The 115343-nt window shown below is 35.5% G+C and carries 101 protein-coding genes, 3 tRNA genes and 7 pseudogenes (2 of these 111 only partly in view); 33 read left to right on the top strand and 78 right to left on the bottom strand.

Annotated features, from left to right (window positions below; translation table 11 throughout):
* The 4 genes from sucC to AACK98_RS02585 form a co-directional block, all read left to right on the top strand.
* Window positions 1-621, top strand: partial view of an ADP-forming succinate--CoA ligase subunit beta gene (gene sucC / locus AACK98_RS02600; RefSeq protein ID WP_339042073.1) — the 3' portion only. It extends 543 nt beyond the left edge of the window; the window shows 621 of its 1164 coding nt (coding positions 544-1164); the start codon falls outside the window, past its left edge; the stop codon is at window positions 619-621.
* A gap of 180 nt (window positions 622-801) precedes the next feature.
* Complete coding sequence (gene sucD, locus AACK98_RS02595) at window positions 802-1674, top strand: succinate--CoA ligase subunit alpha (RefSeq protein WP_339042071.1); 873 nt, start codon at window positions 802-804, stop codon at window positions 1672-1674.
* An 876-nt stretch (window positions 1675-2550) separates the two neighbouring features.
* Entirely contained in the window at window positions 2551-5340 is a 2790-nt protein-coding gene (locus AACK98_RS02590; protein WP_339042069.1) for a sodium:solute symporter family transporter, read from the top strand.
* A gap of 37 nt (window positions 5341-5377) precedes the next feature.
* A tRNA-Ser gene (locus AACK98_RS02585) sits at window positions 5378-5467 on the top strand.
* Between the two features lie 160 nt (window positions 5468-5627).
* Here the strand turns inward: AACK98_RS02585 and AACK98_RS02580 are convergent.
* The 3 genes and pseudogenes from AACK98_RS02580 to tnpA (AACK98_RS02570) form a co-directional block, all read right to left on the bottom strand.
* Window positions 5628-5906, bottom strand: a complete 279-nt coding sequence (locus AACK98_RS02580) for an IS1 family transposase (RefSeq protein WP_339040346.1) — start codon at window positions 5904-5906, stop codon at window positions 5628-5630.
* The gene (locus AACK98_RS02575) at window positions 5869-6285 is read right to left on the bottom strand and encodes a hypothetical protein (protein ID WP_339042067.1); all 417 of its coding nucleotides are present in this window, start codon (window positions 6283-6285) and stop codon (window positions 5869-5871) included. Before AACK98_RS02575 ends, AACK98_RS02580 begins: the two co-directional genes overlap by 38 nt.
* A 241-nt stretch (window positions 6286-6526) precedes the next feature.
* Window positions 6527-6928, bottom strand: a pseudogene (gene tnpA / locus AACK98_RS02570) (IS200/IS605 family transposase); the annotation flags it as partial.
* A gap of 457 nt (window positions 6929-7385) precedes the next feature.
* Between tnpA (AACK98_RS02570) and tsaD the strand changes: the two are divergent.
* Window positions 7386-8396 carry a tRNA (adenosine(37)-N6)-threonylcarbamoyltransferase complex transferase subunit TsaD gene (tsaD, locus tag AACK98_RS02565; RefSeq protein WP_339042547.1) on the top strand — a complete coding sequence of 337 codons (1011 nt, stop codon included), beginning with the start codon at window positions 7386-7388 and terminating at the stop codon, window positions 8394-8396.
* Between the two features lie 185 nt (window positions 8397-8581).
* On the opposite strand, the gene sdhA is transcribed toward tsaD, so the two are convergent.
* From sdhA to AACK98_RS02545, 4 genes are all read right to left on the bottom strand, one after another.
* Window positions 8582-10375 (bottom strand): succinate dehydrogenase flavoprotein subunit, encoded by a 1794-nt coding sequence (gene sdhA, locus AACK98_RS02560; RefSeq protein WP_339042065.1) that lies wholly within the window; start codon window positions 10373-10375, stop codon window positions 8582-8584.
* Between the two features lie 61 nt (window positions 10376-10436).
* Complete coding sequence (gene sdhD, locus AACK98_RS02555; RefSeq protein WP_339042064.1) at window positions 10437-10823, bottom strand: succinate dehydrogenase, hydrophobic membrane anchor protein; 387 nt, start codon at window positions 10821-10823, stop codon at window positions 10437-10439.
* Window positions 10813-11241, bottom strand: coding sequence for a succinate dehydrogenase, cytochrome b556 subunit (sdhC, locus tag AACK98_RS02550; protein ID WP_339042062.1), 429 nt, complete (start codon window positions 11239-11241; stop codon window positions 10813-10815). Before sdhC ends, sdhD begins: the two co-directional genes overlap by 11 nt.
* Before the next feature lie 627 nt (window positions 11242-11868).
* Complete coding sequence (locus AACK98_RS02545) at window positions 11869-12273, bottom strand: EVE domain-containing protein (protein WP_339042060.1); 405 nt, start codon at window positions 12271-12273, stop codon at window positions 11869-11871.
* Between the two features lie 69 nt (window positions 12274-12342).
* Between AACK98_RS02545 and AACK98_RS02540 the strand changes: the two genes are divergently transcribed.
* Together AACK98_RS02540 and AACK98_RS08045 are read left to right on the top strand one after the other, a co-directional pair.
* On the top strand, window positions 12343-12612 hold the full coding sequence (locus AACK98_RS02540) for an HK97 family phage prohead protease (protein WP_339042058.1): 270 nt from the start codon (window positions 12343-12345) through the stop codon (window positions 12610-12612).
* 125 nt (window positions 12613-12737) lie between these two features.
* Window positions 12738-13058 carry an HK97 family phage prohead protease gene (locus tag AACK98_RS08045; RefSeq protein ID WP_410520010.1) on the top strand — a complete coding sequence of 107 codons (321 nt, stop codon included), beginning with the start codon at window positions 12738-12740 and terminating at the stop codon, window positions 13056-13058.
* A 7-nt stretch (window positions 13059-13065) separates the two neighbouring features.
* On the opposite strand, the gene AACK98_RS02535 is transcribed toward AACK98_RS08045, so the two are convergent.
* Window positions 13066-13142: transfer RNA gene (locus AACK98_RS02535), tRNA-Val, on the bottom strand.
* A 366-nt stretch (window positions 13143-13508) separates the two neighbouring features.
* Here AACK98_RS02535 and AACK98_RS02530 point away from each other — a divergent pair.
* The 3 genes and pseudogenes from AACK98_RS02530 to AACK98_RS02520 all read left to right on the top strand — a co-directional run bounded on the left by AACK98_RS02530 (window position 13509) and on the right by AACK98_RS02520 (window position 15924).
* Window positions 13509-14396: an IS982 family transposase gene (locus AACK98_RS02530; protein WP_339041725.1), complete on the top strand. Its 888-nt coding sequence runs from the start codon at window positions 13509-13511 to the stop codon at window positions 14394-14396.
* 119 nt (window positions 14397-14515) lie between these two features.
* A pseudogene (gene tnpA / locus AACK98_RS02525) lies at window positions 14516-14917 on the top strand (IS200/IS605 family transposase); the annotation flags it as partial.
* Window positions 14918-15288: 371 nt separating this feature from the next.
* Window positions 15289-15924, top strand: coding sequence for a phage major capsid protein (locus AACK98_RS02520; RefSeq protein ID WP_339042056.1), 636 nt, complete (start codon window positions 15289-15291; stop codon window positions 15922-15924).
* Between the two features lie 123 nt (window positions 15925-16047).
* Here the strand turns inward: AACK98_RS02520 and tnpA (AACK98_RS02515) are convergent.
* Window positions 16048-16449, bottom strand: a pseudogene (tnpA, locus tag AACK98_RS02515) (IS200/IS605 family transposase); the annotation flags it as partial.
* A gap of 63 nt (window positions 16450-16512) precedes the next feature.
* Between tnpA (AACK98_RS02515) and AACK98_RS02510 the strand changes: the two are divergent.
* Window positions 16513-17070 carry a phage major capsid protein gene (locus AACK98_RS02510; RefSeq protein ID WP_339042546.1) on the top strand — a complete coding sequence of 186 codons (558 nt, stop codon included), beginning with the start codon at window positions 16513-16515 and terminating at the stop codon, window positions 17068-17070.
* A gap of 875 nt (window positions 17071-17945) precedes the next feature.
* On the opposite strand, the gene rpsE is transcribed toward AACK98_RS02510, so the two are convergent.
* From rpsE to secG, 27 genes and pseudogenes are all read right to left on the bottom strand, one after another.
* Complete coding sequence (gene rpsE / locus AACK98_RS02505; RefSeq protein WP_339042054.1) at window positions 17946-18473, bottom strand: 30S ribosomal protein S5; 528 nt, start codon at window positions 18471-18473, stop codon at window positions 17946-17948.
* 59 nt (window positions 18474-18532) lie between these two features.
* Window positions 18533-18898, bottom strand: a complete 366-nt coding sequence (rplR, locus tag AACK98_RS02500) for a 50S ribosomal protein L18 (protein WP_410519992.1) — start codon at window positions 18896-18898, stop codon at window positions 18533-18535.
* A gap of 22 nt (window positions 18899-18920) precedes the next feature.
* Complete coding sequence (gene rplF, locus AACK98_RS02495) at window positions 18921-19451, bottom strand: 50S ribosomal protein L6 (RefSeq protein WP_339042052.1); 531 nt, start codon at window positions 19449-19451, stop codon at window positions 18921-18923.
* A gap of 578 nt (window positions 19452-20029) precedes the next feature.
* Window positions 20030-20431 (bottom strand): annotated as a pseudogene (gene tnpA, locus AACK98_RS02490) (IS200/IS605 family transposase); the annotation flags it as partial.
* A 345-nt stretch (window positions 20432-20776) separates the two neighbouring features.
* A complete protein-coding gene (gene rpsH, locus AACK98_RS02485) occupies window positions 20777-21217 on the bottom strand; it encodes a 30S ribosomal protein S8 (RefSeq protein ID WP_339042050.1) in 441 nt (146 codons plus the stop codon).
* Window positions 21198-21503: a 30S ribosomal protein S14 gene (rpsN, locus tag AACK98_RS02480; RefSeq protein WP_339042048.1), complete on the bottom strand. Its 306-nt coding sequence runs from the start codon at window positions 21501-21503 to the stop codon at window positions 21198-21200. The genes rpsH and rpsN overlap by 20 nt, the downstream gene beginning before the upstream one ends.
* 21 nt (window positions 21504-21524) lie before the next feature.
* The gene (gene rplE / locus AACK98_RS02475; protein WP_339042046.1) at window positions 21525-22058 is read right to left on the bottom strand and encodes a 50S ribosomal protein L5; all 534 of its coding nucleotides are present in this window, start codon (window positions 22056-22058) and stop codon (window positions 21525-21527) included.
* A gap of 22 nt (window positions 22059-22080) precedes the next feature.
* Window positions 22081-22410: a 50S ribosomal protein L24 gene (rplX, locus tag AACK98_RS02470; RefSeq protein ID WP_339042044.1), complete on the bottom strand. Its 330-nt coding sequence runs from the start codon at window positions 22408-22410 to the stop codon at window positions 22081-22083.
* Window positions 22411-22412: 2 nt separating this feature from the next.
* A complete protein-coding gene (gene rplN / locus AACK98_RS02465; protein ID WP_339042042.1) occupies window positions 22413-22781 on the bottom strand; it encodes a 50S ribosomal protein L14 in 369 nt (122 codons plus the stop codon).
* A gap of 36 nt (window positions 22782-22817) precedes the next feature.
* Window positions 22818-23048 (bottom strand): 30S ribosomal protein S17, encoded by a 231-nt coding sequence (rpsQ, locus tag AACK98_RS02460; protein WP_339042040.1) that lies wholly within the window; start codon window positions 23046-23048, stop codon window positions 22818-22820.
* A gap of 4 nt (window positions 23049-23052) precedes the next feature.
* A complete protein-coding gene (rpmC, locus tag AACK98_RS02455) occupies window positions 23053-23220 on the bottom strand; it encodes a 50S ribosomal protein L29 (protein ID WP_410519991.1) in 168 nt (55 codons plus the stop codon).
* A gap of 3 nt (window positions 23221-23223) precedes the next feature.
* A complete protein-coding gene (gene rplP / locus AACK98_RS02450; RefSeq protein ID WP_339042036.1) occupies window positions 23224-23640 on the bottom strand; it encodes a 50S ribosomal protein L16 in 417 nt (138 codons plus the stop codon).
* 18 nt (window positions 23641-23658) lie between these two features.
* Window positions 23659-24306, bottom strand: coding sequence for a 30S ribosomal protein S3 (gene rpsC, locus AACK98_RS02445; protein ID WP_339042034.1), 648 nt, complete (start codon window positions 24304-24306; stop codon window positions 23659-23661).
* Window positions 24307-24310: 4 nt separating this feature from the next.
* On the bottom strand, window positions 24311-24679 hold the full coding sequence (gene rplV, locus AACK98_RS02440) for a 50S ribosomal protein L22 (RefSeq protein WP_339042032.1): 369 nt from the start codon (window positions 24677-24679) through the stop codon (window positions 24311-24313).
* A gap of 9 nt (window positions 24680-24688) precedes the next feature.
* The gene (gene rpsS / locus AACK98_RS02435; RefSeq protein ID WP_339042030.1) at window positions 24689-24970 is read right to left on the bottom strand and encodes a 30S ribosomal protein S19; all 282 of its coding nucleotides are present in this window, start codon (window positions 24968-24970) and stop codon (window positions 24689-24691) included.
* A 13-nt stretch (window positions 24971-24983) separates the two neighbouring features.
* Window positions 24984-25811, bottom strand: a complete 828-nt coding sequence (gene rplB / locus AACK98_RS02430; protein ID WP_339042029.1) for a 50S ribosomal protein L2 — start codon at window positions 25809-25811, stop codon at window positions 24984-24986.
* 14 nt (window positions 25812-25825) lie between these two features.
* Window positions 25826-26116 carry a 50S ribosomal protein L23 gene (gene rplW, locus AACK98_RS02425; protein ID WP_339042027.1) on the bottom strand — a complete coding sequence of 97 codons (291 nt, stop codon included), beginning with the start codon at window positions 26114-26116 and terminating at the stop codon, window positions 25826-25828.
* A complete protein-coding gene (rplD, locus tag AACK98_RS02420) occupies window positions 26113-26730 on the bottom strand; it encodes a 50S ribosomal protein L4 (RefSeq protein ID WP_339042025.1) in 618 nt (205 codons plus the stop codon). The genes rplW and rplD overlap by 4 nt, the downstream gene beginning before the upstream one ends.
* 34 nt (window positions 26731-26764) lie before the next feature.
* On the bottom strand, window positions 26765-27436 hold the full coding sequence (gene rplC / locus AACK98_RS02415; protein WP_339042542.1) for a 50S ribosomal protein L3: 672 nt from the start codon (window positions 27434-27436) through the stop codon (window positions 26765-26767).
* A 19-nt stretch (window positions 27437-27455) separates the two neighbouring features.
* On the bottom strand, window positions 27456-27761 hold the full coding sequence (gene rpsJ, locus AACK98_RS02410) for a 30S ribosomal protein S10 (RefSeq protein ID WP_339042540.1): 306 nt from the start codon (window positions 27759-27761) through the stop codon (window positions 27456-27458).
* A 12-nt stretch (window positions 27762-27773) separates the two neighbouring features.
* Complete coding sequence (gene tuf, locus AACK98_RS02405; protein WP_339042023.1) at window positions 27774-28949, bottom strand: elongation factor Tu; 1176 nt, start codon at window positions 28947-28949, stop codon at window positions 27774-27776.
* Window positions 28950-28982: 33 nt separating this feature from the next.
* Window positions 28983-31085, bottom strand: coding sequence for an elongation factor G (gene fusA, locus AACK98_RS02400; protein ID WP_339042021.1), 2103 nt, complete (start codon window positions 31083-31085; stop codon window positions 28983-28985).
* Window positions 31086-31095: 10 nt separating this feature from the next.
* Window positions 31096-31569 carry a 30S ribosomal protein S7 gene (gene rpsG / locus AACK98_RS02395; protein ID WP_339042019.1) on the bottom strand — a complete coding sequence of 158 codons (474 nt, stop codon included), beginning with the start codon at window positions 31567-31569 and terminating at the stop codon, window positions 31096-31098.
* Between the two features lie 25 nt (window positions 31570-31594).
* Window positions 31595-31966, bottom strand: coding sequence for a 30S ribosomal protein S12 (rpsL, locus tag AACK98_RS02390; RefSeq protein WP_339042015.1), 372 nt, complete (start codon window positions 31964-31966; stop codon window positions 31595-31597).
* A 208-nt stretch (window positions 31967-32174) separates the two neighbouring features.
* On the bottom strand, window positions 32175-33437 hold the full coding sequence (glyA, locus tag AACK98_RS02385; RefSeq protein WP_339042013.1) for a serine hydroxymethyltransferase: 1263 nt from the start codon (window positions 33435-33437) through the stop codon (window positions 32175-32177).
* A gap of 117 nt (window positions 33438-33554) precedes the next feature.
* Window positions 33555-33640, bottom strand: a tRNA-Leu gene (locus AACK98_RS02380).
* A 137-nt stretch (window positions 33641-33777) separates the two neighbouring features.
* Window positions 33778-34101, bottom strand: coding sequence for a preprotein translocase subunit SecG (gene secG, locus AACK98_RS02375; RefSeq protein WP_339042011.1), 324 nt, complete (start codon window positions 34099-34101; stop codon window positions 33778-33780).
* Window positions 34102-34557: 456 nt separating this feature from the next.
* Between secG and AACK98_RS02370 the strand changes: the two genes are divergently transcribed.
* The 3 genes from AACK98_RS02370 to AACK98_RS02360 all read left to right on the top strand — a co-directional run bounded on the left by AACK98_RS02370 (window position 34558) and on the right by AACK98_RS02360 (window position 36441).
* Entirely contained in the window at window positions 34558-34791 is a 234-nt protein-coding gene (locus AACK98_RS02370; RefSeq protein WP_339042009.1) for a hypothetical protein, read from the top strand.
* 147 nt (window positions 34792-34938) lie between these two features.
* On the top strand, window positions 34939-35601 hold the full coding sequence (locus AACK98_RS02365) for a heme exporter protein CcmB (protein WP_339042007.1): 663 nt from the start codon (window positions 34939-34941) through the stop codon (window positions 35599-35601).
* A gap of 51 nt (window positions 35602-35652) precedes the next feature.
* The gene (locus AACK98_RS02360; protein WP_339042005.1) at window positions 35653-36441 is read left to right on the top strand and encodes an N-acetylmuramoyl-L-alanine amidase; all 789 of its coding nucleotides are present in this window, start codon (window positions 35653-35655) and stop codon (window positions 36439-36441) included.
* Between the two features lie 373 nt (window positions 36442-36814).
* Here AACK98_RS02360 and AACK98_RS02355 read toward each other — a convergent pair whose 3' ends face one another.
* From AACK98_RS02355 to AACK98_RS02335, 5 genes are all read right to left on the bottom strand, one after another.
* Window positions 36815-37012 (bottom strand): hypothetical protein, encoded by a 198-nt coding sequence (locus AACK98_RS02355; protein ID WP_339041184.1) that lies wholly within the window; start codon window positions 37010-37012, stop codon window positions 36815-36817.
* On the bottom strand, window positions 36975-37184 hold the full coding sequence (locus AACK98_RS02350) for an IS1 family transposase (protein WP_339042538.1): 210 nt from the start codon (window positions 37182-37184) through the stop codon (window positions 36975-36977). Before AACK98_RS02350 ends, AACK98_RS02355 begins: the two co-directional genes overlap by 38 nt.
* Complete coding sequence (locus tag AACK98_RS02345; RefSeq protein ID WP_339042003.1) at window positions 37091-37474, bottom strand: hypothetical protein; 384 nt, start codon at window positions 37472-37474, stop codon at window positions 37091-37093. The genes AACK98_RS02350 and AACK98_RS02345 overlap by 94 nt, the downstream gene beginning before the upstream one ends.
* 260 nt (window positions 37475-37734) lie before the next feature.
* A complete protein-coding gene (locus AACK98_RS02340) occupies window positions 37735-38271 on the bottom strand; it encodes a DUF5394 family protein (RefSeq protein ID WP_339042001.1) in 537 nt (178 codons plus the stop codon).
* A gap of 1539 nt (window positions 38272-39810) precedes the next feature.
* Window positions 39811-40101 (bottom strand): helix-turn-helix transcriptional regulator, encoded by a 291-nt coding sequence (locus AACK98_RS02335; protein ID WP_339041999.1) that lies wholly within the window; start codon window positions 40099-40101, stop codon window positions 39811-39813.
* A gap of 128 nt (window positions 40102-40229) precedes the next feature.
* Between AACK98_RS02335 and AACK98_RS02330 the strand changes: the two genes are divergently transcribed.
* Window positions 40230-41100, top strand: a protein-coding gene (locus AACK98_RS02330; RefSeq protein ID WP_339040258.1) for an IS630 family transposase whose coding sequence is annotated in 2 segments (ribosomal slippage) — window positions 40230-40553 and window positions 40555-41100 — 870 coding nt in all. Because the reading frame shifts where the segments join, the coding sequence is not laid out codon by codon here.
* Window positions 41101-41583: 483 nt separating this feature from the next.
* On the opposite strand, the gene lnt is transcribed toward AACK98_RS02330, so the two are convergent.
* Window positions 41584-43416, bottom strand: a complete 1833-nt coding sequence (gene lnt, locus AACK98_RS02325) for an apolipoprotein N-acyltransferase (protein ID WP_339041997.1) — start codon at window positions 43414-43416, stop codon at window positions 41584-41586.
* 110 nt (window positions 43417-43526) lie between these two features.
* A complete protein-coding gene (gene mfd / locus AACK98_RS02320) occupies window positions 43527-46955 on the bottom strand; it encodes a transcription-repair coupling factor (RefSeq protein ID WP_339041995.1) in 3429 nt (1142 codons plus the stop codon).
* 438 nt (window positions 46956-47393) lie between these two features.
* Here mfd and ccmE point away from each other — a divergent pair, with 438 nt between their 5' ends.
* Window positions 47394-47870, top strand: a complete 477-nt coding sequence (ccmE, locus tag AACK98_RS02315) for a cytochrome c maturation protein CcmE (RefSeq protein ID WP_339041994.1) — start codon at window positions 47394-47396, stop codon at window positions 47868-47870.
* Between the two features lie 314 nt (window positions 47871-48184).
* Here the strand turns inward: ccmE and AACK98_RS02310 are convergent, their stop codons facing one another.
* The 17 genes and pseudogenes from AACK98_RS02310 to AACK98_RS02230 all read right to left on the bottom strand — a co-directional run bounded on the left by AACK98_RS02310 (window position 48185) and on the right by AACK98_RS02230 (window position 67495).
* Window positions 48185-49483 (bottom strand): M48 family metalloprotease, encoded by a 1299-nt coding sequence (locus tag AACK98_RS02310; RefSeq protein ID WP_339042536.1) that lies wholly within the window; start codon window positions 49481-49483, stop codon window positions 48185-48187.
* A gap of 329 nt (window positions 49484-49812) precedes the next feature.
* Window positions 49813-50496, bottom strand: a complete 684-nt coding sequence (locus AACK98_RS02305) for a CADD family putative folate metabolism protein (protein WP_410520009.1) — start codon at window positions 50494-50496, stop codon at window positions 49813-49815.
* Between the two features lie 38 nt (window positions 50497-50534).
* Window positions 50535-51275, bottom strand: coding sequence for an ABC transporter ATP-binding protein (locus tag AACK98_RS02300; RefSeq protein WP_339041990.1), 741 nt, complete (start codon window positions 51273-51275; stop codon window positions 50535-50537).
* A 168-nt stretch (window positions 51276-51443) separates the two neighbouring features.
* On the bottom strand, window positions 51444-52217 hold the full coding sequence (locus AACK98_RS02295) for an MlaE family ABC transporter permease (protein WP_410519928.1): 774 nt from the start codon (window positions 52215-52217) through the stop codon (window positions 51444-51446).
* 17 nt (window positions 52218-52234) lie between these two features.
* On the bottom strand, window positions 52235-53353 hold the full coding sequence (gene alr / locus AACK98_RS02290; RefSeq protein WP_339041988.1) for an alanine racemase: 1119 nt from the start codon (window positions 53351-53353) through the stop codon (window positions 52235-52237).
* Between the two features lie 387 nt (window positions 53354-53740).
* Complete coding sequence (locus tag AACK98_RS02285) at window positions 53741-54673, bottom strand: hypothetical protein (protein WP_339042532.1); 933 nt, start codon at window positions 54671-54673, stop codon at window positions 53741-53743.
* On the bottom strand, window positions 54630-55448 hold the full coding sequence (gene mltG / locus AACK98_RS02280) for an endolytic transglycosylase MltG (RefSeq protein WP_339042530.1): 819 nt from the start codon (window positions 55446-55448) through the stop codon (window positions 54630-54632). Before mltG ends, AACK98_RS02285 begins: the two co-directional genes overlap by 44 nt.
* 343 nt (window positions 55449-55791) lie before the next feature.
* Complete coding sequence (locus AACK98_RS02275; protein ID WP_339041986.1) at window positions 55792-56808, bottom strand: NAD(P)H-dependent glycerol-3-phosphate dehydrogenase; 1017 nt, start codon at window positions 56806-56808, stop codon at window positions 55792-55794.
* Complete coding sequence (gene recJ, locus AACK98_RS02270; RefSeq protein ID WP_339041984.1) at window positions 56801-58534, bottom strand: single-stranded-DNA-specific exonuclease RecJ; 1734 nt, start codon at window positions 58532-58534, stop codon at window positions 56801-56803. The genes AACK98_RS02275 and recJ overlap by 8 nt, the downstream gene beginning before the upstream one ends.
* A gap of 657 nt (window positions 58535-59191) precedes the next feature.
* On the bottom strand, window positions 59192-60424 hold the full coding sequence (gene hemH / locus AACK98_RS02265; RefSeq protein ID WP_339041982.1) for a ferrochelatase: 1233 nt from the start codon (window positions 60422-60424) through the stop codon (window positions 59192-59194).
* 215 nt (window positions 60425-60639) lie between these two features.
* Window positions 60640-61041, bottom strand: a pseudogene (tnpA, locus tag AACK98_RS02260) (IS200/IS605 family transposase); the annotation flags it as partial.
* 385 nt (window positions 61042-61426) lie between these two features.
* Window positions 61427-61930: a flagellar assembly protein FliW gene (fliW, locus tag AACK98_RS02255; protein WP_339041980.1), complete on the bottom strand. Its 504-nt coding sequence runs from the start codon at window positions 61928-61930 to the stop codon at window positions 61427-61429.
* A gap of 18 nt (window positions 61931-61948) precedes the next feature.
* Window positions 61949-63010 carry a hypothetical protein gene (locus AACK98_RS02250; RefSeq protein WP_339041978.1) on the bottom strand — a complete coding sequence of 354 codons (1062 nt, stop codon included), beginning with the start codon at window positions 63008-63010 and terminating at the stop codon, window positions 61949-61951.
* 87 nt (window positions 63011-63097) lie between these two features.
* The gene (locus AACK98_RS02245; RefSeq protein ID WP_339041976.1) at window positions 63098-65572 is read right to left on the bottom strand and encodes a FlgK family flagellar hook-associated protein; all 2475 of its coding nucleotides are present in this window, start codon (window positions 65570-65572) and stop codon (window positions 63098-63100) included.
* A 26-nt stretch (window positions 65573-65598) separates the two neighbouring features.
* Window positions 65599-66063: a hypothetical protein gene (locus AACK98_RS02240; RefSeq protein WP_339041974.1), complete on the bottom strand. Its 465-nt coding sequence runs from the start codon at window positions 66061-66063 to the stop codon at window positions 65599-65601.
* 37 nt (window positions 66064-66100) lie between these two features.
* On the bottom strand, window positions 66101-66412 hold the full coding sequence (locus tag AACK98_RS02235) for a hypothetical protein (protein ID WP_339041972.1): 312 nt from the start codon (window positions 66410-66412) through the stop codon (window positions 66101-66103).
* 3 nt (window positions 66413-66415) lie between these two features.
* Window positions 66416-67495 (bottom strand): flagellar basal body P-ring protein FlgI, encoded by a 1080-nt coding sequence (locus AACK98_RS02230; RefSeq protein WP_339041970.1) that lies wholly within the window; start codon window positions 67493-67495, stop codon window positions 66416-66418.
* A 624-nt stretch (window positions 67496-68119) separates the two neighbouring features.
* On the opposite strand from AACK98_RS02230, the gene AACK98_RS02225 reads away from it, so the two are divergent.
* From AACK98_RS02225 to virB9, 7 genes are all read left to right on the top strand, one after another.
* Window positions 68120-73585 carry an ankyrin repeat domain-containing protein gene (locus tag AACK98_RS02225; protein WP_339041968.1) on the top strand — a complete coding sequence of 1822 codons (5466 nt, stop codon included), beginning with the start codon at window positions 68120-68122 and terminating at the stop codon, window positions 73583-73585.
* An 86-nt stretch (window positions 73586-73671) separates the two neighbouring features.
* Complete coding sequence (locus tag AACK98_RS02220; protein WP_339041966.1) at window positions 73672-78342, top strand: hypothetical protein; 4671 nt, start codon at window positions 73672-73674, stop codon at window positions 78340-78342.
* Between the two features lie 1686 nt (window positions 78343-80028).
* On the top strand, window positions 80029-81483 hold the full coding sequence (locus tag AACK98_RS02215; protein ID WP_339041964.1) for an Npt1/Npt2 family nucleotide transporter: 1455 nt from the start codon (window positions 80029-80031) through the stop codon (window positions 81481-81483).
* A 408-nt stretch (window positions 81484-81891) separates the two neighbouring features.
* Window positions 81892-82755, top strand: a complete 864-nt coding sequence (locus tag AACK98_RS02210) for a hypothetical protein (protein WP_339041962.1) — start codon at window positions 81892-81894, stop codon at window positions 82753-82755.
* A 501-nt stretch (window positions 82756-83256) separates the two neighbouring features.
* Entirely contained in the window at window positions 83257-83724 is a 468-nt protein-coding gene (gene secB / locus AACK98_RS02205; protein WP_339041960.1) for a protein-export chaperone SecB, read from the top strand.
* A 20-nt stretch (window positions 83725-83744) separates the two neighbouring features.
* Window positions 83745-84017, top strand: coding sequence for a flagellar biosynthetic protein FliQ (locus AACK98_RS02200; RefSeq protein WP_339041958.1), 273 nt, complete (start codon window positions 83745-83747; stop codon window positions 84015-84017).
* Window positions 84018-84158: 141 nt separating this feature from the next.
* On the top strand, window positions 84159-85016 hold the full coding sequence (gene virB9, locus AACK98_RS02195) for a P-type conjugative transfer protein VirB9 (RefSeq protein ID WP_339041956.1): 858 nt from the start codon (window positions 84159-84161) through the stop codon (window positions 85014-85016).
* Window positions 85017-85104: 88 nt separating this feature from the next.
* Here virB9 and AACK98_RS02190 read toward each other — a convergent pair whose 3' ends face one another.
* The 6 genes and pseudogenes from AACK98_RS02190 to glmS all read right to left on the bottom strand — a co-directional run bounded on the left by AACK98_RS02190 (window position 85105) and on the right by glmS (window position 92818).
* Entirely contained in the window at window positions 85105-85947 is an 843-nt protein-coding gene (locus tag AACK98_RS02190; protein WP_339041954.1) for a TatD family hydrolase, read from the bottom strand.
* Between the two features lie 1134 nt (window positions 85948-87081).
* Window positions 87082-88542, bottom strand: coding sequence for an Asp-tRNA(Asn)/Glu-tRNA(Gln) amidotransferase subunit GatB (gatB, locus tag AACK98_RS02185; RefSeq protein WP_339041952.1), 1461 nt, complete (start codon window positions 88540-88542; stop codon window positions 87082-87084).
* 191 nt (window positions 88543-88733) lie between these two features.
* The gene (tnpA, locus tag AACK98_RS02180; protein WP_339041950.1) at window positions 88734-88985 is read right to left on the bottom strand and encodes an IS200/IS605 family transposase; all 252 of its coding nucleotides are present in this window, start codon (window positions 88983-88985) and stop codon (window positions 88734-88736) included.
* 1 nt (window position 88986) lies between these two features.
* Window positions 88987-90057 carry a transposase gene (locus tag AACK98_RS02175; protein ID WP_339041948.1) on the bottom strand — a complete coding sequence of 357 codons (1071 nt, stop codon included), beginning with the start codon at window positions 90055-90057 and terminating at the stop codon, window positions 88987-88989.
* 11 nt (window positions 90058-90068) lie between these two features.
* Window positions 90069-90287 (bottom strand): annotated as a pseudogene (gene tnpA / locus AACK98_RS08040) (IS200/IS605 family transposase); the annotation flags it as partial.
* Between the two features lie 752 nt (window positions 90288-91039).
* Window positions 91040-92818 carry a glutamine--fructose-6-phosphate transaminase (isomerizing) gene (gene glmS, locus AACK98_RS02170; protein WP_339041946.1) on the bottom strand — a complete coding sequence of 593 codons (1779 nt, stop codon included), beginning with the start codon at window positions 92816-92818 and terminating at the stop codon, window positions 91040-91042.
* Window positions 92819-93383: 565 nt separating this feature from the next.
* On the opposite strand from glmS, the gene AACK98_RS02165 reads away from it, so the two are divergent.
* Both AACK98_RS02165 and AACK98_RS02160 read left to right on the top strand, forming a co-directional pair.
* A complete protein-coding gene (locus AACK98_RS02165) occupies window positions 93384-93767 on the top strand; it encodes a hypothetical protein (protein ID WP_339041944.1) in 384 nt (127 codons plus the stop codon).
* Entirely contained in the window at window positions 93671-94018 is a 348-nt protein-coding gene (locus AACK98_RS02160; RefSeq protein WP_339042528.1) for an IS1 family transposase, read from the top strand. Before AACK98_RS02165 ends, AACK98_RS02160 begins: the two co-directional genes overlap by 97 nt.
* On the opposite strand, the gene AACK98_RS02155 is transcribed toward AACK98_RS02160, so the two are convergent.
* On the bottom strand, window positions 93998-94396 hold the full coding sequence (locus AACK98_RS02155; protein WP_339042526.1) for a transposase: 399 nt from the start codon (window positions 94394-94396) through the stop codon (window positions 93998-94000). The genes AACK98_RS02160 and AACK98_RS02155 overlap by 21 nt on opposite strands.
* Window positions 94397-94476: 80 nt before the next feature.
* Here AACK98_RS02155 and AACK98_RS02150 point away from each other — a divergent pair.
* Window positions 94477-95345 (top strand): IS630 family transposase gene (locus AACK98_RS02150; RefSeq protein WP_339041283.1). Its coding sequence is split into 2 segments (ribosomal slippage): window positions 94477-94801 and window positions 94801-95345, totalling 870 coding nucleotides; the frame shifts between segments, so codons are not numbered across the junction.
* Window positions 95346-95349: 4 nt separating this feature from the next.
* Here the strand turns inward: AACK98_RS02150 and AACK98_RS02145 are convergent.
* The 6 genes from AACK98_RS02145 to AACK98_RS02120 all read right to left on the bottom strand — a co-directional run bounded on the left by AACK98_RS02145 (window position 95350) and on the right by AACK98_RS02120 (window position 103307).
* Entirely contained in the window at window positions 95350-95610 is a 261-nt protein-coding gene (locus AACK98_RS02145; protein WP_339041942.1) for a transposase, read from the bottom strand.
* Between the two features lie 775 nt (window positions 95611-96385).
* Window positions 96386-97045 (bottom strand): hypothetical protein, encoded by a 660-nt coding sequence (locus AACK98_RS02140; RefSeq protein WP_339041940.1) that lies wholly within the window; start codon window positions 97043-97045, stop codon window positions 96386-96388.
* Between the two features lie 486 nt (window positions 97046-97531).
* Window positions 97532-100588 carry a hypothetical protein gene (locus AACK98_RS02135; RefSeq protein ID WP_339041938.1) on the bottom strand — a complete coding sequence of 1019 codons (3057 nt, stop codon included), beginning with the start codon at window positions 100586-100588 and terminating at the stop codon, window positions 97532-97534.
* A 792-nt stretch (window positions 100589-101380) separates the two neighbouring features.
* Window positions 101381-102058, bottom strand: coding sequence for a 7-cyano-7-deazaguanine synthase QueC (gene queC / locus AACK98_RS02130; protein ID WP_339041936.1), 678 nt, complete (start codon window positions 102056-102058; stop codon window positions 101381-101383).
* A gap of 503 nt (window positions 102059-102561) precedes the next feature.
* Window positions 102562-102951 (bottom strand): IS1 family transposase, encoded by a 390-nt coding sequence (locus AACK98_RS02125; RefSeq protein ID WP_339040210.1) that lies wholly within the window; start codon window positions 102949-102951, stop codon window positions 102562-102564.
* Window positions 102952-103034: 83 nt separating this feature from the next.
* A complete protein-coding gene (locus AACK98_RS02120) occupies window positions 103035-103307 on the bottom strand; it encodes a hypothetical protein (protein ID WP_339041934.1) in 273 nt (90 codons plus the stop codon).
* A gap of 271 nt (window positions 103308-103578) precedes the next feature.
* On the opposite strand from AACK98_RS02120, the gene AACK98_RS02115 reads away from it, so the two are divergent.
* The 4 genes and pseudogenes from AACK98_RS02115 to AACK98_RS08035 all read left to right on the top strand — a co-directional run.
* Window positions 103579-104304: an RMD1 family protein gene (locus AACK98_RS02115; protein ID WP_339041932.1), complete on the top strand. Its 726-nt coding sequence runs from the start codon at window positions 103579-103581 to the stop codon at window positions 104302-104304.
* Window positions 104305-104321: 17 nt separating this feature from the next.
* Window positions 104322-105146: a 2,3,4,5-tetrahydropyridine-2,6-dicarboxylate N-succinyltransferase gene (locus AACK98_RS02110; protein WP_339041930.1), complete on the top strand. Its 825-nt coding sequence runs from the start codon at window positions 104322-104324 to the stop codon at window positions 105144-105146.
* A 364-nt stretch (window positions 105147-105510) separates the two neighbouring features.
* Complete coding sequence (locus AACK98_RS02105) at window positions 105511-106260, top strand: MBL fold metallo-hydrolase (protein WP_339041928.1); 750 nt, start codon at window positions 105511-105513, stop codon at window positions 106258-106260.
* Window positions 106261-106496: 236 nt separating this feature from the next.
* Window positions 106497-106899: pseudogene (locus AACK98_RS08035) on the top strand (IS1 family transposase); the annotation flags it as partial.
* A 115-nt stretch (window positions 106900-107014) separates the two neighbouring features.
* Here the strand turns inward: AACK98_RS08035 and AACK98_RS02090 are convergent.
* The 5 genes from AACK98_RS02090 to AACK98_RS02070 form a co-directional block, all read right to left on the bottom strand.
* Entirely contained in the window at window positions 107015-108247 is a 1233-nt protein-coding gene (locus AACK98_RS02090) for a pitrilysin family protein (protein WP_339041926.1), read from the bottom strand.
* A gap of 747 nt (window positions 108248-108994) precedes the next feature.
* A complete protein-coding gene (locus tag AACK98_RS02085; RefSeq protein ID WP_339040346.1) occupies window positions 108995-109273 on the bottom strand; it encodes an IS1 family transposase in 279 nt (92 codons plus the stop codon).
* A complete protein-coding gene (locus AACK98_RS02080; RefSeq protein WP_339040435.1) occupies window positions 109236-109652 on the bottom strand; it encodes a hypothetical protein in 417 nt (138 codons plus the stop codon). The genes AACK98_RS02085 and AACK98_RS02080 overlap by 38 nt, the downstream gene beginning before the upstream one ends.
* A gap of 337 nt (window positions 109653-109989) precedes the next feature.
* Window positions 109990-111189 carry a 5-aminolevulinate synthase gene (hemA, locus tag AACK98_RS02075; RefSeq protein ID WP_339041924.1) on the bottom strand — a complete coding sequence of 400 codons (1200 nt, stop codon included), beginning with the start codon at window positions 111187-111189 and terminating at the stop codon, window positions 109990-109992.
* Window positions 111190-111669: 480 nt separating this feature from the next.
* Window positions 111670-111957, bottom strand: a complete 288-nt coding sequence (locus tag AACK98_RS02070; RefSeq protein WP_339041922.1) for a hypothetical protein — start codon at window positions 111955-111957, stop codon at window positions 111670-111672.
* A 191-nt stretch (window positions 111958-112148) separates the two neighbouring features.
* On the opposite strand from AACK98_RS02070, the gene hisS reads away from it, so the two are divergent.
* From hisS to AACK98_RS02055, 3 genes are all read left to right on the top strand, one after another.
* Window positions 112149-113411, top strand: a complete 1263-nt coding sequence (gene hisS / locus AACK98_RS02065; protein WP_339041920.1) for a histidine--tRNA ligase — start codon at window positions 112149-112151, stop codon at window positions 113409-113411.
* Window positions 113412-113426: 15 nt separating this feature from the next.
* Window positions 113427-114206 carry a division plane positioning ATPase MipZ gene (locus tag AACK98_RS02060; protein WP_339041918.1) on the top strand — a complete coding sequence of 260 codons (780 nt, stop codon included), beginning with the start codon at window positions 113427-113429 and terminating at the stop codon, window positions 114204-114206.
* Between the two features lie 758 nt (window positions 114207-114964).
* On the top strand, window positions 114965-115343 hold the 5' portion of the coding sequence (locus AACK98_RS02055) for a demethoxyubiquinone hydroxylase family protein (protein WP_339041916.1). The gene runs 197 nt beyond the window's last position; only the first 379 of its 576 coding nucleotides appear in the window; its start codon is at window positions 114965-114967; the stop codon falls past the right edge of the window.

Raw genomic sequence — 115343 nt, 5'->3', positions numbered from 1 at the left:
AGACCGCTTTATAATGCTTTTTTAGAAAATGATGCAAGTCAAGTTGAAATAAATCCGCTTATTGTTTCAAAAGCTGGTGACTTCATCGCACTTGATGCAAAATTTAACTTTGATTCTAGCGCACTATTTAGACATAAAGATATAGCAGCATTAGACGATATAGATGAGAAAGATCCGCTTGAGGCAAGAGCTGAGTCGAGCGATCTTAACTACGTCCGCATGGAAGGAAATATAGGTTGTATGGTAAATGGCGCTGGTCTTGCGATGGCGACTATGGATATAATCAAGCTGTTTGGAGGGTCTCCGGCAAACTTTCTAGATATTGGAGGAGGCGCAGATACAGAAAGAGTACGCTCAGCATTTGATATCATTGTATCAGATAGTGGAGTACATGGGATTCTTATAAACATATTTGGTGGCATCGTTAAATGTGATATCGTCGCAAACGGCGTAATACAAGCAATGAAGGATTGCAAAGTTACTGTCCCAGTAGTTGTAAGGCTTGAAGGAACGAATGCAGATGCTGGAAGAGAAGTGATCGAAAAAGCTGGCATTGGTAATATCCAAGCAGCAGAGAACTTATCTGATGCAACACAGAAAATAGTCAATGCTATAAAATAACACGCAATAGACCTCTTGCATAACCTCATTCTGAGGTAGAAATTCTTATAGAGTAGATTTTTGCAAAACGTCACCAAACAATGATCCACGTGAGTGTTTTTATGTTTTAGTGACAATCAAATCACAGTTTGGAACAGGTTATGCAAGAGGTCTAATGCAAAACAGATCATAAGGAGATTTATGTCAATACTTGTTAACGCCCATACAAAGGTCATATGCCAAGGGTTCACAGGCCGTAACGGTACTTTTCACTCAGAGCAAGCTATCGAATACGGAACGCGTATGGTAGGAGGTGTGACGCCTGGTAAAGGTGGGACAATGCACCTGAATTTACCTGTCTTTGATACAGTTTACGATGCAAAAGCGAAGACTGGTGCTGATGCATCAGTTATATACGTTCCTGCGCCATTTGCAGCCGATGCTATACTTGAAGCGATAGATGCGGAGATTCCGTTAGTAGTTTGTATTACAGAAGGTATTCCTGTGCTTGATATGCTGAAAGTGAAGCGAGCACTTCTAAGATCAAAAACACGCCTAGTTGGTCCAAACTGTCCTGGTGTTATAACAGTTGGTGAATGTAAAATAGGAATCATGCCATGGTATATACATAAGAAAGGAGTCGTGGGTATCGTTTCAAGGTCTGGTACATTAACTTATGAAGCTGTCGCTCAAACAACTGCAGAAGGTTTAGGTCAGACTACTTGTGTTGGAATAGGTGGAGATCCACTCAACGGAACAAATTTTATCGACGTCATAGAGATGTTTTTAAATGATGCAGAAACACAAGCTATAGTTATGATAGGAGAGATCGGTGGGAGTGCAGAAGCTGATGCTGCGCATTTCATAAAAAATCATAAGATTAAAAAACCAACTGTTGGGTTTGTAGCCGGAAGAACAGCTCCTCCCGGCAGAAGAATGGGACATGCTGGCGCCATTGTATCAGGAGGAGATGATACGGCAGAAAGCAAGATAGAAGCATTAAAAAGTGCTGGAATCAAAGTCGCTGATTCTCCAGGCTTAATAGGCAAAACTATGTCTGAATTGTTAAAGTAATATCGGTAGATAACATACTTGATGTAATAAGCTGTAGCTTCTTTTCTCAAAATATACGTTACTTTCTAACTTTAAAATAGTGCTAAAAATACGTAATTTTGGGAATTTGAAGCGCTAATTGCACTTGAGCTTATCAAGCTCTATTTATTCAAGAAAGGTATATTGAACCACCTTCATAAATGCACGCGCGTGGATTTTGACGGCATAATTTTTTAGTGTACAAAGTTAATTTCTGAATCAAATACTTTTATACATTTGCGAAGGAATTAATGAAGTAATAACCAACTCCTTAAATAACAGCATATATTTGCTGCGTATTTTTTAGAAAAATTCAGATGAGATTTGAGTTTAGCTGTACTAGAAGTAAAGCTGCCATAAGCACATTTAAATTTTAAAGAAAAGACGAAGCTAAAGTGTTCTGTTATTTGGGAGAGCTAGTATAATATGGAAAATCAGGCCCAAAAAAGTCTGCACAAGTGACTTTGCCGGCAGCACCATATCACAGGTAAAATGAAGAGTTGGTATTTCATGAGACTTCAAAAATAGCTAGGAAGAATTTAGGCGCAATACGTTTAACGAAATACATAAGAAGCATTCTCACAAAGCGCCAATTTTGAAAAGCATGACGAGTATACAGCACTTTTGTATAACACACATAGGTTGCATCGTTGTTATATGGGGTATTGCGTATGCAAGATAAAAATAAATTAACAACACATTACAATGTTATTAAAAATGCTCGAAAAACTAATCAAAAGAGTCTATTCTTTAATGTTACGCAGGGCATGCTACGCTTTACTTTTAATACTAACATAGTCAGACTTAGAGTTATTTTATTAAAAACTGTATAAAATACCATTTATAAATTTTCAAACTATGATTAAGGGATTACATACAGCCGATATTGTAATAATAGTGCTGTATCTTGCTGTATGCTTGATTCTTGGGCTTTATAAATCTAGAGCAGTATTAAACATCAGGGAATATGCCGTTGGAAAGGGCTCTTTTCACGATGTGCTGATGGTTTCTGCAATCTTTGCAACTTTCGCTGGAGCAGCCTATACAATAGGGACAGTAGATAAAGTATATAGTATTGGCCTCTTATTTGCTGTACCTAGAATGTTTGCACCGCTGTTTTGGCTAATTACTATTCGTATTTTTGCAGTCAACATAGAGAAATTCCATGATTGTATTACAATCAGCGATATAATGGAAAAACTTTATGGTCATGTTGGCAAATGGGTTACTAATTGTACAGCTCTAATTGTTGCAATAGTTGCAACATCAATTCAAGCACTAGCAATTGGTCAAATTCTCAATTATTTCTCTGGCATCGCACTACACTATTCCGTTATAATCGGCATGATGGTAACAATATTATACTCCGCTTTTGGTGGTGTCAGAGCTATTGTACTAACAGACGTATTACAATTTGCAATCTTTACGATTGCAGTACCAATTGCATGCTCGTTTCTATACCATGATCTTGGCGGCTATTCAAACATTATAGATAAAATTCCACCACAGCATTTAGAGCTTAATTTATCTTCTGAACAAAACCTTATTTTTTTTGTTAGCCTTATAATATACGGCTTAGTACCAGATGTAGGTGGGGCTTTTATACAACGTTTTCTTATGGCATCTGGCAGGAAACAGCTAAGCAGGGTACTGAAGATAGTTGCACTTGTCAACTTTCCATTTTTAGGTGTCTTATGTATTACAGGGTTCCTAATACAAATAAAAGCACCTGATATCGCATCTGACACTGCATTTATCTATTTTATAGACAATTATTTCTCACCAGGTTTAAAAGGCTTATTGGTCGTTGCACTGCTCGCGATTTTGATGTCAACTGCAGATTCATGGCTGAATTACTCAGGTGTACTGACGGCTCATGATATAATCAAGCATTTATTTCCAAATTTAAGCGATGCTCAAGAATTACTTGTTGCAAGAACAACAACAGTCTTGATTGGTTGTATTGCTATACATCTTGCTCTCTATGGGAAGGGATTGGTAGAACTTGATTGGATAGCTGGTAATTTTTGGGAACCTCTGGTTTTAGTCCCGCTAATAGCAGGATTCTTGATTCTCAAAACAAACTACGTATCATATATAGCCTCCGCAATATTTGCAGTCATTTCTACGTCATCTATTGCTTACTTCAGGCAGGACTTTGATTTAATCAGTTTTATAGGAGGATTAGTTGGTAGCGCAATAGGGTTATTTGGATCACATTACCTGCAGTTGCACACAGGGCTTTTGAGACAAACTCTCGAAGATGCTGAGCTAAGTAACTCTCATCCTAACTTTGTAGAAGTGATGAAATTTTACAGCACACTATCTAGAAATTTGTTTATGTCATCGCTATTTTACCTAAGCAACTTTCGCATAGTACTGGATATAGTAAGAAATCGTATAAAACGTAATGAGATAAGAAATTATACTTTTAGTATTTTTGTTATTTTTCATTATCTGATTCCATTTTTTATTACTAATATCAAATTTAACGACCCAGATAATGCATTAGTATACTTCAGAACTATTGCAATATTCTTATGTGTAGGCTTAATATTTGCAGATTACTGGCCTCACAACATTAAGAAGAAATTTTTCGCATTTTATTGGTATATATCTCTTCTGTTTTGCCTTCCATTTGTCGCAACTTACACTTTTTTTGTAACTGAAATGGATGAGTTTTGGTTACTCAATACAGTACTTTCTGTAATTCTTCTTGGACTTCTAGTTGATTCTCTAAGCTTTGTAGTTTTAACCTCAATAGGAGTTGCTCTAGGTTATGTCTGCTTTTATGTAATCAGCCCAAACCAGATCACAAGCAACCTTCCATCACATGACATATATCTCATAGGATATTTGTACGCATTTTTGATGCTTATAATCATAGTGTTTATAAGAGGAAAAGAAAAGGCTGCTGCTCACAAAGTAACACAAATGGAAATATTTGGAGGCGCGATTGCTCATGAAGTGAAAACACCACTGGCTGCAATACAGATGCTTGCTGAGACTTTGGATATTGTAACAGCAGATTTTAAAATCAGAGCTCAAAAAGTTGAATCTGAAAAAGGTGTAGAATATCACTGTGCATTTGATGAAAGAGATTTCCATATTTTATTTGATTTTTTGCCAAAGAATCTTGTAAACACTTCAAGAGAAGGACAAAAAGTTGTTGAACTTCTTCTACTGTTACTCAAACATAAGGTAGCGCAAAATGATAAAGTGCACTCAATGCGAGAAACTATAAATAGTGCACTTGATGATTATATAATTACATACTCGCTTAGCAAGGCACAGCGAAATAGGATTATCTTTGATAAAGCAAACGACTTTTACTTTTGTGGTCCAAAACAGTATATTAAACAAGTCTTTAACAATTTAATGACAAATGCTCTGAAATACGCAGGAGATCATGCAACCATTAAGATATGGATCACAGACAATTCTCTGCATTTTCAAGACGACGGCTACGGAATTAAACCTGAGATGCTATACAAATTATTTCAGCCTTTTTATAGCGGCAACGCTGCAGGTAATGGTATAGGCCTGGCCTTCTGTGAAATACTGATATCTAACATGGGTGGTTCTATAGAATGCATTTCTGAACAAAATGTATTTACAGAATTTGTAATTAAGTTGCCTTCTGTGTAGTAATTTTATATAATTCCATTGGTTCAAGCTAACTGTTGGAAGAATGGCCGAGTGGTTTAAGGCGCACGCCTGGAAAGCGTGTTTACCTGCAAGGGTATCAAGGGTTCAAATCCCTTTTCTTCCGCCATATATAATGTTTGTTTTCCCTTTGTACTATAAAAAATCTGCCATACACTTGTGTTAAGAAGAATAGGTATGCGCATGTGTATATAAAATACATAATGAGCATTTTAAGTAGTACGCGCGCCAAAAATCTCAGAAGCGGCATAAAATAATGTTGAGAGTTTTCACATAAAGATAGATAAGAGCTGTTCTTGATATTGTTTGAATATTTGTGTAATAGTAAGAGCGCACCAAAGCTTGATGGATCCGTATACCATTGACTCTTTTTTAGAAACGATTTTAGTGCGCCGTGTCATTCGGCATAAATGATGTCGCGTGTTGCTATTATCTCTCTCGATACATACTGTGCCAGACTTTCCAATTGTATGACGCTCTTTGGGTAAAATTTTAGAAAAAGCATCCCAATCATCCGTATAAAAATGACATTCTTTCAGATGACTCACTTTTTGTAGAGCTTTTGGAATGTTGCAGTATCACGATTGCCTGTAACCCAGGCAAATGTTCTCCTTGTACTACGATCAACTGCCTTAATGATCCAAAGCTTGTTTTTTTTGAACCAATAAAATGCCACATCTCGTCGAATTCCATCTCCATAATATCCGAAGAGACAACTGGCTCCTGAGTCTTGCCCATCGCCTCTACTACCCAGCGATAAATTATGGACGGCGAATGCCCTAATATCTTGCCTAACATAGAAAAAGAGCCATTACCAAGACTATATAGCATAACGCATAATGCTTTCTTAACAGCTGTTTGAGGCTTCTTGCCCAGATCGCCCTCAACAAAATTTAGAACATGATCTGCACTTATAACGCTGTACACCCCCTCACAATGCCATTCTTTACAAAGATATCAGAGCAACATCCCTTACAACAAACCATAAAACCACTCTTTAGTTTTTAAAAAAGTGATCATATCATACTTCTATCTAATTGTGAAAACTCTCATAATGTTTAGAGTATCAAAATAGTGTTTTTAATCCGTAAGGAAATGTTATCAATTACTACCGGCTAAAGCGCGGTAGTTTGTATAACGCTTGCAAAGCAGATTAAAAGCGTAAACGCTAAAACTCTGATATTCTAAAATCATCTTTTTTGTGATGTTCCTCATGCTGTTCTATATATTTTTGCACTTCTTCTGAATTCACATTGCCAACTGTCACAACAAAATACCCTCTGGCCCAAAGATGTTGTCCACAATACCGCTTACGGAGCAGTGCAAATTCCTGTAGCAACTTACGACTACTTATACCTTTAATATATTGCACAGCTTTAGATATTGATATACTAGGCGGAACCAATGCTAATATATGTACGTGATCAGGACTCATACTGCCACTAATTATATTTATGTAATTAGCAGCACATATTTCTCGGATTACTTCCCTAGTTCTAATCGCAACTTGCCCAGTTAAAACTCTATACCTATACTTAGTACAAAATACTATATGATACTTTAGGTCATATAGGCTGTGGGATCATCTCCTATATTCCATTCGTCCTCCCTTAGCACATTTCCTAGATAACTAATACTAAAGTGTTCGCCTAAAGGCGAGGGTCTTAACCATATCACATATAACTACATAAAAGACTCAAAAAACTTACAGATTTTGTGAAAGTAGCATTTACAGCATATGGCCATTAATATATCCGAAAATTCGCGTAGGGCAGATCTACAAGCTAATTTTTGTACATTTAACTTATCCGCAAGAATTGATAACATCAATTTTGAAAAGTATTATGAGTATCCAATGAGTAGCTTACTAGTTTTTTAATCTACTAAAACAATTTTACTATTGTATTATCTTTGAAAACTCAAGGTTCAAACACGCTTATAGACATCTTATCGTTTACAAATTTATTAGCATGTCAATTTGTAGTGATACATTTAGTACTAATTCAAATGTATTAGAAGTTTATTATATGATAGTTCTTGGAATCGAGAGCAGCTGTGATGATAGTGCAGTTGCAATAGTTGACTCAAATCGGAATATAATCAGCAACCAACTTTTCTCGCAAATCGAGGAACATATAAATTTCGGTGGTGTAGTTCCAGAAATTGCAGCACGTAGTCATATGAAGATGTTGCCAGAGCTTATGATTAGAGCACTAAATGAATCTTGCATCCCTCTTGATAAATTAGATGGTGTAGCCGCAACTGCAGGCCCAGGACTAATAGGAGGTGTAATAGTTGGCCTTATGTTTGCAAAGGGCATTGCATCTGCAATAAAAAAACCTCTAATTGCTATGAATCACTTAGAAGGACATGCTCTTTCGATTAGGCTGCTTGAGGACATACAGTTTCCATATCTATTGATGATGCTTTCTGGTGGACACTGCCAAATTTTAATAGTAGAAGGCATTGGTACTTATAAAAAGCTGGGACAAACTAAAGATGACGCTGTTGGCGAAGCTTTCGATAAAATATCAAAAATGTTAGGGCTCGGATATCCAGGCGGCCCAATTATTGAAAAAATTGCCAAGACAGGTGATCCACATTCATTTCGTCTTACAATGCCACTCTGTTCTTATCGCACGTGCGATTTTTCATTTTCTGGACTTAAAACTGCAGCCCGTCATGTAATACTAAAGTTAGACCTCAATAATCAAAAAGATGTTGCAAATATGTGTGCCTCCTTACAGCATACAATTTCAGAAATATTGGCTAAAAAACTAGATGTTGCAATCGAAATTTTCAGCTCACTTTACCCTAATTCAAAAGATGTAGTCATAGCAGGTGGAGTTGCTGCTAATAGATATATATATTCAAAATTAGAGAATTTTTGCCAAAGCCATGGTTTTGCATTACATTCCCCACCTATTCACTTATGTACAGATAACGCTGCCATGATAGCTTGGGGTGGAATTGAAAGGTTAAAATTAGGAATGCACGATAATCTTGATGCTATACCAAGATCAAAGTGGTCACTCTAATAAGTCCATCCGCCAAAAGTATGTATTTTAGCTTTTGCAATGCATTGATATAACTTTATATTGTGTATTTTATTACTCAGCCGATGATATTTGCGTCAATTTATTGTGATTTTTTTGTCGTACGCGCGCCAAAAATTGATTTGTGCAGCAAATTAATTTTTGATAATTAATTTTTGATGGATAGACTAGTACACTCTTTTCTTTGGAGGAATTGATGGGACTTCACCAGTCAGTGTTTCCAAATGCACTGCCCTATAGTCTATAGAAGTCTTTGCATTTTCTAAATCCACACTAGTTAAAGTATGCTTTAGCCAATTCTTGTCATCACGCTCAGGAAAATCTTCCCTTGCATGTGCGCCACGGCTTTCTTTCCTATTTAGCGCAGAACTGATAGTAGCAAGAGCTTGCAATCTCAAATTATCGAGCTCAAGTGCTTCTACCAAATCACTGTTCCAAACCATCGTTCTATCTTGAATTGAAATATCAGCATATGACTTGAAAATCTCAGTAACTTTTTGTACACCTTCAAGAAGCACATCATGTGTCCTAAAAACACTAGCATGGGCTTGCATAGCGCTTTGCATTTCTGCACGAATTTTTGCAGCGGGCATTGCACCACTTGCATTTCTTATACAATCAAACCTTGTAAAACTTTCCTCCCAAACAGATCCAGGAAGTGGAGCATGAGACTTACAATTACTCAAAAGTTCAGCAGCTCTAATGGCAGCAGCCCTTCCAAAGACTATCAAATCTAATAATGAATTAGAGCCAAGTCTATTTGCACCATGCACAGAAACACATGCTGCCTCCCCTATTGCCATCAGCCCCTTAACACATTTCATCGAACCATCTGCTGCTTTCTGAACAACTTCACCATGGTAATTTGTTGGAATACCACCCATGTTGTAGTGTACAGTTGGGATAACGGGGATTGGAGATCTAGTCACATCGACACCTGCAAATATTCTCGCGCTTTCAGATATTCCAGGCAGCCTTTCATGTATGGTCTTTTGATCAAGATGTGATAGGACAAGATGTACATGATCTGCCTTAGGCCCACACCCTCTCCCCTCTCTTATCTCTATTGTCATAGCTCTACTCACAACATCACGAGAGGCCAAATCTTTTGCACTTGGAGCATAGCGTTCCATAAAACGCTCACCTTCTGAGTTAATCAAGTAACCACCCTCACCGCGCACTCCCTCAGTTATCAGACATCCAGCGCCATATATTCCAGTTGGATGAAATTGTACAAATTCCATATCCTGAAGAGAAAGACCAGCTTTTAAAACCATACCATTACCATCCCCCGTGCAGGTATGTGCAGATGTTGCTGAAAAATATGCTCTGCCGTACCCACCTGTTGCAAGCACCACAATGTGAGCTTTGAATCTATGCAGCGTACCATCTTCTAAAGAGTAAGCTGTGATTCCCCTACAAGACCCCTCATCATCCATTACTAAATCTAGAGAGAAGTACTCGATAAAGAACTTTGCATCTAATCTAAGGCACTGTTGATAAAGCGTGTGGAGTATAGCATGACCAGTTCGGTCAGCTGCAGCACAAGTTCTTTGAGCTGCTTTACCTTCTCCAAAATGCGTTGTCATACCACCAAATGGCCTCTGGTATATTTTACCATCTGAGGTTCTTGAAAACGGGACACCATAACGCTCCAGCTCTATAACAGAGTCTTTTGCATGCCTGCACATATATTCTATTGCATCCTGATCGCCTAGCCAATCTGAACCTTTGACGGTGTCATACATATGCCACCTCCAATCATCTTCTCCCATATTGCCAAGAGCAGCACTAATCCCGCCTTGTGCAGCTACCGTGTGACTGCGAGTAGGAAAAACTTTCGTAATACATGCTGTCTTCATACCTTTCTCAGCCATACCGAGCGTTGCGCGAAGACCTGCACCACCTGCACCAACAACTACAACATCATATTCATGATCAAATATCTGATAAGAAGACATTTATTCCTCTAAAATACACAAAACAAAATATAAACGAATACAAATGGCGGAATGAACGCACCTAAATACTTCGCATTATTATAAAATGCAAGTATATCAACGTCACTATTGCAGCAATAAATGAAATAAGGCACACAAAAGTCAAACAAATGCGTAAAAACTTTTTTAGACATGGAAGATGAACATAATCATCTATTATAATTGATATCCCCAACTTTGCGTGATACAAGCCTAATGTTAGGAATAACAATAAAAACGTTCCATTCCAAGGAGATAAAATAAGATTACCTACCTCTCGAATATTACCAGCACTAGAAAGCTTCACAATAAAAAACACAAGCCAAAGCGCGCATGGCACAAGGCCAATTGCTGTTACACGTTGCGCTATATAATGTCCTGTCCCTTTCATATCATCAATACGTCTTACAATTGTTAACCTAAACAACATACCAAAGAACTATCGTCATCAAAAGCGACAACGACAAGATTAACCAAGCTGAGCAATTTACAGCAGAAAGTGAAAACCCTTTTCCACAACTCCAAAATAGATATCTCACTCCAGCACACATGTGAAAAAATAGACAATAGGAAAGCACAACTAAGACACACTTGAAAAACATACTCCCCATAACTATCGCAAGACATGGAGACATTTTCAGCATAAAAGTATTCGGTATACCTCTAACCATAAAGCCATGCAAAGCTTCCACAGAATACACAACCAGTATTGAAAACCATAAAAGAAATAACATACCAAAGAACAATGCCACACCCGTTATCCTATGCGATATCGACATAACAGATGTTATTTGTGGTTTATATATGCTAAGGTGCGGAGAAATAGGCCTAGATTCTTCGTTTTTCATACTGCAAACAGATATTCATTTTACATGTAATATGAGGCCAGAATGCAAGGGATACGATACTCTTTTCAAACCGTACTAACCTCAAAGAGCAAGCCACACATGACAGGATATGTTTTTCAATAAGAAAGCGCAAGCAATAATGTTCTATATTCCTTAGTCGCATGCGCCATAGCTCTAAGAAGCGCAGGGTTTGTCTGGGTTACAAGCAACTATGGCGCACAAAAATCCAGCAGAAAAAATGGTAAAATTGCCAAAAACCTTATGGATTTTGCTAAGCACCGCCTTAAGTAAATGCACGCGCGAGGATTTTTTAGAATACCAGTTAATTTCTGAGTTAAATATTATATATATTTGCGAATAAATTAACGAAGTAATACTTGAAAATCAGGCCATAAAGGTATGCGCAAGTGGCATTCCCGACTATACTTAAGTAGTATTTGCAAATATCGAACAAATTATATATCAGAAAATTAGCGCAGGACTGCATCTTTAGGCTTATTTTTATACATTTCATTTTCCGCAAAATTTATTTGCGCAGCAAATCAATTTTTGACTGATATACTATATAAAGAGCATTTTAAAAGCGCCAATTTTGAAAAATATGATGATTATACTACTTACACTTACCTAAAACACTTCTGACAGCTCAATTATTCGCTTCCAATTCAACTCAGAAACAGGCATAACAGAGAGTCTCGGCTGCGTTGTCAGTATCAATCCTTCGATCTCACAATCTTTTTTTATCTGCTCTAACCTCACTTGTTTTCTGAGAGATTTAACATATTGCACATCTACTACAACAAAATTCTCATCATTTTTGTCTTGATAATATGTTTTTATCACTTCAAGCACTCCCATAATAGCTTTTGTTGGACTAGACTCGTAAAAAAGACATAAATCTCCAATTTGCATCTGTTTCATAAAATTTCTTGCTTGAAAATTTCTAACACCATCCCAAACCGTGGTTTTGTCAGATTGTATATCAAGCCAAGAATAACACGCAGGTTCTGATTTTAAAAGCCAATATTGCATATAAAGTGTAAATTTATGAAAGATTTTCTGATAAGCTCGCAAAACTCAAATAATAACGCAAACTTCTGTATGAAACATACATATACAACATACGGAGAATCAATCCAATATGATAATAAAACTCTTATTAAACAAGCAAATAAAATAAATGAACAATCCAAAGCCATTGATGATGAAGGAAGATTTTCAGGATACGCAAGTGTATTCAATGTCAAAGACAATACAAATGATTTAGTCATGCCAGGAGCATTTAGAGACAACCTCAAATATCCAGAGAAAATACGACTACTTTGGCAACACGATACATTAGACCTCTTGCATAACCTCATTCTGAGGTAGAAATTCTTATAGAGTAGATTTTTGCAAAACGTCACCAAACAATGATCCACGTGAGTGTTTTTATGTTTTAGTGACAATCAAAATCACAGTTTGGAACAGGTTATGCAAGAGGTCTATTAAAGCCAATAGGAAGAGTAAATACGCTATATGAAGATAAGCACGGACTCTATGTCGAATGTCAAATATTATTAGACCTGTCACAAGGAAGAGAGGCATATTTTCTTATAAAAAAAGGCGTAATAAAACACATGAGCATAGGATATAACGCAGAGGACTTTTTTCACAAAGGAAACATTAGATATATACGCAAGATAAAATTATGGGAAGTAAGCCTCGTAACCTTTGCAGCTAATAAAGAAGCAAAGATCACAGATATAGATCTAAAAGCATTAAGCGAAAACGCAAAAAAGCTTGAGCAAGCTGCAACGAAACTAAATTGGATTTAACAATAAATGGTGGGCGGTAGCGGATTCGAACCACTGACCTCTACGATGTCAACGTAGCGCTCTAACCAACTGAGCTAACCGCCCCAAATTATTTACATATATACTAAAAGAGTATGTAGTCTACCCGTCAACAATTGATTTACTGCACAAATAAATTTTTGCAGAAAGTTAAAATTACCCTAAACAATGAAACATTTGCAAATCAAATGCTTAATTAACACAAGCTACTGTTTTAGATCAACTTTATTATTTCTGCAACTAAAAATTAGAAAGATCACAAATGAAGTTTTAACACCAATTCTAAAAAATAACTTAGTGAATGACTAGTTACTTACTTGTTCTTTATGTAGTTAACCCCAGTTCGACGTAAGGAATAGAGAAATAAGATTAGCGGCATAAGAATGGAACCATTAGAATTCCTCCAAAACCACTACATTTTGAGGATATACCATGGTTCCCTTATTAGAGCTATACTGTTATATAGATGACTTTTGCAAGCTATTTGAAGAGCAATTGCAGAATCGAGGTTTATGCAGTGAGAGAAGATTAAGACATAGGCAATACATGCTGAGCTTATCAGAGATCATTACAATACTTGTGATGTTCCAACTTAGTCATTATCGAACATTTAAAGATTTTTATAAAGACTGTCTAAGCATACACTATGCGTCGGAATTTCCAAGATTAGTGAGTTACAATAGATTTGTTGAGCTTATGAAGCATGCTGTTGTGCCACAGATGGTTATGCTACGCTCTTTATCTGGAAGTAAGACTGGTAAATACTATATTGATTCAACAAAGCTTGAGGTTTGTCATAATATGCGCATAAGAAGACACAAAGTTTTCAAAGATATAGCAAAACGTGGGAAAACATCAACTGGTTGGTTCTTTGGATTTAAATTGCATATTATCATGAATGATTGTGGTGAAATTATTAATATATCAATAACACCTGGTAATAAAGATGATAGAGCAGTTGTAGAGAATCTTGCACGCAACTTGAAAGGATGGCTGTTTGGAGATCGTGGATATATATGCAAGAACATAGCTAAAAAGCTACGTGCTCAAGGTTTAGAGCTAATTACTAGACTTAAGAAAAACATGAAAGAAAAGCTATATTCTGAAGCTCAAAAATCCTTTTTAAACAAGCGTAACTTTATTGAAACAGCTATAGGACAACTGAAGAATATCTGTCATATACAGCACACAAGGCATAGATCAACAACTAATTTCTTAGCTAACTTATTTGCTGGAATAACTGCTTATACTTTAAAACCAAATAAACCAGCAGTCTCATGGAAAAATAAAATAATAAACTTAGCTCTTATATCGAACTGAGGTTAGTTATATGTGATATGGTTAAGACCCTCGCCTTTAGGCGAACACTTTAGTATTAGTTATCTAGGAAATGTGCTAAGGGAGGACGAATGGAATATAGGAGATGATCCCACAGCCTATATGACCTAAAGTATCATATAGTATTTTGTACTAAGTATAGGTATAGAGTTTTAACTGGGCAAGTTGCGATTAGAACTAGGGAAGTAATCCGAGAAATATGTGCTGCTAATTACATAAATATAATTAGTGGCAGTATGAGTCCTGATCACGTACATATATTAGCATTGGTTCCGCCTAGTATATCAATATCTAAAGCTGTGCAATATATTAAAGGTATAAGTAGTCGTAAGTTGCTACAGGAATTTGCACTGCTCCGTAAGCGGTATTGTGGGCAACATCTTTGGGCCAGAGGGTATTTTGTTGTGACAGTTGGCAATGTGAATTCAGAAGAAGTGCAACAATATATAGAACAGCATGAGGAACATCACAAAAAAGATGATTTTAGAATATCAGAATTTTAGCGTTTACGCTTTTAATCTGCTTTGCAAGCGTTACACAAACTACCGCGCTTTAGCCGGTAGTAATTGATACAACTCTTTGAAATACATATACATTGCAGGCAACTGAATAATTTGTATTTATTCAGTATACATACGAAGTCAGACTTTAAAAAGAACTAGGAAGAATGGCACGCAAATATGAATGAATACATAAGGAACATTTTTACGACGCTAATTTTGCAAGGTATGACTAGGCACTATTAACAAAAGAATAGTATGAGAAACTTTTAAGCAATATAATTAAAGCACTAAGTTATTTTTAGAATTTATAAAAATATACAATTAAACATCAGATATAACTTTATCACTCAACATAAAAATATCCATAATCTATGAATTTACAAAAAACAAACGAAACAATAAATAGAATTGCATCTGAATGGGAATATTTCAAATCAATAAATGATAGAAAAGAAAAAGAGATTGAACAAAAAGGAAGTGCAGATCCTCTCACCCTAGAGCATATAAAAAAGATTAACGATTCAATAGATGAACACAAAACGAGCTTGGAAAGAATTGAAACAGCCCTTGCTCGTCCACGCTTTAATACTGCACCAATGTATAATCTCTCTTCATCAGAATTAAAATATCAAAAGGCATTTAATAGTTATATTAAAAAAGGCACAGAAAGTGAAATATCTTCACTTGAAACTAAAAGCTTCAATGACTTTAGTGATGCTGGATATAGCATTACCAATCAAATGTCTTCACAAATGTCAAATTTCATGGAATCTATCTCTCCAATGCTTAAAATATGCAATGTTATGGAGATATCTACTGATTCACTTGAACTAATATCTGATGATTCAAACACATCAGCCAGCTGGACTCAAGATTTCGAATCGAATTCTGACAAAACAGACACAGTCAAAATAAGGAAAAAATCCATAGTTGCACATAGAATATATGCTCAACCAGAAATATCACAAGCCATTATAGACGACCCAAGAATAGATATAGAAGAATAAATACATAGTAAGAAAACTATCTAACATATTAGCTTCAAAAGCAAACTCAGCTTTCATCAATTACTACCGGCTAAAGCGCGGTAGTTTGTGTAACGCTTGCAAAGCAGATTAAAAGCGTAAACGCTAAAATTCTGATATTCTAAAATCATCTTTTTTGTGATGTTCCTCATGCTGTTCTATATATTGTTGCACTTCTTCTGAATTCACATTGCCAACTGTCACAACAAAATACCCTCTGGCCCAAAGATGTTGCCCACAATACCGCTTACGGAGCAGTGCAAATTCCTGTAGCAACTTACGACTACTTATACCTTTAATATATTGCACAGCTTTAGATATTGATATACTAGGCGGAACCAATGCTAATATATGTACGTGATCAGGACTCATACTGCCACTAATTATATTTATGTAATTAGCAGCACATATTTCTCGGATTACTTCCCTAGTTCTAATCGCAACTTGCCCAGTTAAAACTCTATACCTATACTTAGTACAAAATACTATATGATACTTTAGGTCATATAGGCTGTGGGATCATCTCCTATATTCCATTCGTCCTCCCTTAGCACATTTCCTAGATAACTAATACTAAAGTGTTCGCCTAAAGGCGAGGGTCTTAACCATATCACATATAACTACATAAATGGAAACGGAACTGGCAAGCCTATGGGAATACTTTCGTATCCGAATGGCTCTAGCAATAGTAAAGTAGAACAAATAAACTCTGGGATAGCTGGTAATTATAACATAGACAGCATTTTGAAGCTATTTTTTAGCATTGATGAGAAATATGCGCATAACGCAAAATTTTTGATGAGTAGAAGCGCACTTCAAACTATCAGAATGCTAAAAGATAAAAACGAGAATTATATATGGCAACCTAGCACTAGCTCAGGCTCACCTGATACACTTTTTGGTGCTGCAGTTTTACAATCATCTGATATGCCACAACTCAAAGAAGGAAGTTTATCTATAGCATTTGGCGACTTTTCTAGGTTTTACACTATAGTTCGAAGGGGAGAAGTAAAAATACTACGAGATAACTTAACAAGCAAACCCAATATCAAGTTTTTCGCTAGGACTGCTATTGGCGGAGATATTGATGATTTCTCTGCTGTGAAACTTCTCAAAGCAAGCGCTTAGGTCATATCAACGGATCAACAACTGCACTGCTGGTACAGTGCCATTGCTAAAAAATCTGCTATACACTCACATTATTAATTAGAATGCACCGCACACCAAAAATCTCAGAAGCGGCATAAAATGATGTTTAGAGTGTCAAAATAGTGTTTTAAATCCGTAAGAAAATGTTATAATAAAGGCAAAAAACTTACGGATTTTATGAAAGCAGCGTTTGCAGGGCACATGAGCAATAATGTATACAAAAATATATCCAAAAATTAGCGCATGGCTAAGTCCTGAGCTAATTTTTGTACATTTAACTTCTCCACAAAAATTGATTTGCTACGCAAATAAATTTTTGGCGGATGGACTAATTAGCAATTCATGTTAACTACTGGCAAAGCCACTTGCGCAAACATTTATGGCCTAATTTTCAAGCATTACTTCACACGCGCCAAAAACCTCAGAAGCGGCATAAAATGATGTTTAGAGTATCAAAATAGTGTTTTAAATCCGTAAGAAAATGTTATAATAAGCGCAAAAAACTTAGGGATTTTGTGAAAGTAGTATTTGCTAGGCATAGGGCCATTAATAATCTCGGAAAATTAGCGCAGGACAGATATAAAAGCTAATTTTTGTATATTTAACTTCTGCGCAAAATCAATCTTTACTGATAGATTCATTAATTTCTTTGCAAATATAGTTAAGTAAGTTGAAGACATTATATATTGTGAAAGCAAAATCGGCAGCATGCTGAAGCGTTTGGAGTTTATGAACTAAAGGTCTCACTTTAGATTTGAAATTTCAAGCTATACGCTCACTCTATAATGTTTTCAACTTCCTTAACCCAGATTAAAGCAGCATAAAAGAGTTATGCTGCCTTAGCTATAATAACACTAAACAGATTTTTCTCTACTTCCAACAATTTCAGATATTTTCTTTCCACGCTTCTCAGCAACATAGCGAGGTGACTTCATCTTTTTCAAGCCAGCAAAAGTAACTCTAATTAGGTTATGCGGATTTGTAGAACCAACAGACTTTGCAACAACATCTTTCACTCCTAAAAGCTCAAATATCGCACGAACCGCTCCTCCAGCTATTATACCAGTTCCAACAGGAGCCGCTCTCATTTCAACTTTACCAGCACCAAATTTAGCTTTTATATCATGATGCAAAGTCCTACCTTCTCTCAAAGGAACTTTAATCATACTTTTCTTAGCAACAGATAAGGCCTTTTCCCTAGCATCCACAACCTCTGCGGCTTTCCCAAGACCAAATCCTACTTTACCCTTTCCGTCTCCTACTACTACAACCGCTGCAAAAGTAAACTTACGCCCACCTTTTACAACTTTTGCACACCGCCCGACATATACCAGCTTCTCCATAACATCAGCAGATGCTGAGCCACTCTTACTTTTAACCATTCAATTCCAACTCCAAACTCACAGTAAATAATAAGAAACAAAAAATAAGTTACGCACAACTAAAATAACAAGCCACCATCACGCGCAGCATCAGCTAAAGCCTTTACTTTACCATGATAAATATAACCACTTCTATCAAACACAACTTTCGATACATTCAACTTTTTCGCACGTTCAGCAATCATCCTACCAACAGCTTTGGCAGCTTCCATATTATTAGTAGAACCTTTTATATCAAGTTGCTTATCTAAAGTAGAAGCAGAAACAATAGTAGAAGACTTAGAATCGTCTATCAACTGAGCATAAATATGTTGATTTGAGCGAAAAACAGTAAGCCTCAATCTAACAGAGCCAGCTTTTTTCTTCAAAGCAAATCTTATTCTTTGCCTACGCTTTACAAATAAACTTCTTACCTTACCTGACATCAGAACTACCCATCGCACTAAATTATTTTTTCTTACCTTCTTTACGTCTTATGACCTCATCATCATACTTGATGCCTTTGCCTTTATATGGCTCAGGTTTTCTAAGCTGCCTAATCTCAGCAGCGACTTGCCCAACAAGCTGCTTATCACAGCCTGAAATCAATAGCAAAGTAGGCTTTTCACACTTTATCTCAATCGAAGGAGGAATAGCATAAATGACCTCATGACTATAACCCAAGCTCAGAACTAAAAAACCCTCAGATGCAGTAGCTCTATAGCCAACGCCATTAATCTCCAAACGCCTAGTCCAGCCTTCACTTACACCTTTTACTGCATTAAATAGTAAACTCCTAAATAACCCCCACATAGCACGTGATACAGAGGATTCATCAGACGGCATGATTGTAACCTGGTTACCACTCATATTCACAACGATATTACGCACCTGAAGAGACAAAGAACCCTTTGGACCAGTTAAATTAATATCACTACCATCAACCTGAAATTTCACAGAACCCGGTATACTGATCGGTAATTTACCTACTCTAGACATAATAAAAGATACTCTCAAGTTATGCACATTAAGCTCTGCTCTCGCGAAGCCTAATGTAATATATAGAATAACACAAGCAATCTCAACAAAAAATCACTGTGCAAACGAAAAATCTGTGCCACCATCCAAATCTTCAATTATTCACAAAACAGAAAAAATAGAAGACAACGATATGGCAACAACACCTCAAGTCATTATATACTTCAAATCACTCAAGCAATGTCGTTCAAAATTATCACTCCAGCATGAGTATAATTAGTCTGCCCGTCGAAAATCGATTTGCTGCACAAATAAATTTTTCGGAAGGCTCACTGTATAAAAATTAGCTTTTAAAACTGTCCTACACTAATTTTTGAACATATTAATTTGTTCGATAATTGTAAATATTACTTAGGCACTGCCTGGAATGCCTAACAAAATTCATAAGGTTTTTAGCAATCTTGCCACTTTTTATGCTGCGCTTCAACAGTTATGACGCATGTGACTAATAAAACAGCTATCTCAGGGAATATCAATTACTACCGGCTAAAGCGCGGTAGTTTGTGTAACGCTTGCAAAGCAGATTAAAAGCGTAAACGCTAAAACTCTGATATTCTAAAATCATCTTTTTTGTGATGTTCCTCATGCTGTTCTATATATTTTTGCACTTCTTCTGAATTCACATTGCCAACTGTCACAACAAAATACCCTCTGGCCCAAAGATGTTGCCCACAATACCGCTTACGGAGCAGTGCAAATTCCTGTAGCAACTTACGACTACTTATACCTTTAATATATTGCACAGCTTTAGATATTGATATACTAGGCGGAACCAATGCTAATATATGTACGTGATCAGGACTCATACTGCCACTAATTATATTTATGTAATTAGCAGCACATATTTCTCGGATTACTTCCCTAGTTCTAATCGCAACTTGCCCAGTTAAAACTCTATACCTATACTTAGTACAAAATACTATATGATACTTTAGGTCATATAGGCTGTGGGATCATCTCCTATATTCCATTCGTCCTCCCTTAGCACATTTCCTAGATAACTAATACTAAAGTGTTCGCCTAAAGGCGAGGGTCTTAACCATATCACATATAACTACATAAGTTTAATAAATTAGCTCATAAAACGAAAGATATAGCAAATCTCTAGTAAAAGAGCAAACTATGTAATACAGCAGCTTTACAGGCAATCTACGATATCAAACTATCATAATAAGTAAATGTACTAAGCATAAAAATCAGTCAAAACACAACATCTTTAACAACTAAAGCGTATTAACAAAATCCAAATAACACCAAATGATGCCTGAAAAATATATTCAGTATCTTTAAAATACCTGACAAAGCACTTCACCACCAACCTTAAATGATCTAGCTTCAACATCAGAGATAACACCTTTAGAGGTAGATAATACAAAAATGCCTAATCCTCCATAAACTTTTCCCAAAGACTCTATAGAAGAATAGACTCTTCTACCAGGCTTTGATACCATTGACATTTCTTGTATAACTGGAAGCCCTTTATAATAACGAAGATCAATCTTCACTCTTTTTACGCCTTTTCTTTCTTCAAATTCTTCATACCCCTTAATATATCCTCCGGATTTTATAACTTCCAAAACAGAAGTAATAAATTTAGAAGTACTAGAAACAACAAAAGGATGCCCAGCCTTCTGCCCATTACGCACTCGAGTTAAGACATCAGATAACAAAACAACATTAGACATTTTTATACCAAATAATAAAAACTTACCAACTAGACTTAACAACCCCAGGCAAAGCACCAATAGCAGCATATTCCCTAATGCAGATACGCGACATCTTAAATTTTCTATAATATCCACGCCCTCTACCAGTAATCAGACACCTATTTCTCACTCTTACAGGAGAAGCATCGCGTGGCATCTCACTCAACGCAAGTTGAGCTTCAAACCTTTCTTGCAAAGGGAGTGATCTGTTATAAGCAATAGACTTTAGAGTGGCACGCTTCTTAGCACAACTCTTTACCAATTTAATTCGCTTAAGATTTCTTTGCACAACACTAGTTTTAGCCATAAAGTAAAAACTCTATAATTCTTATTTAATAAAAGGCATATTAAAAAATTCCAAAAGCGCCTTGCCTTCAGCATCAGTTTCAGCAGTTGTAACAATCACCAAGTTCATGCCACGAGTCTTATCCACCTTATCATAGTTAATTTCAGGAAACACCAGCTGTTCTTTTAAACCAAAAGCAAAATTTCCTCTCCCATCAAACTGCTTTGAGATTAGACCTCTAAAATCACGCACTCTAGGCAACGCTATATTTACAAAGCGATCCAGAAAATTGTACATCATATGCCTACGTAATGTCACAACACAACCAATTGGCATACCTTGTCTTAGCTTAAAACCTGCAATAGATTTTTTCGCATTAGTAACTACAGGTTGTTGCCCTGTTATTAATTTCAGCTCTGAGCTGACTACTTCAGCATCATTACCATCCTTAATACTGCTACTCACAACAATCTTTACAAGCTTTGGAACCTGCATTGAGTTGCTATATGAAAACCTACTTCGTAAAAAACTCACTCCCTCTTTGAGGTAATGGCTATATAACCTACTATTACTCATAAAAACGCTCCACCGGGAAAAATTAATTAGCGATATCTATAATTTCGCCAGATCGCTTAGAGTATCTAACTTTTCTGCCATCTTCAAGCACTTTATATCCCACTCTAACTGGTATACCAAGCTTCGGGTCACCATGCATCACATTTGATACATGTATTGGCGATTCCTTTCTTATAACTCCTCCAGAACCATGTGCGACAGAAGGCTTCACATGTTTACTAACAATATTTATACCAGAAACAAGAACCCTAGATTCTTTAGGAAATACATTTAAAACTACACCTTTCTTACCTTTATCTCTGCCAGCAATAATGACAACCTTATCATTTTTTTTCACTTTTAACTTTAACATCTTTACAAAACCTCCGGGGCTAAAGAAACAATTCTCATGAATCCAGCTGAACGTAATTTTCTATCAACAGGTCCAAAGACACGAGACCCCATTGGCTCACCTTGCTTATTGATAAGCACTACAGCATTTTCATAAAATTTTATCGAACTTCCATCATGTCTTTTTACTTCTTTAGCAACACGCACCACCACTGCCCTACAAACATCTCCCTCTTTCACTCTAGCATTAGGAACAGCGTCTCTAATCGAGACAACAATCACATCCGCCACACTAGCACAGTCTTTATGAGATCCACCAAGTACCTTAATACATTGCACCTTCTTAGCACCAGTATTATCAGCTACCGCCAAATTTGTCTTCATATATATCATCTGTCATCCATCAAAAACTAATAGTTCTCACCCAGCCTATACTTTATAAACCACCCAACGCTTAGTCTTAGAAAGCGGACGAGACTCTATTATTTTTACTGTCTCTCCCTCGCTATACTCATTCAAAGCATCATGAACAGCATACCGCTTACTCCTTTTTATCATCTTACGATATCTAGGATGTTCAACATAACGATCAACCAAAACAGAAATAGTCTTATCCATTTTCTTGCTGATAACGGTTCCATGTAATATCTTCTTAGGCATCTTTTCACTTCATATTTAACGTAGTATAAAACCTAGCAACTTCTTTCTTCAAACGCCTTATTTTGCTAGTATCCTTTAACTCACCAGAAGCTTTCTGGAAACGCAAGCCCATCAACTGCTTCTTTAAGCTCAATAATTGCGAAGCCTTTGCCGCGCTAGAATTATCACTCATATCCTAATCCTCACCTAACCTCTTAATAAACTTGGTCTTTATAGGCAACTTAGCAGATGCTTTCTCAAATGCTCCCCTAGCTTGCTCTTCATCCACACCATCTAACTCAAACATTATATGACCTGGCTTAATTCTACATACCCAAAACTCAGGACTACCTTTTCCACTACCCATCCTAACATCAGCAGGCTTTCTTGACACTGGAATATCAGGAAACATTCTGATCCACAACTTTCCTACACGACGCAAATGCCTCATTACAGCTTTTCTAGCAGCCTCTATCTGCCTGGCAGTAATACGTTCTGGCTCCATTGCTTTTAGACCAAATATACCAAAGTCTAACTTTGTAGAACCTTTGGCACTACCATGAATCCTTCCTTTGAATGCTTTTCTAAACTTAGTTTTTGCTGGACTTAACATATAAATAACTTACCACTACTAATCATCATATAAACCGTCGGAAGAAACTCTTTCTCCGCGATAAATCCAAACTTTCACTCCAAGCACGCCATAAGTTGTGTGCGCTGAAGCACAAGCATAACCAATCTTTGCTCTTAAAGTATGCAGAGGCACCCTTCCTTCTTTATACCACTGAGTCCTAGCAATTTCAGCACCACCTAGCCTACCTGAAATATTTAAACGCACACCTTTAGCACCAAGCCTCATAGCAGACTGAATAGCTCTCTTTGCAGCTTTTCTAAAAGCTGTACGCCTTTCAAGTTGCTGCGCCACACTAGTAGCAACAAGATTTGCATCAATTTCTGCTTTCTTTACATCTACTATGTTTACTACCACCTCGTCAGTAGTAATTTTTTCAATCATAGATTTAATTTTTGCTATATCTTCACCCTTCTTACCTATTATCATTCCAGGCCTAGCACTTTTAATTATTACACGTACCTTTTTGGCCAATCTCTCTATTTTTACTTTACTAATTCCAGCAATAGCAAAAGATGAAGTAATATACTGCCTAATTTTAAGATCTTGATGCAACTTATCAGCATAGCCTCTATCAGCATACCATATCGAATCCCAAGTATTTATTACTCCAAGCCTAAACCCAACAGGATTTACCTTTTGCCCCATACAATTAACCTCTTGCTTTTAAAATAATTTCTACACGGCTATAAGGCTTGCTTATCCTAGCCGCACGGCCCCTAGCTCTAGCATGTAAACGCTTTAAAACGAAAGCTTTTCCAACTAAGACAGAAGCAATATACAGTTTATCAATATCAATACCAAAATTATTCTCTGCATTAGCAACTGCAGAATTTAATATTTTCTTCAAATCATACGCAACTTTCTTCTTAGAAAACTGCAATTGTAGAGAAGCATCCGCAACACTTAAACCTTTAATCATTTTCGCAAGAAGGTTCACCTTCCTTACGCTAGACTTTATTGCTATGTGCTTAGCATTTGACTGTTCAGAATCAAAAAAATTCGATGTACTACTAATCATATAACAACCTCATGCCCTATTAGCTTTCCTGTTTGCGCTGTGACCTGAGAACACTCTAGTCGGGGCAAACTCGCCCAATTTCTTTCCAACCATACCTTCAATTACCAACACAGGTATAAATTTCTTACCATTATACACGTAAAACGTAAGACCAACAAACTCTGGCAATATAGTCGAGCGCCTAGACCAAGTTTTTACGACTTTATATCCATCTGAATTTAAAACCTCATTTACCTTTTTCAAAAGATGTCTATCTATGAAAGGTCCTTTCCAAGCAGCTCTTTTTCCCATGATACCCTATTAATTAATTTTTATGCCTCGAACGCACAATCCATCCGTCAGTGCGCTTACTGTTCCGCGTATGCTTACCCTTTGTAGGTTTACCCCAAGGAGTAACAGGATGTCTACCGCCAGAAGTTTTTCCCTCACCACCACCATGTGGATGATCAACAGGATTCATCGCTACACCTCTAACAGTAGGCCTAACACCAAGCCACCTGTTTCTCCCAGCCTTACCTATCTTTATATTCTGATTATCAGGATTAGAAACAGCTCCTATAGTTACCCTACACATTAAAGGAATCTTTCTTATTTCTCCTGAACGTAATTTAAGTAGAGCATAAGCAGCATCCTTTCCTATTAACTGTGCATATGTACCAGCGGCCCTAGCAATCTGCGCTCCTTTTTTAGGTTTCAACTCTATATTGTGTACTATAGTACCAATTGGTACATTCCTAACTAACATTGAATTTCCTACCTTCACATCAGCCAGATCTGCGGAAATAACACTATCTCCAACACTTAACTTCTGTGGTGCAATTATATACGAAAGCTCACCATCCTCATACTTAATAAGCGCAATAAAAGCACCTCTATTTGGATCATATTCAAATCTTTGAACAACCGCAGATTGATCCAATTTAACACGAAAAAAATCTATTAATCTATACTTTCTCTTATGCCCACCACCTTTCTTCCAAGATGTTGTACGCCCTAAGTTGTTTCTACCACCAGTAGAACTCAATCCAACAGTCAGAGACCTTTCTGGCTTTCCTTTCCATAATATCGCTTTATCAACTGACACTAAGTGTCTCATGGAAGGTGTAACGGATTTATAAACTTTAAGCCCCATATCTTTACGCTAATTTACATTTTTAAAAAATCAATTGCAGCACCTTTCTCGACACTTACTACAGCTTTTTTAAAAGCGCCGACCACACCACGTATACCCTTAAAAGTTCTTGTGTAAGGTTTTACATTCAAGATATTTACATGCCTAACCTTAACATCAAAAACCTTTTCGACAGCCAACTTTACCACATCTTTAGAAGCTCTTGGATGAACCTTAAACACATACTTAGAAAAAGCAGTACAATTCACAGCCTTCTCCGTATTGATCGGAGCTAATAAAACATCATATAAACATTTACGCGTCATAATACTCTATCCTCTACCCCCTTCACTGCATCAACGGTAAATAATACCTTTTCTGCTTTTAGCACATCCAACACATTTAAACCCACTACAGGCAGTACTCTACAATTTTTTAAATTATGAACTGCAACCCATGACTTCTTATCAACACTAACATCAACTATTAATACTGATTTAAAATTTAAATTTCTCAACAGCGATTGAAACTCAGAAGTTTTTGCTGGTACTTTCAAATCCTTAGAAACTAACACTCCGCCCTCACCATACTTCAATGAAAGTGCAACTTTCAACGCCAACTTTCTAAATTTTTTATTGAGCTTAAACTCATGCGACCTAGTATGCGGCCCAAAAATTACCGCACCACCACGAAACTGTGGAGCCCTATTACTTCCGTGTCTAGCTCTACCACCACCTTTCTGATTATATATCTTCCTAGTAGAACCAGAAATCTGAGTCACACCTTTCGTACTATGATCTCCACACCTACTCTTAGCAAGCTGCCAAGTGACCATTTTATGTAAAATGTCCAACCTTATTTCTTGCCCGAAGATATCATCACTAACCTCAATATTTTCTTCAACTATAGAGGTAGACAAATCTATCACGTCCAACTTCATTTTAATACTCTGCGCTCCACAAAAATATTATCTATCACTCAAATGCAGCAGGCATCTCTGTACCACAAGGCAGAGACCTTTTGACAGAATCACGCAATACAAGCAACCTGCCTTTCTTTCCTGGAACACAACCTAAAACAGCTATAATACGCAAATACAAATCAACATCAGCAATCTTCAAGTTTTGTACCGTAACAGATCTGCATCCCATATGTCCAGCCATTTTTTTATTCTTAAAAACTTTTCCAGGATCTTGCCTCTGTCCAGTAGAACCATGTGCCCTATGACTTATTGAAACACCATGACTAGCCTCAAGCCCACTAAATCCATGCCTTTTCATAGCACCAGCAAAACCCTTACCAACACTCTTTCCAGCAACATCTATATACTGTCCCATGACAAAATGCCCAACAGAAATTGCTTTGCCTAAAGCAGTAGAATAGTCCGATGAAACCACAAACTCCTTTATACCTTGTACAGGAGAAACCGAAATCTTCTTAGTGACACCAAGTAAAGGCTTTGACGTCTTAGACTCCTTTGCCTCGCCATACCCCACTATTACAGCATTATACCCATGCTTTTCAATACTCTTCACACCGAGTATAACGTTGCGTGGCACATGCAGCAGAGTAACAGGCAACAACTTGCCATCTTCGTTGAAAATCTGTGTCATACCTATTTTCTTAGCAACAAGACCACACCTCATCATAAATCACTCACTACCATTAATTAATCTCCGCATCTACCCCTGAAGGCAAATCCAACTTCATTAATACATCCATAGTTTGAGGAGATGACTCTATAAGCAAGAGACGAGAATGCTCCCTCATCTCAAATTGCTCACGCGACTTCTTATCAACATGAGTAGATCTATTCACAGTGATCTTGAAAATATCATTTGGCAAAGGCACAGGACCACTTATCTTAGCACCTATCAGCCTCAAATTATACACTAGATCAGCTACTGCATGATCTAGCAAACGATGATCAAAGGCCTTAAGCTTTAGCTTGATCTCTTGTTTTATAGCCATCTCTCTCACCACTTATTTTATAATCTCTAGAACAACTCCTGCCCCAACAGTCTTACCACCTTCTCTAATAGCGAACTTTAATCCTTTATCCATAGCAATTGGGGCAATCAATTCAACGGTAATCTCTGTATTATCGCCAGGCATCACCATTTCAACACCATCTTTTAAAGTAATGGTACCAGTTATATCTGTCGTTCTAAAATAGAACTGCGGCCTATAATTTCCAATAAACGGAGTATGACGCCCACCCTCATCTTTAGATAAAACATATATCTCAGCTTTAAAATGAGTATGAGGAGTAATACTACCAGGCTTAGCTAATACTTGCCCTCTTTCTATTTCTTCTTTATCAACACCACGCAATAAAATACCAGCATTATCACCTGCCATACCTTCATCAAGCTGCTTTCTAAACATCTCGATACCAGTACAAACAGTCTTCTTAACAGGCTTTAAACCAACTATCTCAAGCTCTTCACCTAGTTTTACTTTCCCCTGCTCGATCCTACCAGTTGCGACAGTACCTCTACCTGAAATAGAGAATACATCTTCAACAGACATCAAGAATGGTTTATCCACTGCACGCTCAGGAGTAGGAATATGGCTATCAACTGCATCCATCAACTGCTTCAATGCTTCAGCTCCAAGCTGTGGATTACTTCCTTGAAGTGCACATAAAGCAGAGCCCTTAATTACAGGAATCTTATCACCATCAAAACCATACTTACTAAGCAATTCTCTAACTTCCATCTCCACAAGATCTACAAGCTCTGGATCATCCACCATATCTACTTTATTGAGAAACACAACTATAGCAGGAACTCCAACTTGCTTAGCAAGCAGAATGTGCTCTCTTGTTTGAGGCATTGGACCATCTGCTGCACTAACAACTAAGATTGCTCCATCCATTTGCGCAGCACCAGTTATCATATTTTTTACATAATCAGCGTGTCCTGGACAGTCCACATGCCCATAGTGCCTATTATTAGTTTCATACTCAACATGCGCTGTATTAATTGTGATCCCCCTTGCTCTCTCTTCAGGAGCTTTATCTATCTCATCATATGCAACAGCACTCTTACCATAGATAGCTGTCAAAGCTGCAGTCAAACTCGTTTTACCATGATCAACGTGTCCTATAGTTCCCACATTGACATGCGGCTTATCGCGCAAAAATTTCTCTGCCATAAAATCTCCAAATTAATAATAAAACATATCTCTTTATTTATTCTTTGCAATAATTTCATCTGCAACGAACTGAGGTACTTGCTCATAATGTAGGAATTGCATGCTATACTGAGCTCTACCTTGAGTCATAGAACGCAAAGTATTCACATACCCAAACATCTTAGCCAGAGGCACTTTGGCATTTACAACTTGTGCATTACCACGTTGCTCCATACCAGAAATTTGACCACGAATACTATTCAGATGCCCTATAACATCCCCCATAAACTCTTCCGGGGTTACCACTTCAATCTTCATTATAGGTTCTAGCAGCTTAGGACCTGCACGCATTACACCTTCTTTGAAGGCAGCTTTAGCAGCTATCTCAAATGCAAGAGCACTGGAATCAACATCATGATAAGCACCATCCAATAACGTGGCTTTAAAATCAATCATAGGATATCCAGCTAAAACACCAGTCTTGCTAATAGCATCTATCCCTTTATTAACAGCGGGGATATACTCTCTAGGGATATTCCCGCCAGCAACCTTATTTTCAAATTGATATCCCGTCCCCTGCTCAACAGGTTCAAATAATATTTTTACCCTAGCATATTGCCCTGCACCACCAGTCTGCTTCTTATGAGTATAATCAACTTCATAACTAGATGTGATAGTTTCACGATAAGCAACCTGAGGCGCTCCAACATTTGATGCAACTTTGAATTCACGCTTCATCCTATCAACTATAATCTCCAGATGCAATTCTCCCATCCCAGCAAGAACAGTCTGATTTGTTTCAGGATCAATCTTCATTCTCAAAGAAGGATCTTCCGCAGCTAGCCTAGAGATCGCTATCCCCATTTTTTCTTGATCTGCAGTAGTCTTTGGCTCAATCGCAATCTCTATCACAGGCTCTGGAAATTCCATTTTTTCCAAAATAATATCATATCCATCTTCGCACAGAGTGTCTCCAGTTGTAGTATTCTTAAGACCTGCAAGCGCTACTATATCTCCAGCATGAGCTTCTTTCACATCCTCTCTATTGTTAGCATGCATAAGTAACATTCTGCCAACACGCTCACGCGCACCACTACGAGTAGTATTAACAACAGCAGTTCCAGACTTGAGCACACCACTGTAAATTCTAATAAATGTCAAAGACCCAACGAAAGGATCGTTCATAATCTTAAAAGCAAGCGCAGACATCTTTTCACTATCATCCGCCTTCACCAACACTTCTTGCTCAGTCTTATTATCTATTCCCTTAATTGACGCGACATCAACTGGGCTAGGCAAATAATAAACCACCGCATCCAAGAGAGGCTGCACTCCTTTATTTTTAAAAGCAGAACCACAAAAAATCGGCACTAGCTTACTAGCAACAACTCCAGCTCTAATACAGCGTCTTAAATCTTTAATTGAAACTTCTTCTCCGCTCAGATATGACTCCATCAATTTATCGTCAAACTCAACAGCAGCCTCTATTAACTTCGCTCTATATTCCTCAGCCTTCTCTTTTAAATCTTCAGGGATTTCTTCATAGCTATACTTTGCACCTAAATCATCACCCTTCCAGACAACAGCCTTCATCTTACAAAGATCGATCACACCTACAAATGCGTCTTCCGAACCTATAGGAAGCTGCATAACAACAGCATTAGCACCAAGCCTATCCACTATCATATCTACACATCTGTAGAAATCAGCACCTGTTCTATCCATTTTATTGACAAAACAAAGCCTAGGGACACTATATTTATCAGCTTGTCTCCAAACCGTTTCAGATTGCGGCTCAACACCAGCAACACCATCAAACACTGCGACCGCACCATCCAATACCCTAAGAGATCTCTCAACCTCAATAGTAAAATCAACGTGACCAGGAGTATCTATAATGTTAATCTTGTAACTCTTCTTTGGCTCATCTTCATCAGACCAAAAACATGTAGTAGCAGCAGAAGTAATTGTAATGCCGCGCTCCTGCTCCTGCTCCATCCAGTCCATTGTCGCTGCACCATCGTGCACCTCACCAATCTTGTGAGATCTACCGGTATAAAATAAAACACGCTCAGTAGTAGTAGTCTTACCAGCATCAATATGGGCCATTATACCTATATTACGATAATCTCCAATTCTAGTAGCTCTGCCAGACATAAACACCCAATTACCACCTATAATGCGTAAAAGCTCTATTCCCTTCAGCCGTCTTATGGACGTCCTCTCTCTTCTTCACAGCTGCACCGCGCTCATTACAAGCATCAACTAATTCAGCAGCCAACTTTCTAATCATAGTTCTCTCAGCCTTTCTAGAGTGTGCAGCACGCACAATCCACCTCAAAGCAAGAGCCAGCCTTCTCTCTGGACGCACTTCAGTAGGAACTTGATAAGTAGCACCACCAACTCTTCTGGAACGAACCTCTATCAATGGAGTAACATTAGCAACAGCCTTCTCTAAAACATCAGCAGGACTAATACCTAATTTTTCAGAAGCACCTTCCATAGCGTTATACGCAATCCGCTCAGCTACGCTTTTCTTACCAGCAAGCATTATAACATTGATTAGCTTTGCCACCACAAGATGACCATACTTAGCATCTGGCAACAAACGCTCCCTCTTAGCTGCTCTACGACGTGACATAAATAAAAAATTCCAAAATATTCAATTACTTAGGCTTTTTAGAGCCATACTTAGAACGCCCCTGCTTACGCCCGTTTACACCGTGTGTATCCAAAGCACCACGTACCACATGGTACCTAACACCCGGAAGATCTTTCACTCTACCACCTTCTGCAAGCACAACAGAGTGATCCTGAAGATTATGCCCTTCGCCACCTATATAGCATGTCACCTCATATCCATTTGTCAACTTAACCCTAGCAACCTTACGCATCGCTGAATTTGGCTTCTTTGGAGTAGTAGTGTACACACGCACACAAACCCCCCTCTTTTGAGGACATCTCTCAAGAGCAGGAACGTTGCAACCAACCGGCTTACGTTTCCTAGGCCTCGCTATCAACTGATTAATTGTTGGCATAAAGCCCCCACTTCTTACTTCTCATACCGCAATCACACATATTCACAAGCGCTAATCAATATAAAACAAAATAAACATCCACAATCCATGGACATCAGTTGAGTGATAATACCTGAAAACCCTCAAACTGGTCAAGGCTTTTTTAGCATGAACCAACCATATACCACTTTAAGAAACAATCAAAGCAGTACACAATAGAGAACACTACTCAAACTAACTCTCCATAGATTGGAAAAGCAGTACATATCTCTATGACCTTCTCAGCCAAAGCATCCTTAAAGCCTTGATCTAACTTTCCAAATCTCAATCTATCCATTACATCGGCTATCATAGCGCCTATAATTCTAAGCTCACTAGCCCCCATCCCACGAGTAGTCACAGCAGGAGTCCCCAGTCTCACACCAGAAGTAACCCACGGCTTTTCTTCATCAAATGGCACACTATTTTTATTGCATATTAAACCAAGCTCACAAAGCGCCCTTTCAAGAGCAACACCAGTGATACCATATCCTCTCAAATCTAGCAACATTAAATGATTATCAGTACCACCACTAACTAAAGAATACCCTCGTTCTATTAGAACAGAAGACAGAACACTAGCATTCTCAACAACACGCTTTATATATACTCTATACTGCTCACTTAAAGCTTCTTTAAAAGCTACAGCTTTAGCAGCTATCACATGCATTAATGGCCCTCCCTGCAAACCAGGAAAGACCGCAGAATTTATACGACTTGCAATGTCAGGGTCGCTCATCAAAATCAATCCACCTCTCGGCCCACGAAGCGTTTTATGAGTTGTTGAAGTAATCACGTGCGCATGCCCAACTGGAGTTGGATGAACGCCACATGCAACAAGCCCAGCAATATGGGCCATATCAACCATTAGATATGCACCAACACCATCTGCAATTTCTCTAAATTTTGCAAAATCTATCTCACGAGAATACGCAGAATAACCGGCTATAATCAACTTCGGTTTATGAGCATGAGCAAGTGCATCAATTTGATCATAGTCCAAAAGGCCAGTCTCTTTTGAAACACCATAATGAAGTACATTAAACCACTTCCCAGACTGATTCACTGAAGAGCCATGTGTAAGGTGCCCGCCACAATTCAAAGAAAGACTCAAAACCACGTCATATGGCCTTAAAAGAGCCATAAAAGCCGCTTGATTAGCTTGAGACCCAGAGTGCGGCTGCACATTAGCAAACTCAACACCAAAAAGCGCTTTTGCTCTTTCTATAGCCAGATTTTCGACAACATCAACATACTCACAGCCGGCATAATACCTTTTGCCAGGATATCCTTCGGCATATTTATTTGTCAAAACAGACCCTTGCGCAGCTAAAACCGCAGGACTAACAATATTTTCTGAGGCAATCAATTCAATTTCATAGCGCTGCCTATTTAGCTCTTTAGAAATAGCGGTAGCAACCTCAATATCAAAATCTTGCAATATCTCTTTCAAGTCAGCAACTCACCATTTAACAAAATCATTTCACAAAAACCTCCTAACACCCAAAAGCAGCTACGCTCTACTAAAAAGCAAGCATAAAAGCTTATACAAAGAAGCTTGGAGTTCATATGGTACCCGCGGCCGGACTTGAACCGGCAAGAGATTGCTCTCCACGGATTTTAAGTCCGTTATGTCTACCATTCCATCACGCGGGCATGAAAAATTCACACCTGAGGTATTATCAGAAAATGCACAAAGATTGCAATCATTTTTTCACATTTTTCACAAAATAAAATTTGAAAATTATTGCAAGTCAATCAGCTAAGGCAATAGATTCGAAAGAAACAAGAGCCTATTCAATACTAGGGACAGTCGGCTCAACATGCAGAGTACTATCTTTCTCAGCTTCTTTTTCTATATCTGAGATAATGGCACTAGCAGCACTAGAATCTCGCATGATTCCTCTAGCAAGTAGTAGGCTATTCATCATAAATGCAATTGCTAGAATTATCGTCACCTTTTTCAGCAAACCACTAGATGACCTACTAGAAAAAACGCTTGGACCAGCTGAAGAAAGCCCAGAAATAGTATCATTTCCCGTTTTTTGCAGTAGCACCACAAAAATCAACAACAACGTGATAATAACCTGAAAAATACACAGAAGATCTACAATCATTTCACCCTTCGAATTTTCACACTTTTATTTATGGAAAAACAAAGACAACTTATAACGCTTTATACTCATCTTTGCAAGCACAACACTTGCAAACCAATATATTTAAACAAAACGTAAACATATATCCTCTCTCAGGTATAGCAAAAGTAATATGACAAAATAACGTGCTATACTACAAACCTTCTTTAGCTTAGTTTATCTAGTCTGCCCATCAAAAATTAGCCTAAAGACGGGACCACCCTGGGCTTATACGCATCTGGTCGGAATATAACACAAACTTAGTAAATAGAGGTAACATTTATTTTTTATTCGAAAAGCAATAGATCATCCAATCAAATATTATGGCAAAGGATATCGTAATAATATAAAAACGGTAAAACGCCACCTGGATTAAAGTTTGCTTACTATAACCTTGGTTTAGCAACATTTAAAGATTTTAATGAGTCGATTAAGTATATGAAAAAGCATAAAGATAAAAAAGAAGGATTAAAGCTTTGGAAGCGAAGTACTGGCTATCATAGACGTTCAAGAATAAAAGCATATTTTGTCAGCTTTAAGCGAACTTTTGGTAGATATTTTGCTGCTAAATATGATATCACAAGACAAATTGAGATGATTATTAAGGTCAATACTCTAAATCTTTTAAGAAAAGACTTTATACTTCGCTCTTCTAAAGTAACTTCAGACTAGACGATTTATACTACGCGCCTTTATAAAATATAATAGCACAGCTGCTTTTGCAACAAAGCCGGGCCGCACCTAAAAGCTAATTTTTGTATATACTTCGTATCAAAAGTCCGAAATACCAACTCTTCATTTATCAAAGGTATACATTGCATGAAGGAAGTGAGAGTAAGAGATCTGTTTGTTGCGATTTTAAAACGCGATGTAAAACTTATGTTTAGTAACAGACAACAAGTTACTCATACTTTGTTATTTTTTGTTATATCAATTACTATACTACGTATTGCAAATGAACAAAGTGTTATCAGCATCTCTTCTGCTCTAGGTTTTTCTGCTATAATGCTTTTATTTAGTCTTATACTCATTAATCAAAATCTATTAAATGATGAATATAAAAATGATTTTATTTCTCAGTATATATTAACAGGAGTTGGGCTTGAAATAGTGATTATCGCTAAATGGCTTGCATATATGATAACTATAATTGTTCCAGTTATGCTTGCTGTTCCAATTGGAGTTTACATGCTATGTAATGAGATAATGAATTTTGAGCTTTTCTGCGCTGTATCCGTCTTTTCAGCAAATTCCAGTTTAATTTTGCTTTGTACCGCGTCTTTACTGCCAGATTATAAAAAATTCTTGATCCTTGTCATTGCTACACTACCATTTCATATCCCAAATATAGTTTTTTTGCTGCTAATATGCCAAAATTATCAATATATATGGGCTTCCGCGTCATTATTTTTATTTTATTTCCCTGTATGCATAATATTATCAAATTTATCAACAAAATTTATTGTGCGTCTATCGCAATAGTGATACACTAACACTCCTGGTGGTATATTAACTTATAACATGAGGTAAATAATGGATATACAATATAAACCTTCACCCAATTTTGGTGATCGCAAACCGCAAGATGCAGATGTTAACATACTTGTTTTACATCATACAGCAATGAATTCTTTTAATTCTGCTGTGGACTGGCTTTGTAATAAAGAAGCTGGAGTTAGCGCACATTACGTAATAGGAAAAGATGGGGAAATTGCAAAACTAGTTGATGAAGATAAAAGAGCATGGCATGCTGGTCGTGGTAGCTGGAGTGACAATAATGATGTTAATAGTTATTCAATAGGTATAGAGCTTGATAACAATGGCTTTGAACCTTTCTCAGCTAAGCTGATGAAGTCTTTAATAGAGCTTTCTAAGGATATAATGGCACGCCATAATATTCCACAGTATAATGTTATAGCTCATGCTGATATGGCGCCAGCTAGGAAGGAAGATCCAAATCCTTACTTTCCGTGGAAAGAGTTAAAAGAGAATGGTGTTGGGCTATTTCCGGAAGTGCAAAAGTCTGAGCGTGTTCTTTTTGAGCCGTGGTCTAAAGGGTTTCTACCAGTTCAGACGAAGCTGAATAATTATGGGCATGATATACCTAAAAATGATGTTTTTGATAGAGACAGCCAAATTGTTGTTACCGCATTCAAGCGACACTTTGATTCTGATGCTTGTACTTTATTAAAGAATGAAGACAATAAACCGTATTGGAAGGTTGATTTGAGTTGGACAGAGTATGATGATAACATGTTAAATGCACTATATGATTTAAAGCAGCAAGCGCTAGATAATCATACTCATGAACTTTATTTTTGATTTTAATGCCTCGGTGAGTATTTGTCTTGCCGAGTAGTTTTATTATTAAACAGCATCTGTCATACTTTTCAGTCCATCCGCAAAAAGTCTAAATCAGCGCCATTACCCATCTACTCATCACTCATGGATGGAATTTTTATAGCTGAATTTTTGAATGGTCTGTATAAAATAGGCATTATACGGCTTGCCCACTCTTGAAAAAGTACTCAAGCGCTTTTCATAATAGCATATTCAAAAATGTGAATGTGATGCTTGCTGCAAAAATCCGTAAGGTTTTTGCACTTATTATAACATTTTCTTACGGATTTAAAACACCATTTTGACACTCTAAACAAGGCAGGAACATATTACGCAAAGGTAAATATGAGAGTTTTCACATAAAGATAGATAAGAGCTGTTCTTGATATTGTTTGAATATTTGTGTAATAGTAAGAGCGCACCAAAGCTTGATGGATCCGTATACCATTGACTCTTTTTTAGAAACGATTTTAGTGCGCCGTGTCATTCGGCCTAAATGATGTCGCGTGTTGCTATTATCTCTCTCGATAACATACTGTGCCAGACTTTCCAATTGTATGACGCTCTTTGGGTAAAATTTTAGAAAAAGCATCCCAATCATCCGTATAAAAATGACATTCTTTCAGATGACTCACTTTGTTGTAGAGCTTTTGGAATGTTGCAGTATCACGATTGCCTGTAACCCAGGCAACTGTTCTCCTTGTACTACGATCAACTGCCTTAATGATCCAAAGCTTGTTTTTTTTGAACCAATAAAATGCCACATCTCGTCGAATTCCATCTCCATAATATCCGAAGAGACAACTGGCTCCTGAGTCTTGCCCATCGCCTCTACTACCCAGCGATAAATTATGGACGGCGAATGACCTAATATCTTGCCTAACATAGAAAAAGAGCCATTACTAAGACTATATAGCATAACGCATAATGCTTTCTTAACAGCTGTTTGAGGCTTCTTGCCCAGATCGCCCTCAACAAAATTTAGAACATGATCTGCACTTATAACGCTGTACACCCCTCACAATGCCATTCTTTACAAAGATATCAGAACCACATCCCTTACAACAAACCATAAAACCACTCTTTAGTTTTTAAAAAAGTGATCATATCATACTTCTATCTAATTGTGAAAACTCTCGTAAATTTTAAAAATCCATAAGGTTTTTGGCAATTTTACCATTTTTTCTGCTGGGTTTTTATGTGGTATAGTTGCTCGTAACCATGTAACTAATATCTTGCTAAAGTCTTCAGGAATTTTATATGTGAAAAATAGTATTATAACCCTCTACCTTTTCCTCTGAATCCAGTTTCTTTTAGCATCTCAACAAAGCTTTGCCTATGTGATTCTAGATTCTCAAGCTCATCTTTTGTAAACATTCCAGCATTTTTCGCTCCTTCATATTGTAGCGCAACTTCAAAACCTCTAGTTTGCACGTTATTTATGAAATTTTCTAGAGCAGTTTCTCCAGCTAACTGGTGAGGATTCGTAATTTTGTAGATTTCGTATATAATTAGCCGTATCACTTGTTTTTTCCTTTCCTCAGATAGTTCTTCTTCCTGTTCGAGTTCCTTTTCATTTTCTCTTTTCTTTTTTACAGCTCGCATACTAATTCCAAGGATCTGCATAACTATGCGTAGTATGTTACTATCGATGTTTGGATTCTCCATATTCATCACTAGATAATCAAACAATGCTGAGAGCGTTGGTATTGAAGCATTCCATTCTTCTTTGCTAAGCTTGCCTCCAGCTGCAATTTTATCATTAATCTGACGAAGTAATTTTAAGGCAACAGAGAGAGAATGAGCATCCATACTTAGACCTCGCTAAATATAATATGACAAAAATTAACACAATTTAAATAAGGATAATCCAGATTTCTAGGAGGTGCTATGGCTCTGTTCATTAAGTCATTATACAGACTCTTTTGGCCTAATTTTCAAGTATTCTTCGTTAGTTTCTTTACAAGTATGTAAAAGCATCAGGCATAGAAATTAACTAGTGCTCTAAAAAATCTTCACACAAGCATTTTGCCAGCAGCGCAATATATAAAATCTCCTTCAAGAAACAGTAAGAATTATACTTGTTAAAATAGTTAAGCAACTTAACTTTGAGTATACGTATCATCGTTATACTTCAACAATTAGAGTTATCAAAGTCTTTATGTATTTTTGTTTATACATGCACATGCACTTCTCCTAGCTCTCTTTGAAGGCTAACTTCGTATTTATAATTCAATACCAACTCTTCATTTATCATAGGCATATCACATACTTATTATACTAATATATTGCAAAATCATTTACTAAGTCCAGCATTCAAAATTGTTTTTGAAAAAGCAGTCTAGCTTATGGAAATTTAGATAAGCAATCTGAACATGTGACTATACAGTATTTCTTGCTACTTGTAAGACATAACAGTACAAAGCATAGACAGCATTTTTTATATAAAATATGTGAGGAGAATAATTTTGTTTCACTTCACAATAAATCCTGCAGTATGGAAGCGCTGAGTATACATATAAAAAATTGCATATCGTCATACTTTGCAAAATTGGCACCTTTAAAATGATCACTTATGTATTTTGTATATAGCGGTTGCCGGCAAAGTATTACTTATTAATTTTTTCGTAAATATATATATGTAATATTTGATTTAGAAATTAACTGGTACTCTAAAAAAATCATGTCATTCAAATCCTCGCGCGCACACTGATGAAGGTAGTGCTATAGTCAAGGAAATTGGAGATATTATATATTTCAAGCAAAATCTATGATGTACTAGAAGGCGTAGAAATCGTGGATTAAGGAACTAAATTTTAGCTTTAAACTTAAAAGCAATATTAGTCTATAACATATTTAACCTTTCTTACTATATAATAAATATACTTGAGTTGCTGATTAGTAATACAAGTATATAGTGGATTTTTTGTAATACAAAGAGGAGTGTATATGCTATTTTGTCACTTTAGTAGCAGCTACAATATATTTGTTCTTACAAAAATGGTTGAATTTTGTATTTCGAAAATTGAAGCACGCAGCTCTGGACTCACCTTTCGAAATATTGAGACAAGTTGCCAATTATAAAATAATTGGCAACTTGCGTTAAATACTAACCCTTTATTTTACCTGCGGTATATAACCTGCAACAGCAAAGAATAACACGCTCTACAGCAAAAAGTGCATTTTACTTATAAAAAAGTCTCTCACTTTTTTAATAAAAGAAAACTAATTTAGTGCTAAGTTTTGCACTATATTTATTATACTTTTCTTCAGCTCTTTCTGCTTTATAGAATCGAATGCATCTTGTAATTCTGCAAAGTCTGAGTTATGAGATTTATACTGAGATCCATTCTAATGCAAAGCAGCTCCGCTTGGAACGTTTAGCAATCTACTGTTATCATATTCTTCTAGACCACTAAAGAAATACTTGATATCAGTTTTCAAAAACTTCGCAAAGTCATGTAGCTTGCTACAGCTGATTCTATTTAGACCCTTTTCATATTTTTGAATTTGTTGAAAAGTAAGATCAACAGCATTAGCCAAAGTTTCCTGGCTAACGCCTAAATCTTGTCTTTTTTTACGTAGTCTCATGCCAACATATATATCGACTGGATGTGCTGATGTAGCCTTCTTTTTACTCATAAAATTAAATTCCCCAAAAAAACCTTCCCTTGGTTTGACTCACATGATATAGCATAAGTGACTAAGATACTGACAAAAGTTAGGAATTAAGATATAAAAAGTGAGTATGAAATAAAAAGCATAAAATTATGGCAAGAGCATATCCAATAGAACTTAGGGTAAGAGTAATAGAAGCATTAGAAAATGGTGCAAGAATCACTAAAGTGAGTAAACTATTTAGAGTGAGTCGTGATACTATCTATAAGTGGAAAATTCTGCAAGATAAGCACGGTTCTTTGAAAGCAGCAAGTGGTTATCAAAAAGGTCACAGTCATAAGATCAAAAATCTAGAAGATTTTAAAGAATTTTTTGAATTAAATATTGCTATGACATCAAAAGAACTAGCAAAGAAGTGGTGTAATATATCACCTACAACGATCTTACAGGCGATAAAAAAACTTGGTTATAGCTATAAAAAAAACTCATCTTCATCCGAAAAGAGATATTCCGTTAAGACATGAATTTATTGAAAAGATAAAAACCATCACAAGAGATAAAATAGTATATCTTGATGAATCTGGAATAGAAGATAATGCTTGTAAAGGATATGGTTGTAGTATTTTAGGAGAAAGGTGCTATGGGGAAAAGGTGTATCAACATAAAACTAGAATAAGTATGATAGCTGGTCTTTGTAATTGTAATCTTATTGCTCCCGTAATATTTGAGGGTAATTGCAATAAAGAGGTCTTTGAAGCTTATATTAGGGAGATGTTAATTAAAGAATTAAAACCTGGACAAACTGTTGTTATGGATAACATTAACTTCCATAAGAATCCTAAAGTGAAAGAGTTAATTGAATCTGTGGGTTGTTACATATTATTTTTACCAACTTACTCTCCTGATTTAAATCCTATAGAGCATTACTGGTTTAAGATAAAAAATGAAATTAGAAAAACTATAGATTTATTTGATACTCTTTATGATGCTGTTTTTAATACAATTAAATTGTCAGCACCTTAGTCACTTATGCTATACTTAACAAAAAAGAAAAATGCACGAACAATTATTCATAATATTGTAATAAGATATTAACATAATATTCATTTATATATGTGCATTTTCTATATAGGCGATATAAGCTAAGATGGAGAGCTATTTAAAGCATTGAGCAATTATACGCAGCCAGCTTCCATGTAAGAAATTTGACCGTAGTATGAAAAGCTGCAAATACGCTCTCGAATTTTATTAGTATATGTATGTACTTGTAATACTTCGCAAAATTTGTGCTTTACAAAATGCTCTTGATGTATTGTGTTTTTGTATACACATGCACCTGCATTCTTCCTAGCTCTTTTTGAAGTCTCACTTCGTATATACATAATCAAATATTAACTCTTAATTTTTCAAAGGTATCTTCAGGTTTCTTACTACTTTTTGCATTCTTTAGTTATATTTCGCCTATACTGCTTTCTTTTTAGTAAAAACAATCAGCAATAATATATATTATTGCATATTATACAATGACTTATATTTAATAAGCTTCTTATACACTCTAATCTTCAGTACCAGGAGGCAAGTACACATAATAAAGATAAAAGATATTGTGATTATTATTAGCAAACTGTTTTTATCATAAAAAGTTTTTTGTTCAACTATAGGTAAGTACAAATCAATGGAACATTTTGTGTTTAAATCACTTTGTAGTATAGGTATACCATATGAATCTATGACTCCAGATATACCATTATTTGCAACACGTAAAAGTGTTGAGCCTCGCTCTATAGCACGTATTTTTGTCATTGAAAAGTGTTGAATCGGTCCTAAGGTCTCTCCAAACCAAAAATCATTGGTAATATTTAACAAAAATATTAAATTTTCTGGATTTTGCCTGAAAAATAAAGTGCTAAAAATTCCTTCATAGCAAATTAGCGGCAAGATATAGCCAAAGCCAGATAATTCCAGAGGTTTTGGCGATGAATTGCTGCTAAATGAAATAGAGCCATATGTTATTTTATCTAAAAATATGAAGAGATTTTGGAGTGGAATATATTCTCCAAATGGCACAAGTATGCTTTTATCGTAGAAACCCATTATAACTCCTTCATTATCAATTACAACCATAGAGTTAAATACTTGCAGTTTGTTATTTTGATCTTTTGTGAATCTATCTGTGCCTGTGATTAGAAATCCATTTTTTGGTACGACATCAGATAAGGCTTGGAATATCTCATGATTTACTCCAGTGAAGCCAAATGGAAAGGCTGATTCTGGCCAAATTATTAAGTCTAAATCATATTCGCTTTTCCTTTTAGATAATTCTACGAGAGTTCTTAAAGCCGCAAGTCCGCGTTGTTTGTCTCCATTATACAGTTCATGAATATTGGGCTGCACCATCCTTACATAGATTCCTTTTTTCATATCTGATTGATTTAAAGAGCGTTCTATGATTTCTGGTTCGTTATTATATTCTGTTATTTTTTTCTTCTCGTCTTCTGTCAAGCATACTTGTTTTCCATAGATTGGATCCAGGTTCATCTCCCTCCCTCTTTCTTGCAGCCTGAATTCTCCATATATATAAGCAAAGATCATTATTGATGAAAAAATTGCTATGGTTGCTATGTTTCTTGTATAAAATGCGAAACCAAAGCAAGATATAATGAAGCTAAGGCCATATATACCAACGACTGAAGCAAGCTGCATAATTTTATTAGAAGCATTACTTGTATATCCTATTAAATTCCATGGGAAATCAAAAGCATAGCTTCGAAATAGTTCAATCAGCGTCCAAGAGCTTCCAAAAAATAAAACGCACGTTAGTGAGAATATAACTTTTTTGCTGTATGTAAGATTTTCCTGCTGCTTTGTGTCAATTAGAAAAATCTTAATAAATGGATGCCATATTATAGGTAAAATACTAATAATGCAGGATAATCCAGCTGGAATTCCAAATAGTGCAAATGGTATAAGCCAGAGAAATTTGTCAGGCTCAACAAGAAGTGAGTTTGATATCCAGTATAGACTTGTAGAAAAATGCCCAAATCCAAAACAAAATCCAATCATGAATCTTTCTTTTATGCTGGATGTTTTGCATGTGATAAATAGAAGTGACGATAAGCAGATCGGTACAAATATAAAAAGATCAAAAGGTGGTAATGCTAAAGAAAAGAAGAAACCTAGAAATATAGATGATATATAGCTGTATAACGCAATATTTTTTACATTATACTTCTTCGGAAACTTTATGCCAGTAGCCAATTGCTTTGTTGATCCTGTGTTCAGATGCTCATGTACTTCGTGTGCAACTTGAGCTCCTCGCTCTCCGTATGCTCCTTGCACTTGTCTCATTGGAATAAGTTTCAGAAGAAATCTATTGGAAATAAAACGGTGAAAAAATTTGAAACCTGTTTCTTTAAAGAATAGTTTGAGAAGGAGTGAATTTTGTCTTTTCATTTTGTCTTAACAAATTGCATAGTTAACGAAGCTATGAGTTCTTTTATCATCTCAATATTTTCTATATGATTTTCTTTTCGTACAAACTCCACAAAAAGAGAATTATCAGGTCTTAATTTACAATCATTGCGTAGTGTAATAAAACTCATAATCCTCTCATGATCAATTAAATCCTTATCATGAAACTTTAAAAGCATCCCCTTCTTTCCAAGGTCAAGCTGTGCGATATTTGCATCTTTTAGATATTGCTTTAGCTCTACGACTTTAAAGAGATTTAATGTTTCTTGCGGGACTTTGCCAAATCTATCAGTCATTTCAGATATCAACGATTCTATCTCTTGATGATTTGCTAAATTTGATATCCTGCGGTATAAAGAAAGCCTGAGAGAATCATCAGCTATATATGAAATTGGAATTTGTATTGCGATATCAAGGTTAATTACAGGGCTCCATTCCTCTTTAATATTAGTATTTTCTGGATCGGACTTTAGAGCTTCTATGGCTTCTGCTAGCATCGTTTGATATAATTCGATTCCTACCTCTTTGATATGTCCAGACTGTTCCTGGCCAAGTAAGTTTCCAGATCCTCGGATATCCATATCATAACTTGCGAGATTCATGCCAGATCCAAGCTCACTTAGTGATTGCATTATTGATAATCTTTTCTCTGCCATATCAGTAATTTTGCCGCCTTTTTGTATAGTAAGATATGCAAACGCTGGGATGTTGCTTCTACCGACTCTTCCTCTTATTTGATAGAGCTGCGCAAGTCCAAACATATCTGCGCGATCTATAATTAGGGTATTTGCAGAAGTGATATCAAGTCCAGATTCTATGATAGAAGTACTTAGCAATATATCATATTTACCGTCATAAAAATCATTCATTATATCATCCAGTGCCTTTGCATTCATCTTGCCATTTGCAATCGCAATCTTCATATCAGGCACAAGTTTTGATAACTGCAGTGCTATTTTGTCTAGATAAGCAATTCTAGGAGTGATGTAAAATACTCTGCCATTTCTTGCTTTTTCGTTAAGAAGAGCAGTTTTAATTGTTATTTCATCGTATGGAATGACAAATGTCTTAACTGCTTGTCTTTCTACTGGTGGAGTTGCTATAATACTAAGTTCTTTAATTCCAACAATAGACATTTGTAGGGTTCTTGGTATAGGTGTCGCAGAAAGCGTTAAAATATGTGCATTCTTTTTGAGTTGCTTAAGTTTTTCCTTTTGCTCTACCCCAAAATGCTGTTCTTCATCTATTATTACAAGCCCTAAATTTTTGAATGCTAGATCTTTTGCAAGCAGTGCATGAGTGCCTATCACTATATCAACTTCTCCATTCTTGATAGATTCTTTAATCTTCTTTGCTTCACTGTTTTTTGTAAATTTTGAGAGTTGTGCTATTGATACGTGCCATCCTTCAAATCTTTTTTTGAAAGTTGACATGTGTTGTCTTGATAAAAGCGTTGTTGGAACGACTACTGCAACTTGTACATTGTTTGTCCCCAAGACTGCAGCAGCTGCAGCTCTTAGTGCAACCTCAGTTTTCCCAAATCCAACGTCTCCGCAGATTAATCTATCCATTGGAGTATCGGATACTATATCGTTTAGTGTATCCTCAATAGCACGCTTTTGATCATTGGTTTCGGTGTGAGGAAACCCTAAGCAGAACTTTTCATATATTTGGCTATCTATATTGAGAGGTGTTGCTGTAGATTCATTTCTAAGCGCAGCTGTTTTTATTAATACTTCCGCTGCAAGTTTGATTCGCTCTCTGAGTCTTGCTTTGCGCATTTGCCAACTAGCAGCGCCGAGCTTATCGAGTTGTATATTTGATTCAGTTTGCCCATATTTACTAAGCAGTTCAAAATTTTCTACCGGAAGGTAAAGCTTATCGTCATTGAAGTATGATATCTCAAGAAAATCGTGTATAACATGATTAATTTCAAGCTCTTTTAACCCTTTAAATATACCAAGGCCGTATTCTGAATGTACAACAGGTTCTCCTACTTGTAGCTGACTTAATTCTTGTATAATACGTTTTGCATCTTTTTTTTGTTTATTCTTTCTATAATGTTGATTGGATGGAAATATTGCATGAGCTGCTATGACCAATATCAGATTCTTGTCTAATTGATATGTGAAGTTTTCATCCACATGCATTTTTATGATGCCAACTTTTTTTCCAAGCAATGAAATTTCATCAATGTTGCAAATCTCTAAAACTTCAGTGCCATAATGCAGAAATTCTCCCTTTATTCTTTCTATGCTGGTTATATTGGAACTTGCTATTAAAACGCATGAATAGGGATTCTCTTGTACAAAGCTATTGATGTACTCTGCATATTTCTCAACGCGTGTCTTATTTTCCGGGTTTGCATATGCAAGATGCACTTGTACAGCAGTGATATCTGTGTTTTCACTGCGCGCGCTTGGATTCTTGGTAAATAATACCGTCTTATTCTCCAAATTTTCTAACTTCTCTTTCAGCTCTGTTTCCATCAAAAAAAGCTTAGACGGAACAATTGGTCTGTATATTAGTTCCTGTGGTGGAGTTGCTATTCTAAAATTGTAATTTTCAACTATCTTATTATAAAGATGCTCTATTTTAGAAAGTATGTTGTTATCAAAAATACAGAGATATTGTTTTGGCATGTATTCAAGCAGACTTTCTGCTTCTGTATAAAACAGAGGTAGCCAATTCTCTATCCCGTATTCCCTTACTTTAGAAATAGTTGAGTTATGTGATGGGTTGCTGCCCATTCCGAAGTATTTCTCATACTCCTTTTGAAATGTAGAGATGTTATTGTTATTAAAAACAATCTCACTCATAGGTAATATAGTTATTTTGTCTACTTTTTTATTACTCAGCTGCGAAGCTGGGTCAAATAATTTTATACCTGATATGGAGTTTCCGAAGAAATCTATCCTATATCCATGGCCAGTTTCATCAGATACTATGTCAATTATGCTGCCTCTCGATGCAAATTGACCGGAATACATTGCAGTATCTGATCTAATGTATCCAGCTTCTGCAAGATACTCTGTTGTAAACTTGACGGATTTTGATGAGTCTTTGGTAGAAAGCTCAAGTACGTTATCTATAAGTGACTCTCTTGGCGGGAGTTTTTGTAGTAAATTATTGATCGTAGCAATGACTATGAATTCTGAGTTTGGTTCTTGCTGCAATATATCCCAAAGAGCACGTATTTTTAGATGTGCGTCGATAGGATTTGGTGAAATTGGTTCATAAGGATAAAAGCCTGCGTCCGGTATCCTGATTATTTTTGAGCAATCTATAAAGCATGCAAGGCTTTCTTCGATAGATGATGCCATTTCATCTTTTTCTACTATGTACAATATACGTTTGTGCTTCTTATATAGCTGAAATAATACAAATGGTTCAGCGCCAGTTATCATATTCGATTTGATATCTTGCCTATCTTGTGAAATCAAAAAATCCTGCATTTTTAGTAACTCATTTAACTCTTCGGTCATACCGATTGTGTATATAGAAAAAGTCTAAACACTAATAACGATAAAATCATTTGTATGCAAGTTAATAAAATCCTAGTTGAGTGTGTCTTTTAAATCTGTCATATAAGTTACTGATGCTTAGAACTTTGTGTTTTGGCATAGAGCTTTGATTTGAAATTTTCATCATAATAAAAATCGCATAATTTTTTGTGTCTTGAAATGTTTTAAGTTAATTTGGATGCAGCAAATTTACTAAAAATATAAAGTTATACTGATGTAGTCATTACGTCATAATTCTAAAAGGACATGTGTATCATCTGCAAGCAAATGATGGTACACCGAAAGTCCTGCAGAAACAGTGACAAAATTGCCAAAAACCTTATGGATTTTGACGGACAGACTATGTGGTTATGTGATATATTACAACATAAATTCTATAATGTTCCTAATATGAGGAGATCAACCTACAGAAAATTAATAGTCATTAGTGCTTTGTCGATGGTGTGTATAGCAGTATTCATAATATTGAAAGTATTTGATGATAACATAGTGTTTTTTCTATCACCATCTGAAGTATATGCGGAAAAAAGTGGCTCAGATAAAGGCTTCAGAGTTGGTGGACTTGTGAAGAAAGATTGTGTTTCTTATCTCGATGATGGAGCCATCAAATTTGTTTTAACTGATAACTTAGCGGAAATTACTGTTATATACAATGGAGTCGTGCCGAGTCTTTTTAGAGAGGGAAGTGGAGCAGTCGTCTTTGGTAACATAGATTATTCGGATAATATATTTTATGCAACTGAATTGCTTGCAAAGCATGATGAAAATTATAAGCCAAAGTACAAAAAGAGTGAGTAGCTTTTTAATGAAATCAGCTTTTATATTGCCTTGACTAGATAGTCGCCTGTGTCATAACTCTAAGGCGCGCAGGATTTATACTGATTGCAAGCAATTATGATGCACCTAAAGTCCTGCAGAAAACATGGCAAAATTGCCAAAAATCTTATGGATTTTGCAGGTAGTGGCCGGCAAAGCCATTTGCGCGTACTTTCTTGGCTTGATTTCACATATTATTTCATTTATTTCTTCGCAAATATATAAAGTCTATACGCTAAAAATTGATTTTTAATACTCTTAAGAAGCGCCAATTTTTGAAATATAGCGAATATACATTAAGACTGTTCCATTACATCAAGATCTTTAGATAAAGAATCTTTATCAATACCAATAATTTTTGCCTGTTTATTATCGTTAATCGAATGCTTACTGCACTCTGCAATCTTCAACAAACGTTTAGCCAAGCTTTTGTCAGACTTCAAAATAGCATTCTTTGCTAGAGCCAAATTTGCCATGTATTCATTATCCAACTTGAAATAAGCAATGCTAAGTTGCTTGAATGCTTCAATATTTTTTGAATCTCGCACTACTATTTCACGGATGAAACTTAAAGCCTTACTTATTAAATGTTTATCACCAACTGCAAGCAACGCTACTGCGAGTTGAAGCCTTATACCATTTACAAATTTTGAGCTATCCTTCTGCAGTTTTAAAGCTTTCTTATAATATGAAACCGCAGATAAAAAATTACCATTCTTATATAAAACATCACCTTTTAATTCATTATAGTATGGTGATTTTGGATTGATGCGCATTAATTCATCAATTTGTGCTAATACCATTTTTGTATCGTCATGATTGTAATAATTGATTGCATTCGCATACTTTGTTGCTTCAGCGTTTTTTCCATTTATAACTTTATTACATGAGTTGTTATTTTGCTCAGCAAAACATTTTAGTTTCGCGTTCAGCAGCTCATAACGTCTTTGTAGATCTTTATAATCATAAACAGGTTGCTGCTTTTTAGGCGTAATAAAACTTTGCAGGGCATTAATCCTACTAACAGAGCTTGGATGCGTTGCCAAGTACTGCCCTTCATTTGAATACAAATCACCATCATTACTCGCAGCAATTTTTTTAAGTAAATCAATCATTGGCTGCATGCTGACTCCAAGCTTTGCAAGATATTTTGCAGAAGCTCTGTCTGCCGCATATTCCTGCGTTCTGGAATAACTAAGAAGCAACCTATGTTGGACATTATATTGTCCCAAAATAATTCCAGCAGTTACTTCAGGACTATTGGCTGCAGCACCTGCAAGTATAGCCGCTATACTAGTTAGAGTCATATTTTGTACGGCTGCTATTAAATTATCGCTCATTTTTAGAAAATGTCCTTCAGCAATATGACCAGCTTCATGTGCTATTACACCTATCAACGCGCTCACATCATCAAGCTCACTTATTAGACCAGTATGTAAAAATAGTTTTTTATTATTTGTAACAAAAGCATTTAACGTAGTATCTTGTACTATATATACCTGTATTTCACTACTATTTAATCCTGCAGTATCAAATATTGGCTTTGCAATATCATATATAAATGATTCTATTTCATCATCTCTTATTATAATCATTGAAAATGCAATATTTGAACTCAAAAGGTAAAGCAGTAAAGAGAGAGCTGCTGCGAGCAAATGTTTTATACATGTCATTGAATTAGTATCTCTCTAATAAATGAAGAGTTGATATAGAAATATACGATATCTTTCTCTATCCTAAACTAGTCGCCTGCGTCATAACTATAAGAAGTTAGAGGATTTATGTTGATTGCAAGTATCAGAATTAATACTATACGAAAAATAGCACATAAATCAAATATCCACCCTTCCTCATTATTTAAATTCAATATATGCAATCCACTACTTTGCAAGAAATATTCTTTACTGGTTTTGTGAAATGCTTACTAAAAAGCAACTGAACAATAGCGTTTAAAAACCTCAGATTCACAAATACCATCAAGAAACTGCCAAAGCAACTTTGCACCCTTTACAGCACCCTTATAAGCCACTTCTCGCGAAGACGGATCCAAAGCTTCAATAAGCTGAACGCACTCTTGTGAATGCCACTCATCGGCCTCTATATGCACATAGAAAAATTTCAACCCAGCATCACTAGATGAGAAGTTATAAAATTTACAAAGACCATCAATTTTTGATTGCGCAATCTCAGGAATCTGCCTCTCATATGCAAAAAGGGCTCCTATACCTGCCGCAACAGAGCTTTTGCATATATTAAAAAAACCATCAATCAACTCTTTAGTTTTCGCATAAGGAACACTGCTTTCAATCATGCTATCAGAAACCCCAAGACTTCTTGCAAATCTTTTCCAAAGCTCAGGATGATTTTCATCTCCACTTTCCTCTTCAACCAGATTACCTAGCAGAACCTGTCTAATTTTGATATCGTAACACCTAGAATGAATAGTACTTAAGTATCTCGGAAAAGCATCAACATTATGGAAATATTGACATGCGTAATCAGCTAATATTTCCTTGTTTAATATACCATCATTCCAAGCTTGGTAAAACGGATGCTTTAGCAAACTTAAACTTTCAAGTTCCTTAATTAACTCATTTATCATTATCAATGCCTCCATAAATCTTTACCAAATTTTTTATGAAAAATTCAAACTGCTATGAAATCCTGTATATAGCTATTTTGAACTTTTTCTATATCTGCTATATTGCCATGCCAAATAATTTGACCATCTTTTATTACAGCAACTTTATCAGATATATTTCGCATACAAAACATATCATGTGTAATTATAACAGTTGTTGCGTGTAGATGTCTTGCTAAATCCTTAATCAACTTAGTAATTGATCTTGCGGTAATTGGGTCAAGACCTGATGTTGGTTCATCAAAGAATATTATTTCTGGCTCAGTTGCAATCGCTCTTGCAAGAGCGACTCTCTTTTGCATTCCGCCAGAAAGCTCAGATGGATATAAATCTATTATGTTACTATTCAATTCCACCATTGTAAGCTTGTCTACAGCAATCTTTCTTGCTTCATCCTTGCTAAATTTTCCTACTCTCAGTAAACCAAAGGCAACATTTTGCCATATTGGCAAACTATCAAACAAAGCTCCATTTTGAAATAACATACCAAATTTTTTAGCAAAACTGGTACGTTGTGATATATGTTTATATGTTACAATTTCATGATCTATTGTAACGGAGCTTCCATCATCAGGGATAAAAAGGCCCGCTATACATCTCAGCAACACAGATTTACCACTTCCTGAGCCTCCAATGACTGCAAGCGACTCTTCATATCTAATATCAAGATCTATATCTTTTAGAACATGATTAGCTCCAAATGTCTTATTCAAGCCTTTGACTTCTATTTTGACTCTTGAATGCATATAATAATTTAAGCTGAATACCCCACATTAAATATGGACAATAAAATATAGATTTTACCCATATTAATCACTTTACTTAACATACTTTAATAGATAGAACAAATTTTATAATTAAACAACGCAAATTTAATCAATGAATTAGATTGCAATTTTCAGTTAATACTCATCTTAGAATAATAATCCAGTAATTATGTAATTTGCTAATAAAATCATTATAGAAGATAGCACTACAGCAGATGTTGTAGCACTTCCAACTCCTTGAGCTCCACCTTTTGAGAAATATCCACAAAAACACCCAATCAATGAAACTATGAACCCAAAGACACAAGCCTTAATTACCCCAGAAAAAATGTCACTAAACTCAAGTATATTAACAGTATTTATTAAATACATCTCGGGTGAGAAACCTAATTTATATGCTGCGATCAAATACCCACCAAAAACCCCTATTATATCTGCAACCAAAACCAAAATTGGAAGCATTAATACTCCAGCCAAGACCCTCGGTACCACTAAATATTTCATTGGATCAGTACTAAGAGTATAAAGCGCATCTATTTGCTCTGTTACACGCATAGTTCCTATTTCAGCTGCAATCGCTGCCGAAATTCTACCAGCCAACATCAATCCTGCAAGCACAGGACCAAGCTCTCTAGTAATTGAAAGTGCAACGACCGAAGCAACAGCACTTGAAGCATTTATTCTAGCAAAACCAGTGTAACTCTGCAAAGCCAGTACAGCACCTGTAAAAAGTGCAGTCAGCCCAACAACTGGCAATGAATAATACCCGATTTCTACCATCTGTCTTAAAAAAGCTCTAAGATGGAATGGTGGCTTCATAACAGAATATAAAACCCCTGCAGTAAAGATTGCTACTCTACCACATGCCGCAGATAATATGGAACAAAGAAATCCAATCATTTGCAGAAAATTAGGTCTCATCCAAAAATTATTCATCTTCAGTCTATATAAATCCTATTACAACGCTTACCAAATTTTGTCGCGATAATCTCATAAGATATAGTGCCAGCATGTTTTGCAACTTCGTCTATCTTTATATTGTCACCTAATAATTCTACATGTTTAACAGAATTAAACATTTCTTCTGAAAGCTTAGAAGCATCAAACACTACAAGATCCATACTAATTATCCCAACTACAGGCAGATAAGATCCACCTGCATAGCAAAAACCTTTATTACTTAAACCTCTACTATATCCATCTGCATATCCACACGATACTACAAAACACTTAGTTCCAGCTTCTGCTCTATGAGAATTTTTGTAACCGATATATCCACTTCTTTCCAGGACTTTTTTTTGTATTACTCTAGCAGTCGCACTAATTACACCCAACATGGGATTATCACCACCTGAGATCGGGTTAATGCCAAAAAGTGCACAACCAGATCTCACTAAATCAAAGTGATACTCTGCACCTAAAAAGACCCCTGAAGAATTTGCAAAAGAGAATTTTGTATCTTTAAAATATTCTTGATACGACACAAAGAGCTCAAGTTGCTCTCTATTTCTTGGATTATCATTTTCCTCAGCACAAGCAAGATGACTCATTACATATTCAAGCTTTATGCCACTTGGTTTATTCTCCAAAAATTCTAGCAACTCACTGTGATTAACTCCCAGCCTATTTAGACCAGTATCTATATGCAGTATAGCATTCAACCCCTTGTCCAGTACTTTAGCACAATCATCCCAAACAGATACTTGATACATATTATTTAACACAGGAATTAAGCAATGACTCTCACATGCTATAGCTTCTTCCTTGTTGTCAATTCCATGCAATATATAGATATTTGGATTACAATCAACAAGACCTTTTCTCAGAGATATAGCTTCATCCAAAGTTGCTACGAAAAAACTTTTACATCCAACACTTGTAAGTTTTTCAGCTATCTTTATGGCACCCAGCCCATACGCATCTGCTTTCACGACTGCGGCAACATCAGCACCATTCTTTTTTCGCTCAACTGAACATACAATTCTCTCCAAAATTTCAAAATTCCTTGCTACTTTTCTCAGGTCTATCTGTACAGTAATTTTAGGAAAACTAAGCATTTTTTGTGTGTATTGTAACTTATAGATTGTTGCTTTTCAAGTTTGTATAATAAACTACTCCATCCACCAAAAATTGATTTGCACAAACAAATAAATTTTTGTGGAGAAGTGAAATGTGTAAAAATTAGCTCAGGACTTAGCCATGCGCTAATTTTTGGATATATTATTATCATCATGTGCCCTACAAACACTACTTTCACAAAATCCGTAAGGTTTTTGCATTTATTATAACATTTTCTTACGGATTTAAAGCGCTATTTTTGCGCTCCAAGCACCATTTCATACTTATTAATGCTATATTTTATTATCAATAGATATATTATTTCTTGATATACGAGGTAAATGAGATATAAGCATACCGCATGTAAATGAAGAGTTGTTATAAAATTATAATAAAGTTAAAAAGAAGGCACGCTGCATAATATAATCAAAATTATGCTCATTTTTTGCTTCACACACAGAAGTTGAAAGTGGAGTAAGAGAGTATTGAGGATCGTAGGCATTGCCATATAGCCTTGGAATTGGCAGTAATCCTTCTTCTACACCAGTAATTAGTGAAACCAATAAAAATAATACACTGCGGTATATATCTGAGCTCGAAGATGGAAGACGAAACTCAAATCGCCTACTCTGCTTTGGAGAGTCCGGAATCCTAACAAGCGCAGTTCTATTATTTCCACCCCATGCTATATGAGTTGGAGCTAAAAATCCACTGCGAAACCTTTTATATTCTGCTTCAAGGTCTCCTATTAAAAAATAAGTGGCTGCTTTAACATTCTTCAAAATTCCAGCAATAAAGTTCAGCAGCAACTTATTTTTCGCTATTTCTCCTTCGGAAAATAAGTTTATATTATCCTTGATACACATTGCACTAACATGAAAATGCGTAGCAGAACCATAATCATTCTCATATGGCATACCATCAAAAATGGTATTTATACCATATTTTGCGCTCGCACTCTCTATATACGCCTTATACCCTGAAATATGTTGCAGGAATTGCTTTGAAATTCTCTGGTGCGGTACTATAACTTCGTACTGATTCTCTCCTCTTTCTTTTTGACAATTGATACCAGTAGATTGCAGCTCAGCTAAAAAATGTTCAAGATTTTCAGATGAAACATTTAATACATAAAACTCAAGCTCTACGCCAACTTCGAGGTAAATGGCATACCGCCTTTCAATAAAATCGATAAAATGAGGGATTAGAAAATCCTCAAATGAGATATAATTATCATTTAACAGCCAACTATCTGCATTTATGAAAGAGTTGTTACTAATCTCTATTTCTGATTTCTCTAATGCTTGCTTTATGTTCATCAAAAGTCTTAGAAAATACATGTCCACCAGATCCATCAGCAACAAAGTAAAGCGCATCACTTTCAGCTGGATGCATAGCTGCAAGTATAGAAGCTCTACCAGGATTACAAATAGGCATCGGTGGAAGTTCACGAGTTATATATGTATTATACGGCGAATCATATTTTAAGTCATTAAAAGTCAACTTTCGATCAAATACTCCACTACCACCTGTTATGCCGTATATAACAGTAGGATCCGCTTGCAAAGGCATACTTTTTGCCAATCTATTTAGATAAACTCTAGCTATTAATGTTCTCTCACTATCAAGCCCTGTTTCTCTCTCAACTATAGATGCAAGAATCAAAGCATTATCCTTTGTCCCAAGTAATGACCTTGAAAATGCGCTACAACCTTCCCACGCTTCTTCTAAGAATTTTTCCATTTCAAGTGACATCTTTTCAACCATAATATCACTTTCTGTACCATATGTATAAAGATAAGTTCCAGGTAACAATGACCCTTCAACAACTTTAATAGCATCATTAGACTTCTTGATTCCTTCCGCAGCATCCATAAGAAAATTAATCTGTGAAATGGTATACCCTTCAGGTACAGTTAATTTGCGTATAAATACTCTTCCATTAACAATCTTGTCTAAAATCTCTGGCTGAGTCAGATTACCCTCAAACCTATACTCCCCCGCTTGAAGCTTCTTTCCATGCATAATCTGTAAGTACCTTGCCACAATATAAAAAAAGTATCTATTTTTTATGAGCTCTCTTTCTTCAAGCATTGAAGCTATAGCGTAAGTTTTAGTATATGGCTTTATTATAATTTCAACACTCACCCCAGACTCATAATGTAACACTCTTAAATAAAAATTATACACCATATAGCATAACCCAACAACTACACAGAGAAATATAACGGATATTTTACACTTTCTCATTTAAGCTACACAGCAATTATAATTAAAACAAATACAATAAAATTGTCTTTGCCGATATAAAATCCATTTCAAAAACCAAAACAATAGAAAAATCCGCCGTATCATTTATATCTTTCCAGCACATTGCAAATTTAGACGAACAATTCATATTTCTAATAGATATTGTTGCTATAATACATTATTTGCTTTATAAGCTATAAAAATGCGAATCTAGCGATAGAGGCCTGCTAAGCACTCTTTCAATCACAGAATGTGCATCACCACCTTTATAAAGCAATTCATATATGCATTCAACTATAGGCATTTCAATATTGAGTCTCTTTCCAAGATCGTGCAGGCTTTTTGCAGTATAATATCCTTCTACAGTACTTTTTGATACTAGATCTTGTACGCTATTTTTTGTTGTTATGATATCAGAGCCAAATTTTCTATTCCTTGATTCATTACTACCGCATGTCAATACTAAATCACCAACACCTGCAAGTCCATTGAGTGTTTTATACTGCCCACCACGCCTTGTAATGAGCCTTCCTATTTCTACCAAGCCCCTTGCGATAAGTGCAGCATGAGCATTTTGTCCGAAATCCAGTGCTGAAATGACACCTGCTGCTATAGCTATTACATTTTTCGCAGCACCACATATCTGCACACCATATATATCATCTGAGTAATATGGCCTGAATATTTGACTGGAAAATGCATTGATAATTTTAGCTGCTACATCTAACTTTTGGCATGCAATTACCGTTGCTGCTGGCTTTCCAAGCATAACCTCACTTGCAAAATTAGGCCCAGATAGCACAGCAACAGGTGCATTATTAGATACTTCATCACTTATGTCACTCATCAAAGCGCAAGTCTCATTTTCTATACCTTTTGAACAAATCAGCAATGTCTTACAACCAAGATCAACGCTCAGCGATAATTCCGACATTATAGACCGAAAAGCTTGAGCAGGCACTGATATACATATTAAATCCACCTCTCTCAGTGGCAAGAAAGAATCAACAACCTCTATTTTATCTTGATATGGCAGAAGCTTGCTATGCAACTTTTCATAATTTTTTGTATAACAAACTATACTAGCTGCTTTTGGCGCAGCAAGTAAAGAAACAGCAGAACCCCAAGCACCCATACCAATTATTCCTACTCTTGCAAATGCTGAGAAGTTCTCAAGATTTCTTCTGAATTCTATATCATCCATGAAAAGTAATATCTTCTATAATAAATTTTACCTTACTTCTTTCCCAGTCGTCACTCTGAAGAGTACCAACTACATCTAACGTTTTATTTACTGAATTAAGCAATAGCTGCCCATAATCTTTTTCCAAAGCTTTAAAAAATAGACACTTAAGAGTCTTGCGTGAAATTATATCGTCTTGATCTCGAATCAATAATGATATATGCGAAGACCCAAATTGAGTTGCGCGCAACACTATAGCATTCAGTATAGCAAATCTAGGCTGAGGATTACCATTACCAAATGGCTCTGCTTTTTCCAAAATTTCGATAAGATTATCATTGGCAGTATGAACAGTTATGACAGAATCTACTTTAAGCTCAAGTGCTTCTTCAAATAAGTTATCTATATATTTGATAGCCATTATTTTTTTTTGTACGAAATCCTTAAATTCATTAACTTTCGATAAGTCTATTGTGAATCCGCCAGCCATCGCATGCCCGCCACCATCTATCAACATATTCATTTCCTTAGCAGACTGTATAATTAAGCCAAGGTCTATACCATGTATAGACCTTGCAGAACCTTTACCTACTCCACCACTTACAGAAATCACTATTGACGGCTTATTATACTGCTCTTTCATGCGACTTGCTAAGATCCCAAGAACTCCAATATGCCAATTTTCACCCACAGCAAATATTACTGGCAACTCACTAACCTCTAGCTCGATTTGTGAGATTATTTCATCAAGCGCCTGCTTTTCAATCTCCATTCTCTCTTGATTGAGCATATTCAGCTTACTTGCTATATCATGAGCTTCTATAGGGTCTATAGTTGTTAGTAGTGTAGCACCAAGTTCTGGCTTGCTTATCCTACCACCTGCATTTATCCTTGGTCCTATTATGTATCCAAGATGAAAGCTGCGAGGTTTTGCGTCCAACTTTACAACATCAGCAATCATCCTAAGCCCTAAATTATTCCTCTTTGCAATAAGTTGCAATCCTTGAGCAACAAATGCTCTATTTAAACCAGTAAGAGGCATAATATCACAAACTGTACCAAGTGCCACTAGATCTAAATATTGAATTAAATCTGGCTCCTTATTAGTTCCAAACCAGTTTATCTTTCTTAACTTAGTACGCACAGCTATCACAGTCATGAATGTTACAGCAACAGCTGCTATACTTTTGTATGGAAAATCGTCATCTAACCTGTTGGGATTCACAATTGCAAGCGCGTCAGGCAGCTTTCCATCTGCCATGTGATGATCAAGTACAATTACATCAAGACCTATTTTCTTTGCTTCACTCAGCGGCTCAAATGCTGTTGTTCCACAATCAACTGTAATTAAAAGACTTGTACCATTTGCTTTTATCTGTTGGATAGCACCTATGCTGGGACCATACCCTTCATTGATTCTGTGCGGAATATATATGTCAGGTGAAATTCCACACTCACAGAGAAACTTCTTAAGCAATGCAGATGAGGTTGCACCGTCTACGTCATAATCTGCAAAAATGGTTACCTTCTCTTGATTCTGTATTGCAGAAATTATACGATCTGCTGCAATATCTATGTCTTTCAGAAGAAATGGATCTGGAAGTGAGTCTTTCACTTTAGGAATAAGAAATTTAGCAGCCATATCTGGATCAGAATAACCACGATTTACAAGCACTCTAGATAGCACCTCATGAATACCAAGCACTTGGCAAAGATAAAGCACTTTTCGCTCATCTGCTTCAAGCACACACCATGAGAGCTTTCTTAAAGAAGGCCTCAATTCTAAACCTAATCTTCTACTATCCATTGTTATATAAACTGCAGCTCCGTGTTTTGACTAATAACCACTGCTTGCATAAAGCACAAAAAATAATTCTGCTATGTATTGCATTAATAAATGCTTGCACAACAAAGTAATCACTTGCATTAGTCACTTTTAACTAGTCAATCCTTCAAAAATCTATTAGCCGCCCAAATAAATGTTTGCGGAAAGTTGAACGTACAAAAATTAGCTTTTAGGCACAACCCCGCGCTAATTTTCAGACACTTATACAAACCCTCACAAATAATAGCATACATGTGGGAGTTGCTATAATTTGTCCGATGCTTACAAATATTACTTTAGGCACTGCCAGTAAAGTCACTTTCGCAGACTCCTTTAACCTGATTTTCAAGTATTACTTCGTTTATTTCTTCACAAAATATTTGATGCAGAAATTCAACTGGGACCCTAAAAATCATGCCATTAAATTCACACGCGCGCACTTATGAAGGTAGTATCTAACAAAATCCATAAGGTTTTTGGCAATTTTGCCACTTTTTCTGCTAGACTTTCGGCGCATTATAATTGCTTGCATGCCAACATAAAGACTCCACCTTCAAGAGTTATGATACGAGCAACTAACTAACAACTATTCCTTTTAAAGCATTTTATAAAATCACTACATCTTTTCTTTTTATAATACGAAGCATTAGCTTCACTTTGATAATCATCACCTGAGCAAAACTTTACATTATCCTGCTCTAATACTTCACCGTCACAATTATAATTATTTGTGCATAACCTTGCAAGACAATCAATAAATTTTTTATTTGTTTGCAACGCAGACACCCTAAAATAGTGCTCAATTCCTAATTTACTTGCAAGCTTCTTATATTCTATATCAAGCTCAACCAATGTCTCAATATGCTCAGAAACAAACGCTATAGGGACTATGACAACTGGACATTTCTCACTCGCAGCAGCAATGATTTCAGATTCTGTAGATGGCGACAACCATTTCATTGGCCCAACCTTGCTCTGGTAACATACTCTATAGTCTATACTTCCAAAATGCTCTTTTAGCTTCTTAACTATTAACTTAGTTGTTTCCTCCACTTGGAATTGATATGAGTCACCTGAATCTATTATGCTCTGTGGCAAACTATGACCAGAAAATAATATACGCGGTCTTCCATACTTTATAGCTTCATTATATTCTTGCAATATAAGTTCTGTGTGTGCTTCTATAAATTTCTCATTATTATAATAGCAGCATATGTAGTGACTCTCTACATTTTCTAGTTTTGTACCGCGTATAATTTTCTTCCAAGCGTTAAATGATGATCCAGTTGTTGTAGTTGAAAATTGAGGGTATAGCGGCAATAGTATGATTTTCTCTGGAGAGAAATTAAGCACATCATGCACTACACTCTCAATAAAAGGATGCCAATATCGCATCCCTATGAATACTTTATACGTATTATGGTACTGTCCTTGCTTTGAAAATTCCATTACATTTTCTATGATATCTTTAGACATCACAGATACACCAGTATTTATGTTCTCTTCAAATATCATGTCAGCATAAGAGCAACAATAATCAGATCTTTTAGTAGCGTTAAGCAAATCCTCTAAAGCATCCGCTTGCTTTATAGTATGTGAAAGTAGAGGGGAACTACCACCAATTTTCATATATGCTTTTATAGCATTTACTTCACGCTTATATGATATGAATTTCGCAAGCAAGAACCTGAAGGGATTTGACATTCTAATGATTGCGCGATCATAGAATAAATTAAATAAAAATGGCTTTATAGCGTCTCTACTACTCGGCCCTCCTAAATTAAATAATACAACAGCTATTTTTTTATCCATGTATACCGCGTAGGGAAATGAAGAGTTGGTATTTAACTTGCATACATATGAAGTTAGACTTCAAAATTGACATATGTAGAATGCTCTTTATGTATTTTGTATATACACATAAGTTGTAGAAGTCAAGATTTGATCTTACAGACAGTTATCAATTACTACCGGCTAAAGCGCGGTAGTTTGTGTAACGCTTGCAAAGCAGATTAAAAGCGTAAACGCTAAAACTCTGATATTCTAAAATCATCTTTTTTGTGATGTTCCTCATGCTGTTCTATATATTTTTGCACTTCTTCTGAATTCACATTGCCAACTGTCACAACAAAATACCCTCTGGCCCAAAGATGTTGTCCACAATACCGCTTACGGAGCAGTGCAAATTCCTGTAGCAACTTACGACTACTTATACCTTTAATATATTGCACAGCTTTAGATATTGATATACTAGGCGGAACCAATGCTAATATATGTACGTGATCAGGACTCATACTGCCACTAATTATATTTATGTAATTAGCAGCACATATTTCTCGGATTACTTCCCTAGTTCTAATCGCAACTTGCCCAGTTAAAACTCTATACCTATACTTAGTACAAAATACTATATGATACTTTAGGTCATATAGGCTGTGGGATCATCTCCTATATTCCATTCGTCCTCCCTTAGCACATTTCCTAGATAACTAATACTAAAGTGTTCGCCTAAAGGCGAGGGTCTTAACCATATCACATATAACTACATAAAGTAGCAACAAGCATTTTAGATTTGTTTCCAAACCTTAACCGAGCAAGTAAAATAATCAGAGATATCCAAGTTTGAAGGTAAGTAGTCAAATTCCTGCGCTTCTTAGAGTTATGAGGCAGGCGACCTGGTAAGCATTATAGCACTGTTAATAGTTTATAAAAAGTATTGTCACTTCAAATGCTTTGAATTTAGATTCTACATTATCCTGATTTTCACTCAGCAAAAAATCAAACTAGCAAGAGAAGCACTGATAATACCTACAATCACTGAGTTATCCCTACACAATATTTATGCTTTGTGTTATAATGCGAAGATTGTAATACATATTGCATAGCTATATTGTTAGACTTATCCACAAAAATTGGAGCTTTAGTATTTAGCGTTATGTTATATTTACCATCTTCTGAAAGCTGAGGTGTAGCTACCAATAATACTTGTAAATTGATGATTTTTACATTCATAACTTCCGCTATAAATTCAATATCTGAAACGCTCATGACAGAGTTAAAAGGATTCAACTGCAACACTAAAAAAGCTATTCTAGAGTTTTCAACACTCTGTAAAACCTTAAAATTTGCTAAATTTCTATATGGTACATGTGAAAGCACATAACTATGATAACCACTAAAACCTATCAATCCAGATGGAATCAGAAGTGATTGACGCGTACTAGAACCTGGACACGCTCCAGCAAATCCCTCTGAAATTGAACCAGCATATGAGCCAGTATATGTTCTGCAATTTCCATCCATATCAGTACTTTTCATACATATACCCCTCAAGTATTATGACATTGAAGCCAAATTATTAATAAAATTATTCTCTAATTTATGAGAAAGCATATATATATTCGATAGTGCATTTAGCTGCTCATAATATGCCATTAAAAATCTATGTAGATCTATTTGATCATACGTCATTAAATCGTTAAGCGATCCTTCTGTTTCACTCAACATTCTCTTGTTTTCTCCTTTATCTATCTCAATATGCTGTAAAATCATTGCAATATCTGAAATCGAACCGCCTAGCGACTTCACAGCCTCATCACCAACTTTTTCAGCGTGTTCCATACGCGCGATATATTTATACTCATCTATATATTCATCATCCTTCATGCCATTTTCCTGAGGATCTATACCACTTTCCTTTATTTGATTAAACTTATTAAACTTCTTTTCAGCGTCTATGCAATAATGTAATGCAGCAATTGCCTTGCGCACACCAGGATCTGCAGCATTAAAATTCAATTTTATGCTATTAGAATTGCCAATTGTATATGAGATAGCAGGATTAGTATCACCATTATAGTACACGCTAGTAACAGTATCATCAGCTAACATCCCACTTTCAGATGAGATAATATTACTGTTTTTCACTATTTCACCAACAGGAGTAGAATCAGACCTAGCACCACCAAATATATACTCACCATTACTATGTTTTGCATTTAGAGATTCTTCGATCCGCCCTAAGTAATATTCCATCTGTTTTATGCGCTCCTCACGGTCTTTCCAAGACAAACCGAGCGACTTATATTGCATAGACTCCACAGCCTTTTCCACATTCTCTCTTATACCATTTACTATATCGTGCATCATTCCAACATTTTCAGATAGCATCTCAAGTGACGAAGTATGTTGCTTATAATTTGCAGCTAATTGCTGCTTATGTAACGCCTTCCCTACTTCATCACTTTGCATATTATGCCAACCACCTGCAGCTTTTGAGCCTTCTTTGGAAGATAACGTTATACCTTCATATTCTTTTTTCATATTTTTAAAAGCACTAGAATAACTAGCACCAATTCCTATAGTTGAACTACCTATCGGATTACCACCAAAACTCATAAAAACACCTCTTTTATAGAAATTAGAATATTTATAAGTAAAGTAAGCTATCTTTTTTAATCAACGTTCATGCATAATAATAAAAATCTATACAGAGACGCTAGATATTACTCTTATTATATTATCCATAACCTGAATGGATTTCTGAGTAGCAGACAGTTGAAAAGACATCACTTGAGCCTCCTCCATTATCTTGATCATCTCAGTTTCCTTGCTTATACCACTTTTCTCATGCAAAGCTGATCTTAGGTTTACCTCTCTATTATCACTCTCTATCTTCTTAGCAGCATACCTAGATGCTTTGCTTGCTACTGAAACAACAACTTGCTGCGAATATTCTAAAAGACTGGCATACAAAACATCACCGTCACTTTGTGACACAAATTCAACACGTGTATCAATAGCTTTTGCAATCTCATGCACATTATGACTATCACCTGTGCTCACTGAATAAAGTGGAGTAGATGTTGTTGCCTCATCCTTATTTCCATGCTCAACAAATTTTTCCAGCTTCGCTCCTGAAAAAAAAGCATGATTTCTTGCAATATCATCTCTCACTTTGATGTTTAGCGCTGTATTCCTCACGGCATGCCAAAGGGCTATATCACTATCACCTCTCACTAGAAGATCATTCAAACCAAAAAATCCACTTAGTCCAAGGCCTTGTAAAGTCTTTCCATTGCCACTTACTCCACTGAGTGAGCTACTATCTTGATATATAGCAAAACGCCACTTATCACTTCCAGACTTCAGAGTCAATCGTCCATTTTGTGTTGTGTCATTATCTGCGAGCGCAGCATTATTTTTATCTATCAAAGAGGCTATCACCCCTTCCTTGCCAAGCAATGGTGGAGCAACGCGTGAACCTGGCCCATAAGGCCCTGACATACTATCAATAGAAAATTTAAACTCATTTAACCCGCTTAGCCCTAGATTATATGAAGATGGATCATTTATCTTATACGTCAAAGTTCTAGTTATTGACTCATCACCCTCATTGACCTCAACATCAATGGCCACTTCATAAGGATAATCTAAAGAAGTCGGCACAAATGATGCAGCAAGTTCTATCCTGTGAGGACCTCCTTTTTCAGCCACGTGCTTCTTAGAATCGAAATTAACAGGTATACTAACACCAAGAGAATTTTTCACAGTGCAGCCTTTAATTTCAAAACCGATATCAGCTAGTGAATAATTACTTAACTCAATTCCTAAGGAAAAAGTGGAGCCGACCTGCATATCTTGATTCTTTGAATACAACTTGACGTCAGAAAGAACATTATTACTCACGCCAAGCTCAGCCCTTTTGTTGCCAGATAGCTCATCTCCAAAATACCTATTGATAATATTCATTATATCTTGCACGCGCAGCTGCCCTATGCCCTGTCCAAAATCCAACTTATCAAAGTCTATAATAAGTGGAGGAATAAATGTATCACCATTACTCCGCATCTCCTTTAAAGGCAGACCATCTAAACCAACAAGTGCCATAATTGCTTTACCAGAAGCAGTTATCACATCTCCTACGCTCATAAGTCTTGTTGATGTCAGCTCTGGTGCTGGCAGATAACCTGTCCCTTTATTGTGCGCGCTATTCACAAGATTTTGAGAGTTATATGCTAGCTGATCCAACTGATCTATCAACCTTGGAAGCTCTTTATGTATCATTTCAATCTTTGTAGCTATAATACCACCCTTAACATGACTTATTACACTTGCACTTGTTCCACCGGATACTATATCACTAGCAGGAAGCGTAAATCCTCTATGCATAACTTTCTCTAAAGTAACAGGAGAAAATTCTTTATCATCTATAATATGCTGTACTGATTTCATGCTCTGGTAGCCTAAATAATATGAGATATCTAGAGAAAATAGATCGGAATTACTCTGATCTGTAACCAACTGAGCTGATGGTATATTATCTTGATCAGTATAGACCTTAATTGGTATATACTTAGAAAGCCTATCGAAAGCTTCAGCAATATCGTTCTTCAGATTTGCAGATTCCACATCACTACCAGACAGCATTAAACTCTCTCTCATATGTTTTATGCTTTCTATTTCATCGTTTGCAGCTTTTATATCATTTACAATACTTTGATCTAATTCGAAACGTATGTCGTATAGCGCTTTAGATTTCTCTTTGATCGCAAATGAGAATTTGTCTAACGAATTTAATACTTTTTCTCTTAGTACTTGTTCTGTAGGTTGAGCTTCTAAGCTTCTGATCGATGTAAAAAGCTCACCAAATAATACCTGTAAACTTTTACCATCTCCATCTCTAGCTATTATAGGACTAATTCTCTCTTGAAAAAGCTCAGATAATAAACCAAGACTCTTGGATTCAGAATTGGCAGATAACACATCTTGTTGCAAAAACTCGTTTAACACCGAATTCACAGATGCAACTATACTGGAAGTTCCAGCAACTCTCTTCTCCTGAATATCCATTCTACCGCGACTTGTGCTCTTAGAATAAGCAATATTCTGCTGCCTGACATCTGACTCTTTTTGATTTACTCCAACTGCATTAATAAAAGAATTCCCAATTACGCTCATATCAAACCTACTAAGAAAAATAAAAGTTAAACACTCTCACTCATCACCACATATCCTTGATTCTCGCTTCCGCTCACATGCTTGCCTTTTGCTTTATAATTTATATTGTTTCGAGGGCTACTCTTTGCTAAGACTTCTTGTACAGCTTTCAGCATCATTTCATTTATATATATCTTGCTTTCTAGAACAGACTTCACAGTGTTAATATTTTTTTGTAGCTCTATAGCAAGCTCCTTTATTTCAGCACAGCGCGTCTTACCTATATTCTCATGCAAGCTACCACGTTCTAAAAGACCACTTAGAAGAGCACTCTGCGCATCTAGAAATTTCAGCACTCCATTCTTCTTATTTTGTACAGCTATCACTTCATTAATTCTATTCTGAATCAAAAGATCATATTCAACTTTCAGCAGACTGATCAGATGCCTCATGGCTTTTTCCAGCATCTTATCACCTACTACATTACCTCTAATAGAATCTATATCTTTCATAACTAACACAAATACTAAGTTTACAAGTTAATTATTTTCATCCTTTAGCTCTTAAAGAAGCTTCATTATAATGCTGAACGGACAACTGTTTTTCTATAGCATTTGTAAGAATTCCGCCGCTATCTACTATATGTTGGCTCATTATATCCACATGCATTTTACTCACAAAGCTTTGCAAAGCAGGATCCTCATCTCCCATACCTTCACTCTTCCAAGCGCGCTCTAAAAACATAGAAAGAAACACCTTATCCAAAGACTTTGCTGCTTCACGTACACCACTTTCGCCAAGCGAGCTTTCTTTCGAATTACTATCAATTGCAGCGATTCCAACAGTCATAATATCACTCATAATCTACCTCACCTCTATAGTAGCTTGCAAGGCACCTGCCTGTTGCATGGATTTTAATATCGCAACAAGATCTTGCGTCTTAACAGCTAGTGCATTTAACCCCTTCACCAAATCACTCAAGCTAGTAGCCTCTTCCATTACAGCAAGTTTCGTGCCAGGCATAATAGCTTCTTCATCTTTTTTATTAATTATTAGACTGAGAAGTCGTTCATCATCCTGCACTTTAACAATCAAATTACCTTGAGAAATTGCAACTGAACTAATTCTGACATTATCGCTAATAACTATGGTGCCGCTTGCTTCATCTATGACAACTTTTGCAATACTTTCCGGTTCCACCTCTAAATTTTCTATATCCGCAAGAAGTCCAAGCACATTGTTTAGATATTCGACTGGAACAACAACTTTGACTGTTCCTGGATCGGTCGCAGTAGACAAATTTTCACCAAGCGAGTTATTTATAGCTGTTGATATTATCCTTGCTGTTGTTACATCAGGATTCCTCAGAGCTAGTCTGACTTCTCCTAGAGAATTCAGTGAGAAGTCCAGCTCACGCTCTACTATAGCGCCGCTATTTACATAGCCAGACGTTGGAGTAAACTTTGACTTACTAACCACTGGATCAAAATCAGTTGGTGTACCAAGACTCACAGTTCCTTGAGCAACTGCATAAACATTACCATCTGCGCCAAGTAAAGGAGTAGCAACAAGAGTACCACCTCTTAAACTCTTTGCATCACCAAGCGTACTAATATTCACAGAGATTCTACTTCCAGTTCTGGAAAATGGTGGAAGGCTTGCCGTCACCATTACTGCCGCGATGTTTCTAGTCTTAAGATTTGCTCCTCTAGTATTAATTCCAAGCTTCTCTAAAAAATCAACAAACCCCTTCTCAGTGAACGCTGAATTCCTCAAATTGTCTCCAGTACCGTTTAATCCAACAACCAATCCATATCCAACAAGCACATTGTCCCGAATTCCCTCAAAAGCGACTATATCTTTTATCTTAGCTGCTTCCGTAGAGCGGTATGAAAAACAGAGGAACATAGAAAGCATCGCAGCAAAGATTATGAATCTTGACATAAATCTCCGAATAAACATACTGAGCATAACAACCTTAAATAATGAACAATCTTCATCTTATGCATTATTTAGATAAATGATCAAGCTCAACTTACAAAAAACAGCGGTGAAGTCTTGCAAAACAAAAGTTGTAAAAAGAATATATTCTGGTTATTAATAAGTGTATGTATACTTCTAATAAATAAAGGGTTGATTTACCGTATCGCCACTTTAGTAGTGGCTTGCAACATATCTACTCTACCAAAATAGTTGGATTTTATATTTCGAAAGCTTTAGAAAGACTGTTACTGACTTAATTTTCGCACATATTTAGACGAGGCACCAATTATAAATTTTGCAACTTGTGTTATTTTAATACATCCTTAAAATGTAACTTTGTACAATCTATGATATCAAAATTTGATACCTAGTAATGTAATTAAGCCAAAAGTGTAGAGTTCCTTTAACGGGAAAATAATTTGTTTATTTAGTAAACAAATTATGAAATTATCTTACTTAGAATGTGAAAAGTAAGTGTGAAGACGATACTCCAGAATGGACTATCATTTTCCATGTGGTTATATCTATATACTCTGCTCATTCCAACCAACATGGAAAAACTAATTATGGGTGAGGCAAGGGCTTATGAATGATATCATAAAACGCGTGATAGGATTTGATGCTTATGGATATATTAGTAAAGCAATAAAAAACGGAGACATCCAAAACATTGATGTATGGTTAAATTCGCCATCACCAACAGGGTATAAAGGAACACAAGATCTTCAAGAAGCTGCAAAACGAGTAGACGAATCTCTACTGGATCTAGCATTTGCAACACAAAATAAAGAGATAATTCAAAGAATACTCAAGAGTGAATGTGCAAACCTGCATTCAGTAAATAAGAAGGATTCGCATAACGCCCTTGCAAATATACTATTGCAAGAAAAGCAAGAAGATAGAGAGGAATTTTTTCAAATTATTAAAGATAAGCTAAACGAAAGAGATTATATTAACCTTCTTGCAGCAAATAAAGTGACAGATTTGCTTCCTAGATTGTTTAAGTTAGCAGGTGGTATTGATCCAAAAATAGCTCAAGCAATGTTTGAAAAAGCTGTAAGAGATGGATATCAAAAATCTGCGCTTCTACTATTTAACCAATTTCCAGAAATCGATTTGTCTTTTAAAACAGACATAAAAATGAGAGCCACAAGTCTGTATGATGATAATATTGATGAAAAGAACATAAGCCCGTTAAAAAATCTGATTTATAAGATTCAAAACTATAGCATATTCCACAAAGATGATAATGACGATCAAGCAGAAATAAGAAGTTTGTTACTTACACTTTTAAAGAATGGTGATCTTAATAAACTAGCAAGCAATTTGCTATATGATTTATTTGCAGGTAGCGAAACATCATCAGACCTTGAGCTTATTGAATCTTTATTAAACAATAAAACATATACCTTAGCACAATATGACGCCAAAGAAGCACTAGAAACTATAGCTGCTTTTAACGAAATTCCAGATACAGCAACAATATTGATACGTTATGTATTGCAGAGGTGGAGTAAAGATAATTTCGATGACCTAAGGTCAATCTCAAAACCTCTAATGACTATTTTATCAAAGATGAAAGAAGATAAAATGCGAGAAATCCTCTCCATTGTTCTCAAAAAAGATTTAACAACGCAATTTATATCGATCAAGGATTATCATAGTCTCTTTATAAAGTTCATAGAACAACATGGAAACAAAAAATCTTTTATACAAGCGCCACTAAAATACGCAAAAACCATCATGGCACACTGCTTCTGGCGACAAAATTTGAACTCTGAAGAACATAATGAAGACAAATTTGACAAAAAGCAGATAAATTTATTATGGCAAAAGTTTCAAAGTACAGAAGATAAAGAGATTCTAAAAGCAGCGCTTAAAGCAGAAGTGATAAATCTAGATGATATATCCATGCAAGACAAAGGTTTGATCAATTCTTTCACAGCGCCACTTTTAAAAATATTCAATTTAAAAGGATCGCTTAATCAGGACGCAGCTTTGTTCAAAGCACTTGCAAAATTTCAAGATCTAAACCTAATAAAGAGGTTAATACGCACAAAAGGATTCAAGATAAGCGATGAAAATCAATTTGCAGGTGAGCTTTTACAGACTACAGATGAAATTTTTCATGCATCAATAACGGAATTACATAAGAAGAACATGCTAAGTGAGAAATTGATTACAGCGCTTGTACAAAAAATATCCTTACAATCTACACCAGCATATAAAAAGCATGAAATACTGTTTAATGTAGAATCTCAGCTTACAATAAAAGCATTGCAGAAAAAAACAAAGCAATTCACATCAGACTTGCTAGAACTATATAAAAATGGCTGCTCTATTGAGTATATTCAAATGATTGCAAATCTAAACACCGATATTAAACCAGTTGACAAGAATGACAACACGCTACTACATGCTACCGCTGTTTGCGGGATAATGGAAGATGTAAGAGATGCACTACAATGCACTGCAAAACAAATTAATACTAAAAATAATCAAGGTTTTACTCCGCTCATGTTGCTTTGCGGTTCAAACACAGAAAATAAATTAGAAATTGCAAAGTGCATAATTAATCATGCAGATTTTAATTGGGCAAAAGAACTTCATCAAACACAAATCAATCACCTCTTGCTGGCATACCTTGCAGATAAAGATGGTTTTATAAGCTCTGGCATAGCTGAGTATTTACTCAGCATCCCAGAAGTTGCTACAGAAAAAAATATAAGAGATTTACTTTTAGTTGCGCTTACGGATAACAAGGCAAGCTTAATATTTCCAAACGATGCAACTATAGATGCTATATTGAACAAAGTAAGAAACAGCAAAAATTTTTTAAAAGATGCAATTGCCTCAAACAATCGAGACATGAGAAGACAAGAGATCGTCCATCGCATCATAAAGGAAACAACAATTGATAAGCAAGAGTTATATGATGTGATGTTTGATACATACACAATATACATGCGTCACAAATTGAACAATAATACAAATTCATCATCAGACAAAATATCAAATTTAGTTCAAATAGCACAAAAGCCTGAGATAGACGTTAACATTCAAAGAGAAGAACGTATTATCGCACCAGGCAAAGAAAAATCTAGATCGTACGCTCATACTTCTATCTTGGGAATGGTATGTGCGCATGGTGCAAGTGATGTTGTAATGGGTCTTATAAAACTCAAAAACATAAATTTAAATTGTGGAATAACAACAAATGGCGATCAAATCTCCGAAATACCACCTATTATGATGGCATATAATGCTTTAAGAAATAATCAAGAGGATACAACAAAAGGCGCAACAGATGCCAAAAAAGATATAAAAGATCTCAATAAGCCCTATATCGATATCATACAAGTTTTGCTAGAAAAAGATGGTGTAGATTTATCAAAAGAGTTCTCACACCATGACGTAGGAAATATCAGCATTGCTGAGGTCTTATATAATGATCCAATATTGAGTCAACATGAATCTATTGGATCTATCAGAAAAAATATTATAAACAATATATGTAAATCCAAATACCCTTCACATATTAAAGATCGCCTCTTAATGCTAGCTTGTGCAGCAGGAGATTGTGCTTCTGTGCAAACATTACTAGATAATAATAATGCATCACCACTTGCAAAGAATGAATACGGATGTCATTCACTAGCAATCGCAGCAATGAATTTTGCAAAAGACCCTGAACAATATATCAAAGTAATAAAACAACTAACCGGGAAAGTGAGGATAGAAGAATACAAAATTAACGAGAAAGATAAAACAGGCGCTAGCACAGCACATTATATTGCAGCTCACTGTGACGGTCAAACAGTCAAACAGATTCTAGAAGGTATAAATGATTTTCAAGACGATTCTAAGCTCTTGATGTCTGCATATTCTGGAGGCAATGCAGACGTAATTGAGTATGTCTCTGGCATTACACAAATTAGCGATGAAATGCTTAAAACACTTACAAATTATGACGGCAATACAGCTCTTCATTATAGTGCAGCTTCAATGAAACCTGGAATTGATAACATACTCAAAATTCTTATAGAAAAAGGTCTAGATGTCAATGCAAGCAACAAGCATGGAATCACTCCATTAATGCTGGCTATAGCAAGTCAAGACTTAAGTAAAATTGACGCTCTGCTCGCAAGAAAAGAATTAGATCTAAATGCATGTGAAAAAAACGGCAGCACACCATTGATGATTGCATGCGCGCTCGGTAACCGCGAAGTTATAAGACGTATACTGAATGATCCAAGAGTCAATGTAAATCAAACTAATAGTTCCGGCATGAGCGCCCTCATGATCACAGCTTACAAAGATTGGACTCAGCAATTCAGTAGTATAAAAGATGCCACCACTGCACTAGAAAATCCTACAGAAAAGCTTATATGGCGATGTGATAAACAAATTGCAGCTGAATTAATAAGACGGGGCGCAGACCCATTATTCGGTAAAAACAGCGAAGCTTTTACCACTAAAATGCTGCTTATCATGATGAAAACAAGTCTTTTAACCCTAGCAAACCACTTTTTACTTATGTTCAATCCTATATTACAAAGGATTGGTTCGGCTGGTATCGCTTGGAATACAGCAACAGAAGTCGGAAATACTTTTGGCGATCTGATTACTAAAACAATAGCAAAATACGTAACAGACAATAAGATAGACTTAAATGGCTTTCCAATCATAGGTAATTATCATATAGATAAATTTGGAAGAGTAATTGCAGGCGATGCACTGAAAAATGCGATAAATAAAGCACCTCAGTATGAAAACGGGAAACAAAGTATTGCAACTGCAAGTGACCTTGAAAATGTTTTGAAAAATGCAAATATAAACAATGCAGCAAAATGGCAAATACACAATGATTTACTGTATAAATACCAACACATTCAAAATGTTCTACAAAATAGCAATCTTCTTCCATGGACTAGGAGAGGCCTTGAAAGAGTAGCAGATGAAATAGTGCGAGCTGACAGAAGCTTAACGTTCAATGTCACTACCGAAACACTAGGTAAAATGCAAGTTAAAGACTTTCGAGACAACTTTAAAGATGTCTGTAAAAGCATTAATGATCAAAATAGATATGTTACAATTGACTTGATGCTAAAAGATGATGCTATAGATTTGACAAAAGGTACAAAGGAAGGCTTTAAGAGTTTACTTCAAAAAATAGCAGGTGGAGAGATAATAGCAGATACAAAGATAATGCATAATGCTCAAGCTTTCCTGGATGAATATAAAAAAGAGATAGATTACAAAACACATATCAGTTTGCTTGCAGCTTTCAAGCTACAAATAAAGGATTTGCTCAAAAAAATTATACCAGGGATTAAGCCAAGCAAACAATTGCTGCAAAATGCAATAGCATCTACAGAAGAAAGACGCAGAATATTGGAAAAATTTGAAGGAAATAGAAATAATACAATCCAAATAGCGCAAACGGAAGAGCCCAATATGAAATCTCTTCAAGCACATGATAAAGAAGAAGGAACATTCAGCAAAATTGTCAGTTACTTTAATTATTTGTGTGGCAGCAATACAGAAAAAGAAGAAGTTGCCGAAAAAATAGCATATTCTGCCGGAATGCTTGCAAACATTGGTGCACGCCTTGCTACTTTCACTACAATGGAAAAAGATTTAACACTTAGTGTTGCATCACCTCTTTTGTATTATGGGACAACATCTACAGCGCTTTCTCTTGCAGGTGTTGGCGGCGGCATAGCAGCAGCTTACGGACTATATAAGGGAGCAAAATGGCTTACTGACAGCAGTATATCTGAACAACAACAAAATATCGATGTAGCAGATGACTGCAGCACAAAAGCAAATGCAACATTCCAAGTTAATCAATCCATTACTAAGCAATATGCAACTCGCAAATTTAGAATGTATAAATTAGGAGCTACTTTTGATGACGAAAACGTTAGCGAATCTGATTTATATTATTTAGATATGTTGTCAGGCAATACTCAAGAACAAATGACAAGTATGGCATTTAAAGATAAACTTCTTGCTGAACAACAAGGATTTATACAACAATCTATATGATCAACTCAATTTATGCATAAATTAAGATCATAACGAAATTTAAACTCTTATAATTTTTTCTTATCATGATTATATCAAGAGGTTTTATGCCAGAGAATCACATAGCACAAAATAAGCAAGTAAAAGAACAACACAGCGGTGCAATAACAAACAAAGCATTAGATGCTCTTGATAGCTTACTTGTAAAAAATGGGTATATAGCTAGAAACATCTTACAAGATGCAGCTCAGTTTTATCATGAAAGACAAGAAGGTAATACATTAAAGTCCATGTTCAGTGCTTTAAAAGTACTTCTTGAGTTTTGTACATTTGCTATTATGCATCCTATACATACTTTTGAACTAATTAAGCTCGGCAAGACCTTATCAGACCCTAACAATACAAAAGAATTTCTATCTAGCGAGAAGACGCAAAAAATACTTCAAGAATTCTTGAGTGATGCAAAAAATAAAGACGCAGTTGACAATATCACAAACGTATTTTCAGGACTAGTACAAGATACAAAAGAAGCTCTAAAAGATGGTGGATTTGCACTGTTATCTATTCTCGCTAACGCGCAGAACTTTGGGAAATTTATGAATATTGCCAAAGACTCCGTTGCTGGAAAATTAGATCCTATGGCTAGAGCAGAAGATGTTCTAGAGATGATGAAAGATGATAAAGAAATGACAGCTTTTTTAAAGAAGCATAATGCAAGAATAGGACAGTTTATTGTAGACACAGCTAAAGGCGATGGTACGAAAGAAATGTTAAAGAAGTTTGGCCTTGATGTCGATTTTGGAGCTGATGGAAAAAGAGATGTTCTATTGCAACATGCTGGAGCATTTGTAAAAGATCCTGGAGAGTTACATGAGTTTGTTAGAAGACTCAATAAAGAAGGGCTATTTAGCTGGGCTACCCAGGGTGTAAAAATTATAAACAGTGATACCAAGCTCAAAGAACACGTACAAAATCATCCTGAATCTATCACGAATACAGCAAAAGCTGTTAGCACTGAAGTTTTTGGCGTCAGTGAAGCAATGAAAAAATTTCATTGTAATCCTGAAATCATGGATGTCATCACACCAGCGCTCAAAGACGCTGAAAAAGCGCAAGCAATCTTAGATGGTCTGAACAGTGGCAAAATAGATGAAGTTGCACACAATACACTTGAAGTGTTAAAAGATAATAAAGATTTGAGTAAGTTTTTTAGCGAAAAAGGACAGCATTTTGTTCCGCTTACAGCTGCTATAATTAGCATGCCAACTACAAGCGAGCCTATGCAAAAAATACAAAGATATTGCGCAGGAGATGATCATAAAAACGCGATTGATGCAATAATAAAATGTTTCGCTCAAGATGATGAAGCAAAAAAACGCATCTTAACAGAACATCAAGACACACTGGTTCCGTTATTTTCACATATAGCAAGAAGACATGCTTATGCTGAAGAGAACGCAGAACTTTTAAAAACAAATAATCAAAAGCCAGAAAATATTATACAAGATGATCTTGGTTTTATTCTGTCTTTAAAGGATAATGCGAAATATATAGCACTTATAGAAGAATTCAACACCTCTATACTTAAAAAACAGACCGAATCAGCAAATTCGGAACAGAAAAAGATCGAACCACAAGATAAAGTTAAAGATTTCTTGAAATATACCCAGAAAACGCTAGAAAATAATGCAGAACTAAGAAGCACGCTTGCAGCATATGATCAGTCTTTGGAAACAAAATTAAACAAATTAGCTAGTCCTATAGCATCAATCTCTCAAGAAATACTTGGCAATCAAGAAGTCACCAAGAAACTTTCAAATGCTTTATCTACATATAAAGAGACACCAAAAATGGCTGCACTTGGTGCCACATGCGCCTCCACTCTTTTTAATAGCCCTCAGGTGATTAACTCTATTACAAGCAACTTAGATGACTTCAAAGGCATTGCAGCAGAATTCAGCCCACAAATTAATGAAACCATCGATAAATTCAAAGCAAGAGAAATAGTAGACATTGTACTAGCCAATCCTCAAATGCTCTCTCCTTTCATTCTTTTAACAATGAATATATCAGAGAATCCTGAAATCAGCGAAGCAGTACAAAATGCCACTTCTAATATGACACCAGAATCTATGGTAAAACTTGTAGAGCTTGCTTTCTCTGAAATCTCTAAAAATCTACCAATACAAAAAGGTATATCTAAAAATGCAGAAAATTACTCAACAATCACCAAACTTGCTTTAGGCAGTAATCCAATAATACAAGAAGTTTTTAACAACCTTGATCCTGCGAAACTTTTTGCATTTATGGGTGATTCTCCAAAGTCTTTCGTGAATTTAATGAATCCTCTCGGCGAGATGGCGAAACTCTACGAAACATATCAAAACCCAAGTAACGATCAGGAGAAGAAAGAAGCGCTGCAGAAACTAATTTTTAAGACTGCAGATCTTCTAGATATCATACAAAAAGATCAAAAAATGATGGAGTTCGTAAGAGAGAACAAATCTAATATAAAACAGATCATTGTTGAATTTGTTCCAAGCGCTGATATTGCAAATACAACAATTACGCAAGCACTGGAAAATCCTGGAGACTTTTCAAACACATTGAGAACGGTTGGAGAAGGAGGATTAAGTTATGCAAAACTCCTTATAGATCCGAATGTATGGTCAGCGATAGGCAATACTGTCAGCACGCGCGTAGGTAAAGCGTTCTTGGGGAATTATATAAATATAAATGCCGGCGATGAAGAATTACTAAAAGTTGTAACAGATTCATTTAATTCAGGTGTTGACGGAAAAGATATCAGGAAAACACTTGGAGAAAATATTCAAAAAGCTAATCTTGGTGCTAAGCATGCAATAAAAGATATTCAAAAAATATATTTCAATGGCGCAACGCAGGAGTGGGCTCAAGTACGATATGGAATCCAAGACTTAGAGCTATCTAAGATCAATTTACAAAACACAGAATTTAATGGGGCATCGCTCAATAACGTCAAATTCACTGAAGGCTCATTAGACAAAATCACGTTTAAAAATAACAAAGGCAACAACTTAAGTTTAGTAGCACAGCTGAATGGCGTTGTTTTTGAGAATCCAGATATACCACATATTAATTGCAGTGGCGCTGCAGTCAATGATTTACAATTCAAAGGTGGAAAATTGTCAGAATTGGATCTAAGCAAATCTACTGTCAAGAGTATAAAATTAGAAGGAACTGAAATCACTGAACAGGTAGTAAATTCGCTATCAACAGCACAAAAAAGTCAAGGTGCTCAAATTGAAACTACCAACCTTAAACTTACTGGAGAATATAAGAACCTTGATTTCTCTGGAATGAGTATGAAAGACGCTGATTTTTCTAAAATGAAATTAGCAGATGATGCAGTATTAGACCTTACAGGCACTGAATTGGAAGGCGCCACGATTCCTATGGAATTCTTGAAGCGTGCCAAGGGTCTAAACCCAGAGAAACTAAAATCTGTTAAAGATGAAAACTATAACGATATTTCTAAAGATGTTATTTTAGAAATTATAGACAATCAAAGGAATAAAGCATTACAAGCTATTGTTACAAATGTTCAAAAGAAAGTAAAAAATGATGAGACTGAGTTCGAGAAGGATTATGCAAAAATAGAACCAAAAAATAACTTAGGTGATGTAGATTTACAATCTCATATCAATAAGTTACCAGATCGCGTTAAGAATGCTATAAACGCAGCAGTTCATGCTAATCAGAGAGAAATTGAGCAAGAGAAATTAGAATTCGCTCCACAAGTTGGAGCTTGGTGGGAATCAGCATATCCGAAGCAATTATCTGATTCGCAGTATTATATCTATGCTTTAGAAAAAGCAGTACAAAAATCAGCTAGCGCTCCCAGTGAGCTTGATACAAATATTCAACGTGCGACTGCCGCAGTTATGATAGCAAATGAAGTGGCAGGACGTCTCTTTCCAGGCGATGATACGCAGATTAAATACAAGATGCATATGATAAACTTCTTAGAAAATTTAGCGTCCAAGGATGCTAAAATAGCCGAGCAATTTTCTCAAATATTTACAGAATATAAAGGCGAAATCAAAGCATCTGAAAAGCTTAGCGACGTATGTGATTTGCTTGAAACAGAATATGGTAAGTTAGTACAAACTGCTATAATACAACGCACTCAATATATACCAGATTTAGCGCTAGATGATAATCTAGCAGAAAAACTTTCTAACAAACTTTCTACGGCACTTACGCTAGGGAAGATAAACATCGTAATAATCGATCAGTTAGCTGATCAAGTAGCTGAGCAACTTTTCCAAACAGGGAAAGATAGCACGAGATCTGAAGATAAAAGCATGATTGCTGATCACTTAAAGGGTATTTTTGCTAATATGCTGAATGATCCACAGCTTAAGAAACAACATAAGACTTTAGGAGATGTGAATATAGAAAATCTGATTGGAAGAGTGACATTTGGAATGATAGGCGGAGTTCGTGAGAAATCAGGCCTTGCTGGACTATACTATGATCAAACAAAATATACCAAAAGTGGCATGTTAAGTGGAGGCATACACCTACCTCCAGAGGCGTTAAATAATGAATTCACACAAAAAGTTAGTGATTATATTGTAAGTAATGTAAAAAAAGAAGAACCTGTTTTGGCCCATCATACTAAAGATGAACGCATTTCACATAATACAAAAGAAGAAAAAGCTGTTGTTGGACATTACACCGAAGAGGAAGTAATGCGTAAACATAATGACCATGCCACTGTTCGGCATCACTAACAGCATCAATAGATATAGTCAAGGAAATATATAATATCTCCAACTTCCTTGACTAAGTTGCCTATGTCATAACTCTAAGAAACATAGGATTTATCTTGGCTTGCAAGCGATTATGATGCGCCAAAAGTCCAGCAGAAAAAATGGCAAAATTGCCAGAAATATTATGGACCTTGTTAAGTAATATTTGCTAGGCACTGCCTTAAGTAAGTGCACGCGCATGAATTTGAATGGCATGATTTTTTAGAGTGCCAGTTAATTTCTAAGTCAAATATTATATATATTTGTGAAGAAATTAACGAAGTAATACTTGAAAATCAGGCCAAAGGAGTCTGCTAAAGTGACTTTGCCAGCAAATGCCCTAGGTACAGGACAAATCATATATCAGAAAATTAGCGCATGGCCAGTCTAAAAGCTAATTTTTGACGGATAGACCACATAATCTTCATATCTACTTAGCAAATAATTTTTATATCTTTAATACTAAGCATATCTTGCTTAGCGTTAAGAATATTCAATAATCAGTTGTAATACGCTCAATAGCTCTCAGCTCGAAGAATTTATCAAAATAATCAACTTCAAACTCCAAACTAATTTCAAGTTGAAAATAGTGTAAAAAGCGCTATAATACTGCACCTATGCTTATGTAGGTATATGCTCCTGATAAAATGAAAAGTTGGTATTTATTATGTGCATGTGAAGTTAGACTTCAAAAAGAGCTCAAAAGAATGTGGATGTATATGTGGCATTATTAATAAAGTGTTTTCGTGCAAGGATTTTAGAGTACAAGTCAATTTTTGCCTCAAATATTATACATATTTACAAAACAATTAACGAAGTAATATGGAAAATTAGGCTAAAAAGCCTGCATAATGACTTGGTTAATAACAAAGCTGTATACACATACATAAGTGGCATTTTGACTATGTCAATTCTTGAGGGATGACGAGTATTATATATATTCTTCAAATTAGGACTATGAAAGCTCATGTAATTTAAATGCATATTATACTTGTTAATCAAAATTAAGCTTTATATATGAATTAACTAGTGTTAATGTCGTTTTTATGTTTTCAAGTGAAGATAACACGCTAAAAGATAGTTGAATTCCAATCAATGGTTGCATGTACATAAGCTGTTGCATTGTTTTTAATCAAATTTTCTGTGTTACAGTAGTTTTTGCAACTTTAATGGTGCAAATATATCAGCAACTCATGCTTAGAGTGGCAATTTTATCTTCTCGATATTCTATATTTTACTAAAGAACTACAAGCTAGCGGTTTTACTTCATTGTTTCTTTAGTATTTGTAATTTGAGATATGTTTGGTGTGTTTAATTTACTAATATTTATTACAAATTTTGTGCTAAGCCTCTTTTTTAAGTTAGATTCTTGTAGTCAATTTACACAAAATTTTAAGCAATAAAGTATAAGTACACAAGGAGGTGCGGTTTTGCGATTCAGGCATTAAACAGCGCAACAGTTATCAGTATGTGTAACATTTGTGAAAAATAGCATAAATAATAATTCGTAGAGACTCTCTTATTTCAGCAAAAATACTTTAGTGTTTTTGCTAGTAAAGCTTCAGAAAAACACATGTTTGTACCACCTTTATTAAACCTTGGTTGTACAACTTCGTTATCTGAGGCAATAACAGATGTGATTTTATCAATTCATAATAAATAGATTGTATGAGTAGTTTATCTAAAGTTTTATCCTATTGCCCTATACAGAGACATGAGTGGCAGAAATTTATATTCACTTCTCTTCTTATGATGCTAACAATATATGTTTATAGCATTTTGAGGAATACGAAAGATGTTCTTATAATATCACTTGTAAGCGCAGAACTCGTAAGCACTATTAAGCTTTATGGCGTTCTGCCAAGTGCTGTGCTTGCCATGTTAATATACACAAAGCTGGTCGATATTGCACATAAGTTAACAATATATCACGCTATTAACATATTCTTTATCTCGTTTTTTGTTCTCTTCGCTTTGTACTTATACCCTAATGCATATCAACTACATCCAGACATGAGTAATTTAATGGAACGTCTTCCACACTTTAAATATTTCTTCATGATGATAAATTACTGGACATATGCACTATTTTTTATACTTTCTGAGCTCTGGGGCAGTGTGATGCTTGCTCTGCTATTTTGGCAGTTTGCAAACCAAACAACTGAAATCAAAGAAGCAAAAAGATTTTATCCGCTCTTTGGACTATTCGCTCAAGCAGGTTTGATACTTGCAGGATATAGCGTAACATGGTTTTCTTCTATACAGATTTCACACGATTGGCAAAGCACACTTAATAAGATCACTGCTTCCATCGTTGTTTCTGGCATTTTGTTAAGTTTTTGCCTTTGGCATCTGAGCGAACACATTCTTCCAAAAGATCTAATAGATGCTCCAGCAACTACCAAGAAGAATAAAGTAAAAATGTCGCTTATGAGTAGTTTACAACTTATATTCTCTTCTAAGTATATAGGCTTGATTGCAATTTTGATATTGTCATACGGCATATCCATCAACTTAGTTGAAGGAGTTTGGAAGAAAATGTTGAGTATACACTTTGCAGGAGATGCTAATGCTTATGGAGCATTCAATGGAAAAGTACAAATCTATACTGGTATTGCAACATCCATTTCTATGCTTTGCAGCTCTTATTTATTAAGAATTCTGAGCTGGCGCACTGCTGCTGTCTTTACTCCGATTATCATTTTATTTACTGGAATAGGATTTTTCTTGTTTGTTATCTTTAAGTCTGGCCTTGAAGGCTATGCAGTTGCACTTGGAACGACCTCTGTAGTACTTGCTGTATATTTTGGTGCTATACAGAATGTCTTAAGTAAAGCTATCAAATACTCATTCTTCGACCCTACAAAAGAAATAGCATATATCCCTCTTAATGATGATTTGAAAGCTAAGGGTAAATCTGCAGCTGACGTTGTCGGTGGAAGGCTCGGGAAATCAGGCGGCGCTTTCGTACAATGGGCTCTACTCTCATTTTTCCCTGGTACCACTCTGCTCAGCATTGCCCCTACACTTTTCGCAACCTTCATGGTAATTCTTGTTATATGGTTCTTTGCAGTTATTGGACTTTCTAAACAGTTTGAAAAACAAATACATGTTGAACAATAAGGTAAAAATCAAAGCTGATATAAAACTTAGCATACTAGTATGCTAAGTTTTATGTTCTCTTCATAAAAACATCAAATCATACACTGATTTCATTAGATTCTTAATGCTGCAACACTATAAAAGGTCTGTCCGTAAAAAATTTATTTGCTGTGCAAATAAATTTCTGCGAAGAAAGCTAAATGTATAAAAATTAGCCCAAAGATGGGGCCTTATACTAATTTTTGGTATATAATTTGTCCTGTACCTAGCAAATATTACTTAGGCACTGCATTTAAGTGTCTAACAAAATCTATAAGGTTTTTTGCAATTTTGCCACTTTTTCTGCTATATTTTTATGTGATACGGTTGCTTGCAACCAAAATAAATCCTCTGCTTCTTAGAGTTATGACGATGCGTTAATTTATCATTTTGTTTTATAACATAATTTTCTCTATGCAAATGCAATATTCCTTTTTAGAAAGACGTACAGTATTTGGAATATCAGGAGAAGATAGATATTCTTTCCTGCAAGGTATTATTACAAATGACATATACAAACTAACATCAAAGAATAAACTTGTTCCAGTGAAGCAAGTACAAGGAACATACGGAGCGACAAAGCAATTGACCACTGGAATAGAGTTTACGAAAAAATCTAAAGAAAAAGAATCTGATGCAATATATGGATTAATCCTAACTCCCCAAGGCAAGCTGCTATATGATGTTTTTATAATAGAAAAGTCCGATATGCTGCTAATAGATTGCCCAAGTGGGTATATAGAGGATATAATTAACTACTTAAAAAAATATAAATTACGCGCAAAAGTAGAAATTATAGATCTACAAAATCAAATGAAAGTGGTAGTCAGTTTTCAGCATATTGAAGTAGATTCCTGTTTCCGTGATCCGAGAAATCCTGAAATCGGATATAGAGCTATAGTTGATTTTAGTTATCCAGTTTGTAGCAATACATTTTTAGAAGAATACGAAGAAAAAAGGATCTCACTTCTAATACCAGATATAATTAAGGACTTCTCACCTATGCAGTTTTTCCCTGCGGAGCTAGGAATGGATCTGCTTAATGCCATTGATTACCAAAAAGGTTGCTATATAGGGCAAGAAGTAACAGCTAGAGTGAAATATAGAGGAACCGTTAGAAAAAAACTTTGTATAATAACATCAGAAGATAAAGATTTTGAAAATGTCGCGAGCAAGGAATATGACAAATTCAAGATTCTTGGTTCAAGCGACAAGAAAGCACTGGCTATGGTTTATATTAACGCTTTGTTGTAATAAGTGTATAAAGGTGAAGCAGCTTTTGTATTCTGATTTTTTATTCAGCTATTAGATATTCCATCCGTCAAAAAAACTCGATTCCACTTTCTCTAGCTTTATTGCTATCGCCATCATTAAACTTTTAAAATTATTTTAGTAACAGTGCTATAGAAATAGGCGAAAAAGATTTGTGTTTAGATTTAATCTTATTTCTGGAATTTATAATTTGGAGTTACTATCAGTGAGTTTCCAGAGAGGTCTAATTTATAATTGTGGACTCACATCAACGTTTAAATTGAGTCAGGAGCGGCTTTTCTAAAGTTCTCAAAATATGAAATTCAATGATCTTTTGCATGGCAGATATGTTACAGCCTCTACTAAAGCAGCAAAATTAATATATGCAACTCGTTTAGATGAGTGTAAATTTCATACAAATGTAGAAATAAAATTGTCAAGTGCAAATCTAGAGGTTATATTCGATTTAAAAATATGAACAAGGCAATATCGGATATTTAATTTATGGATAATAAAATAGCTATACATAGCGAACCTATAGTGGTCAATACTCAGTATATTAGGGATTTTTCTTTTGAGAATCCACAAGCTCCAGCAATCTTCTTGAAAAATGAGCAGCCAAAAGTTGAGATAGATCTAGATATAAATGCTAAGTCTATTGGTGACAATGTATTTGAAGTTATTCTCGGAATACAGGCAAAAGCTTCCATAGAAAACGATGTCATCTTTCTGGTAGAACTTCAGTACGCCGGTGTTTTTACTGTCAACACAACAAATGAAGCTGAAAAAGAAATGTTGCTACTGGTTAATTGTCCTGGCATTATATTCCCATACGCAAGACGTATCATCTCTGATATCACAAGAGATGGTGGCTATCCGCCATTAATGATCGCGCCGATAGATTTCTTAGAGTTATATGAAAAAAAACGTAAGCATAATGATTCTAGTGCTGGCAACGTTACTATCAATTAATCAATTTTAGAGGTTTTTATATGGAACCCTCAATAGTAATTGATATATCCAGAGAGGCTTTGGTTGTATTGTTTAAACTCGCCATTCCTCTATTGTTGGTAGCACTCGTTGTTGGTCTATTCATTTCTCTTCTGCAAGCACTGACGCAAATACAGGAACCATCTCTTGCTTTTGTGCCAAAGATATTTGTTATGTTATTAACATTATTTATTATGCTTCCGTATATTGGTGTCGTTATGGGTGACTTTTCAGAAATGATATACGCCACGATAATAGGGTTAACAAAAACATAACTGATTTATCTTGAAACATTTACAATATTGCTCTTATATTTTATTTATAATATACACATTTATGTTTTGTTATTGCGTTTAGTAAATTTTTACAAGATTGGTGCCATAAGTTAATTGATTAAGTATAGGAATTCTTCGCGGATGGATTGTCAAAATGACTATTTTAAAAATTTGCAGCGCTTGTTGACGACAACAATCATCACTGTGTTGTTATTTTTTTTGACGCTTTTCTTATATACAGTGATTTCATGCACTGAATGTCACGCTGGTGCTATACCAAGAGCTCTTGGAAATGAACAAAGAATCAAAATAATAAACTACAAACCAAATACAGTGTTTGTATTTGTCGGACACTATACTTATCAATCAATTATAGAATTTGCTCTTGATGAGCAGATTGATACTATCAGTATGGGGACTCCTACTCCATGGCAAATTGTTCCAGCTGTAAACAGAATTTTCCTCAAACCAATTGAGGATGACGCAACGACAAATATGACGGTCATTACTAATAAACGTATGTATTTCTTTGAAATGCACGCTGAGGAAGCATCTGGAATAAATGACCCAAATCTCTCGTTTGTAGTCAAATTTGTATATCCTGATGACATAAATTATAGTGCGATTAGACACGTACAAACCAGTAGTGGTCCTGATTTAAGCAAACCTGAGCTTTACAATTTCAACTACACTATAAGCGGAAAATCCAAAGAGATTGAACCACTGCAAATATTTGATGATGGAGAATTCACATATTTTAAATTTAGAGATATAAATGCAGAATTACCTGCTATTTTCTTGGTGAATAATGATAGAACAGAAGGACTCATAAACTATAGAATTAGCAATCAATATGTTGTGATTGAACGTGTCGCTTCTAGGTTCACTCTTAGACATGGTAGTGATATAATATGCGTCTTTAACGAAGACTACGATGCAGAAATGTCTGGAAGCAGTAAAACACTAGCACTCGATCATCAGAAGAGAGAATCAAAGTAACGCAAAATAAGCCATAGTTCTATCTCGAAAAACAAAACAATCTTTTTATTACCTGTATTTTTACTAGTACGCGCGCCAAAAGTACTATTCATTTACCTGCGGTATGCCTAGTCCAAAGATCTGCTTTGTTAAATAGCGTGAAAAAATTTTTAGTCGTAGTTTGTACCACTTCATTATATGAGCAACCTCGTAGTTTTGCTAAATGCTCAGCTGTATACACAAGGTAAGATGGTTCATTTGATTGCCCACGTTTTGGTACCGGTGCAAGGAATGGAGAATCAGTTTCAATTAATATTCTATCCATGTGAGTATGTTTAAAAACATTATTTATGTTCTGAGCATTTTTAAATGTAATAATGCCTGATGCTGAGAGATACAGACCCATCTCTAAACAACTTTCAGCTAACCATTCGCTTGCAGTAAAGCAATGTATCACTCCACAAAACGGGCCATCTGCAACGAGCTCTTTCATTATTGTGACTGTATCAAGATCTGCTTCGCGTGTGTGTATTACAAGTGGTAGTCCTGTTTGCTGCGCAGCTCTTATATGGTTTATAAAAGATTGTCTCTGGGTAGCTCTCGATTTTCCACCATTTCTATAATCGAGACCTGTCTCTCCAATACCAATGACCCTTTTATGTTCACTGAGCTTTATAAGAGCTGCAGCATCTACAACAAGTTCTTCCATAACATTCAAAGGGTGGACTCCAACTGAACAAAATATCTGTAATCCAGAGTTTTCAATGCTGGATGATGGATCAATATCAGATGAATGTTGCTTGGCAATTAGAAGTAATTTTTCTACATCTGCTATTCTAGTTCCTATAGTATGCAAGAATCTAACATCTGCTTGCTTGGCTCTTTGCAGTACACCTTCTATATCGCTTTGTAATTGCTGAAAATCTAAGTGGCAATGGCTATCAACTAACATATTTTATAAATCACAAATTTTTATATTTTTTAAAAATTCTAAAGTAACCATATAGCGACTTTAGACATGTTAAAGTAAAAAGGATCAAATTGTTTTTGATATATTTTTAGTAAGTATACCGCAGGTAAATGAAGAGTTGGCATTGATTATATACATATGAAGTTAGAGTGAAAAAAGAGTTAGAAAAAATGTGAAATGTGTATATTGCATTGTTAACCAAGTCATTAGACTCCTTCTTAAAACTTTTGTTCCAGTAGCCAACTGCTTTGTCGCATCCTTGGCTTAAGATGCTCATGTACTGCGTCTGCACTTGTGTTTCCTCGCGCTTTCGTATGCTCCTTGTACTTGCATCGCTAGAACAAGCGTTTTAAGAAGAAGTCTATTATATAAGTCTTTTTGTCCTAATTTTCCATACTACTTCGTTGATTTCTTTGAAAGTATCTCAAAGTATCAAGCACAGAAATGAACTTATATTCTAAAAAATTATGCCATCAAAATCTGCGCTCGTGCACTTACTTAAGGCAGTGCCATGTTTAGGCTTTTAAAAAAAGAGCCATAAAGAATATGTCACATGTGTATACTCGCTATATTTTTCAAAATTGGCCACTCTTGTAAGACCGCTCTTTATGTATTGATTACGCTGCCTGGCGTTCTTTCTGTCTCTTTTTGAAATATAGCTTCGTATCAAAAATCCTAAATGCCAACTCTTCATTTATCAGGAGTATATGAGTATCTTTAAAGGCATCAATTTTGAAAAGTATGACGAATATACAAGTATTTAATATATCAGACTATATGTGGAAATAGCATTATGTCCTCTTGAAATAGTGTATGTATTGGATAATTGTAAATTTGTCTAAGCTGTTTAGTTTGAACACACTATTTTAAAATATGATTAAAATAAGTAGAGTAAAAGTAGCAGGTATAATAAAGTATGACATAATACTTCTATTACTTACTACATTTTTGATAGTTTATAATCAATAAGAAGTGGAGAAAATGTTATATGTTTGTTGAAATGCAAAAACAACTTATAGTGTAAGCGCATAGAACTATTAGTATAATTTAATTTTGCAACATCAGCACTGCTAAGCTGATCTATCATATTTTGGTTTAATAAAATCATATTGAAAGTTAATCAGCTAACTTTTGCTTCAACAAATCATTTACAATACTCGGATTTGCTTTACCTTTAGAAATTTGCATAACTTTACCTACAAGGAATCCAAATAGCTTTTCTTTTCCTGCTTTATACGCTGTAACCTCAGAAGGATTATCTGCGATTACTTGATCGATAAATAATGCTATTTCAGATGTATTAGTTACTTGCACCAAATTCTTTTCTTTCACTATATCAAGCGGATCGCCACCAACTTCAAACATGATATCAAAAACTTGTTTAGCAATTTTTCCTGAAATCACATCTTGTGATATTAAATTGATGAGTGCAGCAAGCCCTTGAGCAGAGACAGGAGAATCTTGAATATCTAATCCGCTCTTATTAAGTTTAGCAAATAGTTCTGCAACTATCCAGTTAGCAGACGTCTTTGGGTCAGCTGACTTTGCAACGTTCTCAAAATATTCTGCAACAGCTTTATCTGCCACTAGTACTGCAGCATCATATTCTGAGATTCCCATCTCACTGATATACCTTGCTTTCTTTGCATCTGGTAACTCAGGTAGATTTTTCTTGATAGACTCAATATATTCTTCCGTGAGAATAAGAGGTAGAAGATCTGGATCCGGAAAATATCTATAGTCTACAGTATCTTCTTTTAGCCTCATTGTTCTTGTCTTTGCTGATTCTGCGTCAAACAGCCTTGTTTCCTGTACAACAGTGCAGCCGTCTTCAATTAGTTCGACTTGTCTTGATGCTTCAAAGTTTATTGCTTTTACTAGATTTTTTATTGAATTAACGTTTTTTACTTCAACACGTGTCCCAAGATTTTTGTTACCGACTGTGCGTACTGAGATATTTGCGTCACATCTCATGGAACCTTTCTCCATATCACCATCACAAGTGCCAAGGTATCTCAAAATTGAACGCAGCTTTTTCATGAACTCAGCAGCTTCTTCACTGCTTCGCATATCAGGTTCTGTCACAATCTCCATAAGTCCTATACCAGCTCGATTTAAATCTATGAGTGTGCAGCCAAGCGCAGCATCATGTATACTTTTTCCAGCGTCTTGTTCTATATGTATTCTTGTAATTCCAACATTACGAACTGCAGAATCCTGCGTAACAATTTCGACATCACCTCTACCAACTATTGGATAAAAAAACTGAGATACCTGATATCCTTGTGGTAAGTCAGGATAGAAATAATTCTTTCTATCAAAAGCTGAGCACAAATTGATCTTTGCATTTAAGCCAAGACCTGTCTTCACAGCTTGTTCCACACATTTTTTATTAAGTGTTGGAAGCATTCCTGGCATTGCAGCATCAACATATGATACCTGCGTATTTGGTTCTGCACCAAAATCTGTTCCAGCATTAGAAAATAGCTTCGAAGATGAGACAATCTGAGCATGTACTTCAAGCCCAATAATTACTTCCCAATCTCCAGTTTTTCCTTTTATAATTTGTAACGCCATAGAAACCAGTTTTTAGTTTATATATAAATGAGCCTTTACTTTTAGCAAGACTATAAAAAGTTTATTAGCACCAATTAATAATGCAATCAAGCATACAAAGCTCTAGCTCTTTTAAAAATCATTATCAATTACTACCGGCTAAAGCGCGGTAGTTTGTGTAACGCTTGCAAAGCAGATTAAAAGCGTAAACGCTAAAACTCTGATATTCTAAAATCATCTTTTTTGTGATGTTCCTCATGCTGTTCTATATATTTTTGCACTTCTTCTGAATTCACATTGCCAACTGTCACAACAAAATACCCTCTGACCCAAAGATGTTGTCCACAATACCGCTTACGGAGCAGTGCAAATTCCTGTAGCAACTTACGACTACTTATACCTTTAATATATTGCACAGCTTTAGATATTGATATACTAGGCGGAACCAATGCTAATATACTCACCTTACGCAAGAGCATTATTTTTGCGTAAATTTATCAATTCATGCATAGATGCTATATTCGCTGCTACTAGCAATTTATATTTAATGGCAAAATGATTGGTTGCAGTGGCAACCTTTATAATTTCTAACTTGCAAAATGCTACGATTGAAGCAAATATATGGTTTGCTTGAGACCGTACCTTTTTCGTTGGAGATTTTGCCAAGCTTGTATTTTCTTTGATAGATTTGTGATATTCCTCAATTCTCCATCGTTTTTGATAGATTTCGTACAAATAGGCAGCATCATGTTCTATATCATTAGAAGCAAGGTATAGAATACCAGTTGATCCGTCCTCGTTTATGAAAACTTTTTTGATTAGTAAAACTTCAAAAGATACTCCTTTCAACCATACCTTCTTTGATTCTCCATCCTGCATATCTAATGATGAGATTTGTTGAAACTTCCCCAATTTTTTATCTTTACATGATAATGCAATAATTCTATTTGATTTAATACCTATAATAAACTTTTTACCAAGCGATTCTATGAATTCCATATTCTCTTTAGAACCAAACCAATTGTCGGCTAAAATATGCTCAAACAACACTTTGTTCTCTGTTGATCGTTTTATGAGATTGCGAAAATGTTGGTTTTTGCTAATGCTAGATTTACGCTGTACTTTTCCTGTCTCAATATCCGCAAAACTAACATCTTTACGAATGAGTGCGTACCCAAACTGAAGCACTACATCACCATAGGAAACTAAGCACGATAAAATGTTTATCCCTTTTACATGCCTTCCTTTAGCATAAGAGTGATGCCATGCTACTATCTCATTTTCATCCGTGTAAGGTTTCTCTTCTATTGAACCATCTAATATCAAAACACATCCCTTGTTAAGCTCATGCTTCCTAATTTCTGGCTTGATGTATAACCATAATTCTTTTGATCCTAAATCTTCAGAATTAAGATATTTTGTAATCTTGTCGTGGCTTATATCTCCAGACAATAAATCCGATAAACCAGTAGCTGTTGCATACTTATTTTGACAAATTAAATAGTCTGTATATATATCCAATATTTTCTTAGACATACTTTATTTTTTTATTTTCTTACTGCTACTACCTTTATACTACTTTTGTCAATTTTGCGTAAGGTGAGTAATATATGTACGTGATCAGGACTCATACTGCCACTAATTATATTTATGTAATTAGCAGCACATATTTCTCGGATTACTTCCCTAGTTCTAATCGCAACTTGCCCAGTTAAAACTCTATACCTATACTTAGTACAAAATACTATATGATACTTTAGGTCATATAGGCTGTGGGATCATCTCCTATATTCCATTCGTCCTCCCTTAGCACATTTCCTAGATAACTAATACTAAAGTGTTCGCCTAAAGGCGAGGGTCTTAACCATATCACATATAACTACATAAAATGAACAGCAGAGACAATTGAATAAAAAGCTAAATTGTCCCATTCTTGCAATTTACACATGTTTATCAAATAAGATAACAACACGAAATTTCAAAAGTGTATACCGCAGGTAAATGAAAAGTTGGTATTTATCATGTACATGCGGTATAGAATAAGTACACGCTTGGGGATTTTAAAAGCATGATTTTTTAGAGTGCCAGTTCATTTCTTAATCATATACTTATATATATTTGCGAAGAAATTGACAAAGTAGTCTATATGTCAAAAATTGATTTTGCTGCGCAAATAAATTTTTGCGGAGAAGTTAAATGTACAAAAATTAGCTTTTAGATCAGCCATGCGCTAATTTTCTGATATATAATTTGCCCTGTACCATAAATATTACTTAACAAAATCCATAAGGTTTTTGGCTTTTGCCACTTTTTCTGCTGGACTTTCGGCGTCTCATAATTGCTTGCAGGCCAATATCAATCCTGCACTTCTTAGAGTTATGATGCAACGACAAAGTAATACTTGAAAATCAGGTAAAAAAGTTTGCACAAGTGACTTTGCAGGCAGCTGCATATACAAAATGCATAAGGAGCATTTTAAAGGCGCAAATTTTGAAAAGTATGTAATACTTAATACTACTTACTCCACTGTGACAGATTTTGCAAGGTTTCTAGGCCTGTCAACATTGCATCCTCTAGCTATAGCAACATGATATGCTATCAGTTGCAAAGGTAAAGAGTAAAGTATTGGTTTTAAAAAATTATCTATATCTTGTAACAACATATTATATTTACAAAACTTTGCTAAGTTTTCAAAACTGTACTGATCAGAAATTAGTAGGATATCACCACTACGTGCATTTACTTCTTGCACTGCTGATGCCATTTTAACGTATGTTTCATCGTGTGGCACAAGAGCGATGATTAATGTTTTACTATCTACCAGTGCAATTGATCCATGTTTTAACTCTCCTGCTGCGATTCCTATTGCAGGAGCATAAGAAAGCTCTCTCATTTTAAGTGCACCTTCAAGACAAATAGGATACATAGTGCCTCTGCCTATATATAAAAATTTATCATAGTTGCTGATCAAGTGTGCAATTTTTTCGATATTTATCTCTATCTCATTAATCAATGCAGTATTAAAAAGCTGTAGCTCTGCAAGCTTTGCTTGCGAACTTTTATTCTTTATTTCAAAAGAGAGCAGCAGAAGTATAAGTAATTGTGCTGTGAATGTCTTGGTTGCAGCAACTGCAATCTCAGGGCCAGCTTTCATTTCAATAACATGATTAGAAGATCTACCCAAAGTGCTAGAGGCAACACTAGTAATACAAGCTGTTTTTGCATTAAATTGCTTTACATAGTTTAGAGCAGTTACAGTATCTGCAGTTTCTCCAGATTGTGATATAAAAAGATATAAAGTGTCATCGTAAATCTTGGGTTTTCTTGTTGCAAATTCTGATGCTATATCAACTTCGACAGCTATATCGCAGCTTCCTTCAATAAAGTATTTTGCTGTATATCCTGCGTAATTAGAGCTGCCACATGCCAATATGCAAATCTTGTTAACATTCCTCCAGTATATGTTAGATCCCTGATATGAGCTTAATATATCTTTCAGTACGTCACTCTGCTCATAAATTTCCTTTTTCATAAATGTAGTGAAGTCACCTTTGTTTGATGTATTGTACCGTTCTATGTGATGCAATGTGTATTTTATGTTAGAACCACTCAAGTCATTTATTTTTAAATTTCCATCGAGTTTTATTTCTGCAATTTGCTGATCATCTAAATAGACAACACTATTTGCAAATTGAGAAATTGCGATTGCATCTGATGCAATGTAGAGCGTATCCTCTTTATTTCCTATTCCAACAAGAAGAGGCATTTTATGCTTAAAGCCAATTAAGGTATCTGGAAATTCTTTCGATATAACGGCAACTGCAAATGATCCTTCAAGTTTTAGTGCGGCCATTCTACACGCCTCAAAGATATCTAAACCGTTTTCAATATTCACTGTTATTAGGTGTGCTATTACTTCTGTATCAGTATCCGATTGAAACTGAATTCCGAGAGTTGTAAGCTCATCTTTCAATTTTTGATAATTTTCTATGATGCCATTATGTACAACAGCAACTTTATGTGTTGCTATTGGATGTGCGTTTTCTAGCTTTGGTGCTCCATGTGTGGCCCATCTTGTATGACCTATACCAATCTTGCCTGTAATAGCTGGAGTATGTGAATCTAGCGAAGATTTCAATTGATCAAGATTTCCTACTGCTTTGCATACATGTAATGTACTCACATCTACTGTTGCAATTCCTGCGGAATCATATCCTCTGTATTCCAAATTTTCAAGTACGGAAACCAAGTCGGAAACAATTGACTTAGAGCCTGTTATACCTATTATTCCACACATATATCTCTGATAAATGAAGAGTTTGTATTGATTATGTACATATCGTTAAATAAGTGGTGTTCTAATAAAATTTAGAACTTAGTGAAGCATTAGAAAATGCATCAGCTAAATAGATCTGCTAATGCACAATATATGGTTAGCGCTTTTAAATCAACTACAACAACAGCATATTTTAATAGATTTCTCCTTAAAAAAATGCTTGTTTCATCAGCGGACAATTTGCTCAGTATGTTCCTTGCACTTGCCTAAACTGGAATCGAGTTTCAAGAAGAAGTCTAATACAAAATGACCAGAGTCTTAACTTTTTTCCCAAAGGCAGTGTGTTTATGTAAAAAATATTTTAAATCGCAATGTAGGTTAGCTATTGATATAAAAGCATCAGTGTAATTAAGCATTTTGAGATATAAAACATAAGCTATTAAGATGGCAGTATTGCAAAGTGAGAGTTTTCACAATTAGATAGAAGTATGATATGATCACTTTTTTAAAAACTAAAGAGTGGTTTTATTGTTTGTTGTAAGGGATGTTGCTCTGATAGCTTGGTAAAAAATGGCATTGTGAGGGGGTGTACAGCGTTATAAGTGCAGATCATGTTCTAAATTTTGTTGAGGGCGATCTGGGCAAGAAGCCTCAAACAGCTGTTAAGAAAGCATTATGCGTTATGCTATATAGTCTTGGTAATGGCTCTTTTTCTATGTTATGCAAGATATTATGGCATTCGGCGTCCATAATTTATCGCTGGGTAGTAGAGGCGATGGGCAAGACTCAGGAGCCAGTTGTCTCTTCGGATATTATGGAGATGGAATTCGACGAGATGTGGCATTTTATTGGTTCAAAAAAAACAAGCTTTGGATCATTAAGGCAGTTGATCGTAGTACAAGGAGAACATTTGCCTGGGTTACAGGCAATCGTGATACTGCAACATTCCAAAAGCTCTACAACAAAGTGAGTAATCTGAAAGAATGTCATTTTTATACGGATGATTGGGATGCTTTTTCTAAAATTTTACCCAAAGAGCGTCATACAATTGGAAAGTCTGGCACAGTATGTATCGAGAGAGATAATAGCAACACGCGACATCATTTATGCCGAATGACACGGCGCACTAAAATCGTTTCTAAAAAAGAGTCAATGGTATACAGATCCATCAAGCTTTGGTGCGCTCTTACTATTACAACCTCAGTTCGATATAAGAGCTAAGTTTATTATTTTATTTTTCCATGAGACTGCTGGTTTATTTGGTTTTAAAGTATAAGCAGTTATTCCAGCAAATAAGTTAGCTAAGAAATTAGTTGTTGATCTATGCCTTGTGTGCTGTATATGACAGATATTCTTCAGTTGTCCTATAGCTGTTTCAATAAAGTTACGCTTGTTTAAAAAGGATTTTTGAGCTTCAGAATATAGCTTTTCTTTCATGTTTTTCTTAAGTCTAGTAATTAGCTCTAAACCTTGAGCACGTAGCTTTTTAGCTATGTTCTTGCATATATATCCACGATCTCCAAACAGCCATCCTTTCAAGTTGCGTGCAAGATTCTCTACAACTGCTCTATCATCTTTATTACCAGGTGTTATTGATATATAGCATAAGTGACTAAGATACTGACAAAAGTTAGGAATTAAGATATAAAAAGTGAGTATGAAATAAAAAGCATAAAATTATGGCAAGAGCATATCCAATAGAACTTAGGGTAAGAGTAATAGAAGCATTAGAAAATGGTGCAAGAATCACTAAAGTGAGTAAACTATTTAGAGTGAGTCGTGATACTATCTATAAGTGGAAAATTCTGCAAGATAAGCACGGTTCTTTGAAAGCAGCAAGTGGTTATCAAAAAGGTCACAGTCATAAGATCAAAAATCTAGAAGATTTTAAAGAATTTTTTGAATTAAATATTGCTATGACATCAAAAGAACTAGCAAAGAAGTGGTGTAATATATCACCTACAACGATCTTACAGGCGATAAAAAAACTTGGTTATAGCTATAAAAAACTCATCTTCATCCGAAAAGAGATATTCCGTTAAGACATGAATTTATTGAAAAGATAAAAACCATCACAAGAGATAAAATAGTATATCTTGATGAATCTGGAATAGAAGATAATGCTTGTAAAGAATATGGTTGTAGTATTTTAGGAGAAAGGTGCTATGGGGAAAAGGTGTATCAACATAAAACTAGAATAAGTATGATAGCTGGTCTTTGTAATTGTAATCTTATTGCTCCCGTAATATTTGAGGGTAATTGCAATAAAGAGGTCTTTGAAGCTTATATTAGGGAGATGTTAATTAAAGAATTAAAACCTGGACAAACTGTTGTTATGGATAACATTAACTTCCATAAGAATCCTAAAGTGAAAGAGTTAATTGAATCTGTGGGTTGTTACATATTATTTTTACCAACTTACTCTCCTGATTTAAATCCTATAGAGCATTACTGGTTTAAGATAAAAAATGAAATTAGAAAAACTATAGATTTATTTGATACTCTTTATGATGCTGTTTTTAATACAATTAAATTGTCAGCACCTTAGTCACTTATGCTATATTAATAATTTCACCACAATCATTCATGATAATATGCAATTTAAATCCAAAGAACCAACCAGTTGATGTTTTCCCACGTTTTGCTATATCTTTGAAAACTTTGTGTCTTCTTATGCGCATATTATGACAAACCTCAAGCTTTGTTGAATCAATATAGTATTTACCAGTCTTACTTCCAGATAAAGAGCGTAGCATAACCATCTGTGGCACAACAGCATGCTTCATAAGCTCAACAAATCTATTGTAACTCACTAATCTTGGAAATTCCGACGCATAGTGTATGCTTAGACAGTCTTTATAAAAATCTTTAAATGTTCGATAATGACTAAGTTGGAACATCACAAGTATTGTAATGATCTCTGATAAGCTCAGCATGTATTGCCTATGTCTTAATCTTCTCTCACTGCATAAACCTCGATTCTGCAATTGCTCTTCAAATAGCTTGCAAAAGTCATCTATATAACAGTATAGCTCTAATAAGGGAACCATGGTATATCCTCAAAATGTAGTGGTTTTGGAGGAATTCTAATGGTTCCATTCTTATGCCGCTAATCTTATTTCTCTATTCCTTACGTCGAACTGGGGTTATTACACAAATATTCAAACAATATCAAGAACAGCTCTTATCTATCTTTATGTGAAAACTCTCTGCAAAGTTTTTCTAAGTGGTCATACTATCTCCGATATTTAATTCATTTACACTATTCCATTTTTAGTATTATTAATTTTCATTTCTTCTGCTGGCATAAAATGCAAATTCGCAAGTTTTTTTGCGCTTATTATAATATTTTCTTAGGGATTTAATACTATTTTGACACTATAAACAGCATTTCATGCCTTTTCTGAGACTTTTGGTGCGCGTACTGTTTCAGTGAAGTAAGAAGAAGCATATGGAGCGCGAATAGCAGCAGTTGTAATGCAAGTAACATGAGCATCCTTATCACTCAAACACCCCACCAGACGCGACAAAGCAATTAGCCGCTGGCACAAGCGTTTGAAGAAGAAGTCTAATGAAATATTTAATGTTCTAAAAGTGTATAGAAGCACCTATTGAAAAGATGTATTCACTATTATTACTTTTTAGTTCATATTCGATAGAACCATCTCTAGTCTTATGCTTATCGCTTTCTCCAAAATTATATACCTTAAATCCCACGCTTGCATTTATACTAAAAAACTCGTTTATGAATTTTGTTGTTTTAAGTTCTATACCGTAGTACATACCAGGACTGAGCAGATATTCTTGCGCTAGACTCTGATAAATAATGCGGCAATCTGTGTTACGTCCTATGAATGCCTCTTGTGACAATACCCATCCTTCACCTACTAAACCGTTATGTATGATGCCAATTCCATAAGTTGCATGAGTAATTGAACGCACCTCTTCATTTAAAGTATCTCCTGATTTTTCCACACCTCTTGCACTAAATTTACGATGTGCTGCTTTGAAGTAAGGAATAACTTGACTCCTTTCTGCAACATCAAATGCATATCCTAAATTTACCTCTATATTGTTCAGTGTACCTTGATATTTAATATCTTCCTTTTCATTTTCTGTTTTATATGTAGAAAAATCACCAGAGCAGTATAAATTGTCAAGTGCAAGTATACTTAAATTTGCCCCTAATCCTTTCTGCATACCAGAATACTGCAATTGTTTAACATCACCATATCTAAAACTCTTCATTGAATATCTTGCACTAATTTGATTGTTTAGAATCTCTAGCAGATCAAAGTCACGTAAATTATTACCTTGAGATATGGATGAAAATAGAAAATACAGCAATATCAAAGCGCAAAATATACGCAATTTTCTTATAATACAGAGTATACGCAACATTATATTAATAATAAAGATGATAGCTTGCTACAAACATATAAAAATATACGCTCATAAAGCATGACCACGCCAAAATACCACAAAATTTTTGCAGATTCTAGCGATAGAATATAATATATTGTAAAAAAGGTGAGCGTATAAGCAAGAAGAGCAATCAAATGGAAACTAAATATCAACATATTTAGTTGATTAAATATGGCACTGCCTTAAGTAAGTGTACGCGTGAGATTTTTTTACTCGTCTTTTCCGTCAAAAATCGATATCTGCTACGCTAATTTTCGTATATGGCACCGCGGCTCACCTTTGGTGGGCAGCGCCATATAATATTCTTAATCATCTATGCACATCTGAGCCTAAAGATCCTTTTGTCACTTTAAGTTCCCATGAAGCACTTTTTTGCTTCTTTGACGACTCATTATTTACACTACTAGAAACAGAATGTTTTTGAGCAGTATTTTTATCTGCAAATGAATCCTTCTTCTCAGGACCTCCTTGCACTTTGAGACTAGCAGCAGAATTATTACGCTTTTGATTTGTACTTTCCACAAAAGGATTTTTTTCTTCTGGATACTCTTGTGTTTTGAGGCTACTTACAGAATTGCTACGCTCTTGATTTGCACCATCTACAAAAGGATTCTTTTCTTCCGGATAATCTTGCAAGTTATGCATAGAACTGCTGCGCTTTAAGCTAACATTCTCTGCAAAAGGATTCTTTCCTTCTGGATATCCTTGTAGATTAGGCATTGAATCACTACGCTTTAGCGCTTTCACTTCATCAGAGCGTCCCTGTTCTAGACCTGCTTGCTGCGACTCACGCTCTCGCGTCACGATTTTTACTTCCTCAGATTGAGGTGTAATCATACATACAAAATGTTTAGTATCTTTCTTATAATATGATCTCCGCTCACCCTTCATCCAGTCATTTATCGAGCTGTATATCTCAACGGAAGTATCAATTATAAACTTGACTGGAATTATCACAATGGCAAGCGCTATTTTGAGCAATACGCCAAGGATAGAATGGCTTCCTCTAACCCATTTTACAAAACTTTTTGCTTTATTAAACAGCTTAATGCCAATTCTTATTACTTTATTTTGATTTTTTATTGTTCTGCTTGTGTTATCTTTATCTACGATAGCCGCATAAATTGGATCTGCTTTCTTAAGCATTCCTTTCACATCCTTTTTATCTATTCCTTGCACACCTTTCATTCCCATAGAAGCAACTGCATGCTTCGTATGCCCACCAGCCAAGTGTGATTTACAATTTTTCTTAATCATTTCAGCTTCAGATGCATTCATTTGGCTTAAGCCAAGTGCAACAGAGACTGATTTTTGAGCAGACCTCAAAGAAAGCAAAGCAGTGCGTCCTACCATTGCACTAGTTGTGATATTAATTACATCATTTGTAGCTTCTACTGCTTTAGTGCCAAGCTTAGCGTGCACTCTATTTACTGCCTCCATAACCATAGGACGCAGTGCTATTAATTCCTGAGCCCTTGTGGATTTATCTATGCCACCAGAAGACATTCTTTTTATAAGTCTTATTGCTTCAAGCATTTGAGCCAGCTCTATTTTACTAACAACTTCGTTATCCAAACCAGTCAAATTATTACACAAAGCAATAGCATCTCTTAGATGATTCGCATTTGTGTTAGACGCTATACATCCTGCAATTTTTTTTATATCATGCAGATTTCTCTCTCTTTCATGTATAAGCTGTATTTGTGACTCTACTTCCAGACGTTCAGTAGAACCCACTGGCATTTTATGCGCCTTATTAGTTAAGCTTTTAACTTCTTTCTTTAATGTTTCTGATTTCTTTATACAATCCTTTTCTATAAAGTGTCCTACTTTTTTAATCGCGTTGTCTAGATCACTAAAGTCGCCAGATTTCATAGATGCAGCATCCACAGAGACGCTCGAATCAATTTTGCTATAACTATTTACTGCATTATAAACAAGACGATTCTTGCTAAAAAGATTAACTAAACCAAGCTTCAACCTAGGCTCACCAAGTATAGTGATATTAAGCTTTTGTCCATCAGCAAAGAACCCTTTTAGTTGTTCCATCCTGCTATTAATAGGTTGTTGCCCACTAAAAAAGCTTTTAAATCTCTCTCTAGTATCTTTAGTAAATACTTTACTAGCTGTAACTTTTAATGTTTCATTAAGTCCATCTATAGAATAAGAATGCCCAATCTCAGAGGATTTGACCTCAGGCGGCTTATTTGGCGCTCTAAATTCTTGGTGAGCGACTATTACATCAAGTCTTGGATTTTTTATACAATCTATCCCATCACTGCAAGATGGAACTACTCTATCTTGCTTTATTATATGCTCAGCAGCAGCGTTACTTATTATTTTACGCTGCTTAGCACTCATTTTATTGTAATGACTAATGATTTCAAGCGCATTATTATACTCCACAGCATCTTTATGATTCCCAGTATTAGGATCTTTAAGACTAATCTTCTTCCCATGTGATTCGTGTATTTTTCTATAAGCTTCAACTTGGGCTCTAGTAAACCCTAGCATCATTATACTGGATTCTGAAATGATGACTGGAATACCATCTCTGTCGTTTTGCTTTGTGAGAGTCGTAGTATGGTATTGCTGATCTTGGATAGATACATTATTTCTTGTCCAATCCATTTTTGAGTTCTTATTTTTCACACCACTTTCAACCTTTATTGCGCGCCTTAAGGATGCTATGTAGTCTTGCTCTTCAAAAGAGTATCCACCATTTATTTTTTGGGAAACGCTATCTTGAATTGCTTCTACTAAAACTTTATTACATTTAAATATCTCAGTTTCACGTACACCTTGTTTACCCTTTTGACTCTCTGATTTTGAATCATCCTCTTGTTCTTCAACTCTGCTATCTCTCTTTTTGCTTCTAGATAATTTTGAAATATTATGTGATATATAAGACTCTATGAAATGTGACTTCTCCACTGCTTGCGCGCCACGCGCAGTAGTCTTCATTACCTCTTCTGCACTGCGAAGCAATGAAACACAGCGAACAAGTTTCATTACATGGTCTTGTGCTGCAACATCTTGCGATACATGTTCCTGCATTGTAGCATCACGTATAAGGTCAACACTTCCATCATGATGCTGAGAATCTTTCAGCTTAACCCATTTAATTCCACATGCAGCATCCTTTGCTTCTTCTAATATATCTATCGCATCTGAATATTCCTTATTATCTATCGCAGAGGCAGCTTTCTCTAATAAGCTATCAAACAATTTATTAAACTCTGCTTGAATATCACTGCTCACTTCATTAGATAATGCATGTGGCAAAATCTTCTTAGCATATTCCTCCACATTGCGCATTGTTGTCTCTTTATTAGATCCCAATCTATCTGCATTTACTTCAGGCATAAACAAAATCTCCTACACATTGCTTAATCATTCTTCCACAGTGATACTAGTAATCGTATAATATATTAAGAGTTGTGTATAGATGTTATTACAATATAAAGTTGTATAAAAATTATTCATTAAGGCGCAAAGAAAAAGCTAAGCAACATCTATCGAGCTTATACTCCATATAAAAAAAACTAGGCAATTTTGCTACAATGCATAGATATTATTGCAAAAACAACAAATGTTTTGCAATATATGCATATGAAATATGCCATACATTTATTATCTAAATACTATAAGTTTCATAGCAAATTTACTTCAACTAAAAATTGTACAGATTAATTCTCTATTCGCTTTATGCAATAACGCATAATCTTTTCTTCCCATAATCTGTGTATGCGATTTCAATACCAATTTACTAAAAAGATCATTCATGCTCTTCTTTTAGTCTTGCAAATATTTATAGATAATGAAAAAGAATGTATATTGCAGGTAAATGAAAAGTTGGCATTCAATTAGGTACTGCCTTTATAAGTGCGCGCGCGGATTTTAAGAGCATGATTTTTTAGAGTGCAAATTAATTTCAGAGTCAAAATATTATATATTATTTGCAAAGAAATATATGGAAAATCATGCCAAAGGAGTCTGTGAAAGTGGCTTTGCTTGCAGTGCCTAATACGAATGTATACTTCAAAAATAGCTAGAAAGAATGGTATGCAAAGTGTGTTAACGAAATATATAAATAGCATCCTCACAATACGCTAATTTTGAAAAGTATTACGAAGTGATCACCTTAGCAATATCAAATTAGGTAACATTTTGATATAATGCAGGGTCTTTTGCACCAGCTTCTGCAAAAGCCTTCAATCTAAAAAAACATGAAGAACACTTACCACAAGCTTTCCCTGCAACGGAAGGGTTATAACAGCTTAAAGTTTTTCCATAATCAACTCCTAGATCTAACCCAAGCTTCACAATTTCTGTTTTTGTAAAATTTATAAAAGGCGCTACTGCAGATACACGAAGATCTTGTTTAATCGCAGTTTTGGTAAAGTCATTAAATTTTGCCACGAATTCTGGTTTGCAATCTGGATAATCGACATACCCAGCAGAATATATTCCTATAAATATATCCTGTGCTCTTACAACTTCTGCATATGACAAAGCATAAGATAAAAATATAGTATTTCGTGCTGGTACATATGTAATTGGAACACTATCTGTTAAGTCTTCGTAATTTGGTACTTTGATATTATCAGTTAACGCAGAGCCCCCAAAAATCCTTAAATCTATTTCTGCTGTTTTATGTTCTTTGACTTTTATTGTCTTTAGAAATTCACTTAAAAAGCTTAGCTCTATATTATGCCTTTGTCCGTAATTAAAGCTCAAAACATATATTTCATATCCCAGATTTTCTGCGTACTTTAACAGCGTTGAGGAATCTACACCTCCACTTGCAAGAATTACAGCTTTTTTATTATTCATCTTTTAAAGTAAATAGATTTGTAATAAGTGTTATAATCAAATTTGTTCTCGTTGCTTCAAAAGGAGCGCTATCTTGTTATTTCATGCTATAAACAACATAACAATTTCATATAATCACTTAAAGTAACAGCTCTGTAATAACGCGCGCGTAGTAATAAGTCAACAAATGCTATAGAGAAAAAGTATAATGTTTATCCTGCTACTTCAAAATTGTAAAGGTAATGACAATATATATTTTGATATCAATATACTTTAGTTATAATATAGCTAAAAAAAAACAATAATTAAAAAAATATTAAACTCTAGCTCTACCATGTTGCCTTAAATAGCAGAGTTAACGCCCAACTTGCGATAAAAATTCCTCAGCATTTTCAGCATAATACTGCATTTTTCAGCCCTTTTCTTTTTAAAATCATCTTATAATATATCTATGCATAGATATATTATAAGAAGTTTATAAGTATCATAATATGTTTTACGTGTATGCTAAATGCAAGGCATTGCTAACTAAAGATAGATATCAGCAAGTCTTTATTAAAAAGCATTAGGATAGAGTTATAGATCATATCTATGGCCTTACTGTAACGTTTGGTTTTACGATGAAACCTGGCTAAATAGTGCCGTATTAATGAGTTGAATGATTCCACTAAAGACGTTTCTGCCTTAGTAGAATAGTGTTTTTTAGCAATCCTAAATTTTTCATAAACGTCGTAATGGTCACTGCATGATATCTCTATCTCGTAGCTACTTTGTAATCGCATGGCAATCGGAAGATAGGATGCAAAATCCCTGACAATGCTCACTTCAAAATCAACAACTTTATTTCTGTCCCTATCAACAGCAAGCCAAATGTAGACTTTGTTAGTTTTTTTGGCAATAACTAAAAAGCTCATCCAGCTCAATAATTGAGATTTGCTTGGCATCCTCAGGTATCGTAACATCATTCAGCCTTTGTTTTAGAAGCTTTGAGAATTTTCTAATCCACTTTATTATAAGTGAACTCGAGACCTTTTCTAATCCACTTTATTATAAGTGAACTCGAGACCTTTTCTAATCTCTGGATTGATCTAATTCCAACTCCCTCCAGATACATACTAACAACCTTCATCTTTTTATTAAGGCTGTACTTTACTCTCATATCTCCAGACTTATAGCTCTTTTTACACTCTAGGCACTTATACCTCTGACGACCTTTAATATAGCCATTCTTTGTGCTTCCTATGCTGCCACAATGCTTACAACTTAACATATATAATGCTTCCAATATAACTTACTATCAAGGCAGTATACATATACGCGAATTTAAAAGCAAAATCTATTCTTGGTTAGCAATGCCAAATGCAAAAAATATGCAATATTGCAAGTTATAAAAATCTGATGTAGATTTATCAAAAATGTATTCATAATAAATAACCCATATGGAGTGCACTTCGTATTGCGCCGGAAGGCTATATGATCTTCCTTTAATCTCTGAGTTTCTAACAAAAATCAGCTGTGTTCATAAAATATACGGAGATGACGTGCTGCACATTGAGCTCGATCATCTCGGTTTTATAGCTGGCGATAAGCAAGGTGGAGATGTCTTTGTCTTTAGCTATGGCTGCGTTATATTGTGGGGTCTAGAACAAAGCGCTGAAGAGAAATTTCTTGAAAAGATTTCACTATTTCTTCGTGATCCTCTTTCAGAATATATAACAGATAGGTGTTATTATGTTGTAGGCTCACAGAACGAGACATATGTTGATGAAGAAAACGACACCATTATGCTGGAAAGTGCAGACGCACAAATTAAGCTCTCCTTCTCTTATGGCTTTTCTCAATCAGTGAAGCTAAGTGCTTTCGAAAATTCAGTTGAGAGAACAATCCATGAAAATAATAAAATTCCTGAGGAATTAGTAAGAACTGGAAAAATATCTCTATCGCGAAGAGAGCTTGCCAGAAAAATAGGCATACTCTTTGTCGAGCGTAACTTTATTAATCTAAATAGCGACATACTTGATACTCCAGATTTCTTCTGGCGAAGACCAAAATATGAGCCGTACTACATCATGTCTATGGATTTTCTTGACATTAAGCAACGCATAGAAATCTTGAATACACGCCTTGATATAATACATGAGCTTTATGAGATATTATCCACTAAACTACATCATATACACTCAACAAGGGTGGAACTAACAATTGTTGCATTAATTTTTATAGAAGTGGTTTTTCTCATATTGAAAGACCTTTTGCATATAATTTAATATTTACATACTGTTTAATGATTGAAAATAATACTGCAATGCAGTTAAAAGTAGAAAAAGCTTGGAATGATAGAAAATTACTTAAAGCTGCTGCATCACACATGCAAGAGTCTATGATTGCAATAGAAGAGGCAATATCAGGACTTGATTCTGGCTCTCTAAAAGTTTGCGAACTAATAAATGGAGTTTGGGAGATAAATCAGTGGCTCAAGAAAGCTATACTGCTATTTTTTTTAATACGAGAGAATGAGTTGATGCAGCAAAGCTTATCTAGCAGTGCATTTGACAAGATACCACTAAAATTTCAAAACTGTGGCTCAAACGCATTTATTTCTTCTGGCATCAGAGTTGTACCAGGTTCAATTGTCAGATATGGCGCATACATAGAACAGAATACAGTGCTCATGCCGTCTTTTATTAATATAGGAGCTAGGATTGGTAGCGGCACAATGATAGATAGTTTCGCGACAGTCGGAAGCTGCGCGCATGTCGGAAGTAGTTGCCATATCTCATCTAGTGTAGTTCTGGGTGGTGTGCTTGAACCTCTAAGCACAAGACCTGTAATAATAGAAGATAATGTTTTCATAGGCACAGGCAGCATTATTGCAGAAGGTGTTTTAGTTGAACAAGATGCGGTAGTTGGCTCCAGCGTCTCTATAACTTCTTCAACAAAAATATATAACAGAGTAACAAAAGAAATTTCTTATGGTGTAATCCCACGCGGATCAGTAGTTGTGTCTGGTATAGCGCCAGATTCTGCTACTATGTGCGCAGTTATAGTTAAATCAGTTGATGCTGCAACAAGGAGCAAGGTAGGAATAAATGAGCTGCTTCGCGCTTAAAAAGCATAACTCTTTACTTATTATCCAAATAATAGCGTCTAGACATTTTAAAAATCTTTGCTGTTTAGTATGATACTACTAGAAAAGTGCTTTGTGCTAAGGTTTTGATGTCATAGTTTTTTAGAGTGCAAGTTAATTTCTACTCCTAATACGCTTTACATATTTACAAAAAATTAACGAAACAATATGGAAAATTAGGAAAAAAGTCCTGCACAATGACTTTGCTGGCAGTGCCATATACCTCTGATAATATGCGAGTAGTAGAAATAAGTGACTGCCACATAAGAAACTGAAGCTCCTAGATTCAAATCTTACTTATAGCAACTTAATTTCAAATATTAATATCGATATGTTACAAGTAACTGTGTTAGGATGTGGTTCTTCTACTGGTGTACCTCAGGTTTCCTGCAATTGTTCAGTATGCAGTTCTGCTGATGAGAAAAATAAAAGACTTCGTTCTTCAATTCTTCTAAATGTGAATGGAAAGATCATTATCATAGATACATCTCCAGATTTTCGACAACAAGCATTAAGGTATGGCATACCTAAACCAGATGCAGTACTATACACTCACGACCATGCGGATCACATAGGAGGAGCGGATGATATCAAAACTATGGTCAATGATGACGAGACTATACCAGTTTTTGCAACCGAATTAGTCGCTCACACTTTAAAGCTGAAATTTCGTTACCTATTTGAACATGTTACTCGATTTTACAATAAGAAAATGTCTATTAATATATTCAATCATGAATCATTCTCAGCAGCAGGAATAAGTGTTACTCCAATTTTGCAAACTCACGGTGAATCTGTCTCACATGGCTTTAGAATAGGGAATTTTATGTATTCTACAGACGTAAACGAACTTAGCGATGATGCTTTCTCATCTATTGAGGGAGTTCACACTTGGATAATAGGCTGCATAAGGTATTGTAAGTCGCCTACTCACTGCAATGTCGAGAAAGCTCTGCGCTGGATTGATAGAGTTCAGCCAAGACATGCTATAATAACTCACATGGGACATGAAGTTGAGTACAATGAACTTGCATCTTTATTGCCAAAAAATGTAGAACCTGCATATGACGGCATGATATTAAATTTGGCAAACTGAGCCATTAGCGAAAGCATACAGCGACCAGTTAAAAGACACATACTTGCCAATTTATCTTTCTTGTACGCCTTGCATTCTAAAACGAAGTGCAACAATGCCACACTGTGTAACAACACTACAACTAAACAAGCTAAAGGTTTTCCTTATCTGTGAGGTTGATGAAATGTGTGCATTTGTAAGAGATAAGAGGTAAGAAGCTACAGCGATGGCTGTGGTATGCCTGGGAACCGAGACTTAAGCGTATCATATCTCATGCTTTCGGTGAGAGAACTACAGAAACTCTAAATATTGTACTTAAAAGAATGGAAAACTTTAAGGTTGTATTCTGGCCTACAGACAAATTCGGTGCTTATAATCGACCTCTTTCGAAACTCTACTTCCCTTGTGAGAACTGGTGCGTTGATTTCGTGCTAGGATACTAATGTATATCAAATACACTCCGTTCCTTCTTGCGCCTAAATCTCCTGTCATTTCTCTGCCACACATGAAAAACACATTGTTGGCAAAATATACACTCAGCGTATTGAAAGAGAGAATCTAACACTACGAAATAGACTCAAAAGGTTGAATCGTAAAACACTAGGTTATTCAAAATCTGCTGAAATGTATGATAAAGTCATCGGAACATTTATTGAATGACAATACTATGTTTAAACACTAATCAACATATTGAATATATGACCTAAAAACTTATAAGCAAAACTTAACTTATAAGCAAAACTTAAATTCCCATGAGTTATGATGGCAAGACTAGTTAAGCTTGAAAGCCAAACATAGTAGCCACTTCTTCTCTCGTACATACTTTATCAATATTGCCTATGCTAGAAAAAGTGAGTTTTCTATCTTGTATAAGAATCTTATTCATAACACTACGCAATGACTCTGTGCTAACAGCATCAATTTTTGAGATAATTTCATAAATCGGCACAAAACGACCAAATACAGCATAGTTGCTCGCCATTTTTTCTGCACGAGCCATAGAACTTTCTTGAGCCATCAGAACGCTTGCTTTCAGCTGAGCTTTCGCTCTCTGTACCTCATCTTCTGATATGCTCGTAACCATATCATGTAACTCACTAGCAGTTGCATCAAGCAGCTCATTTACCTTATCCTCACTAGTCGCAGAATAAACACCAAAAATACCGCAATCAGAATAACTTGAGTTAAAAGCTGATATGTGATATGCAAGTCCTCTTTTTTCCCTTATCTCTTGGAATAACCTTGAAGACATACCTCCTCCAACTACCATGGAAAGCACTTGTATATCATAATAATTAGGATGCACATAAGAGAGACCAGGAAAACCTATAACTAAGTGTACTTGTTCAAGATCCCGTTTTACTCTTTTATCACCACCTACATAGAAAGCAGGTTCATATACATCAATTGATTGTGTTGAAAGATTATTAAATTTGCTAAATGCATGTTCAGTAAATTTGTCATGATCTAAACTTCCAGCAGCCGATATTATGGTATTCCTATATCCATATCTTTCCCCAACATATCTGAAAAAGTCATCTCTTGTGACACTTTTTATAAAACCTTCTTTTCCCAAAATTGACCTACCAATAGGCTGCTTTGGAAATGCAACTTCTTGAAAATAATCAAAGATTATATCATCAGGAGCATCATTAGTCTGAGCTATTTCTTGTAATATTACATTTCGCTCGCTATCTAACTCTTTTTGATCAAACGTAGAATTTTGTATTATATCTGCAATTATGTCTAAAGCTTTCTGCCAGTCTTCTTTGAGTACCTTAGCATGGTATACTGTTTTTTCGCGGCTAGTATAGGCATTGAACTTGCCGCCTATCATATCAAACTCTTCTGCAATCTGACGTGCTGTTCTAGTATTAGTACCTTTAAACGCCATATGCTCCAGGAAATGTGAGATACCGTTATACTTTTTTTCTTCATGTCGACTTCCAGTTTTGATCAATACACTGATTGATACAGTTTCAATACCAGTCATGTGATCAGTCAACACTCTTAAGCCATTTGCATTAGATTCAAACTTATGTGTCATTTTTAAATAAAGGAATAGAATTATATTAATTTGATTTTAGCAAGTATTCAGGATCAGGTCTGCTATATCAGGCAAGATTTAGAATTAAACATACTAAAATAGAATAAGAATCACTTAAAACTCTTAATCAAACATAAAACAGATAATGATATAAAGAGATGTAAGTCAATCTTTTAAACTAGCTTTAATATACCAAAAAACTAGGGTGTGTCGATATATATTAGAGAGTGTAGCTTGCAGCAAATACATTTTAACAGTTTATAAAACATGTACTACAATGCCGTAAACCTCAAATAGTAGATGTTATTAACATTACAAAGTCATTAGCCATTTTAAATACATACTGCATTTTTAAACTCATTTCTGCACTTTAGAATATGTGAGATAAAAATTAACACATAAAATTTATATTGGCACTTTTTAGCATAAACACTACGTAAAACGAGTTATGCATAACACGAGTATAATACTCGTCATACTTTTCAGAATTTGCGTTTTTAAAATGCTCATTATATATTTTATTACGGCACTGTTAACCACGTCATTGTATAAAGTTTTTTATCCTAATTTTCCATTATTACTTCGTTAATTTCTTTACAAACATGTAAAAGTATTAGGCGCAGATATTAACTGGTACTCTAAAAAATCATGCCATTACAATTCTTGTACAATCACTTTGCCCGCAATACCTAACAAAATCGAGAGTTTTCACATAAAGATAGATAAGAGCTGTTCTTGATATTGTTTGAATATTTGTGTAATAGTAAGAGCGCACCAAAGCTTGATGGATCCGTATACCATTGACTCTTTTTTAGAAACGATTTTAGTGCGCCGTGTCATTCGGCATAAATGATGTCGCGTGTTGCTATTATCTCTCTCGATACATACTGTGCCAGACTTTCCAATTGTATGACGCTCTTTGGGTAAAATTTTAGAAAAAGCATCCCAATCATCCGTATAAAAATGACATTCTTTCAGATGACTCACTTTTTGTAGAGCTTTTGGAATGTTGCAGTATCACGATTGCCTGTAACCCAGGCAACTGTTCTCCTTGTACTACGATCAACTGCCTTAATGATCCAAAGCTTGTTTTTTTTGAACCAATAAAATGCCACATCTCGTCGAATTCCATCTCCATAATATCCGAAGAGACAACTGGCTCCTGAGTCTTGCCCATCACCTCTACTACCCAGCGATAAATTATGGACGGCGAATGCCATAATATCTTGCCTAACATAGAAAAAGAGCCATTACCAAGACTATATAGCATAACGCATAATGCTTTCTTAACAGCTGTTTGAGGCTTCTTGCCCAGATCGCCCTCAACAAAATTTAGAACATGATCTGCACTTATAACGCTGTACACCCCCTCACAATGCCATTCTTTACAAAGATATCAGAGCAACATCCCTTACAACAAACCATAAAACCACTCTTTAGTTTTTAAAAAAGTGATCATATCATACTTCTATCTAATTGTGAAAACTCTCACAAAATCTATAAGGTTTTTGGCAATTTTGCCACTTTTCCTGTTAGACTTTCGGTGAATCATAATTACTTGCAGCTGAGATAATCCATCCCATTCGAGAGTTATGACGAAGACGACTTTGTATTGGCAAAAAATCTGCCATACACTCGTGTTATTAATCAGTCGATAGAGTGACATAATATCTATTTTTTATTTATCATCTCTCTATCAAGGACTAAATGATATTATGTTTGCGAAGTACTTTATTTAGCTTCTCTCCTAATGCACCTATCATATTTTCATCGTGCAGTTGTGATGGAGTAATTCTGAGACGCTCAGTGCCACGTGGAACTGTTGGAAAATTGATATGCTGAACATATATCCCATAGTCATCAAAAAGATCTATCGAGATAGACTTCGCTGCTGCAGGATTTCCAACTATAACAGGAATAATATGCCTATCATTTAGAATACAAGGAATACCATAAGAATTAAGAGCTTCTTTCACACTCCTAATAGTGCTTTTATGTTCGTTGCGTTCATGTTCATCTCTTCTTAAATACCTTATACTTGCAAGAGCAGCTGCAGCAACTGAAGGTGGAAGAGTAGTGGTAAATATAAAACCAGGCGCATAACTCCTAATAGCATCAATCATATCAAATTTTCCTGATATATATCCTCCGATGACACCAAACGCTTTAGCTAAAGTTCCTTGTATTATATCTACCCTATCTGCAAGACCGAGTTCAGCACAAAAGCCAGCGCCCTGCTCACCGTAAAGACCTACAGAATGCACCTCATCTATATAAGTCATAGCATTATATTTTTCTGCAAGATCACATATGGTAGATAGCGGCGAAACACTACCACTCATAGAGTATACTGATTCAAAAACTATTATTTTATGTCTTTCTTTCGGGTAAAGTGCAAGGAGTCTTTCAAGATCACCGGTGTCATTGTGTTTAAAGACATGTTTTTGGAGCCTACTTTCCTTTATACCATGTATGATAGAAGCGTGATTGTCACTATCTGAAAAAATCACACAATCTGGCATTATCTTTGCAAGCACAGAAAGAGTAGATTGATTTGCTATATATCCAGATGTAAATACAAGTGCAGCTTCCTTTCTATGAAGGGAAGCAATCTCCTCTTCAAGCTCCACTATATAACTATGCGTACCGGAAATATTTCTCGTCCCACCTGCTCCTGCTCCTGCTGATTTAGCAGCATCAACCATAGCTTCTACTATAACTGGATGTTTGCTCATACCAAGATAATCATTACTACACCAAACAGTCACATTCCTTTTAAGTTTCGGACTATATACAACAGGGAATGCTCCACATATATGCTCAAGCTCAAAGAAAACTCTATACCTATCCTCCACTTTTACTTTTTCAACGGCTTCGCGAAAGATCTGAACATAACTAGACATACGACACCAAAAAAATAAAAAGGCATACAAAGGCTATGAAGTCTGTACGTCAAAAATTTATTTGCTATGCAAATAAATTTTCGCGGAAAGTGCAATGTACAAAATTAGCTTAAAGATGCGGCCCCGCGCTAATTTTCGGATATCAATATCAACTCCCTAAAATAAAAGAATACTTTAGCTTCGTCTTTTCTTTAAAAAATACGCAGCAAATATATGCTGTTATTTGTGGGAATTGGTATAATTTGTCCGATACTTGCAAGTTATTACTTAAAGCACTGCTGTCAGTGTTTAGAAAAAATCCATAAGGTTTTTGGCTATTTTTCCACTTTTCCTGTTGGACTTTCGGTGAATCATAATTGCTTGCAGCCAAAACACATACCACACTTCTTAGAGTTATGACATAGGCGACTATGGAATGGCCGAAACAAAAGAGCAAGCAGCATGCACTACTACATACTGCTACAAAAGATCCAATACAAATTAGAGAGCTTTAGTAACAAGCTTACTTCTAACTAGTTTAAAAGCCACACCAACTAAGGTAACAACATAGCCGTAACAAGGATCAAACAACTCAATGTGTGCAAAGCCATTTTCATGTATGAAATGCCCAGCACCAAGTCCAAGCGATGCAAGAACAAGTAAGAGAGCCATAATTACTTCTGAGCCTACTCTCTCAACAACTTTACTATGTGTAACAGCAGCAGTCACTATGAACACTATAAACGCTATAGGCGCTGCATGAAGGTATTGCAAAAATGTCGCTAACATAATGATAATTTCTCCATTTAAATAAAAATCGCTAACGTTCCTAATACATCAAATTGATTTATGTGGTCAATAGAATACTTGCAAATTCTAAAAACCACAATAAATATATTGCAGAATTAGTATATTAGGAATCGCTATTCTAACGATTAGATGATACAAGCTTATTAAAAATAATACAATAAAGTAGCAAAATGAGCGAAAAAAATTTGCAATCTATTAGAGGAACGCAAGATATATTTGGGAAAAATCTTGAGATAATGAACCAGGTTATCGACGTTGCACGATGCAAAGCCCGCATTTTTGGATATCAAGAGATTATTACGCCCATCTTCGAAAATTCAAACGTGTTTTTCAGGACACTCGGAGATACATCTGATATAGTATCAAAAGAAACCTACACTTTTCTTGACAGAGATAAAACAAGTATAACGCTAAGGCCAGAATTAACAGCTCCAATAGTGAGAGCTGCAATATCGAATAACTTATTGCAAGATCTGCCACTTAAATTATTTTCGGCAGGTCCACTCTTCAGACATGAAAGACCTCAAAAAGCAAGATATAGGCAATTTAATCAAGTCAGTTACGAATTTTTTGGCTCAGATTCCATAGCTTCAGACGTTGAGACAATAGCTATGGCCGATTCTATAATCGAAGCACTTGGAATTTGCGACACAACAGAGCTAAACATCAATTCTATGGGAGATATAGAATCCAGAAAAAAGTATGAACTCGCTATCAAGGATTATTTGGGATGTTATAAAACCAGCCTATCACATGAAAGTAAAATACGTCTTGAGCGAAATCCGCTAAGAATTTTGGATAGCAAAGATAAGACTGATCAGGAGATATTAAATGGAGTGCCAAAAATAATTGATTTTTTATCAAAAGAGGTTAGAAGTAAATACGAGCGTTTGCTATCATATCTACATGATATCGGAATAAAATATAAGCAAAACCACAAGCTTGTTAGGGGATTAGATTACTACACTGGAGTAGTTTTTGAGATCATAACAGATAACTTAGGTAGTCAGGGAACTGTCATTGCCGGCGGCAGATATGATGAATTAGTCAGTGCCATGGGCGGCTCTTGTGTTCCTGCAATTGGTTTTGCTCTTGGAGTTGAGAGACTTGCTGCGCTTCTGGAAACAAGAGTGGATATAGCAAATAAGAAATTGGGAATCCCAATCATTCCTATTGGAGAAGATGCTGAAGAATATTCAATCAAGCTTATCCACTCACTGAGATCATTTGAGCTACCAGTTTATATAGACTATGGACTCAGCCTCAAGAAACGCATGCAAAAAGCGAATAAGAGAGGAGCAGATTTTGTTATTATTTTTGGCGATAGTGAACTGACAGAAAAAAACTGCATAGTAAAGAATATGACAACTGGTATTGAGCAGATAGTGAAATTTGAAAATTTGCCAAGTTATTTTGAGGGATTAAAGGTATAAATGGCTAAAGTCATTGTGTTTGGGAATGAAAAGGGTGGATCAGGCAAGACTACGTCAGCTATGCATACAGCAGTGACGTTGCTTAAGATGGGATATAATGTAGCTGCGCTTGATTTAGATATCAGACAAAAATCTCTATCTACATACATAGAAAATAGAGCAACTACGGTAAAAAGCAATAATCTTGCACTTGCAATGCCTATATGTATAAAGCTTGAGACATCAGATTTGACATATGATGAAACTATCTCTGGTATGATATCAATATATGACACAGCTTGCGACTTTATCATCATAGATACTCCAGGAAGTGATACAGAACTAAGTAGAGCGGCACACTCTTACGCTGATATTATAGTGACTCCTATCAATGATAGTTTTGTAGATATTGATTTGCTTGGAAGATGTGAACCAAGTGCACTAAATGTAGTAAAGCCTGGAGTATATAGTGCTATGGTATGGGAGCAAAAAATAAAGCGTGCAGCTAGGGATAAAAAAGAGGTAGACTGGGTTGTAGTGAGAAATAGAATTTCGTCACTTGATACAAATAACAAAAAAAATATAGAAGTTGCTATCGGAAAGTTATCAAAGAAGTTTGGTTTTAGAGTAGTGCGAGGTTTTGGAGATAGAGTAATCTTTAAAGAACTTTTCCTAAGTGGGCTTACTTTACATGATATAGGTATTACAGATAAAATAAAGCTTACGCATTCAGTTATAGCTGCAAGGCAGGAGCTAAGGGAGTTTGTAGCTGCACTTGCCGTAGAAAATCGACTTCTTGATAATGCTACGTGTTAAAATCTTATTATGATGCATTAGACTTCTTCTTCAAACTTGTTCTAGCGGCCAATTGCTCGTGTTGCATCCTTAGCATTCAGGGAAGTTCATGTAATTCTTGGACACTTGGGCTTCCTCGCGCTTTCGCATACTCCTTGCACTTGCCTAAACTGAAACAAGTTTGAAGAAGAAGTCTATTAGTTATTTGCGACTTTTCCAGGTGGCAGGCATATAATAACCTTTAGTTGCTGATTAATAACTTTAGTATATGGCAGATTTTCTGTAATATTACTGCCGGCAGTGTTATACAAAGAGGTGCATCATATACTCGCCACACTTTTTAAAATTGAGTGTTGTACAGAATGCTCCTTATATATTAGACCTCTTGCATAACCTGTTCCAAACTGTGATTTGATTGTCACTAAAACATAAAAACACTCACGTGGATCATTGTTTGGTGACGTTTTGCAAAAATCTACTCTATAAGAATTTCTACCTCAGAATGAGGTTATGCAAGAGTTCTATTGATTTTATAGACATGCGCACTAGCTCTTTTTTGAAGTCTAACTTCGTATGTAAATAACAACGCTTCATTTACCAGAGATATATGACATTTTGGCACTTCTACCATGCAAAAATAGTTGAATTTCATATTTTAAAAACTTTAAGAAGTTCATTCCTGACTCAATTTTTGAAACATTTAGAAAAGTTGCCAATTGATAAAATAATTTGTAACCCGCATATAATAAGTAATTGAATGATTAATTTTGGTCTTTAAAATGCAAAACTCTATACAAAATGCAGCAAAGAAGAGGCAAGTCCATATCTCAAAAGCAGAGTATGATAGTGTGGTAAGAGTAAATCATGCTGGAGAATATGGTGCAAAACGTATATACGAAGGACAAATGCATGCATTAAAAAACTCTAAATGTTATGATGAAATACGTCATATGTATGAACAAGAACTTATACACCTGGCTTATTTTGAGAATCTTGCAAAACAAAAACGAGTAAGGCCAACTTTTCTTTCTCCAGCTTGGCATTTTTTAGGTTTTGCACTTGGAAAAATCTCTGGACTTCTAGGAGATAAATATGCGATGGCATGTACTGCAGCTGTCGAAGAAGTTATAGATGATCACTACTATAAACAGCAGAAGT

It is taken from the genome of Candidatus Lariskella endosymbiont of Hedychridium roseum (genome assembly GCF_964020185.1).
GTDB lineage: Bacteria > Pseudomonadota > Alphaproteobacteria > Rickettsiales > Midichloriaceae > Lariskella.
This window is presented reverse-complemented; position numbering and strand designations above follow the sequence as displayed.

Excerpts from the sequence above, each read along its gene's own strand:
- sucD (WP_339042071.1), top strand. The coding sequence starts at position 802 with ATGTCAATACTTGTTAACGCCCATACAAAGGTCATATGCCAAGGGTTC.
- AACK98_RS02590 (WP_339042069.1), top strand. The coding sequence starts at position 2,551 with ATGATTAAGGGATTACATACAGCCGATATTGTAATAATAGTGCTGTAT.
- tsaD (WP_339042547.1), top strand. The coding sequence starts at position 7,386 with ATGATAGTTCTTGGAATCGAGAGCAGCTGTGATGATAGTGCAGTTGCA.
- sdhA (WP_339042065.1), bottom strand. The coding sequence starts at position 10,375 with ATGTCTTCTTATCAGATATTTGATCATGAATATGATGTTGTAGTTGTT.
- sdhD (WP_339042064.1), bottom strand. The coding sequence starts at position 10,823 with ATGTTGTTTAGGTTAACAATTGTAAGACGTATTGATGATATGAAAGGG.
- sdhC (WP_339042062.1), bottom strand. The coding sequence starts at position 11,241 with ATGAAAAACGAAGAATCTAGGCCTATTTCTCCGCACCTTAGCATATAT.
- AACK98_RS02545 (WP_339042060.1), bottom strand. The coding sequence starts at position 12,273 with ATGCAATATTGGCTTTTAAAATCAGAACCTGCGTGTTATTCTTGGCTT.
- AACK98_RS02540 (WP_339042058.1), top strand. The coding sequence starts at position 12,343 with ATGAAACATACATATACAACATACGGAGAATCAATCCAATATGATAAT.
- AACK98_RS02530 (WP_339041725.1), top strand. The coding sequence starts at position 13,509 with ATGGTTCCCTTATTAGAGCTATACTGTTATATAGATGACTTTTGCAAG.
- AACK98_RS02520 (WP_339042056.1), top strand. The coding sequence starts at position 15,289 with ATGAATTTACAAAAAACAAACGAAACAATAAATAGAATTGCATCTGAA.
- rpsE (WP_339042054.1), bottom strand. The coding sequence starts at position 18,473 with ATGGTTAAAAGTAAGAGTGGCTCAGCATCTGCTGATGTTATGGAGAAG.
- rplR (WP_410519992.1), bottom strand. The coding sequence starts at position 18,898 with ATGTCAGGTAAGGTAAGAAGTTTATTTGTAAAGCGTAGGCAAAGAATA.
- rplF (WP_339042052.1), bottom strand. The coding sequence starts at position 19,451 with ATGTCTAGAGTAGGTAAATTACCGATCAGTATACCGGGTTCTGTGAAA.
- rpsN (WP_339042048.1), bottom strand. The coding sequence starts at position 21,503 with ATGGCTAAAACTAGTGTTGTGCAAAGAAATCTTAAGCGAATTAAATTG.
- rplE (WP_339042046.1), bottom strand. The coding sequence starts at position 22,058 with ATGAGTAATAGTAGGTTATATAGCCATTACCTCAAAGAGGGAGTGAGT.
- rplX (WP_339042044.1), bottom strand. The coding sequence starts at position 22,410 with ATGTTAAAGTTAAAAGTGAAAAAAAATGATAAGGTTGTCATTATTGCT.
- rplN (WP_339042042.1), bottom strand. The coding sequence starts at position 22,781 with ATGATATATATGAAGACAAATTTGGCGGTAGCTGATAATACTGGTGCT.
- rpsQ (WP_339042040.1), bottom strand. The coding sequence starts at position 23,048 with ATGCCTAAGAAGATATTACATGGAACCGTTATCAGCAAGAAAATGGAT.
- rpmC (WP_410519991.1), bottom strand. The coding sequence starts at position 23,220 with ATGAGTGATAATTCTAGCGCGGCAAAGGCTTCGCAATTATTGAGCTTA.
- rplP (WP_339042036.1), bottom strand. The coding sequence starts at position 23,640 with ATGTTAAGTCCAGCAAAAACTAAGTTTAGAAAAGCATTCAAAGGAAGG.
- rpsC (WP_339042034.1), bottom strand. The coding sequence starts at position 24,306 with ATGGGGCAAAAGGTAAATCCTGTTGGGTTTAGGCTTGGAGTAATAAAT.
- rplV (WP_339042032.1), bottom strand. The coding sequence starts at position 24,679 with ATGATTAGTAGTACATCGAATTTTTTTGATTCTGAACAGTCAAATGCT.
- rpsS (WP_339042030.1), bottom strand. The coding sequence starts at position 24,970 with ATGGGAAAAAGAGCTGCTTGGAAAGGACCTTTCATAGATAGACATCTT.
- rplB (WP_339042029.1), bottom strand. The coding sequence starts at position 25,811 with ATGGGGCTTAAAGTTTATAAATCCGTTACACCTTCCATGAGACACTTA.
- rplW (WP_339042027.1), bottom strand. The coding sequence starts at position 26,116 with ATGACGCGTAAATGTTTATATGATGTTTTATTAGCTCCGATCAATACG.
- rplD (WP_339042025.1), bottom strand. The coding sequence starts at position 26,730 with ATGAAGTTGGACGTGATAGATTTGTCTACCTCTATAGTTGAAGAAAAT.
- rplC (WP_339042542.1), bottom strand. The coding sequence starts at position 27,436 with ATGAGGTGTGGTCTTGTTGCTAAGAAAATAGGTATGACACAGATTTTC.
- rpsJ (WP_339042540.1), bottom strand. The coding sequence starts at position 27,761 with ATGGCTATAAAACAAGAGATCAAGCTAAAGCTTAAGGCCTTTGATCAT.
- tuf (WP_339042023.1), bottom strand. The coding sequence starts at position 28,949 with ATGGCAGAGAAATTTTTGCGCGATAAGCCGCATGTCAATGTGGGAACT.
- fusA (WP_339042021.1), bottom strand. The coding sequence starts at position 31,085 with ATGTCTGGCAGAGCTACTAGAATTGGAGATTATCGTAATATAGGTATA.
- rpsG (WP_339042019.1), bottom strand. The coding sequence starts at position 31,569 with ATGTCACGTCGTAGAGCAGCTAAGAGGGAGCGTTTGTTGCCAGATGCT.
- rpsL (WP_339042015.1), bottom strand. The coding sequence starts at position 31,966 with ATGCCAACAATTAATCAGTTGATAGCGAGGCCTAGGAAACGTAAGCCG.
- secG (WP_339042011.1), bottom strand. The coding sequence starts at position 34,101 with ATGATTGTAGATCTTCTGTGTATTTTTCAGGTTATTATCACGTTGTTG.
- AACK98_RS02370 (WP_339042009.1), top strand. The coding sequence starts at position 34,558 with ATGAAAAAGCATAAAGATAAAAAAGAAGGATTAAAGCTTTGGAAGCGA.
- AACK98_RS02365 (WP_339042007.1), top strand. The coding sequence starts at position 34,939 with ATGAAGGAAGTGAGAGTAAGAGATCTGTTTGTTGCGATTTTAAAACGC.
- AACK98_RS02360 (WP_339042005.1), top strand. The coding sequence starts at position 35,653 with ATGGATATACAATATAAACCTTCACCCAATTTTGGTGATCGCAAACCG.
- AACK98_RS02340 (WP_339042001.1), bottom strand. The coding sequence starts at position 38,271 with ATGGATGCTCATTCTCTCTCTGTTGCCTTAAAATTACTTCGTCAGATT.
- AACK98_RS02335 (WP_339041999.1), bottom strand. The coding sequence starts at position 40,101 with ATGAGTAAAAAGAAGGCTACATCAGCACATCCAGTCGATATATATGTT.
- mfd (WP_339041995.1), bottom strand. The coding sequence starts at position 46,955 with ATGATAACTGGCGCTGAACCATTTGTATTATTTCAGCTATATAAGAAG.
- ccmE (WP_339041994.1), top strand. The coding sequence starts at position 47,394 with ATGGATTTTGACGGACAGACTATGTGGTTATGTGATATATTACAACAT.
- AACK98_RS02310 (WP_339042536.1), bottom strand. The coding sequence starts at position 49,483 with ATGATTATAATAAGAGATGATGAAATAGAATCATTTATATATGATATT.
- AACK98_RS02300 (WP_339041990.1), bottom strand. The coding sequence starts at position 51,275 with ATGCATTCAAGAGTCAAAATAGAAGTCAAAGGCTTGAATAAGACATTT.
- AACK98_RS02295 (WP_410519928.1), bottom strand. The coding sequence starts at position 52,217 with ATGAGACCTAATTTTCTGCAAATGATTGGATTTCTTTGTTCCATATTA.
- alr (WP_339041988.1), bottom strand. The coding sequence starts at position 53,353 with ATGCTTAGTTTTCCTAAAATTACTGTACAGATAGACCTGAGAAAAGTA.
- AACK98_RS02285 (WP_339042532.1), bottom strand. The coding sequence starts at position 54,673 with ATGAACATAAAGCAAGCATTAGAGAAATCAGAAATAGAGATTAGTAAC.
- mltG (WP_339042530.1), bottom strand. The coding sequence starts at position 55,448 with ATGCTTGAAGAAAGAGAGCTCATAAAAAATAGATACTTTTTTTATATT.
- AACK98_RS02275 (WP_339041986.1), bottom strand. The coding sequence starts at position 56,808 with ATGGATGATATAGAATTCAGAAGAAATCTTGAGAACTTCTCAGCATTT.
- hemH (WP_339041982.1), bottom strand. The coding sequence starts at position 60,424 with ATGGATAAAAAAATAGCTGTTGTATTATTTAATTTAGGAGGGCCGAGT.
- fliW (WP_339041980.1), bottom strand. The coding sequence starts at position 61,930 with ATGAAAAGTACTGATATGGATGGAAATTGCAGAACATATACTGGCTCA.
- AACK98_RS02250 (WP_339041978.1), bottom strand. The coding sequence starts at position 63,010 with ATGAGTTTTGGTGGTAATCCGATAGGTAGTTCAACTATAGGAATTGGT.
- AACK98_RS02245 (WP_339041976.1), bottom strand. The coding sequence starts at position 65,572 with ATGAGCGTAATTGGGAATTCTTTTATTAATGCAGTTGGAGTAAATCAA.
- AACK98_RS02240 (WP_339041974.1), bottom strand. The coding sequence starts at position 66,063 with ATGAAAGATATAGATTCTATTAGAGGTAATGTAGTAGGTGATAAGATG.
- AACK98_RS02235 (WP_339041972.1), bottom strand. The coding sequence starts at position 66,412 with ATGAGTGATATTATGACTGTTGGAATCGCTGCAATTGATAGTAATTCG.
- AACK98_RS02230 (WP_339041970.1), bottom strand. The coding sequence starts at position 67,495 with ATGTCAAGATTCATAATCTTTGCTGCGATGCTTTCTATGTTCCTCTGT.
- AACK98_RS02225 (WP_339041968.1), top strand. The coding sequence starts at position 68,120 with ATGAATGATATCATAAAACGCGTGATAGGATTTGATGCTTATGGATAT.
- AACK98_RS02220 (WP_339041966.1), top strand. The coding sequence starts at position 73,672 with ATGCCAGAGAATCACATAGCACAAAATAAGCAAGTAAAAGAACAACAC.
- AACK98_RS02215 (WP_339041964.1), top strand. The coding sequence starts at position 80,029 with ATGAGTAGTTTATCTAAAGTTTTATCCTATTGCCCTATACAGAGACAT.
- secB (WP_339041960.1), top strand. The coding sequence starts at position 83,257 with ATGGATAATAAAATAGCTATACATAGCGAACCTATAGTGGTCAATACT.
- AACK98_RS02200 (WP_339041958.1), top strand. The coding sequence starts at position 83,745 with ATGGAACCCTCAATAGTAATTGATATATCCAGAGAGGCTTTGGTTGTA.
- virB9 (WP_339041956.1), top strand. The coding sequence starts at position 84,159 with ATGGATTGTCAAAATGACTATTTTAAAAATTTGCAGCGCTTGTTGACG.
- AACK98_RS02190 (WP_339041954.1), bottom strand. The coding sequence starts at position 85,947 with ATGTTAGTTGATAGCCATTGCCACTTAGATTTTCAGCAATTACAAAGC.
- gatB (WP_339041952.1), bottom strand. The coding sequence starts at position 88,542 with ATGGCGTTACAAATTATAAAAGGAAAAACTGGAGATTGGGAAGTAATT.
- AACK98_RS02175 (WP_339041948.1), bottom strand. The coding sequence starts at position 90,057 with ATGTCTAAGAAAATATTGGATATATATACAGACTATTTAATTTGTCAA.
- glmS (WP_339041946.1), bottom strand. The coding sequence starts at position 92,818 with ATGTGTGGAATAATAGGTATAACAGGCTCTAAGTCAATTGTTTCCGAC.
- AACK98_RS02140 (WP_339041940.1), bottom strand. The coding sequence starts at position 97,045 with ATGAAGAGTTTTAGATATGGTGATGTTAAACAATTGCAGTATTCTGGT.
- AACK98_RS02135 (WP_339041938.1), bottom strand. The coding sequence starts at position 100,588 with ATGCCTGAAGTAAATGCAGATAGATTGGGATCTAATAAAGAGACAACA.
- queC (WP_339041936.1), bottom strand. The coding sequence starts at position 102,058 with ATGAATAATAAAAAAGCTGTAATTCTTGCAAGTGGAGGTGTAGATTCC.
- AACK98_RS02125 (WP_339040210.1), bottom strand. The coding sequence starts at position 102,951 with ATGAGCTTTTTAGTTATTGCCAAAAAAACTAACAAAGTCTACATTTGG.
- AACK98_RS02120 (WP_339041934.1), bottom strand. The coding sequence starts at position 103,307 with ATGTTAAGTTGTAAGCATTGTGGCAGCATAGGAAGCACAAAGAATGGC.
- AACK98_RS02110 (WP_339041930.1), top strand. The coding sequence starts at position 104,322 with ATGATTGAAAATAATACTGCAATGCAGTTAAAAGTAGAAAAAGCTTGG.
- hemA (WP_339041924.1), bottom strand. The coding sequence starts at position 111,189 with ATGTCTAGTTATGTTCAGATCTTTCGCGAAGCCGTTGAAAAAGTAAAA.
- AACK98_RS02070 (WP_339041922.1), bottom strand. The coding sequence starts at position 111,957 with ATGTTAGCGACATTTTTGCAATACCTTCATGCAGCGCCTATAGCGTTT.
- hisS (WP_339041920.1), top strand. The coding sequence starts at position 112,149 with ATGAGCGAAAAAAATTTGCAATCTATTAGAGGAACGCAAGATATATTT.